Annotated in this window: 75 protein-coding genes; 37 read left to right on the forward strand and 38 right to left on the reverse strand. The window is 61.7% G+C overall.

What is annotated here, in order from left to right:
• The 3 genes from LUN51_RS14855 to LUN51_RS14865 all read right to left on the reverse strand — a co-directional run.
• A partial coding sequence (locus LUN51_RS14855; RefSeq protein ID WP_277811847.1) for an MFS transporter occupies nt 1-1,303 on the reverse strand: 1,303 nt, incomplete at its 3' end.
• Nucleotides 1,304-1,527: 224 nt separating this feature from the next.
• Nucleotides 1,528-1,959 (reverse strand): OsmC family protein, encoded by a 432-nt coding sequence (locus LUN51_RS14860; protein ID WP_246896889.1) that lies wholly within the window; start codon nt 1,957-1,959, stop codon nt 1,528-1,530.
• 83 nt (nt 1,960-2,042) lie between these two features.
• A complete protein-coding gene (locus LUN51_RS14865; RefSeq protein WP_277811848.1) occupies nt 2,043-2,612 on the reverse strand; it encodes a DUF1415 domain-containing protein in 570 nt (189 codons plus the stop codon).
• 111 nt (nt 2,613-2,723) lie between these two features.
• On the opposite strand from LUN51_RS14865, the gene LUN51_RS14870 reads away from it, so the two are divergent.
• Nucleotides 2,724-3,614 carry an aldo/keto reductase gene (locus tag LUN51_RS14870; RefSeq protein ID WP_277811849.1) on the forward strand — a complete coding sequence of 297 codons (891 nt, stop codon included), beginning with the start codon at nt 2,724-2,726 and terminating at the stop codon, nt 3,612-3,614.
• Nucleotides 3,615-3,638: 24 nt separating this feature from the next.
• Here LUN51_RS14870 and LUN51_RS14875 read toward each other — a convergent pair whose 3' ends face one another.
• Both LUN51_RS14875 and LUN51_RS14880 read right to left on the reverse strand, forming a co-directional pair.
• A complete protein-coding gene (locus LUN51_RS14875) occupies nt 3,639-4,295 on the reverse strand; it encodes an FMN-binding negative transcriptional regulator (protein ID WP_277811850.1) in 657 nt (218 codons plus the stop codon).
• 10 nt (nt 4,296-4,305) lie between these two features.
• Nucleotides 4,306-5,061, reverse strand: coding sequence for a GNAT family N-acetyltransferase (locus LUN51_RS14880; protein WP_277811851.1), 756 nt, complete (start codon nt 5,059-5,061; stop codon nt 4,306-4,308).
• A gap of 46 nt (nt 5,062-5,107) precedes the next feature.
• Here LUN51_RS14880 and LUN51_RS14885 point away from each other — a divergent pair, with 46 nt between their 5' ends.
• Entirely contained in the window at nt 5,108-6,631 is a 1,524-nt protein-coding gene (locus LUN51_RS14885; RefSeq protein ID WP_431355583.1) for a PLP-dependent aminotransferase family protein, read from the forward strand.
• Here the strand turns inward: LUN51_RS14885 and nfi are convergent.
• Nucleotides 6,628-7,341 (reverse strand): deoxyribonuclease V, encoded by a 714-nt coding sequence (gene nfi / locus LUN51_RS14890; RefSeq protein WP_277811853.1) that lies wholly within the window; start codon nt 7,339-7,341, stop codon nt 6,628-6,630. The genes LUN51_RS14885 and nfi overlap by 4 nt on opposite strands.
• 94 nt (nt 7,342-7,435) lie before the next feature.
• Here nfi and LUN51_RS14895 point away from each other — a divergent pair, with 94 nt between their 5' ends.
• Nucleotides 7,436-8,695 carry an exonuclease SbcCD subunit D C-terminal domain-containing protein gene (locus LUN51_RS14895; RefSeq protein ID WP_277811854.1) on the forward strand — a complete coding sequence of 420 codons (1,260 nt, stop codon included), beginning with the start codon at nt 7,436-7,438 and terminating at the stop codon, nt 8,693-8,695.
• Nucleotides 8,692-11,997, forward strand: coding sequence for an AAA family ATPase (locus tag LUN51_RS14900; protein WP_277811855.1), 3,306 nt, complete (start codon nt 8,692-8,694; stop codon nt 11,995-11,997). Before LUN51_RS14895 ends, LUN51_RS14900 begins: the two co-directional genes overlap by 4 nt.
• Before the next feature lie 57 nt (nt 11,998-12,054).
• Here the strand turns inward: LUN51_RS14900 and LUN51_RS14905 are convergent, their stop codons facing one another.
• Together LUN51_RS14905 and wrbA are read right to left on the reverse strand one after the other, a co-directional pair.
• The gene (locus LUN51_RS14905) at nt 12,055-12,393 is read right to left on the reverse strand and encodes a hypothetical protein (RefSeq protein ID WP_277811856.1); all 339 of its coding nucleotides are present in this window, start codon (nt 12,391-12,393) and stop codon (nt 12,055-12,057) included.
• 726 nt (nt 12,394-13,119) lie between these two features.
• Nucleotides 13,120-13,725 (reverse strand): NAD(P)H:quinone oxidoreductase, encoded by a 606-nt coding sequence (gene wrbA / locus LUN51_RS14910; protein WP_277811857.1) that lies wholly within the window; start codon nt 13,723-13,725, stop codon nt 13,120-13,122.
• A gap of 113 nt (nt 13,726-13,838) precedes the next feature.
• Between wrbA and argE the strand changes: the two genes are divergently transcribed.
• On the forward strand, nt 13,839-14,999 hold the full coding sequence (argE, locus tag LUN51_RS14915; protein ID WP_277811858.1) for an acetylornithine deacetylase: 1,161 nt from the start codon (nt 13,839-13,841) through the stop codon (nt 14,997-14,999).
• A 50-nt stretch (nt 15,000-15,049) separates the two neighbouring features.
• Nucleotides 15,050-15,865 (forward strand): FadR/GntR family transcriptional regulator, encoded by an 816-nt coding sequence (locus tag LUN51_RS14920; protein ID WP_277811859.1) that lies wholly within the window; start codon nt 15,050-15,052, stop codon nt 15,863-15,865.
• A 114-nt stretch (nt 15,866-15,979) separates the two neighbouring features.
• Here LUN51_RS14920 and LUN51_RS14925 read toward each other — a convergent pair whose 3' ends face one another.
• Nucleotides 15,980-17,788 carry an IlvD/Edd family dehydratase gene (locus LUN51_RS14925; RefSeq protein ID WP_277811860.1) on the reverse strand — a complete coding sequence of 603 codons (1,809 nt, stop codon included), beginning with the start codon at nt 17,786-17,788 and terminating at the stop codon, nt 15,980-15,982.
• A gap of 186 nt (nt 17,789-17,974) precedes the next feature.
• Nucleotides 17,975-19,720, reverse strand: coding sequence for an IlvD/Edd family dehydratase (locus LUN51_RS14930; protein ID WP_277811861.1), 1,746 nt, complete (start codon nt 19,718-19,720; stop codon nt 17,975-17,977).
• A gap of 369 nt (nt 19,721-20,089) precedes the next feature.
• Between LUN51_RS14930 and LUN51_RS14935 the strand changes: the two genes are divergently transcribed.
• The gene (locus LUN51_RS14935) at nt 20,090-21,259 is read left to right on the forward strand and encodes a fumarylacetoacetate hydrolase family protein (protein ID WP_277811862.1); all 1,170 of its coding nucleotides are present in this window, start codon (nt 20,090-20,092) and stop codon (nt 21,257-21,259) included.
• A gap of 207 nt (nt 21,260-21,466) precedes the next feature.
• Nucleotides 21,467-23,044, forward strand: coding sequence for an aldehyde dehydrogenase (NADP(+)) (locus tag LUN51_RS14940; protein ID WP_277811863.1), 1,578 nt, complete (start codon nt 21,467-21,469; stop codon nt 23,042-23,044).
• A 141-nt stretch (nt 23,045-23,185) separates the two neighbouring features.
• On the opposite strand, the gene LUN51_RS14945 is transcribed toward LUN51_RS14940, so the two are convergent.
• Entirely contained in the window at nt 23,186-24,895 is a 1,710-nt protein-coding gene (locus LUN51_RS14945) for a DEAD/DEAH box helicase (protein WP_277811864.1), read from the reverse strand.
• A 395-nt stretch (nt 24,896-25,290) separates the two neighbouring features.
• Between LUN51_RS14945 and LUN51_RS14950 the strand changes: the two genes are divergently transcribed.
• The gene (locus LUN51_RS14950) at nt 25,291-25,749 is read left to right on the forward strand and encodes a YaiI/YqxD family protein (RefSeq protein ID WP_277811865.1); all 459 of its coding nucleotides are present in this window, start codon (nt 25,291-25,293) and stop codon (nt 25,747-25,749) included.
• A gap of 9 nt (nt 25,750-25,758) precedes the next feature.
• On the opposite strand, the gene LUN51_RS14955 is transcribed toward LUN51_RS14950, so the two are convergent.
• Together LUN51_RS14955 and LUN51_RS14960 are read right to left on the reverse strand one after the other, a co-directional pair.
• Nucleotides 25,759-26,760 carry a glutathione S-transferase family protein gene (locus LUN51_RS14955; RefSeq protein ID WP_277811866.1) on the reverse strand — a complete coding sequence of 334 codons (1,002 nt, stop codon included), beginning with the start codon at nt 26,758-26,760 and terminating at the stop codon, nt 25,759-25,761.
• Between the two features lie 115 nt (nt 26,761-26,875).
• Nucleotides 26,876-27,790 carry a LysR family transcriptional regulator gene (locus LUN51_RS14960; protein ID WP_277811867.1) on the reverse strand — a complete coding sequence of 305 codons (915 nt, stop codon included), beginning with the start codon at nt 27,788-27,790 and terminating at the stop codon, nt 26,876-26,878.
• Between the two features lie 93 nt (nt 27,791-27,883).
• Here LUN51_RS14960 and LUN51_RS14965 point away from each other — a divergent pair, with 93 nt between their 5' ends.
• Together LUN51_RS14965 and LUN51_RS14970 are read left to right on the forward strand one after the other, a co-directional pair.
• Nucleotides 27,884-28,732: a pirin family protein gene (locus LUN51_RS14965; RefSeq protein ID WP_277811868.1), complete on the forward strand. Its 849-nt coding sequence runs from the start codon at nt 27,884-27,886 to the stop codon at nt 28,730-28,732.
• A gap of 189 nt (nt 28,733-28,921) precedes the next feature.
• The gene (locus LUN51_RS14970) at nt 28,922-30,583 is read left to right on the forward strand and encodes a peptidoglycan DD-metalloendopeptidase family protein (protein ID WP_277811869.1); all 1,662 of its coding nucleotides are present in this window, start codon (nt 28,922-28,924) and stop codon (nt 30,581-30,583) included.
• A 70-nt stretch (nt 30,584-30,653) separates the two neighbouring features.
• Here LUN51_RS14970 and LUN51_RS14975 read toward each other — a convergent pair whose 3' ends face one another.
• On the reverse strand, nt 30,654-31,868 hold the full coding sequence (locus tag LUN51_RS14975; RefSeq protein ID WP_277811870.1) for a CmpA/NrtA family ABC transporter substrate-binding protein: 1,215 nt from the start codon (nt 31,866-31,868) through the stop codon (nt 30,654-30,656).
• Between the two features lie 9 nt (nt 31,869-31,877).
• Complete coding sequence (locus LUN51_RS14980; RefSeq protein ID WP_277811871.1) at nt 31,878-32,456, reverse strand: ANTAR domain-containing response regulator; 579 nt, start codon at nt 32,454-32,456, stop codon at nt 31,878-31,880.
• A 364-nt stretch (nt 32,457-32,820) separates the two neighbouring features.
• Here LUN51_RS14980 and LUN51_RS14985 point away from each other — a divergent pair, with 364 nt between their 5' ends.
• Both LUN51_RS14985 and LUN51_RS14990 read left to right on the forward strand, forming a co-directional pair.
• On the forward strand, nt 32,821-34,176 hold the full coding sequence (locus tag LUN51_RS14985) for a NarK family nitrate/nitrite MFS transporter (protein ID WP_277811872.1): 1,356 nt from the start codon (nt 32,821-32,823) through the stop codon (nt 34,174-34,176).
• A gap of 143 nt (nt 34,177-34,319) precedes the next feature.
• Entirely contained in the window at nt 34,320-34,796 is a 477-nt protein-coding gene (locus LUN51_RS14990) for a peroxiredoxin (protein ID WP_277811873.1), read from the forward strand.
• Nucleotides 34,797-34,872: 76 nt separating this feature from the next.
• Here LUN51_RS14990 and LUN51_RS14995 read toward each other — a convergent pair whose 3' ends face one another.
• The gene (locus tag LUN51_RS14995) at nt 34,873-35,316 is read right to left on the reverse strand and encodes an Lrp/AsnC family transcriptional regulator (RefSeq protein ID WP_277811874.1); all 444 of its coding nucleotides are present in this window, start codon (nt 35,314-35,316) and stop codon (nt 34,873-34,875) included.
• 105 nt (nt 35,317-35,421) lie between these two features.
• On the opposite strand from LUN51_RS14995, the gene LUN51_RS15000 reads away from it, so the two are divergent.
• The 3 genes from LUN51_RS15000 to LUN51_RS15010 all read left to right on the forward strand — a co-directional run bounded on the left by LUN51_RS15000 (nt 35,422) and on the right by LUN51_RS15010 (nt 37,884).
• The gene (locus LUN51_RS15000) at nt 35,422-36,021 is read left to right on the forward strand and encodes a LysE family translocator (protein WP_277811875.1); all 600 of its coding nucleotides are present in this window, start codon (nt 35,422-35,424) and stop codon (nt 36,019-36,021) included.
• Nucleotides 36,022-36,379: 358 nt separating this feature from the next.
• A complete protein-coding gene (locus tag LUN51_RS15005) occupies nt 36,380-37,393 on the forward strand; it encodes a serine hydrolase domain-containing protein (RefSeq protein WP_277811876.1) in 1,014 nt (337 codons plus the stop codon).
• A 59-nt stretch (nt 37,394-37,452) separates the two neighbouring features.
• Nucleotides 37,453-37,884: a GFA family protein gene (locus LUN51_RS15010; RefSeq protein WP_178999344.1), complete on the forward strand. Its 432-nt coding sequence runs from the start codon at nt 37,453-37,455 to the stop codon at nt 37,882-37,884.
• 39 nt (nt 37,885-37,923) lie between these two features.
• Here the strand turns inward: LUN51_RS15010 and LUN51_RS15015 are convergent, their stop codons facing one another.
• Nucleotides 37,924-39,414 (reverse strand): CoA-acylating methylmalonate-semialdehyde dehydrogenase, encoded by a 1,491-nt coding sequence (locus LUN51_RS15015; protein WP_277811877.1) that lies wholly within the window; start codon nt 39,412-39,414, stop codon nt 37,924-37,926.
• A 207-nt stretch (nt 39,415-39,621) separates the two neighbouring features.
• Nucleotides 39,622-40,965 (reverse strand): aspartate aminotransferase family protein, encoded by a 1,344-nt coding sequence (locus LUN51_RS15020; RefSeq protein WP_277811878.1) that lies wholly within the window; start codon nt 40,963-40,965, stop codon nt 39,622-39,624.
• A 168-nt stretch (nt 40,966-41,133) separates the two neighbouring features.
• Between LUN51_RS15020 and LUN51_RS15025 the strand changes: the two genes are divergently transcribed.
• Nucleotides 41,134-42,075, forward strand: a complete 942-nt coding sequence (locus tag LUN51_RS15025; protein WP_277811879.1) for a LysR family transcriptional regulator — start codon at nt 41,134-41,136, stop codon at nt 42,073-42,075.
• Here the strand turns inward: LUN51_RS15025 and LUN51_RS15030 are convergent.
• Nucleotides 42,059-43,003: a DMT family transporter gene (locus LUN51_RS15030; RefSeq protein WP_277811880.1), complete on the reverse strand. Its 945-nt coding sequence runs from the start codon at nt 43,001-43,003 to the stop codon at nt 42,059-42,061. The genes LUN51_RS15025 and LUN51_RS15030 overlap by 17 nt on opposite strands.
• Before the next feature lie 97 nt (nt 43,004-43,100).
• Here LUN51_RS15030 and LUN51_RS15035 point away from each other — a divergent pair, with 97 nt between their 5' ends.
• Genes LUN51_RS15035 through LUN51_RS17460 form a run of 3 tightly spaced genes read left to right on the forward strand, consistent with a single transcriptional unit; the run spans nt 43,101 to nt 44,627 of the window.
• Nucleotides 43,101-44,096 (forward strand): LysR substrate-binding domain-containing protein, encoded by a 996-nt coding sequence (locus tag LUN51_RS15035; RefSeq protein ID WP_277811881.1) that lies wholly within the window; start codon nt 43,101-43,103, stop codon nt 44,094-44,096.
• Nucleotides 44,097-44,112: 16 nt separating this feature from the next.
• A complete protein-coding gene (locus LUN51_RS15040; RefSeq protein ID WP_277811882.1) occupies nt 44,113-44,337 on the forward strand; it encodes an addiction module protein in 225 nt (74 codons plus the stop codon).
• A complete protein-coding gene (locus LUN51_RS17460) occupies nt 44,334-44,627 on the forward strand; it encodes a type II toxin-antitoxin system RelE/ParE family toxin (RefSeq protein ID WP_431355584.1) in 294 nt (97 codons plus the stop codon). Before LUN51_RS15040 ends, LUN51_RS17460 begins: the two co-directional genes overlap by 4 nt.
• Nucleotides 44,628-44,669: 42 nt before the next feature.
• Here LUN51_RS17460 and cobA read toward each other — a convergent pair whose 3' ends face one another.
• Both cobA and LUN51_RS15050 read right to left on the reverse strand, forming a co-directional pair.
• Nucleotides 44,670-45,569: a uroporphyrinogen-III C-methyltransferase gene (gene cobA / locus LUN51_RS15045; RefSeq protein ID WP_277811883.1), complete on the reverse strand. Its 900-nt coding sequence runs from the start codon at nt 45,567-45,569 to the stop codon at nt 44,670-44,672.
• Nucleotides 45,535-48,231, reverse strand: a complete 2,697-nt coding sequence (locus tag LUN51_RS15050; RefSeq protein WP_277811884.1) for a nitrate reductase — start codon at nt 48,229-48,231, stop codon at nt 45,535-45,537. The genes cobA and LUN51_RS15050 overlap by 35 nt, the downstream gene beginning before the upstream one ends.
• A 595-nt stretch (nt 48,232-48,826) precedes the next feature.
• Here LUN51_RS15050 and LUN51_RS15055 point away from each other — a divergent pair.
• From LUN51_RS15055 to nirD, 3 genes are read left to right on the forward strand one after another with little or no spacing between them, the layout of a single operon-like run.
• Complete coding sequence (locus LUN51_RS15055) at nt 48,827-50,092, forward strand: NAD(P)/FAD-dependent oxidoreductase (RefSeq protein WP_277811885.1); 1,266 nt, start codon at nt 48,827-48,829, stop codon at nt 50,090-50,092.
• A gap of 2 nt (nt 50,093-50,094) precedes the next feature.
• On the forward strand, nt 50,095-52,632 hold the full coding sequence (nirB, locus tag LUN51_RS15060; protein ID WP_431355585.1) for a nitrite reductase large subunit NirB: 2,538 nt from the start codon (nt 50,095-50,097) through the stop codon (nt 52,630-52,632).
• 28 nt (nt 52,633-52,660) lie between these two features.
• Nucleotides 52,661-53,023, forward strand: a complete 363-nt coding sequence (gene nirD, locus LUN51_RS15065) for a nitrite reductase small subunit NirD (RefSeq protein ID WP_277811887.1) — start codon at nt 52,661-52,663, stop codon at nt 53,021-53,023.
• A gap of 9 nt (nt 53,024-53,032) precedes the next feature.
• Here nirD and iadA read toward each other — a convergent pair whose 3' ends face one another.
• Genes iadA through LUN51_RS15080 form a run of 3 tightly spaced genes read right to left on the reverse strand, consistent with a single transcriptional unit; the run spans nt 53,033 to nt 57,686 of the window.
• Nucleotides 53,033-54,202 (reverse strand): beta-aspartyl-peptidase, encoded by a 1,170-nt coding sequence (gene iadA / locus LUN51_RS15070; protein WP_277811888.1) that lies wholly within the window; start codon nt 54,200-54,202, stop codon nt 53,033-53,035.
• On the reverse strand, nt 54,199-56,835 hold the full coding sequence (cphA, locus tag LUN51_RS15075) for a cyanophycin synthetase (RefSeq protein ID WP_277811889.1): 2,637 nt from the start codon (nt 56,833-56,835) through the stop codon (nt 54,199-54,201). Before cphA ends, iadA begins: the two co-directional genes overlap by 4 nt.
• Nucleotides 56,832-57,686: a cyanophycinase gene (locus LUN51_RS15080; protein ID WP_277811890.1), complete on the reverse strand. Its 855-nt coding sequence runs from the start codon at nt 57,684-57,686 to the stop codon at nt 56,832-56,834. Before LUN51_RS15080 ends, cphA begins: the two co-directional genes overlap by 4 nt.
• 349 nt (nt 57,687-58,035) lie before the next feature.
• On the opposite strand from LUN51_RS15080, the gene LUN51_RS15085 reads away from it, so the two are divergent.
• The 3 genes from LUN51_RS15085 (at nt 58,036) to LUN51_RS15095 (ending at nt 63,042) form a co-directional block, all read left to right on the forward strand.
• A complete protein-coding gene (locus LUN51_RS15085) occupies nt 58,036-59,337 on the forward strand; it encodes an ATP-grasp domain-containing protein (protein ID WP_277811891.1) in 1,302 nt (433 codons plus the stop codon).
• A 38-nt stretch (nt 59,338-59,375) separates the two neighbouring features.
• Complete coding sequence (locus LUN51_RS15090; RefSeq protein WP_277811892.1) at nt 59,376-61,418, forward strand: CocE/NonD family hydrolase; 2,043 nt, start codon at nt 59,376-59,378, stop codon at nt 61,416-61,418.
• A gap of 211 nt (nt 61,419-61,629) precedes the next feature.
• Nucleotides 61,630-63,042: a PhoH family protein gene (locus LUN51_RS15095; protein ID WP_277811893.1), complete on the forward strand. Its 1,413-nt coding sequence runs from the start codon at nt 61,630-61,632 to the stop codon at nt 63,040-63,042.
• A gap of 178 nt (nt 63,043-63,220) precedes the next feature.
• Here LUN51_RS15095 and LUN51_RS15100 read toward each other — a convergent pair whose 3' ends face one another.
• From LUN51_RS15100 to LUN51_RS15115, 4 genes are all read right to left on the reverse strand, one after another.
• Nucleotides 63,221-63,463: a hypothetical protein gene (locus LUN51_RS15100; protein ID WP_277811894.1), complete on the reverse strand. Its 243-nt coding sequence runs from the start codon at nt 63,461-63,463 to the stop codon at nt 63,221-63,223.
• A gap of 160 nt (nt 63,464-63,623) precedes the next feature.
• Complete coding sequence (locus LUN51_RS15105; RefSeq protein WP_277811895.1) at nt 63,624-64,256, reverse strand: DUF938 domain-containing protein; 633 nt, start codon at nt 64,254-64,256, stop codon at nt 63,624-63,626.
• Nucleotides 64,256-64,930 (reverse strand): alpha/beta hydrolase, encoded by a 675-nt coding sequence (locus tag LUN51_RS15110; RefSeq protein ID WP_277811896.1) that lies wholly within the window; start codon nt 64,928-64,930, stop codon nt 64,256-64,258. Before LUN51_RS15110 ends, LUN51_RS15105 begins: the two co-directional genes overlap by 1 nt.
• A gap of 121 nt (nt 64,931-65,051) precedes the next feature.
• Nucleotides 65,052-66,821, reverse strand: coding sequence for an SLC13 family permease (locus tag LUN51_RS15115; protein WP_277811897.1), 1,770 nt, complete (start codon nt 66,819-66,821; stop codon nt 65,052-65,054).
• Nucleotides 66,822-66,941: 120 nt separating this feature from the next.
• On the opposite strand from LUN51_RS15115, the gene LUN51_RS15120 reads away from it, so the two are divergent.
• Nucleotides 66,942-68,519, forward strand: coding sequence for a hypothetical protein (locus LUN51_RS15120; protein ID WP_277811898.1), 1,578 nt, complete (start codon nt 66,942-66,944; stop codon nt 68,517-68,519).
• Between the two features lie 32 nt (nt 68,520-68,551).
• Here the strand turns inward: LUN51_RS15120 and LUN51_RS15125 are convergent, their stop codons facing one another.
• From LUN51_RS15125 to LUN51_RS15135, 3 genes are all read right to left on the reverse strand, one after another.
• On the reverse strand, nt 68,552-69,541 hold the full coding sequence (locus tag LUN51_RS15125; RefSeq protein ID WP_277811899.1) for a TerC/Alx family metal homeostasis membrane protein: 990 nt from the start codon (nt 69,539-69,541) through the stop codon (nt 68,552-68,554).
• Between the two features lie 221 nt (nt 69,542-69,762).
• Nucleotides 69,763-69,918: a hypothetical protein gene (locus LUN51_RS15130; protein ID WP_277811900.1), complete on the reverse strand. Its 156-nt coding sequence runs from the start codon at nt 69,916-69,918 to the stop codon at nt 69,763-69,765.
• 261 nt (nt 69,919-70,179) lie between these two features.
• Nucleotides 70,180-70,779 carry a LysE family translocator gene (locus LUN51_RS15135; protein ID WP_277811901.1) on the reverse strand — a complete coding sequence of 200 codons (600 nt, stop codon included), beginning with the start codon at nt 70,777-70,779 and terminating at the stop codon, nt 70,180-70,182.
• A 99-nt stretch (nt 70,780-70,878) separates the two neighbouring features.
• Between LUN51_RS15135 and LUN51_RS15140 the strand changes: the two genes are divergently transcribed.
• Nucleotides 70,879-72,273: a PLP-dependent aminotransferase family protein gene (locus LUN51_RS15140; RefSeq protein WP_277811902.1), complete on the forward strand. Its 1,395-nt coding sequence runs from the start codon at nt 70,879-70,881 to the stop codon at nt 72,271-72,273.
• Between the two features lie 155 nt (nt 72,274-72,428).
• On the opposite strand, the gene katE is transcribed toward LUN51_RS15140, so the two are convergent.
• Entirely contained in the window at nt 72,429-74,579 is a 2,151-nt protein-coding gene (gene katE / locus LUN51_RS15145) for a catalase HPII (protein WP_277811903.1), read from the reverse strand.
• A 259-nt stretch (nt 74,580-74,838) separates the two neighbouring features.
• Entirely contained in the window at nt 74,839-76,944 is a 2,106-nt protein-coding gene (locus LUN51_RS15150; protein WP_277811904.1) for a methyl-accepting chemotaxis protein, read from the reverse strand.
• A 393-nt stretch (nt 76,945-77,337) separates the two neighbouring features.
• Here LUN51_RS15150 and LUN51_RS15155 point away from each other — a divergent pair, with 393 nt between their 5' ends.
• From LUN51_RS15155 to LUN51_RS15180, 6 genes are all read left to right on the forward strand, one after another.
• Nucleotides 77,338-77,940, forward strand: coding sequence for a sigma-70 family RNA polymerase sigma factor (locus LUN51_RS15155; RefSeq protein ID WP_277811905.1), 603 nt, complete (start codon nt 77,338-77,340; stop codon nt 77,938-77,940).
• Nucleotides 77,937-78,719: an anti-sigma factor gene (locus LUN51_RS15160; RefSeq protein ID WP_277811906.1), complete on the forward strand. Its 783-nt coding sequence runs from the start codon at nt 77,937-77,939 to the stop codon at nt 78,717-78,719. Before LUN51_RS15155 ends, LUN51_RS15160 begins: the two co-directional genes overlap by 4 nt.
• Before the next feature lie 111 nt (nt 78,720-78,830).
• Entirely contained in the window at nt 78,831-79,259 is a 429-nt protein-coding gene (locus tag LUN51_RS15165; RefSeq protein WP_277811907.1) for a DUF7282 domain-containing protein, read from the forward strand.
• A 232-nt stretch (nt 79,260-79,491) separates the two neighbouring features.
• Nucleotides 79,492-80,088 carry a GbsR/MarR family transcriptional regulator gene (locus LUN51_RS15170; RefSeq protein ID WP_133698607.1) on the forward strand — a complete coding sequence of 199 codons (597 nt, stop codon included), beginning with the start codon at nt 79,492-79,494 and terminating at the stop codon, nt 80,086-80,088.
• On the forward strand, nt 80,075-80,749 hold the full coding sequence (locus LUN51_RS15175; RefSeq protein WP_277811908.1) for an isochorismatase family cysteine hydrolase: 675 nt from the start codon (nt 80,075-80,077) through the stop codon (nt 80,747-80,749). The genes LUN51_RS15170 and LUN51_RS15175 overlap by 14 nt, the downstream gene beginning before the upstream one ends.
• A gap of 70 nt (nt 80,750-80,819) precedes the next feature.
• Nucleotides 80,820-81,656 (forward strand): glycine betaine ABC transporter substrate-binding protein, encoded by an 837-nt coding sequence (locus LUN51_RS15180; RefSeq protein ID WP_245798109.1) that lies wholly within the window; start codon nt 80,820-80,822, stop codon nt 81,654-81,656.
• Between the two features lie 159 nt (nt 81,657-81,815).
• Here the strand turns inward: LUN51_RS15180 and LUN51_RS15185 are convergent, their stop codons facing one another.
• The 5 genes from LUN51_RS15185 to LUN51_RS15205 form a co-directional block, all read right to left on the reverse strand.
• Nucleotides 81,816-84,497: a bifunctional acetate--CoA ligase family protein/GNAT family N-acetyltransferase gene (locus tag LUN51_RS15185; protein WP_277811909.1), complete on the reverse strand. Its 2,682-nt coding sequence runs from the start codon at nt 84,495-84,497 to the stop codon at nt 81,816-81,818.
• Nucleotides 84,498-84,532: 35 nt separating this feature from the next.
• On the reverse strand, nt 84,533-85,561 hold the full coding sequence (locus tag LUN51_RS15190; protein WP_277811910.1) for a zinc-dependent alcohol dehydrogenase family protein: 1,029 nt from the start codon (nt 85,559-85,561) through the stop codon (nt 84,533-84,535).
• A 453-nt stretch (nt 85,562-86,014) separates the two neighbouring features.
• Nucleotides 86,015-86,440: a hypothetical protein gene (locus LUN51_RS15195; RefSeq protein ID WP_277811911.1), complete on the reverse strand. Its 426-nt coding sequence runs from the start codon at nt 86,438-86,440 to the stop codon at nt 86,015-86,017.
• Nucleotides 86,437-87,708, reverse strand: coding sequence for an AAA family ATPase (locus LUN51_RS15200; RefSeq protein ID WP_277811912.1), 1,272 nt, complete (start codon nt 87,706-87,708; stop codon nt 86,437-86,439). Before LUN51_RS15200 ends, LUN51_RS15195 begins: the two co-directional genes overlap by 4 nt.
• Nucleotides 87,709-88,004: 296 nt before the next feature.
• Nucleotides 88,005-88,226, reverse strand: coding sequence for a hypothetical protein (locus LUN51_RS15205; protein WP_277811913.1), 222 nt, complete (start codon nt 88,224-88,226; stop codon nt 88,005-88,007).
• 82 nt (nt 88,227-88,308) lie between these two features.
• On the opposite strand from LUN51_RS15205, the gene hsdR reads away from it, so the two are divergent.
• The 3 genes from hsdR (at nt 88,309) to LUN51_RS15220 (ending at nt 93,606) form a co-directional block, all read left to right on the forward strand.
• A complete protein-coding gene (gene hsdR / locus LUN51_RS15210; RefSeq protein ID WP_277811914.1) occupies nt 88,309-90,735 on the forward strand; it encodes an EcoAI/FtnUII family type I restriction enzme subunit R in 2,427 nt (808 codons plus the stop codon).
• Between the two features lie 79 nt (nt 90,736-90,814).
• The gene (locus LUN51_RS15215) at nt 90,815-92,320 is read left to right on the forward strand and encodes a type I restriction-modification system subunit M (protein ID WP_277811915.1); all 1,506 of its coding nucleotides are present in this window, start codon (nt 90,815-90,817) and stop codon (nt 92,318-92,320) included.
• On the forward strand, nt 92,317-93,606 hold the full coding sequence (locus LUN51_RS15220) for a restriction endonuclease subunit S (RefSeq protein ID WP_277811916.1): 1,290 nt from the start codon (nt 92,317-92,319) through the stop codon (nt 93,604-93,606). Before LUN51_RS15215 ends, LUN51_RS15220 begins: the two co-directional genes overlap by 4 nt.
• The last annotated feature ends 56 nt before the right edge of the window (nt 93,607-93,662 follow it).

Genomic DNA, 93,662 nt, shown 5'->3' on the forward strand with positions numbered 1-93,662 from the left:
AGGCCATGACGGCCAGCCGTCGACCGCTCGGCGCACGCATCAGGTAGAGCCCGATGACGATGCCCAATCCCCCCAATACGGCGACATAGACCGCCGGGAACATGGGATGCACGGTCATCAACACCGACACCACGATGGGGGTAAAACCGCCGAAGATCGCGTACGCGACATTGTACGAGAACGACAATCCCGTGAAGCGCACCATAGCCGGGAACGACTTGACGGCAATCGTCGGAACCACACCGACGATGCCCACCGCAAAGCCGCACAGGATGTAAAGCGGCGTCAGCCACTCGGGATGCGTGCCGACGGTGGTCATCATTGACCAGTAGCTGATCGCCAGCAGTAAACCCCAAAGCATGATGGTGGGGCCGCTACCAAAGCGGTCCGCGCTCCAGCCCGAAGCCAGGCACCCGACCACCACGCCGAGGATGGCGTAGACATTGGCCAGCGAGGCATCCAGACCATAACGCGTCTCGAGCAGACTCGGCGTCATCAGGATCACCACCACGATGGCGGCGGTCAGAATCCAGGTAACGGCCATCGACAGCACCACGCTCGGCAAGTGGTTGCGCAAGACGCTCTTGACCGGCAACTCCTCGGCCAGCGCCTTCTTTTCCTGCATCTCGGCGAACACCGGCGTCTCGTGTAGCCAGCGCCGCAAGTACACCGCCAGCAGTCCGAACACCCCACCAATCAGAAACGGAATCCGCCAGGCATACGCGGCCAGCTCCGCATCGCTGTAGGTGGTCTTGATGAACGCCGACATCAGCGAGCCGATGAGAATCCCCGACACCAGGCCGGCGGACAGCGTGCCGCAGGCAAAGCCCACGTGACGACGCTTGACGTGCTCGGTGACGAACACCCAGGCGCCGGGGACTTCACCGCCCACGGCAGCGCCTTGCAGGATACGCAGTGCCACCAGCAGCAGGGGCGCCGCATAGCCCAAGGTATCGTAGGTCGGCATCAAACCGATCAACAGCGTCGGCACCGACATCAGGAAGATCGACAGGGTGAACATCTTCTTGCGCCCCAGCAGGTCGCCGAAGTGCGCCATGATGATGCCGCCCAGCGGGCGTGCCAGATAGCCGGCGGCGAAGATTCCGAAAGTCTGAATCTGACGCAACCATTCAGGCATCTCGGGGGGAAAGAACAACTGCCCCACCACCGTCGCGAAATACACGAAGATGATGAAATCGTAAAACTCCAGCGCGCCGCCCAGAGCGGATAGCGACAACACCTTGACGTCGCGGCGATTCAGCGGGCGCGACGAGGCCGCATCGGTTTCTTGCGAAGTAGCCATGATGAATGAAATCTTCCGTCGAATGATCGTTGATCGTGTTATGTCAGCGTCCAGCGTCGCGATACCTAAGTAGGGCGGGAGGTACCGACCGACGAGCGTATAGGAGGCTAACAGATTCGCGGAAAAACTGCAGCGACGCTGTCAAGAGCCAGCGACATGAGGGGAAGGGAGAAATACCTATAAAAGGGCCGGCGCAAGGCCGGCCCGGAGAAGCGATGCCACTATCAACTTTCGAGCGTTGCATCCAGCGTGATTTCGGCATTCAGCACGCGTGAGATCGGGCAGCCTTCTTTGGCCTTGTTGGCCGATTCCTCGAAACCTGACTGATCAATGCCCGGCACCTTGGCACGGGTGACGAGATGCACCTTGGTGATCTTGAAGCCACTGTCGTCCTGGTCCAGTGTCACAGTCGCCTCGGTACGCACATCGTCGGGGTCGTGTCCGGCTTCTCCCAGAATCATCGAAAGCGCCATCGAATAGCAGCTGGCGTGGGACGCCGCGATCAACTCCTCGGGATTGGTCCCCGGCTCGCCTTCGAAGCGCGTATTGAAACCATAGGGATTGTCCTTGAGCGCACCGCTTTGAGTGGAGACCGTCCCCTTGCCGCGCTTGAGACTGCCTTGCCAATGGGCGGAACCGGTTTTCTCGATACTCATTCGTGCCTCCTTTCGTGAGTGGGCGTCATGCCCCTACACCATAGTCCATATGGGTGATGTCGTGGACTTCAAGGGGCAAGAGATCAATCGCTCACCCGCACGCGACGACACGCCGCCCAATGCTCGGCCAACGCGGCGCTGCCGATTTCACGCAAGGCCGCGACATTATCCTCGGGGATCGACTCCGGTGCGGAATGATTCGCCACAGCGGCCTCGACACTGCGCTCGCGCAGGAGATGCCACATCGGCCACGGCGAACGGTTGGTGTAATTGGCGGGATCGTGGGCCGCGACGCCTTCGAAAACATAGTCAGGATGAAAGCTCGCCAACTGGTAACCCCCCGTATAGCCCTCCGCCTCGAGCAATGCGTCGGCGACGCCTAACAGATCCAAGTAGTCGTCGAAGTCGGCCAGCCCCTCCGGCAGGATCATCAGCGTGGTCTCGATGGCCGGCTCGGCATCCAGACGATGACACTCCTCGATCAAGGTATGCAGAAGATGTTCGGGGTCATCATCGTTCGCCACGACATAACGCAGGCTGTTGCGGCGTACCTCGCGACCGGCGAAGGGACAAACGTCATGCGCCACGACGAAGTTCGCCACCCAGGCGCGGGTCATGGCGATGATATCGGCATCCAAGGGACGCTCGGACATGTGAATCGATCCTGAAACGAGAGAGGACTACCAGTATAACGGACTTGTCGTGCTCTCCGTGTCGGCGCACCCTGAATGTATCCTCATTCACCACGTCAGGGAGACAGTCATATGGTCAAGCCCCTTTCCCCCGACACACCTAGCGTCACCCTCTCTGCCACCGCGCGCGAGCCCGCCGTCGCGCTGCCCGCCATCGGCCAGGGCAGTTGGCACATGGGCGAGAACCGTGCGCCACGCCGCGACGAAGTCCATGCCCTGCAGTACGGCCTCGACCTGGGGATGACACTGATCGATACCGCCGAGATGTATGCCGACGGCGGTGCCGAGGAAATCGTCGGCGAGGCCCTGCGCGGTCGTCGCGACGAGGCCTTCGTGGTCTCCAAGGTCTACCCGTGGAACGCCGGCCGCCAGGACGCCATCGCCGCCTGCGAGCGCAGCCTGCAACGCCTGGGCACCGACTATCTGGATCTGTATCTGCTGCATTGGCCCGGCAACGTGCCCTTGGAAGAAACGCTGGAAGCGTTCGAGCACCTGCAAGCCCAAGGCAAGATACGTCGCTACGGCGTCTCCAACTTCGACGTCAACGACATGCAAACCCTGCATGCCATCCCCGGCGGCGAGTCCTGCAGCGTCAACCAAGTGCTCTACCACCTCGGCTCGCGCGGCATCGAGCACAGCCTGCTGCCCTGGCAGCGTGAACACGGCCTGCCGACCATGGCCTACTGCCCCTTGGCTCAGGGCGGACAAGAGCTCGAGCACCCCGAGGTTCGTGCCATCGCCGACGCGTTCGGTGTCAGCACCGCCCAGGTGCTACTGGCATGGGCGACCCGTCTCGCGCCCAACGGGCAGCGCGATGTCATCGCCATCCCCAAGGCCGTGCAACCCGCGCACGTCGAAGCCAATGCCGCCGCCATGCGGCTCGCGCTGGACGACGCTAGTCTCGCACGGCTGGACGCCGCCTTCCCCGCGCCGTCGCGCAAGCCGCCCCTGGATATCGTCTAGGCGTTGACGGCGCCATACCGACGCTCAATCCTCGGGTGTGACACCGCCAAGGCAGGCGGCCTCTTGCTCCCCGTAGCCATATTCATCTTGCAACCCCTGATGAATGGCTCGGCGTTCGTCGAGCGACTTGTGCTGGCTCGCCTTGCGCTTGCCTTCGAGGCGGTCGACGGTGATCTCGATCCCGACGATGGCGCGGCACATCGCGGCGATATAATCGTCGGGGGCATCGCTTACCCGCCAAGGCCTCTCCCGCTCGCTTTCGAAGCGCTCGGTGAGGGTGGTCACCATCTCGCGAAGCCAGTGTGGATCGTCGATCAGGCGTAGCCGGCCATGCACGTGCACCACCTGATAATTCCAGGTCGGCACCACCTTGCCGTGTTCACGCTTAGCCGGGTACCAACTCGGCGTGATATAGGCCTGAGGACCATGAAAGATCGCCAGTACTTCGATGCTCCCCAAGGGGCTTTCGATTCTCCTAGCAAGCGGGTTGGCACGCGCGATATGGCCAGCCAGGATATCCGGCGCGCGCGCGTCCTCCGCCGGTGATAGCAACAGCGGCAAGTGATCGGCGCCTAGCGCACCGGATGCATCATGGGTCACCAGCGTGGCGAAGGGAGCGGCTTTGATGACCCGGTGGCATTCGATGCGACTGTCGATGCAAAACTGGGGCGGCTGATACATGGCTCGACTCTCAGGAGGGAAAAAGATCGTGACGCAGGGCGGCCGTCATCGACGTGAGCGAACGATGCTGGCGACCCGTGGCATCGAAGTTCTCGGGAGCCAGCCAGCGACGGTGGCACTCGCGAATCGCCGGCCACTCACCATCCAAGACCGAGAACCAAGCCGTGTCGCGGTTGCACCCGGCCACGACTCGATGCTGACGGAAGACACCCTCGAAGCGAAAACCGAGCCGCTCGGCGGCGCGGCGCGAAGGTGCGTTCAGGGCATCGCACTTCCATTCGAGACGCCGATATCCCATATCGAAGGCGTGCGCCATCATCAGCATCAGTGCCTCGCTGGATATCGGCGTGCGCGCCATACGGGGCGAGAAGCTGATATGGCCGATCTCGATGCGACCATCGACCGGCACGATATTGAGATAAGCCGCCATGCCCACCGCCTTCTCATCGGCGAGGTCGACCACGGCATAGCAAAGCAACTCGCAGTCCGCGCCCATACGCGCCAGCCAGGCCCGGCAACCAGCCTCGTCGTCGAAGGGGCGACCACCCAGATAGGTCCAGCGGGCGCGTCCCTCGGTGTCGTTGTCGATCTCCGGGGCCGGCACCTGCCACGCCTGCCACAGGGCCTCGGCGTGACGGGCGGCATCCAGCGGTTCCAGTCGGCAGAAACGCCCTGCCAGGCATTCGGCACTGGGTTTTGACGGCGCTTGCCAGCGGTCGATGTTCGAGCCGATCGGCTGTCCGTAAGCGTTATAGGCTTGGCTCATGGAGGACTTTCCTCAGGACATGACGAAGCATTAGTCTGGTGCCATAATGGTTCCCCGAGAAGAACCAATATTGCCGATATGCGAGGAACCAGTGACCGATCCGAATGCCCACCGGCTCTGGATTCAGGAAGCGCTGAACCTTCAACTCGTCGAGCCGGACGAGCGCACGCTCAGCCAGCGTCTTTATGATGCCCTGCGCAGCGGTATTCAGCAGGGCCAGCTGCCCTACGGGAGCGCCCTGCCCTCGTCCCGGCAGTTGGCCGCCAGCCTGGGTATGGGCCGCAATACCGTGCTGAGCGCGGTCGACCGTCTCATCGCCGAGGGCTTTCTGGTATCGCGTCCAGGGGCCGGGGTTTTCGTTGCCGATTGGCAGTGGGAAACCCAGCAACGCCTCGAGACGCCAGCACCGCTACCCGTGGCGCTCTCGCAACGCGGCGAACGCCTGCTCGACTTCACGGCGCCCTCGAGCGAACGCCATACCGCCTTCGCACCCGGCGTACCGGCGCTGGACCGCTTCCCTCGCGAACGCTGGCAACGCTTGCTGCGTCGTCATCAGCAGCGGGCCCCCATCGACTGGTTAGATTACCAGAATGAAGGTGGCGTGAACGCACTGCGCGAGGCACTGTGCGACTACCTGAGCTTATCGCGCTCGGTGCGCTGCCGGCCGGAACAGATCCTGATCACCCAGGGAGCGCAGCAGGGCTTCGAGCTGATCGCACGACTGCTCGCCGACGTCGGAGATAGTGTCTGGATGGAGGAGCCCGGCTATGGCGGCGCGCAGGCCTGCTTCGCCTCGGCTGGACTGGCCCTGCAGCCGGTACCGGTCGACGGTGACGGCTTGAACGTCGCCTTGCTTCCCGCCGGTACGCCACCCCCCAAGCTGATCTACGTGACGCCATCGCACCAGTACCCCAGTGGCGCGACCCTGTCGCTGTCACGTCGCACGGCGCTGCTGGGGCTCGCCCAGCAGCATGACGCCTGGATCATCGAAGACGACTACGACAGCGAATTCCGCTATACCAGCGCGCCGATAGCCTCGCTTCAGGGATTGATGGATAACGCCCCGGTGATCTATGTCGGCACCTTCAGCAAGGTCCTTTATCCGGGGCTGCGGCTGGGGTATCTGGTGCTGCCGCCCTCGCTGGTGGCGAACTTCCAACGCATCAACGCCCGACTGCACCGGGAAGGGCAATATGTCGCTCAGGCGGCGCTGGCCGACTTCATCAGCGAAGGCCATTTCGCACGCCATATAGCACGCATGCGCAAGTGCTACCGGCATCGCCAGACCGCGCTTCGTCAGGCGCTGGCGCCAGCGGTTTCCGGCGGGCTCGAACTCTCGTCTGGCCACGCGGGGATGCACCTGATCGCGTATCTACAAAGCCATGCACTGGAACGCGAGCTGGTCCACCGGGGCAAACAGGTGGGCCTGCGACTCTCCCCGCTTTCCGGCTTTTATCTGCAATCGCCCAGCCAGCCGGGACTGGTCCTAGGTTATGCAGGTGCCCCAGAAGCCGAGATCGAACGCGCTGGCCGGTGGCTCAGCGACACCTGGTTAGCACTGACGGCCTAGCCCTTCCGAGATGCCAGCCGATCCGCCAGCCGGGTCGGTTCGGGCAGCTTGGTCTTGCCCAGGCAGGCAATCACCCATTCCAGCGCCGTGGACTGATCCAGCCGATGCCCAGGAGAGACAATCACCGGTTTGACGTTCTCGCGGGAGCGCAGCATCGCACCGATGACCACGCGTCCCTCGGCATCGACCTCGACGTCAGCGGGATCCTCGGTGCGGCGCCGGTCGGTGAGCGGCGCCCATTCACCGCGCGTGGCGGGTACTTCGCCGTGACGACCGCAAAGCACCTTCTTGGCCACGCCGATCGTCGGAAGGTCGAGCCAAAGCCCTAGGTGCGAGGCCACGCCGAGACGCCGTGGATGCGCGATGCCCTGGCCATCGACCATGACCAGGTCGGGGCACGACTCCAGCCGCGCAAAAGCAGCCAGGGCGGCGGGAATCTCGCGAAACGACAACAGCCCTGGAATATACGGCATTCGTGTCGGCTCGCGGTGTACCACCGACTCCCGCAATGTCAGCGACGGCCAGTCGAGCACCACAACCGCCGCCCGCGTGGTCTCGCCGCCATCCTCGAAGCCAATATCCACGCCCGCGATGCAGGTCACTGCGTCCGGCTTTCCGTGCCGAATAACGCGCGGCGCCAGGCGACGCTGCAGTGCCACGGCCTCTTCGGGGGTCAGCGTCCAGGCATGCAGGTCTTCATGATGTGTCATACCACCTCCTTGTCGTTTCTTCTTCCGTGTTACTGGCCCCATTGGGCCGCCCTCCCGCAACCGGTAGACTAGCCCTCCGGTATAGGAGATCTGCGTGAAACTCATCCACACAGCGGACTGGCATCTCGGCCAGACCTTCCACGGGCAAGAGCGCCACGCCGAGCAACGCGCGTTTCTCGACTGGCTGTTGGCGACCCTCGAAGCGCGCCGCCCGGACGCCCTGCTCATCGCAGGTGATATCTTCGATGTCGTCAATCCATCGTTGCGCGCCCAGGAGATGCTCTACGACTTCATCGTCGAGGCGCATCAACGTTTGCCGCAACTGACCATCGTCATGATCGCCGGCAACCACGACAGCGGCAACCGTATCGAATTGCCCGCACCGTTGATGCAGCGCCTCAATACCCACGCCCTGGGCCGGGTGAGTTGGCTCGAGGACGGCTGGCTCGACGCCGAGCGCCTGCTGGTACCGCTGACCGATGCCGACGGCGAGGTTCGCGCCTGGTGCCTGGCGCTGCCCTTCTTGAGGCCCGCCGAGGTCACCGGCGGCACAGCGCCGAGCGACGACGAGACCGACGACGCCTCGCCCAATACCTATGTCACGGGCATCACGCGCGTTCACCAACAGCTCATCGACGCGGCCCGCGAACGTCGCGCCCCCGGTCAGGCGCTCATCGCCATGAGTCACGCCCATCTGCACGGTGCCGCGGTCTCCGAGGCCAGCGAGCGGCCCATCGTCATCGGCGGCGAGGAGTCGATCCCGGCCACGCTGTTCTCCCCAGACATCGCCTACGTGGCACTGGGCCACCTGCACCGCGCCCAGCAGGTCGGCGAGGAACGCATCCGCTACAGCGGCAGCCCCCTGCCGCTGGATTTCAGCGAAGTGGCCTACCCCCATCAGGTCGTCGAAGTCACGCTCGATGGCGAAGCCTTGCGTGATGTCGAGAGCCTACCCGTGCCACGTCCGGTGGCCATGCATCGCCTTGGCCCGGCGCCACTGGATGACGTGCTCGCGGAGCTGGACACCCTGGAAGATACGTCCGACCTGCCACGCGAGCGCTGGCCCTGGCTCGAGGTACGCGTCGAGCTCGAGGCGCCGATGCCCGACCTGCGCGCCAGGGTGGACGCGGCGCTCGACGGCAAGACACTGCGCCTGCTGCGTCTGGAACGTCGCCTGCCGAGAGTCGCCGCCGAGGACGCACCCGCCCGCATCGACCTGGCGGCGCTCGGCCCACGCAAGCTGTTCGAGCGCACCTGGCAAGCGCGCTGGGGCGAGCCGCCCGCCGACGACGTGCTCGCCGACTTCGACCGGCTACGCCAGGACGTGCTCGACGACGAGGAAACAGCGACATGAAGATCCTCGCCCTGCGCCTAGCCAACCTGGCCTCGATCCCCGGCCCATTGGAACTCGACTTCACCGCCGCGCCGCTCGCGGAGGCCGGCTTGTTCGCCATCACCGGGCCCACCGGTGCCGGTAAGAGCACCTTGCTCGACGCCCTGTGTCTAGCGCTCTACGGCAGTACACCCCGGCTGCGCCAGGCGCCGGGCCAGAACGCCCCGCTGCCCGACGTGGGCGACGCCACTCTCAATACCGCCGACCCGCGTACGCTATTGCGCCGAGGCACTGCCAGCGGCCATGCCGAGGTCGATTTCTTGGGCCGCGATGGCCGCCGCTATCGCGCCCGCTGGGCCGTGCGCCGCGCCCGCGAGAAGGCCGATGGCAAATTGCAGAAGATCGAGCAGTCGCTCACCGACTTGGATAGCGACCGCCTGTTGACCACCCAGAAACGCGAGTTCGACCGCCTGCTGCCCGAGCGCCTGGGCCTCAGCTCCGAGCAATTCACCCGCGCCGTGCTGCTGGCCCAGAGTGAGTTCGCCGCCTTCCTCAAGGCCGACGACAACGAGCGCAGCGACCTGCTCGAGCGCCTCACCGGTACCGCCGAGTACTCCGAGATCTCGGTCGCCGCCTATCGCCGCGCCAACCAGGCAAAGCATGCCGTCGATGCGCTGAACGCCAAGCTCGCCGACGACCTGCCCGCCGAGGCCGAGGCTCGCGCCGCGCTCGAAAAGACCGCCGAGACTGCTCAAGCCGAGCTCGACACCGTGCAACGCCATGCCAAGCGCCTGGAAACACAGGCGCAGTGGCACGCCACGGATGCCAAGCTTCGCGATGCTCACGCCCAAGGACAACGCGAGCACCACGATGCCGAGACGCATTGGCAAACGCTGGCCCCGGCCCGCGCCGATCGTGACTGGCAGCGCCTGATCGCGCCGCAACGCCATCGACTGGCACGTCAGGCTGAACTGCCCGGCGAGATATCGAGGCTCGAGACAACTCATGCCGACACGCGTGAGGCCCTGGCACAGGCCGAGACCACACAGCAGCAGGCCAAACAAACCCACGCCACGGCCGAACAGGCCCTTCAGGACGCCGACACGGCACGCCGCACGGCCGAGCCCCAGTTGCACCGCGCCCGCGAGCAGGCACAGCAACTGGCGACGCACGATCATCAGTTGGCCGAGCTCGACAACACGCACACCGCGCATCACCGCGAAGCGCAAGCGCTGACCACGCGCCACCAGGAAGCTCACGCGACACAGCAGCGCCAGCGCCGCCAACGTGATGACTGGCAAGCCACTCTGCGCCAGTTGATGGGCGAGCACGCCCGCGTCGAGGACGCCCGCCAGGAAGTTCAGCGCGCGCATGATCACGCCGCCCGTCGTCATCTGGCCCTCGGCGAGCTGCAAAGCCGCTGGCAGACCGCCTGTCGTGCCGACCACACCCGGCGCACGCTCAATGAGCGCCTGGCGCAGGATGAAAAGCGCCTCGAGGCGTTAATCACCCAAGGCCAGACCGCGCGCCAGCACCTCGATGACCGCGAGCGCCACTATCGCAACGTGCTGGAATTCGTCGAACGCGGTCGCGCGGTACGCAGCGAGAGTGTCACGCACCTACGCGACGCCCTCGAGGAAGGCCAGCCCTGCCCGGTGTGCGGCGGGCTTGAGCACCCTTGGCGCCACCAGCCGCCCCAGACACCCGAAGCCGCCCAGCTTGCCGCGCAGCAAGCGGACGAAGACCGCCAGTTGGCGGACGCTCAGCAGCAGCGTGACCACGCCCAGCAACAGCGCGACGAACTGCTGGGCCAATACCGCGCGCTGGAGGCCTCGCTCACGCAACAACGCCAGGACGGTGCGGATGCCGATAAGCGCCACCAAGAGGCGCACCAGGCGCTCGACGAACACCCGCTACACGCCGAGCTTGCCGGCATCGATCACGACCGGCGCGACGCCTGGCTGACCGAGCAACGCCAGACAAGCGACGCCCAGCGCGCGCAACACGAGGAGACGCTTCAGGCCCTTGCCCGCGCCGAGGCCGAGCTGGCACCGCTCGACGAGGCACTGCGCCAAAGCGAGCTGACACTGGCGCAACTCGATACCCAGCGCATCCGCCTCGACAAGGAACTCACAGAACTCGATGCGCGCCTGCCTCCGTTACGCCGCGAGCGCGACGACATCGCCGCTCGGCTCAAGGCTCTGCTCGGCGAGCATGCCTCGCCGGATGCCTGGCAACAGCAGCTCGATACGCGGCAGGCTTCCGCGCGCCAGGCGCGGGATACGGCGCTTTCCAAATGCCATGACAGTGAGCGGGAAACCCAGCGACTTGCCCAGCAGTCGCACTACGAGGCCGAGCAGCTTGCCAAGCTCAAGCAGGAACTCGATACCCTCGCCCGTGAGCTGAATGCCTGGCGCCAAGCACATCCGGAGCTGGATGACGCCACCCTGCAGCGGCTACTCGACGAAACCGACGACGCCACTGAACGCCGGGAACGGGAACTGACTCAAGCCGAGCATGCCCGCCAGCAGACCAGCGCCACCCTCGCGGAGCGCCGCCAGGCCCTCATCGCGCATCGCCACGACCAGGCTTTGGCCGAGCACGACGCCAGCGCAGACGCTCTATTGAGCGAGGCAGTCGAAGCCCGGATCGATCAGCGCCGGGAGGCGCTCGACACCGAGCGTGACGCCCTGTCGCCCCAACACGATGCCGCCCAGACACGTCGCGACGACGCCCTACACGCCCTGCGCGATGACGATCGCAAGCGTCAGCGCCAACGCGAGGGGCAAGCCGAGCTCGACGCCGCGCGCGCCGAGTACTACCGCTGGGGCCGCATCAGCGAGCTGATCGGCTCCGCCGATGGCAAGGTCTTCCGACGCATCGCGCAGGCCTACAACCTGGAGCAACTGCTGGAGCACGCCAACACGCACCTGAATGGGCTCAGCCGCCGTTACAAGCTGATTCGCGGCGGCAGCGAGCTAGGCCTGCTGGTGGAGGACCGCGACATGGGCGACGAGCGTCGCTCGGTGCATTCGCTGTCCGGCGGCGAAACCTTCCTTGTTTCGCTGGCGCTGGCGCTGGGGCTCGCCTCCATGGCCTCCGGCGAACTCGTCATCGAATCGCTGTTCATCGACGAAGGCTTCGGCAGCCTCGACCCGCAATCCCTGGCGCTGGCCATGGACGCCCTCGACGGCCTGCAAGCCCTGGGTCGCCGTGTCGGCGTGATCTCCCATGTGCAGGAAATGCACGAACGCATCCCGGTGCAGATCCAGGTCGAACCGCTGGGCAATGGCACGAGTCGCGCGAGGTTGGTGAGTACCTAGGCAGCACGAGTCTCCAGGAAATAGAGGGCGGCTGCCTCCGCCCTCCTCAGCCCAGCGTCATAACGCCCGAAGCCGCGACCAAAGACGGCCGATACCGTGGGAACTGGCAAACAGTATGATCCCGACACCCACGGAGAAACCACCGCGCCAGAGACTGTCGGGACTGGAGGAGCCCAGCGCTTCCAGTCTCGCATAATACGTTCCCAGCGTGATCAGACCCGCCGCAAGGTAACCGATGCCAATCAAGGCGGCGCCCACGGCTATCAGGGTCGCCGACGAGACTGAGGAGTCGGTCTCATACGGTGCTAACCATCGACTGATCGGCTTGCGCGCCAGGATAAGCGCCGCTCCCAACAGTAAACTAACGAGAAAATGCACGCCTTGGATGGCGAGCATATTGGGTGCGCCCGCCTCTTGAGCCACCGACGAACTGGACCAAGCTATATAGAGAGATGTGGCCTGGTTCGAGAGCGTCCTTACCAGAAGCCAAATCCCCGCAATACCCACAGCGCTTCGCACAACGAGCGAGTATGGAGATTGGGCATACATTTCCTTATAGCGATAGAAGGCTTGTCGCCCCGCGAAGCAGCCAGCTATTGAGTATGTCAGCAGGGCGCCCCTAAGCGAATCCTGCTACCAACCTTACTTTTTGGGACGATGCACGTACAAAGAGGCACATTTGGCTAAACCGCCTCCAGCGAAGGGAATGATGCAGAGCAGTATGTTTGTTACGAGCCCTAGAACGAACCATTCTCTTATCCCACTTGGTCCAACAATATAGGCATATGCATTCTGTCCCACATACATGCCTGCCACTACGACCAAGAGAAGCGCCAGCTTTTTAGTCCAGCCTGTATATATAGTAAAGGTAAGCATTAAAGCCTGCCCAATCACCCAGCCGACCATCGTGTCAAAGGGTTCGAACTCCCCCGACACCAAAGGTGAAATCCCCCAGCTGGCTGCCCCCACAAAAGTGCCTACGATAAAATTGAATAAATAGTTCATAAGAAGTAGATGCGCATAGCATCTCTTATTGAAATAACGTAAGCCCTTCAGCAACGCAATACGCCGTGCCCAAGGCACGACGTATTGTCATCTGTCGGTTCGCTTTGCCGCGTACGCTCAGCCAGCGAGCTTGGCGGCCATTTCAGCGATGTGCTGTCCCTGGAAGCGGGCGATGGTCAGCTCGTTTTCGCTGGGTTGGCGACTCCCGTCGCCACCGGCGATGGTCGTCGCGCCGTAGGGCGTACCACCAGAGACTTCCTCGAGCTCGCTCAGCGCCGCGCAGGAGTACGGCACACCGACGATCGCCATGCCGTGGTGAAGCAAGGTGGTGTGAATCGAGGTCAGTGTGGTTTCCTGCCCGCCGTGCTGGCTGGCGGTAGAAGTGAAGGCACCGCCCAGCTTGCCAATCAGTTTGCCTTGCGCCCAGAGACCGCCCGTCTTGTCCCAGAAATTGCGCATCTGCGAGGCCATGTTGCCGAAGCGCGTGGGCGTACCGACGAGAATCGCATCGTACTCGGCCAGTAGGCTGGGATCATCCAGCACGGCGGCAGTGCTGTCCGCCTTGTAGCCAGATTTTTCGGCGACGTCAGCGGGCACGAGTTCGGCCACGCGATACAGATCCACCTGAGTGCCGGCCACGCCGCGTGCGCCTTCGGCGACGGCATTGGCCAATGTTTCGATGTGCCCGTAACTGGAGTAATAAAGGACGAGAATCTTGCTCACGAGGGTACTCTCCTGACTGGATGTATGAACCCTTTCAAGATGGGGCAAAGCGCTGATGGCGTCAAAGCACGGGCATGCTAGGCTGGCGCAAAACACCCCTGTGGGAGGCCGCCGTGTCCGACACCATTGCCCTGCTCGAACGCCTGGTTAGCTTCGATACCGTCTCGCGTCACTCCAACCTGGAATTGATCGCCTTCATCGAGCGTTACCTCGCCGAGTACGACGTGCCCTGTACCCGCATCGACAACGATGACGGCAGCAAGGCCAACCTGCTGGCCCGCATCGGCCCCGAGGTCGCGGGCGGCGTGGTGCTGTCCGGGCATACCGATGTGGTACCGGTGGACGGCCAGCCCTGGAGCAGCGATCCCTTTACCCTGACCGACAAAGGCGACGGCCGCCTCTACGGGCGCGGCAGCTGCGACATGAAGGGCTTCATCGCCAGCGCATTGGCGCAGGTGCCGCAGTGGAAAACGCTCGACTTGCAGCGACCCATCTACTTGGCGTTTTCCTACGACGAGGAAGTCGGCTGCCTGGGCGCGCCGCGCTTGATCGAACGCTTGATGGCCGATGCGCCCACGCCGGCTGCGGTCATCGTCGGTGAGCCTACGTTGATGGCGCCGGTGGTGGCCCAGAAGGGCATCACCAACCTGCGCACCACGGTGACCGGTCGCGAAGCGCATTCAAGCCAGGTGCGTCAGGGTGTGTCCGCCGTCCACGTGGCCGCCCGCCTGGTGACGCGCATCGAGGACATCATGGCGGAACTGGTCAGCGAGGGGCGTGTCGACCCGCTCTTCAACGTTCCCCACTCCAGCCTCCACGTCGGCAAGATCCAGGGCGGCACGGCGATCAACATCATGGCGCGCGAGTGTCATTTCGACTGGGAGATCCGCCACCTGCCGACGGACGGCTTCGAGGCCTTGCTCGAGCGTTTCCAGCACTACGCCGAGTCATTGGTACACGACGTGCGCCCACGCGCGCCGCAGATCGCTATCCACACCGACCACCTCACCGAAACCGTGCCTGCCCTAGCCGACCGCGACAACCAGGCGGCGCTAGAGCTCTGCCATGCCCTACTGGGCGATGCCGACAACGAAGCCGTGGCCTATGCCACCGAAGCGGGGCAATTCCAACGCGCCGGCCTGCCCACCGTCATCTGCGGCCCCGGCAGCATCGCCCAGGCACATCAACCCGACGAATACCTGGAAATGGCACAACTCAACGCGGCGGATGCCTTCATGGCGGCGCTTGGGGAGCGCATGGCAAGCGCCGACTAGCATCGCGACATCTTCTGCAAGAGGACCTCTACCATCGGCGCCTTGTCGAAATGTTCGACATATGCCAGCGTAGCCGAAATGATTCGGAACGATGTCACGTGAAGAGCAAACAACCCCAATCCCGAAAACGCCCTAGTATCGCTGAGGCGCTGGCACAGGAGATCTTCTCCGGCGAGTATCAGCCGGGAGATTTCGTGCCGCGCGAAGTCGATCTGTGCGAGCGCTTCGCCCTCAATCGCTCGGCGGTGCGCAGCGACCTGCGCCAGTTGGTCGATGCCGGGATCATCGAACGCATCTCAGGGCACGGGTCGAAGGTACGTGAGTACCCAGAGTGGAACATTCTCGATGCTCAAGTCACCGAATGGATGACGCGCTACGCGGCGCCCAATCCCGGTGTGCAGCGCGAGATCCTGGCCTTTCGCCTGGACGTGGAGCCCTATGTCGCCATGACCGCCGCCAAGCATGCAACGGCGCATGACCTGGTCGCCATCGAGGAGGCCTTCAACGGTATGGGCAGTGACCTCGACGACCCCGCTTCCAACCGTGACGGTCGCCTGCATAGTGATTATGACATCGCCTTCCATGTGGCGATCTTCAAGGCCACGCACAACATCGTCTGGTCACAGCTCTCGCATATCCTGCGCCCCTCGATATTGCTGTTGATCGAGACCTCGAACGTTAGCGCCAGCGACCCGGCAGAGAGTCTGGAGCGCCATCGATTGCTGATGGAAAGCATTCGCGCACGCCGACCACGCGATGCCTTTCTCGCCTCGCAGGCCGTGCTTGCCGGTACTGCCAGCGCCTTGGGGCTGGAGATTCCCGAAACGCCACTTGGGCATAGCGCCGAGCTGTTATCCGAAACCTGACACGCATCAAGTTCCATTCTCTCGACTCAAGCTCCTGCAACGCGAAACGAGCGTCGCATGGCGACGCCCGTTTCGGTAGCTGAATGCTCAGTGGTGAGGCTGGGTGCTGAATACTCAGTGATTATCACGGGGTGGGCTCTTACGCGCGACGTCGCGGTACTTGGTGGCAGGGCCCAGCGTCATGCCACGGTCGAGCTGCTCGACCATGCCGCGCTGAATTTCCTGCCAAGGCGTCTGGTCCACCGGGTAAATATAACCGCCACGCGACTCCAGCGCCTGGCGACGCCGTGACAACTCGGCGTCATCGACCAGCAGATTGGCTTCGCCGCGCTTGAGATCGATACGAATTCGATCCCCCGTTTCCAATAGCGCCAAGCCGCCGCCCACGGCAGCTTCAGGTGCCGCATTGAGGATCGAGGGCGAGCCCGAGGTTCCCGACTGACGACCGTCACCGATGCACGGCAGCGATTCGATGCCTTGGCGTATCAACGCCTCAGGCGGCTGCATGTTGACGACCTCGGCACTGCCCGGATGACCGATCGGCCCGGCACCGCGCATGATAAGGATAGTTTTCTCGTCGATCTCGAGCGACGGATCGTCGATGCGCGCATGATAATCCTCGGAGCCGTCGAAGACCGCTACCTTGCCTTCGAAGGCGTCCAGATCATCGGCCTGACTCAGGAAACGCTGCCGGAAATCGCTGGCGATCACGCTGGTCTTCATCAACGCCGAATCGAACAGGTTGCCCTTGAGATTGATGAAGCCGGCCTCTTCCACTAACGGATTGTCGTAGCGGCGAATGATATCGTCGTCCAGGGTTTCACGCCCGGCAGTATTCTCCGTCAGCGTCTTGCCGTTGACCGTCGGCACATCGCCATGCAGACGCCCAGCCTTGATCAACTCGCTGAGCACCGCAGGCACGCCGCCGGCCCGGTGGAACTCCTCGGAAAGATAGATCCCCGCCGGCATCACGTTGGCGAGCAGCGGAATCTCGTGCCCGAGGCGCTGCCAATCGTCGTTGGTCAGCTCGATCCCCGCGTGACGGGCGATGGCGTTGATATGCACCGGCGCATTGGAAGAACCGCCCAGCGCCGAACACACCACGATGGCATTTTCGCACGCCTCGCGGGTAATAATATCCAGCGGACGCAGGTCTTCCCAAACCATGTCGACGATGCGCGTCCCGGTCTGGTAAGCGACCATCGAGCGCTCCTTGTAAGGCGCCGGGATCATCGCCGAACCGGGCAGGCTCATGCCCAACGCCTCGGCCATGGAATTCATCGTCGAGGCGGTACCCATGGTATTGCAGTGGCCGACGGAAGGCGCCGAATCGGTGGCGCGAGACAGGAATTCCTCGTAGCCGATATCCCCCGCCGCCAAGCGCTTACGCAGCTCCCAGATGATCGTGCCCGAGCCTACGCGCTCCTGGGTGCCGCGCCAGCCATTGAGCATAGGCCCACCGGAGAGCACGATCGCCGGAATATTTACCGTCGCCGCCGCCATCAGGCACGCGGGCGTGGTCTTGTCGCAGCCGGTGGTCAGTACCACGCCGTCGAGCGGATAACCATGCAGAACTTCCACCAGCCCCAGGTACGCGAGGTTGCGATCCAGCGCTGCCGTCGGCCGACGCACGTTTTCATGGATGGGGTGCAAGGGAAACTCAAACGGCACGCCTCCGGCGGCGCGGATACCATCCTTGACGCGTTTCACCAGGTCGATGTGGTGACGATTGCAAGGCGTCAAGTCGGAGCCCGACTGCGCGATGCCGATGATCGGCTTGCCGCTCTTGAGTTCTTCCAGCGTCAGGCCGTAATTCATGTAGCGCTCGATGCATAGCGCAGTGGTCCCCGGATGCTCGGGGTTGTCGAACCACCAGCGCGAGCGCAACTGGTCGGGGGTCATGCGGCGATTGTCGGCGGACATCGGGTTATCTCCTCTCGAAAGAACAATCGGCTCCTATGTAAGTCAAACATATTGCGAGTATGTTCAACATACTCCGATAGGCGTAGATCTTTCGCTGACACACGCCGAGCAACACCCCAACGCAAGAAGGCGGCCCGATGGCCGCCTTCTCGTTTTGCGTACGCTCTTTTTCGTTAGTCCAAGCCCTCAGTGCGAGTGCCGCGGTACCTCTGCACCACGACAGCCGACCAAGAAGTCGAAGTCGCAGCCTTGATCTGCCTGGAGCACGTGCTCGATGTAAAGCTGGCGGTATCCGCCGGTACTGGCGATGCGCGTCGACTCGGCGGTGGGGTCCGCCTCAGCCAGGCGTGCAGCAAGCTCGGCATCGTCGACCTCCAGATGCAACGTGCCGGCATAGGCATCGAGGGCAATCAAATCGCCATTGCGAACCGCGGCCAGCGGCCCGCCCGCCGCGGCTTCCGGCGCCACGTGCAGTACCACGGTGCCATACGCCGTGCCGCTCATGCGCGCATCGGAGATCCGCACCATGTCGGTGACACCCTGCTCGAGCAGCTTGGACGGCAGTCCCATATTGCCGACCTCGGCCATGCCATGATAACCGCGCGGCCCGCAGTTCTTCATCACCAGAATGTCGTCGGCGGTGACATCGAGATCGGGATCGTTGATGCGCGCCTTATAGTCATCGAAATTCTCGAAGACCACGGCACGGCCGCGGTGCGTCATCAATTCCGGCGTCGCCGCGGAAGGCTTGAGGACAGCGCCATTGGGCGCAAGATTGCCACGCATCACGCACATCCCGCCGTCCTCACGAAGCGGCGTATCGAGAGGACGAATCACGGCGTCGTTGTAAAGTGGCGCGTCCTGGACGTTCTCCCATAACGTCTTGCCGTTGATGGTCAAGGCATCCTTGTGCGGCAACCGGTCGGCCTCGCCAAGGCGCCGCAACACGGCTGGCAAGCCGCCGGCATAGTAGAACTCTTCCATCAGATAGCGGCCCGAGGGCTGCAGGTCGACGATGGTCGGCGTGCCACGCCCGATACGCGTCCAGTCATCCAGTGTCAGGTCGACACCGATGCGCCCGGCAATGGCTTGCAAGTGAATGACCGCATTGGTCGAACCACCGATGGCCGCGTTAGTGCGAATAGCGTTCTCGAAGGCCTGCTTGGTCAGCACCTTGGAGAGTTTGAGATCCTCATGGACCATCTCGACGATACGGTTGCCGGAGAGGTGGGCCAGCACGTAGCGGCGCGAATCGACCGCTGGAATGGCCGCGTTGTGGGGCAACGAGGTGCCCAGCGATTCGGCCATGCAGGCCATGGTCGAGGCGGTACCCATGGTGTTGCAGGTACCAGCGGAGCGCGACATGCCCGCCTCGGCGGCCATGAAATCGTGCAGCGATATCTTGCCAGCTTTCACTTCCTCGGAGAGTTTCCACACCACGGTGCCCGAGCCGATGTCCTTGCCCTCATGCTTGCCGTTGAGCATCGGGCCGCCAGTGACCACGAGGGTGGGAATATCGCAGCTTGCCGCGCCCATCAGTAGCGCCGGCGTGGTCTTGTCGCAGCCGACCAGCAGAATCACGGCATCGAGCGGGTTGCCACGAATCGCCTCCTCGACATCCATGCTCGCCAGATTGCGGGTGAACATCGCGGTGGGCCGCAGGTTGGATTCACCGTTGGAGAACACCGGAAACTCGACCGGATAACCGCCGGCTTCGAGCACCCCTTTCTTGACATGTTCGGCGAGCTTGCGGAAATGCGCGTTGCAGGGCGTGAGCTCTGACCAGGTGTTGCAGATGCCGATGATCGGCTTGCCCTGGAATTCATGGTCGGGAATGCCCTGGTTCTTCATCCAGCTGCGATACATGAAGCCGTTCTTATCGGCAGTACCAAACCACTCGGCACTGCGCAGTCGGCGAGGGGACTGACTCATCGGGGGCTCCTTCTCATGGCGTTCGCATTAGCGTTGCCAACACCATAAACGCCCCCTTCAATAACCGAATAATGTCAAAAAAGACCTGCTTTGATATAAAAAAAAATATCAAAAATTTTATCGGGCTTTTTTCACCCCCTTCAAAAACCGACATCGAGATCTAGGTACAGTGCCGAAACGAGGCTTCAAGATGCTGATTAAAATGCGTTTTCCACCAATGGACAGCAAGAGGAAAGCGTCGATCGCCCCCTATACCAGCAGCCCGACCGCCTGGGGTAGATTGCAGCGGGTATACCAAAGTCTATGTTGAACATGTAAGCACTATGTTCAACATTTACCGCCTGATGCGACGAATCCAAGGGCGCGCCCATGAATGAATTTCACCCGTTTCTTCCCCAAGATGCCGGCAATAACAACTTGATCGGCCGCATATGGGACCCCGATGCGCAAGGTCCCCGCCTGGTCACCGTGCGTGACGGCATGCTGCACGATATCAGTGCGCTGGCCCCCACGTTCAGTGCCCTGCTGGAATTCGACGATCTACCAACACGCATCGCCCAAGCGCCGGATGCCCCGCTTCTCGCGGTCAGCGATTGCCTTGAGGCCTCGCTCGATGCCGAGGGCGACCCCGCTACCTGGCATCTTCTGGCCCCCTGCGATCTGCAGGCAATCAAAGCTTGCGGGGTGACGTTCGCGTCATCGATGCTGGAGCGGGTGATCGAGGAGCAGGCGCGCGGCGATAGCCAGAAGGCCGCGACATTGCGCGAGACCGTCACCTCGTTGATCGGCGACGACCTCTCCCGGTTGACGCCGGGCTCCGCCGAGGCTGAGGCCCTCAAGGCCAAGCTGGTTGAGCTCGACGTCTGGTCGCAATACCTGGAAGTCGGCATCGGCCCCGACGCCGAAGTGTTCACCAAATCACAGCCCATGTCGGCGGTGGGCTTAGGGCACCGGGTTGGCATTCACCCGGCCTCGAAGTGGAACAATCCCGAGCCTGAAGTCGTGCTGGCGGTGGACTCGCGCGGCCAGGTACGTGGCGCCACGCTCGGCAACGACGTCAACCTGCGCGATGTCGAGGGGCGGAGTGCCCTGTTGCTGGGCAAGGCCAAGGACAACAACGCCTCTTGCGCCATCGGCCCCTTCGTACGCCTTTTCGATGACGACTTCGATATCGACAGTGTCCGCGCTCTAGAGGTGACTCTGGATGTCCGTGGCGAAGATGGCTTTCACCTAGACGCGGTGAGCTCGATGAACCAGATCAGTCGCGACCCGCTCGACCTCGTCGGCCAAACACTGGGGACACATCACCAGTATCCAGACGGCTTCATGCTGTTCTTGGGGACATTATTCGCCCCAACCCAAGATCGTGATACCCAAGGCAGCGGTTTCACTCACCACCTCGAAGACGTGGTGACCATCGCCACCCCCACACTAGGGGCGCTGGTCAATCGCGTCGACACCAGCGACCGCATTCGGCCCTGGCAGTTCGGTAGCGGCGCTCTGCTGAATTATCTCGTACGACAGCGTCCCGGCGCTTGACGGTCGGCTTTTCAACACCAACATGGCCTGCCACTGAAGCTTTGCGCCTGGCCATGACATTCACTCAAAACAGTACTCTCGATGACATGGGAGGCGCACGCGACGCCACGGGGGTATGCCGCAACATCGGTGCGGCTTAACGCCCCTTGACTCTAGCACTCAGCGTCGCCATGTCTCATATATGCCCATCAATGCCAGGAGGCAAGCATGATATTGGAAGGCAAACAGATCATCGGACAAGACATCGCAGCCGGCCCCGGCACTAGTTTCCAGGCGGTCGATCCCGCTAATGGTGAGACTCTGCCGCCCGAGTTTCCCAGCGCCGATAGCAAGCAGGTCGAGCGCGCCTGTCAGCTCGCCTGGGACGCCTTCGATGCGTATCGAGAAACCTCACTGGAGGAACGGGCCAAGTTTCTGGAAACCATCGCCGAGGAAATCGAACACTTGGGCGGTGGCCTGATCGAACGTGCCATGAGCGAAAGTGGCCTCCCGGTCGCACGCCTCGAAGGCGAGCGTGGACGTACCTGCAACCAACTGCGTCTCTTCGCCAATGTGGTGCGTGCCGGTGAATGGCTCGACGTACGCGTCGATCCGGCACTGCCCGAGCGCACTCCGATGCCGCGCCCCGACTTGCGCCAGCGTCACATCCCGCTGGGACCGGTCGCGGTCTTCGGCGCCAGCAACTTCCCGCTAGCCTTCTCCGTGGCCGGCGGTGACACTGCGTCCGCATTGGCATCGGGCTGCCCGGTGATCGTCAAGGCACACTCGGCGCACCCCGGCACCTCTGAGCTGGTGGCACGTGCCATCCAAACCGCCGCCAAGAAGTGCAACATGCCTGAAGGCGTGTTCTCCATGCTCTTCGATGCCGGTTACGAAGTAGGTACCTCGCTGGTCAAGCATCCCAACATCAAGGCAGTCGGTTTCACCGGCTCCCGCAAGGGTGGCCTGGCGCTGCAACAAGCCGCGCAATCGCGCCCCGAGCCAATCCCGGTCTATGCCGAGATGAGCAGCATCAACCCCGTATTCTTGATGCCCAAAGCGCTTGAGGCACGCGGCACCGACCTCGCCCAAGCCTTCGTCGGATCTCTTTCCATGGGGGCGGGCCAGTTCTGCACTAACCCTGGCCTGGTCATCGGTCTCAAGAGCCCGGCACTGGATAACTTCATCGAGGAAGCAGGCAAGGCGCTCAAGGAAACGCCGGCGAATACCATGCTGACGCCTGGGATTCATTCAGCCTACGAGCAAAGCGTCGCCAAGCTGGCGGGCAACGCCAAGGTGAACGAAGTCGGTCGCGGTCTGACCGGCGAAGGCGAGAACCAGTGCCAGGCTGGCCTCTTCACCACGCAAGGCGCCGATGTGCTGGCCGATGAATCGCTGCAGGAAGAAGTCTTTGGTGCCACTTCTCTGGTCGTGATCTGCAGCGACATGGACGAGATGAAGCGTGTGGCCGAAGCGCTGGAAGGCCAGTTGACCGCCACCTTGCAGATGGACGAGGGCGACACCGACACCGTCGCAAGTCTGCTGCCCACACTGGAACGCAAGGCGGGACGCATCATGGCCAATGGCTGGCCGACCGGTGTAGAGGTTTGCCATGCCATGGTTCATGGCGGTCCCTTCCCGGCCACGACCGATTCACGCACCACCTCCGTGGGCAGTGCCGCGATCTACCGCTTCCTGCGTCCGGTGTGCTATCAGAACCTTTCTGATGCGCTGCTTCCCGAGGCACTCAAGGAAGCGAACAGCTTCGGCCTGAAGCGGCTCGTCGATGGCAAGCGCGAGGGGTAAACTTCCTCTCCTGATACGTCTGAGTCCTCCGGGACATGGGCCATCAAACGCAAACGCCCCATGGCAGCAGATTGCCATGGGGCGTTTTTAATGACCGCTCGTCAGGTGACGAGCGGCACACATGAGCCGTTAGCGGCTAGATCACGCCTGCGAACGATTCTTCTGGGGAGCGTCGCCGTCTTCACGTTGACGCCGCGGGGCACGCTCCGTCGAGCCGTGATCCTCGGCAATCTCCAGCGGACGGCCAGCGACACGCGCCTGACCGATGCGCGACAGCACGGCGGTCGGCAGCGTACTCGGCAATTCGACCACGGAGAAGGCGTTGCGGATGTCGATACGGCCGATCTTGCCACCGTCGATGCCGCCTTCGTTGGCCAAGGCACCCACCAATTGGCCGGGCTTGACACCATCCTTGTGGCCCACCGATACGCGGTAACGCGTCATGCCTGCGCTCGGCCCACGGTCACGGCGGTTGGGTTTTTCGTCGCGACCACCACCCTGACGGGCGGGGCGACGTTCACCCGGCTTCGGCAAACGACCGATGGGAGCCTCGCCAGAACGCGCCATGCTGGCCATTGCACACGCCAGGTCCACGGGATCATAACCGTCGTCGGCCAAGCCTTCGATCAGCTCACGCTGATAGTCGGTGCCTTGCTCAAGCGTCTTCAGCACACGCTCACGGAACAGCTTGTCGCGATGAGCACGAATGACAGACTCATCGGGCAACTCGACTTCCTGCATCGGTTGGCCAGTTACACGTTCCATGTCACGTACACGGCGCTGCTCGCGGCCACCGGCGAAGGTGATCGCCACGCCCTTGCGTCCAGCGCGCCCCGTCCGCCCGATGCGGTGGGTATACGCTTCGCCATCTTGCGGCAGGTCGTAGTTGAAAACGTGGGTGATACGCGGCACGTCGAGACCGCGCGCGGCGACATCGGTGGCAATGAGGACATCGACCTTGCCACGCTTGAGACGATCGACGGTCCGCTCGCGCAGGCTTTGATCCAGGTCACCGGACAATGCCGCCGCGTTCACGCCGCGCGCCAACAATTGCTCGACCAGCGTGGTGCAAGCAGCACGTGTACGCACGAATGCGATGGCGGCATCCACCGGTTCAACCTCGAGCAAGCGCGAGAGCGCCTCCAGCTTGGCGCCACCTTCGATACGAACCAAGCGCTGCTCGATGCCTTCGGCCGTCTTGGTCTTGGTCTCGATCATGATCCTGAGCGGATCGACCAGGTAATGATTGACGATACGCGAGATTTCAGCGGGCAAGGTCGCGGAGAAGAATACGCGCTGCGCCTCTTTCGGCGTATCGGACACCACACGCTTGACGTCATCGATGAAGCCCATGCGCAGCATTTCGTCGGCTTCATCGAGCACCAACGCATTGAGGCCGTCGAGTTTGAGGCTGCCACGGTTGAGGTGGTCGATCACGCGTCCCGGCGTGCCCACGATGACCTGGGCGCCACGGCGCAATCCGCTGAGCTGTTCGCGATACTCTTGGCCACCACATAGGCTGAGAACCTCAAGCCCCTTGAGATCACGGCCATACTGGACGAAAGAAGCGGCAACCTGCTGGGCCAGCTCACGTGTCGGCGCAAGCACCAGCACTTGCGGCTCGCGACGCTTGAGGTCAAGACGCGACAACAGCGGCAAGGCGAAGGCAGCGGTCTTGCCCGTACCGGTCTGGGCCTGGCCCAGCACATCGCGCCCTTCAAGCAGCGCGGGAATGGTTTTAGACTGAATCAGTGAGGGCGTCTCATATCCCAATGATTCGAGCGTAGAAAGAAGAACAGACGGCAGCGAAAGCTCGGCGAAAGTCGGCGAGGCAGCGGGAGTCGTGGTCATGTCACACCTTGGATAGCCGGAGCGAACCGGCGGAAAAATTCAAGGCGCCTTCATTGCCCATCGGCCGCTCGGCCTGGGGCATCGAAACAAAAGGCGCCGGTCGCAGCACCTGCGTCCTGCCGCATACGCGGCAGCTGTGGCGACCTTACGCGTCGTGGCGCGCCATCGATGCGGCAAGCGCTCTCACGGCCGGCTCGAAGCGAGCGGGCAATGCGCCTTGCGCAGAAACGTCCTTTAGGCTCTATCCACGCTGGGTGGAAGGCACATCGCACAGGGACGAATACAGGATGGAGGGGTCAACACATGCGAGGAAGTGGCATACTACCATTGACCAATGGCTTTGCCCAAACTTATTCGTTCATCAAGCCTGATTAGCTTATCGAGGAAGTCTTCCCATGCCGACGTTGTGGATCGACGCCGACGCGTGTCCGCGTCATGCCCGCGAAGTCATCGTGCGTGCCGCCGAGCGCACCCAAACTCCAACACGCTTCGTCGCCAACCACCGTTTGCCCTTGCCGCCCTCGGCCTGGGTCAGCGCGCTGGCCGTCCCTGGCGGCTTCGATGCCGCCGACGACGCGATCGTCGACCGAGTGTCACCGGGCGACCTGGTCGTCACCGCCGACTTGCCTCTGGCGGAGGCCGCGTTGGCGCGCGAGGCCGAGGTCATCACCAATCGTGGCGAAGCGCTAACCCGCGACAGCATTCGTGCCCAGGTACAGATGCGTGACTTCATGGAAACCCTGCGCGCCAGCGGCGAGCATACCGGTGGCCCCAAACCCTATGGCGACGTCGAACGGCGCACCTTCGCCAATGCGCTCGATCGCTGGCTGACACGTGCCCAGCAACGACGCTGATACATCGACTTAAGCGCCACGAATGCCCCGCCCCGGCAACCGCTCGCGGTCGTGGGGACGTTCCAGCGCCAGTGCCGGCCCCTTAGGAACGATGCGCGTCGGGTTGATGGTGTCATGGCTATAATAGTAATGACGCTTGATGTGATCGAAATCCACCGTCTCGGCAATGCCTGGCCATTGGTAGATCTCGCGCAGGTAATGCGACAGATTGGGATAGTCTTCGATACGCTGGAGATTGCACTTGAAGTGTCCGTGATAGACGGCGTCGAAGCGAATCAAAGTGGTAAACAGCCGGATGTCCGCCTCGGTTAGCCACTCGCCAGCAAGATAACGCTGCGTGGCGAGCCGTGACTCTAGCCGCTCGAGTGCGTCGAACAATGCCGTGACGTGTTTCTCGTAGACCGCCTGCTGCGTGGCGAAGCCGGCCTTGTAAACACCATTGTTGATGTGATCGTAGACATCGGCGTTGACAGCATCGATGGTCTCGCGAAGATCCGTCGGGTAAAGATCCAGCCGGTTGCCGGTCAAGTCATCGAATGCTCCGCCCAGCATGCGCACCAAGTCGGCGGACTCGTTATTGACGATACGTCCTTCACGCTTGTCCCAGAGCGCCGGCACCGTCACGCGCCCGGTATAATGCGCCTCGGTCATCGTATACAACTGGTGATGGTAATCGACCCCATTGAGCGGATCACCACTCGAGCCTTCATCGATGGCATAGGACCAACCCTGCTTCAGCATCAACGGACTGGTATGCGACACGCCGATCATGTCCTCCAGCCCCTTGAGCTTGCGCATGATCAGTGTGCGATGCGCCCACGGGCAGGCCAGCGACACATAAAGATGAAAACGCCCCGGCTCGGCGACCAGCCCCGGTTGCCCTTGCGGTCCCGGCGCGCCGTCCGCCGTGACCCAGTCGCGCAACTGCGCCGACTCGCGCACGAACTCGCCGCCATGCTTCTTGGTGTCGTACCACTGGTCGTGCCAGCGGCCTTCGATCAACAGTCCCATACCTTTACTCCTACACCGATCCTGACGCTTATTGAACGGATGGCCGGTGCTTGGCCACCCTCGATGCCGCTCAGCATAGAATGATTGATTCGACGCTCAAGCGTATTAAAGCGGCCTAACCGTTCGCTTCTATCGAATGCTCATCGCAGCAATCGGTCACGGCTTCGTGCAGGGCCGCCGCCAGCGCCCGTGTGGCCGGCCCTGCACGATCCCGGTCGCGAAAGATCAGCTGCATCGGCGCTTCGCGACGCCCCCCGAGCGCCAAGGGCAAGGGGACAAGCGTTCCCATGCGCAATGCCTCACGAATACGGGTCGTCGGCATCCAGGCGAACCCCAATCCGCGGCACAGCATATCGACCGATGTCACCAGGTGACTCAAGGTCCAGCGCTGCTCAGCCTTGAGCCATCCGGCATCCATCGACTGACGTAGCGCCGAATCTCGCACCACCAATTGACGATGCTGCTCTAGATCGCGCAGGTCGAGCTCACGTCCCAGATGCTGCAAGGGATGCGCAGGATGCGAGACAGCCAAGAACTCCACGTTGACCAATGGCTCGCCGAGGAAACCCTGGGCCGCAATGCCGGACACCACCAGGTCGGCACGTCCATCGTAGAGCATCTCGACACCGCCATTGAGTACGGTTTCATGCAATTGCACACGAACATGAGGGTAAAGGTTCGAGACATTGTCCAACGCATGCGCCAAGGCATCCGATGGAAAGATCTGATCGATGGCGATTACCACCTCGGCTTCGAGCCCCTCGCCCAGGCGCCCGGCGACATCCTCCAGGGCTTCGGCGCTTTCCAGCAATTGCCGAGCACGACGTAGCAGCATGTCTCCCGCTTCGGTCAAACGTACCTGACGGCCCACAGGCTCCAGAACCCGAACACCCAACTGCTCTTCAAGCTTGTGAACCGCATGGTTGAGCGTGGAAGGACTCTTGTGCACGGCCTCGGCGGCACGCGCGAACCCGCCATGATCGACCACAGCGGCAAGCATGCGCCATTGCGTCAACGTGACATTTCCCATTCGATTTCCTCGAAGATTATAAGCAAAAATATGCGATTAATTTTCGAAAAAAACGAACTAAAATGCCAGGTATCGTTATCAAGAGGATTCACCATGACACATGCGATGCAGACTACTCGCCAGATCAAGCACATACGATCCAGCCATCCAAGCCAAGACGGCGATGGCGTCAAGATCAAACGCCTGCACGACTTCGAGGGTGGACTCGATCCCTTTCTCATGCTCGACGAACTGGGGTCCGATCAGCCCAATGACTATATCGGGGGCTTCCCACCGCATCCACACCGGGGCATGCAGACACTCACGTATGTCATTAACGGGGGGCTGACACACGAGGATCACCTCGGCCACAGCAGCACCATCCATGCCGGTGATGCGCAATGGATGCACACTGGGCGCGGTATGATCCACTCCGAGATGCCATTGACTGACAGTCAAGGGCTTCACGCCTTTCAGTTGTGGATCAACCTACCCGCACGCGACAAGCTGAGCACGGCCACTTACCGCGATATCCGCGCGCAGGAAATGCCTCACCTTGAGGGACAGGGAGGCCGCTTGATCGCACTCGGCGGCCGCTGGCACAGCACCACGTCCGTTATCGATGGCCCCCTCGATGCCTTGGCTGGCGGTGCCGGCATCGCCGATGTGCGGCTCGAGTCGGGAACCTTGTCGCTTACGCAACTCAGTGACGAGACCCTGCTAGTATATGCCTATCTAGGAACAGTGAAGATTGGCAATCAAACGGTAAATGCTGGTCATCTCGCAGTGCTCGAGGCGGGCGACGCACTCACGTTAGAAGCGGACGGCAAAGCCGGCGCCCTGCTCTTGCGTGGCACACCGCACCGCGAGCCTATCGCCCACTACGGGCCTTTCGTGATGAACTCACGCAGCGAGCTCGAGGCCGCCATGCAGGCCTACCGTGACGGCAGCTTGACCGACTAAAATCATGTCGCTACGGTACATCGCGTGGCACCGGTAAGGGACTGCCAACATAGCCACGTTATAGGCAAGCCGATACCATCGGCTTGCCATCGCTGTATGCATGAACAGGATAGGCATTTCATTTAGCATGAGTTATCGTTTCAGCGCCTTTTATCTATTTAACGTTCACGTATACGGCTTCTACTTACCATGTTGCGGATTCTTCATTCGCTGCCCCGCACACATAAACTGATTTTATTACCGGTCGCCACTATGGTGACCGTGCTGGGCGCGCACAAAATCGTTACCGTCATCGACGGCAACGGTGGCAATTCAGCCACTCACCAGATCACTCAAGACGTCGACGTTTCTCGTTCGTCGTCTCCTTCGCTTGCGAGTAATGCTCTCGACACCCTCGAGACCGTCACCACTCGCGATATACCGCTAAGTGAGCTCAAGACCCAGGAAATCGTCGATGTCGACTTCATCGACAAGACGCACGCGGCTGATGACACTGTATCCGAGGCACCCGCTTTCGAGGCTCAAGAAGCTCCTCCTTACCTCGCCGCCGAGGCCCTTCACGCGGCCATTCAGTTACCTAAGCTTCTCTCCGATGGAGAGCTCGAAGATAATGCCTTGGGTGGAACATCCTACGAAGACTTTTCCATCGACCCGACGGAATTGCACGATGAGGATGGCAGTCCGGATCTTGAGCGTGAGATTGCCTCACAGCAGGAATTCGTGCCGGAATGGGAAACTTATACGGTACAGAAAGGCGACACGTTCGCTGTAACGGCGGAGCGTACTCTGGGTCTGGGTTACAGCGATGTCATGCACATTCTGGATAGCCTCCCCGACAAAAGTGCTCTGACCCGCTGGCGTGTTGGGCGCTCATTCGATTACAAACTCGACCAGGACGGCGACCTGCTCGCGTTGCGTATCATGAAAGATGCGCGTGAAGGTTACTTGATCGAGCGTGAGTCTCTTCAAGACGATTTTGACGTATCCAATATCCTCAAGGCCACCGAACCGTCTCAACGTCTTTTTGCCGGCACGGTCAACGGAAGCTTCACCCTTTCGGCAGAATCCACGGGGCTTTCCCGCTCCGAGGTAGCTCAACTAACGAGCTTACTCTCGAAGAAGCTGGATTTCCGCCGCAATACGCGTGCCGGCGATCATTTTCAGGTGCTCGTCGAATCCGACATGCTGGAAGGCGAAAGCGTCGACTCGCGCATTCTCGCCGCCCAGTACCAAGGCGACCGTATGAACCTGACCGTCGTACGCAATAGTGCCGACGACCAGTTTTATACTCCCGATGGCCAAAGCCTCGACCCAGCCTTCAACCGGTACCCATTCGAGGGGCACTATCGCATAAGCTCGCCGTTCAACCTGCGGCGCAAGCACCCGATAACCGGGCGCATCAGCCCGCACCGGGGTACGGACTTCGCCATGCGTACCGGCACTGCCGTCGACTCGCCAGCAGCCGGTCGCGTCGTGAAATCCGCCTATCAGGCCAATGGAGCCGGCAACTACCTCGTCATTCGCCACGACAATGGCTACAAGACGCGCTACATGCATCTCTCCAAGCGCCTCGTCTCTGAAGGTGAGCGTGTCGAGATGGGCCAAGAAATCGCTTTGTCCGGCAATACCGGAGGTAGTACAGGCCCGCACTTGCATTACGAAGTCATGGTCAATAACCGTTCCGTGGACGCCATGCGCGTCAAGCTTCCAGAGAACCAAAGCCTGGAAGGCAAGCAACTGGCGGCGTTCAAGAAAGAGTCCAAGCCATTGCTCGCCAAGCTGGAAAGCGACAGCGATGTTCCGGCCATCGCCAGCGTACGGCTTGACGAGACATCGGGCGACGAAGGCTAGGGAACGTCTAGTCGGGAGCCTCTCACAAATCGCCCCCCCTTCCGGTGGGGCGATTTGCGTTTGGGCCTCTTTAGCCTCGGCCCGAAAAACGTCCGCCACCCAACAGCTGATCACCCCCCATGGCTATGTCTCCATGACGCCCTTCCAGTGCCCATTGCGACGCATGTTCGCCTTCGCTTTTAACATCGACAAGCGGATAATTGAAGCCAAGGTCATCGGCCGCTTCGCGGAAAAGATCCGGCCGCACGCAACGTGTCAGGCAGTCCTCGAGCACTGGCGCGGCGACATCCAAGTGCTGCCAACGCCGCATCTGTTCAGCGTACCAACGTAGATGAGACCGCCAAGGGAAGTTCGCGGCATGATGATGAAACACACTCATGCCATGCGTCGCCGGCGCACCTTCCCCCGCCATGCTTTCCTCCACCACGGTGGGGGACACATCCAGGTAGCCCTTTTCGCACATCAAGCGAGCCGCCTCGACACGCTGCGACGGGATATCCAACCAGGCGCAAGCCTCGAGTAACGCTCGTAGCACCGCGCGGTGCGTTGCCGGATAGGCATCGGCCCATGCCTCGCGTACCGCGAAGACTTTTTCCTGTCCATGCTGCCAAATGTCGTGACTACCAAGCAGCACGCGACCACTTTCACGACGTGCTGCGAGCGTATTCCAGGGTTCGCCGACACAGTAGCCATCCAGCCAACCGGCCTTGAGTTGCTCCGCCACCAAGGGCGGTGGCACCACGCGCAATTCGAGATCACGATCAGGGTCGACACCCCCTTCCGCCAGCCAATAGCGCAGCTGATAGCGGTGTGAGGAAAAGGGATACACGCTAGCGAAACGCAACGCCGGCTCGCCAGCGGCGCGCCGTTGACGCACCACCGCCACCAGTGCGCGAGCGGAAACCGGTGCCTGCGACATGGCTTCGGGATCGGCTGCCTGCATGCTGGCATACAGCGCATTGGACACGGTGATGGCATTCCCCCCGAGGTTCAGCGTCAGCGCCGAAAGCATCGGCGTAGGGCGTCCATCGAGTCCCAACGTCGAGGCCAACGGCATCAAGGGCAGCATCTGCGCACCATCGAGGAGCCCGAGCTGCATACCATCGCGCAAGCCGGCCCACGACGACTCGACTTGCAGCGTCACATCCAGCCCATGCGTCGCGAAGAAGCCGCGTTCTCGCGCCACCACCAGTGGCGCAGCATCGTTGAGCGGCAACATGCCCAGGGTCAGCGTATCGCGCTCGGGCAAGGGCCACTCGTCTCGAGGCGTTTGGGGCTCGTTCATCATTGTCTCCTACGACTCGTCGTCATCGCTGGCCAGGACGGCCTGAGCCACCTCGTGAATGGTCAACCGACGATTCATGGCGTGCTTGCGTAGCCACTGATAAGCAGCGTCTTCGCTGAACGCGTGCGTTTCCATCAATTGGCTCTTGGCGCGCTCAATAGTGCGCCGCTGCGAGAGCGTGGTTTGCGTTTTGGTCAACTCCCCCTTCAAGGCTCGATGCGACTCGAAGCTGGCGATCGCCACGTTGACCATCGAACGCACCAGCGCCGGCTGTACGTCTTCGACTACGTAGGCGCTGACGCCTGCACTCGTCGCTTCGCGCGTCAAATCCGGCGTTTCTTCCTCGGCGAGCATGATCATCGGCTTGGGGAAGCGACGGCCTAGTTGGCCCATGTGCTCCAAGGTATCGCGACTCGGTAGCGCCGCATCGATGATTACCGCATCCGGCTTGACGCTCGTCATGATGGCATAGAGGTCGTCATGCTCATCGGCACGTGTCACCACGTCGAAGCCCGCTTCGTGCAGCGCTTGTTCCAGCGCCCGCGAACGTTCCGGTCGCGCATCCACGATCAGCACCTTCACGGTCATGCGCTCTCCTCCCCTGGGTGCTTGTCTCTTTGTAATGCAGGTTACATGCCAGGTAATGCCCTGCGGCAGCCCATGCCACACGGACTCTGCACAGCAGAAGTGCGCCATCAACGCATCACAGCGGTGCGGTAGCGCCTCAAGACGCACCAAAAGCATGCCAATGAGCCGCTTTGGACCGATAAACCGGGGCATTCATCACCGCCCTTATCCATTGGCATACCTTTTGCTTTTTATAAGTCAGCCAGACGTGGACCAGGCTCGCCAAGTGAGTACGAGTGCGTCGAACTTCAGGACCCGGCCCTTCACACCGAAGGTCGCCAACGTCGCGTTCGATCTCCGCTACTCCAACGCTAGAGGATGAGTCATGGAAATCCGCAACAAAGCCAACAAGATACGGCTTTTCAGCCTCAAGTCACCGCAGATGCGCGTCTTCCACATGTCGTGGTTCGCATTTCACGTCTGCTTCTTCGGCTGGTTCGGCATCGCCCCGCTGATGGCGGTGATACGTGACGATCTCGGGCTAACCAAGACCCAGATCGGCAACACCATCATCGCCTCCGTCGCCATCACTGTACTGGTCCGCCTGATAATCGGCCTACTCTGCGACAAGATCGGGCCACGCAAGGCCTACACCTGGCTGCTATGCCTCGGCTCGCTGCCTGTGATGCTGATCGGCTTCGCCGACAGCTTCGAGACCTTCCTGCTGGCACGCCTGGCGATAGGTGCAATCGGCGCCTCGTTCGTCATCACTCAGTACCATACCTCGGTGATGTTTGGGCCCAACGTGGTCGGAACCGCTAATGCGACCACGGCGGGCTGGGGCAACCTGGGTGGCGGCACCACGCAAATTCTCATGCCCTTGGTCTTCGCCGGTATCCTGATGCTCGGTGTCAATGAGGCGCTCGGCTGGCGTCTGGCCATGGTTGTGCCAGGCATCGTCCTGTTCGCGACCGGTATCGCCTACTACTTCTTCACGCAGGACGCACCGAACGGCAACTTCGACGCACTGCGGGCGCGCGGAGAACTCCCTTATGCCGAGAAAGAACACGGCATGGCGCAGAGCTTTGGCGCCGCCATGAAGGACGTACGTGTCTGGGCACTGTTCATCGTTTACGCGGCCTGCTTCGGCGTCGAGCTGACCATCAACAACATTGCCGCCATTTACTTCTTCGATAACTTCGAGCTCGACCTGGCGACCGCCGGACTCATCGCCGGGCTATTTGGATTAATGAACCTGTTCGCCCGCACTCTTGGCGGTATCTTCTCTGATCTTTTCGCCCGCCATGGGGGTCTCAAGGGGCGCGTGCGCTGGCTGTTCATCGCCATGCTCTGTGAAGGGATCGCCCTGATGGGCTTCGCCCAGATGCAGACGCTGGCGCTCGCCATCGGCATCATGCTGGTCTTTAGCCTGTTCACTCAAATGGCCGAAGGTGCCACCTTCGGGGTCGTGCCCTTCATCAACAAGAAAGCCCTCGGCGCTGTCGCCGGTATCGTGGGAGCCGGTGGCAACGCGGGCGCCGTCGGTGCCGGTTTTCTGTTCCGCAGCGAATCGCTTTCTTATCAGCAAGGCCTTTTCTTCCTCGGCGTTGCGGTGATACTCGCCTCCTTTTGCACCCTGCTCGTCCGCTTCTCGCCGCAGGTTCTTGCCGCAGAAGACGCCGCCTACCGTGACGCCGCAGCAGGCAACGCAACCCCCGTCGATGCTATTGCCGCACGCTGAATACGCATGCACACCGGGAAGCCATCGCTCGTCGGTGGCTCTTGCCCTCAAGAGTCGCCCCGCTGTTTCATCGAGGGGTTGCGGCGCCCAGCATGGATAGCGCACTGTGAATGATCAGGACCGATCACCTAAAGGAGTTCACTATGACCATCGCGCAAGGCGACAAGCTACCCAGCGTCACCCTCAAGACCAATGGCGCCAATGGCCCGGAAGACTTCGATACCGGCGAATTCTTCGCTGGCAAGCGTGTGGTGCTGTTCGCAGTGCCCGGCGCCTTTACGCCGGGATGCTCCAACACCCACATGCCGGGCTTCGTGATCAACGCCGACGACATTCTCGCCAAGGGGGTGGACGCCATCGCCTGCCTGGCCGTCAACGACGCTTTCGTGCTCGGCGCCTGGCAGCAGGATCAAAACGCCCAGGCGATTACCATGCTCGCCGACGGGCATGCCGACTTCACTCGCGCCATCGGCATGGAGAAGGATGCTAGCGGCGCCGGCATGGGGACACGTAGCCAGCGTTACGCCATGATCGTCGACGATGGCGTGGTGAGCTACTTAGGCGTCGATGAGAAGGGCGTCGAGAAGAGCAGCGCCGAAACCATCCTCGCCAATCTATAAGGCTATGCATCGGCGTCCTGCCGATGCTCGCTACTGCTTCCTTCCTCGGCCGGTGCATCGGGCACCGGCCGACCGATTAACGCCGCTCGTCTTTCGGTGAACTCATCACGATATGCGTCGTGATCGCACTGACATGGCGCTGCGTCCCCAGCATTTCGGTGTGAAAGCGTTTGTAGCTTGCCAGGTCCTGACTTTCGACTCGCAAGAGATACTCGAACGTGCCGGCGATGTTGTGACATTCGACCACGTCTGAGGCGACATACATGGCACGCTCGAAGGTTTCCTGAGCGGCCTTGGTGTGCGATGACAGTCCCACCGTGACATAGGCCACGAACCCGCGCCCCATGCGCTGGGGATCAGTCACCGCTCGATAGCCGCGGATCACGCCCGTACGCTCAAGCTCCTGGACACGACGCAGGCATGCCGAAGGCGATAATGCGACACGCTCGGCCAGTTGCACGTTGCTGATACGACCATCCTGCGTGAGCTCTTGCAATATCCTGCGGTCTACAGCATCCATTTCATCCCTTCATTGCATAAAACGCGCAAAAACGACGATATAAGGGCCAATATTGCGTCACGATTCTCTTAAAATTTCATGCCACGTGCAAAGAGAGAATCGTCCATGAATTTCCCCACACTCGCCGCGCTGCTGGGCTTCGCGCTGGTCACCACCGCGACCCCGGGGCCCAACAACCTCATGCTCATGGCTTCCGGTGCCAACTTCGGGTTTCGCAGAACAGTGCCGCACATGATCGGCATCGTCGGTGGCTTGACCGTATTGACCTTGATGGCTGGTATCGGGCTGATGGCGCTGTTTGACGCTTTCCCCCTCCTGCGTAACGTTCTGGAACTCATCTCCATCGGTTATCTGCTCTGGCTGGCCTGGAAAGTCGCCACGGCCGCGCCGCTGAAAGACACAGCGGCCGGTGGTCAACCAATGACCTTCTGGCAAGCCGCGGCCTTTCAGTGGGTGAATCCCAAGGCCTGGGCGATGGGCCTGTCGGCGATCACGCTTTACGCGCCCGACCGCTCGCTACTGTCCATCATGCTGGTGGCGGCTGCCTTCGCCCTGGTCTGCTTCCCGGCGATTTCCATTTGGGCCTGGCTGGGCACGGTTGTTCGCCAGTGGCTCTCAAGCGCCCGGCGTCGCCGCGCGTTCAATATCGCCATGGCCGCATTACTCGTAGCCTCGCTCTATCCGGTGTTGGGCATCGGCGGATAATTGCTGCTCACTCATGGTGCGCCAATCCCATGAAATTCTCCGTCTTGGCGCATCATTCCCCGCAACACCGCCATTGCGGCATTCTACATCGACGCCCTGAATTTCTAAGTCATTGCTTTGCATTGTTTTTATTAAACATGGCACGCACTTCGCTATCTGTAAGGCACGAAGAACGCCAACCATCGAATCCGGCGCCTTCTTCCCCTTTTTCAACGTCGTTGATGACAGCGATGAACCGAGTGAGCTGGCGTGCTCCCCTAGTCCCCTTCTTGGGGACTTTTTTTTGCGTGTCATCTCTTGGGCATCTCTCCCGCCATCAGCCACACTCATCCTTTCCCTGCAATGGAATGCGTACCGCATGTTGCCCTTACGACGTTGCTCCTGGCGCTTATCGCTCCTGACCATCACGCTCGCCGGCATGGCACTACCCGCAATGGCGGCCACCGATCGCCCGGCACTCGAGCAAGCCGCACAACGCATCGGCGACTTGCCGCGTACGCATACGCTACTGATGGCCGTCGACGGCGACACGCTCCTCGAACGTGGCTGGCGCGGCCACTCCCCCGACGACATCACCAACATCAAGTCGCTCTCCAAGACACTCATCTCGGCTTTGGTGGGCGCCGCTATCGCACGTGACGTCATCCAGGGCGTCGACCAACCGATCACCGAGCTGCTGGATGGCCGAGTGCCTCGTGACGCCGATCCTCGTGTCCAGGACATCGAGGTCGGCCACCTTCTGTCGATGCAGGCCGGACTCGAGCGCACCTCCGGCGCCAACTACGGTGGCTGGGTGGCCAGCGACGACTGGGTCGGCAATGCCTTGTCGCGCCCCTTCGTCGCCGATCCCGGCGGTCGTATGCTGTATTCGACCGGCAACAGCCATCTGCTGTCGGCCGCGCTGACCGACGCCAGTGGCCGCGATACGCTCTCGTTGATGCGCGAATGGCTGGGGTCGCCACTGGGGATCGAGATACCGCCTTGGACGCGTGACCCGCAAGGCATCTATTTCGGAGGGAACGAAATGGGGCTTACGCCACGCGCCTTGTTGAAGATCGGCGAGCTATATCGTCAAAAAGGCATGTACGACGGTGAACGTGTGCTTCCCGCCTCGTGGATCGCGCGTTCCTGGCAGCCGCGTACCCGCTCGCACTTCAATCAGGACGACTACGGCTACGGGTGGTTCATCACCCAGCTTGCCGATACGCCGGTCTATTATGGCTGGGGATATGGTGGGCAATTGCTTTTCGTGGTGCCGGAGCATGACGCCACCCTTGTCATGACCAGCGACCCCACGCCACCCTCCAACGGCAGCGATTACTTGAATCGCGTCAAGGCGGTGGTCGCCGATGCCATCGAGGCCATTGACTGACTCCCCCATTCCTGACGACATTGCCGGTCTTTATTATCTCTCACTCGAAGGAGCCCACCATGTCAGCATCCCAAGAGAGCCAAGGCACCTGCCTGTGCGGCGCCGTCAGCCTTCGCGTTTCACTTGCCAGCCACGCCGTGAGCATTTGCCACTGTCGCATGTGTCAGACCTGGGGCGGCGGCCCGATGTTCGCCGTCGAAAGCGACGCGCCCATGACCCTCGAGGGCGAGGAAAGCGTCAGCGTTTACGCTTCCTCGGACTGGGCCGAACGCGGCTTCTGCCGACAGTGCGGCACGCACCTCTTCTACCGTCTCGCCAATGGCCAGCACTACGCCTTTCCCGTGGGCCTGCTGGATGCCGGCGAACCCTGGACCATCGACCAACAGATATTCATCGATGAAAAGCCGAGCTTCTACGATTTCGCCAACGACACTCCCCGCCTGACCGGCGATGAGGTCTTCGCGCAATTCGAAGGAAGCGCTGAAAGCTAGGGAAAGCGATGGCCCCGTCTGAAACGGGGCCATCGAGCGTCAGGAAGGGAAGGAGAACTGCGCGCCCTCGCGGACGCCGGCCGACGGCCAGCGCTGGGTCACGGTCTTGCGCTTGGTGTAAAAGCGCACGGCGTCCGGCCCGTAGGCGGCCAGGTCGCCGAACAGCGAGCGCTTCCAGCCGCCGAAGCTGTGATAGGAAACCGGCACCGGCAACGGCACGTTGATGCCGACCATGCCCACCTGGATATGATCGCTGAAGTAACGCGCCGCCTCGCCGTCACGGGTGTAGATGCAGGTGCCGTTGCCATATTCGTGATCGTCGATCAGCCGCATGGCCTCTTCCATTGTGCCGACACGCACCACCAGCAGCACCGGCCCGAAAATCTCCTCGAGATAGCAGGTCATGTCGGGCGTGACGCGATCGATCAGGGTACCGCCAACATAAAAGCCGTGCTCGTGCCCCGCCACCTGGGCACCGCGACCGTCGACCACGATATCGGCGCCCTGCTGCTCGGCGCTGTCGATGTGGCCGCAGACCTTTTCCTGATGGGCCTTGGTGATCACCGGGCCGAAGTCGTTGTCGGCGTCATGGAAGGGCCCGACCTTCAGGGTCTTCATCTGCGTCTGCATCTTGGCGATCAATGCGTCGGCGGTCTCGTCGCCCACGGCCACCGCCACCGACAGCGCCATGCAACGTTCCCCCGAGGAGCCGAAGGCAGCCCCGTTCAGGGAATTGACCACGTTGTCCATGTCGGCGTCGGGCATCACGATGGCGTGGTTCTTGGCGCCGCCGAGGGCCTGGCAACGCTTGCCGTTGGCACTGGCACGTTGGTAGATGGTTTCGGCGATCGGCGTGGAACCGACGAAGCTCACGGCCTTCACACGGTCGTCGTCGAGCAGGGTATCGACAGCCTCCTTGTCGCCGTTGACCACATTGAGCACGCCGGCGGGCAGGCCTGCTTCAAGGGCTAGTTCGGCGATGTAGAGCGCCGACGTCGGGTCACGCTCGGAGGGTTTGAGCACGAAGGTGTTACCGCAGGCGATGGCCATGGGATACATCCACAGCGGCACCATGGCCGGGAAGTTGAACGGCGTGATGCCGGCCACCACGCCCAGCGGCTGGAATTCGCTCCAGGAGTCGATGCCGGGCCCGGTGTTCTTGCTATGCTCGCCCTTGAGCAGTTCCGGCACGCCGCAGGCATATTCCACGTTCTCGATGCCGCGCTGCAGCTCGCCCTTGGCGTCATGGACGATCTTGCCGTGCTCCTGGCCGATCAGTCGGGCGATCTCGTCGGCGTTCTGCTCCAGCAACTGCTTGAAGTTGAACATCACCCGCGCCCGCTTGGCGGGCGGCGTATCGCGCCAGGCCGGATAGGCGGCCTGGGCGGCGGCGATGGCGTCCTCGACGGTGGCCTTGCTGGCCAGGCTCACCTGGCCGCCGACCTCACCGGTGGAGGGATTGAAGATGTCCTGGGTGCGTCCTTCTCCGGCGACGCGTGAGCCGTTGATCAGATGGCCGAGTGTGGTCATATGCTGCCTCTCTGAGGGAGTGTTATATGGCTTGAGCTCTTCAGCCCATTCATGTGGTCGGCACTGGCGGAGTACTCGGGGCTGCTCCGGGGACGGGACTGCGAGGAGGCGCCGTTAACCCTTCCATGGGGGCTACTTTTGCCATCCATGGCAAAAGACCTCCTCTTTGCCCCGTCCCCGGTACCCCTCGCCTTGCATCACGACCGTTCATTCCAGTTCGCCGATGGCGTCGCCCAGCACATTGACAAGGCGATCGATCTCCTCGCGCTCGACGATGAACGGCAGGCCGAGCTGGATGGTGTCGCCGCCATAGCGAACGTAGTAGCCCTTTTCCCAGCACTTCATGGCGATCTCGAAAGGACGCCGCCCCGGCTCGCCGGGATACGGTTCGATCTGCAGGGCGCCGGCGAGACCATAATTGCGGATGTCGCTGATGTAGCGCGTCCCCTTGAGAGAATGCAGCGCATTTTCGAAGGTCGGCGCCATTTCCTTGACTCGCTCGATCAGGCGGTCGTTCTCGAGCACATCCAGTGCGGCCAAGGCGGCGGCACAAGCCACCGGGTGTCCCGAATAGGTATAGCCGTGGGGCAGCTCGAGCATGTAATCGGGGCCGCCCTGCTCCATGAAGGTCCGATAGATCTCGCCTTGCACGACCACTGCTCCCATGGGTACCGCCCCATTGGTCAACTGCTTGGCGACATTGAGCAGATCCGGCACCACGCCGAACTCCTCGGCCCCCGTCATCGATCCCATGCGCCCGAAGCCGGTGATGACCTCGTCAAAGATTAGCAGGATGTCGTGCTGGTCGCAGATCTCTCGCAGGCGCTTGAGATAGCCTTTGGGCGGCGGAATCACCCCGGCGGAACCGGCCAGCGGCTCGACGATCACCGCCGCGATGTTGGAGGCATCATGCAGCGCGATCAGCTCCAGCAACTCATCGGCGCGCTCGGCCCCCCGCTCAGGCATGCCCTGGGTGAAGGCGTTCTCCGGGAGTAGCGTGTGCGGCAGGTGATCGGCATCCACGCCCTGGCCAAACATGGTGCGATTGGCGCCGATGCCGCCCAGGCTGAAACCGCCGAAGTTGACGCCGTGATACCCCTTGGCACGCCCGATCAGCTTGGTCTTGCTTGGCTTGCCCTTCTTGCGCCAGTAAGCACGCGCTATCTTCAGCGAGGTATCGGCACTCTCCGAGCCTGAGCCGGTGAAAAACACGTGATCGAGCCCCTGGGGCGTCAATTCCCGCAGGCGATGCGCCAGCTCGAAGGCCTTGGGGTGGCCGTACTGGAAGGCCGGCGAGTAATCCAGCTCGCCGAGTTGGCGACTGACCGCCTCGGTGATTTCGGGGCGGCAATGCCCCGCACCGCAGGTCCACAGCCCCGAGAGCGCATCGAAGACTTGGCGACCCTGGGCATCGGTAAGATAGCTGCCCTTGGCGCCCACGATGAGGCGTGGATCGCGCTTGAATTGCCGATTGCCGGTATACGGCATCCAGTAGGCGTCCAGCTGCTCCGGGCTCAAACCCGCCATGGGGGGAAACTCGCGATCCGACATGTCTTCTCCTGCCGATAGGCGGTGATGAATGGTGCTACCGAAAATCTAGGCGGGGCGGCGGATAAGTTAAATCCAGAAATACTGAATCTCATTCAAGTCACTGGTTAACTTTACGGGCCGGCAGGGCTATCCTCGCAGGTGTCCGCCGTCGAGATGAGGAATCCCGCCATGCCTTCCCGCAGCGAGACCCTGATGGGGCAGCCGAGCGATGCCGATCTGCGCCTGCTGAGGATCTACCGCAAGGTCGTGGAGTGCGGCGGGTTCTCCGCCGCCGAAGTGGAACTCAACATCAGCCGTGCGGCGATCAGCATGGCGATGAACGACCTGGAGACACGGCTCGGCCTGCGGCTCTGCCAGCGAGGACGCGGCGGCTTCGCCCTCACCGACGAGGGCGCGGAGGTCTACGATGCCACCCTCCAGCTGCAGATGGCCGTGGCGGGATTCCGAACCCGCGTCAATGGCTTGCATGCCCGTCTCAAGGGCGAGCTCAGCATCGGCATCACCGATAACCTGGTGACCATGCCCGAGATGTATATCACCGATGCCCTCAGCGCGCTCAAGGCGCGGGGGCCCGAGGTGCGCATCAATATCCGCATGATTCCGCCCAGCGACATCGAGCTGGGCGTGCTGGACGGCCGCTTGCATACCGGCGTGATCCCGGCGCTCAAGACATTGCCGGGGCTTGCGTATCTGCCGCTCTACGAGGAAGCGTCGCGGCTCTACTGCGCCGCCGATCACCCGCTCTTCGACGTCGAAGACGTGGACGAGGAGCGGCTCGCGGTACATGATGCCGTGGTGCCCGCCTACGCACAGACGCCGGAGGTCAAGGCGTGCCATGCTCCGCTCAAGGCCGCCGCCTCGGCGACCGACCGCGAAGGCATCGCCTTCTTGATCCTGTCCGGCCGCTATATCGGCTACTTGCCGACCCACTATGCCGAACGCTGGGTGCGCGACGGCCGCATGCGTGCCTTGAATCCCGAGCGCTGGCATTACCTGACCCACTACAGCGCCATCACCCGCAAGGGCGCGCCCCCCAACCTGGTCGTGGAAAGCTACCTCGAGGAGCTGGGACGCCTGACCCAGGCCTCTGCCATCACGTCTGGCGACTGACCAGCACGATCCCCAGCAGAATCGCCGCGCCGCCAAGCACGAAATTCCAGGACAAGGGCTCGTCCAGCAGCACAGCGCCAAAAAGCACCCCGAAGATCGGTGACAAGAACGACAACACGCCCAGTTGCGAGGCCCAGTAACGGCGCAGCAGAGCGAACCACAACAGCAGGGCACCGAACGATATGACCAGCGTCTGGAAGGTCATGCTGGCCACGGCCATGCCGCTGGGCGTGGCCTGCTGCCAATCGCCCAGCCATAGGGTGATGGGCAACAACAGCGCGCCCGCCGTCAGGAGTTGGTACGTCAGCGTTTGCACGGGGGGCGCCTCGGAAAGCGAGGAACGGCGCACCACCAGCGTGGTGGCGGCCCATGACAGTCCCGCCAGCAATCCCAGGGCGTCGCCCAGGAGAATGTCGCCGGCCGGCGCCCCGGGTGCGGCCGAGGGCGCCATGGCGACCAGCATGCCCGCGAATGCCACGCCGATCCCCCACCATTGGTGCCGCGCCAGCTGTTCGCCCGGCACCCACAGATGCAGTCCCAGGGCGGCGAACACCGGCGCCGTGTACAGAAACACCGACATGTGCGATGCCAGGGTGTAGTTGAGCCCCCAGGCGACGAAACCGAACTCCCCCGCAAAGCCCAGGCCGACGAGAATGCCTGCACCCAGCCGACCGCGAAACGCCGCCAGGCCGATGCCCTGAATGCGCGCGACGACCAGCACCAGCAACCCCGCCAGCAACGAGCGCAACGCGACCTGGCTCAAGGGCGTGATATCGTCGGCCACGGCCTTGATGGCCACCTGCTGCAACCCCAGCACCAGACAAAACCCGGTCATCGCGATGCCGGCAGGCATATCCAGGCCGCGTCGCAATCGCGGCGACGCCACATCCGGCCTTGCCGCGACAGTCTCCAAGGAAGATTCCTTCATGCTTCCACCCTTTGTTGAATCGAGACTCAGTGGAGCATTTGCCGCGCTGCAATCCAAACGATTAATCTGCAGCCTCAGGCTCAGGAAAACTCAACTCATGAAGATAGAACGACTGCCCCTCAACGCACTGCGTGCCTTCTCGGAAGCAGCACGAGCTGGCAGCTTCAAGACCGCAGCGGAGCGTTTGTCTGTGACTCCCGGCGCGGTCAGCCGACAAATCAAGCAACTCGAAGAACGGTTGGGCGTGGCGCTTTTCGAGCGTCATGCCAACGGCGTGCACGTCACCGATGCCGGCCACCTGCTGGCCGAGGATGTGGATGCCGGTCTGGCGCGCATCGCCAACGGCGTACAAGCCGTTCATGAGCGCGCCCATGCGGCTACCACGCTGACTCTCAGCGCCCCGCCCTCATTCACTCAATTCTGGCTACTCCCACGCCTGGCAGACTTCGAGGCGCTGGAAAGCCACGTCGAGATCTCCCTGGACGCAGACCAGGACCTGAGCGACCCAATATGGCACGGCGACGGCGCACGGCTCGCCCTGCGCTACGGACGCGGCCCCTGGCCCGGCGTCAGGAGCAAGCGGCTCTTCGAAGACTCGCTGTTCCCCGTCTGCTCTCCCGCTCTGCTGGAACGCTCCTCTATCGACACGCCTGCCGACCTGCTCGTCCATCCATTGCTCGAGGTGGTCTGGCAGTCGCGACAAAACGTCGACTTCCCCGGCTGGCGCGACTGGTTCGACGCCGCCGGGCTACCCGGCAAGACACTACCGATCCAGCAGCGGTATTCCCTTTACGGTCTGGCCCTCGACCAAGCGATCGCCGGGCGCGGCGTGATGCTCGCCAACCCTGCCATCGTCGCCGACCGCCTCGCCAGCGGCGTATTGGTACGGCCCTTCGGTGATCGCCACGTAATCGATTCGCCGTTCACCTACGACCTGATCCTCCCCGCCACCGGCCAAGCCCCGCCCGCGATCCAACGCTTCATCGACTGGTTGCTCGGTGAAGCGGCCAGGTTTCAGGGGGATCGGTTAGAGACTCGACACCGGGGACATGGCACTTGTCGGTTTCCCATGCCAAAATTCTGGAATACGTAACAGAAAGGAAGTTCCCATGGACCTCCAAAAAATCGAGGACGAGGCGCTCCATTTGCCCAAAGAGGAACGCGCACGACTGGTACAGCGATTGGTCCTGAGCTTGGAGTCTCCTTCGGAAGAAGAGCTTCGCTCGGACTGGCTGCTCGAAGCCCGATGCCGGGCAGAAGAGCTGGATAGTGGCTCGGTTCAGAGAGTATCCAGTGACGACGTCATGAGGAAGGCACGCGCCCTGATCCGATGAGTTATTCGTTTCACCCAGCGGCAGAAGCCGAATTTCTGGAGGCCATTGGTTACTACGAGTCCAAGATCCCAGGATTAGGGGAAGCCTTGATAATCGAATTCGAGGCCCTTGCCCACTTGATTGACGACTCACCAAACGCTTGGCAAGTCGCACTTGAGCCCGCTATTCGTAGAGCGCCCCTCCGCCGATTTCCACTGTCCATCGTGTATCGCGAAGCCGCGGACGGCGTTCAGATCCTAGCAGTCGCCCATGACCGGCGACGCCCGCAATACTGGCTGGGTAGGCTTTAAAAAAGGCCCGTCATAACGCCACACTCTCATCACATGCCACTCTCATACTTCCTTGGCTACGCGCGCTGCCCTAGGCACCACGTCGGCCATCTTCACCACGCTGCCCACGACGATCAGGCACGGCGAGGGAAGTGGCGTGGCGGCAAGCTTTTCGGGCATGTCGCCGAGCGTGCCGATCAAGGTTTGCTGCTCGGGCAGCGAGGCATTGGCGGCGAGCATGATCGGCCAGTCATCGGGCAGGCCGGCATCACGTAGCCCTTGGCAGATCTCGGTGACCTTCGAAAGCCCCATGTAGAACACCAGCGTCTCGTCGCGGCGCGCCAGTGCGGACCAGTCCGGCTCGCCACCGGCGCGGCAATGCTGGGCGGTGACCAGGCGTAGCTGCTGTGCGTGGGCGCGGTCGGTGAGCGGCATGCCCAGGCTGGCGGCCGTGGCGGAGGCGGCGGTAATACCGGGGACGATCTCGGTGGGCAGCCCCGCCTCGGCCAGCACGGCGAGCTCTTCGCCCATACGGCCGAAGATTCCCGGATCGCCGCCCTTGAGCCGCACCACCGACTTGCCTTCGCGCGCCAGCCGTGTCAGCAAGGCGCCGATCTCGGCCTGCGGCACACTGTGATACCCACGCGCCTTGCCGACATCGTAACGCTCACGCTGAGGAGGGATCATCGCCAGGATGTCATCGCCGATCAGGCGATCGTAGACGATGGCATCGGCTTGCGTAAGAAGGCGCCAGGCACGCAGGGTCAGCAGGTCCGCACTGCCCGCCCCGGCTCCCACCAGATAGACATGGCCGGGCCGCGTGGCACGGCCCACCGCGGGTGTGTGTGCGAGCGGAGCCCCGCTGCGATCTTCCCGCGTACCGGGCCACCAACTCGCCAGCAAGGCACTCACGCTTGCGATAGATGTATCAGGCCGTTTCCAGCGCTTCATCAGTCCCAGCATGCGCCACCTCCTCTTCGAGCAATGATTTGAGTTCGGGGATGCAGGAACCGCACTGGGTCCCGCACGCCAAGCGCGCGCCTAACGCATCGACATCGGTATCGCCACCGCGAATCGCCTCGCGGATCGACGTAGCACCGACCTGATGGCAACTGCATACCACCGGCCCCGTATCGGCCTCACCGGAGGCGCATCCCGCCAACACGCGGCGACGCTGCTCGGCATCCAGCGTGATATCGCCGAAGCGTGCATCAAGCCAGGCCAAGCCCGGCAATTCGCTGGGTGGCCCCACCATCAGCCACCACACCAGGCGCCCATCGCGAAGCCCTGCGGCGCGCAGGCGCCCACTAGACGCGTCCTCACACCATAGCGTCGCCGCCACTCCGAACTGTTCGGCGCACCAGGCCGGCCAGTCATGCGATGACGCGCCCGCATCGCTGGCCAGTTGCCAGCGCTCGGCATGATGCAGTGGCATGCGCGCCCAATAAGCGAGCGACGCACGTTCGGACAACCCGCCACTATCGTTCGCGACCAGCAGCGTCGCTTCCTCGGCGATGGCCAACGGCGCCAACGCGACGGCACCATGTTTGGTTTCGGGCTGTCCAGAGACAGGGTCGGTATGCGCGGCAAAGAGCGTGCCTACACGCCCGGCATTGCTGAACTGCGCATTCCAGTGGATAGGCATGAAAGCTTCTCCCCGGCGCTGCGCCGTCGCCACGCGCGCCCGCACACGGGCCTCGCCGTGGGCGTTATGAAGCCGTGCCAAGGCGCCGTCCACGACACCCGCGGCTCTCGCATCATCGGGGTGCAGATCGACGTAAGGCTCGGCGCGATGATTGAGCAAGCGCGGGGCACGGCCCGTCCGCGTCATGGTGTGCCATTGATCGCGTACGCGTCCGCTGTTGAGGCGCAACGGGTGCGCGGCACTCACGGCCTGGCGCGGCGCATGCGGCGTCACGGCGATCAGGCGCGCGCGTCCATCCGGCGTGGCAAAGCATCCATCCTCGAATAAGCGCGCGGTGCCACGCGGCGCCTCGGCCGTCACCGGCCACTGCAGCGGCGCCAAGGCATCGTAGGCGGCGTGATCCAACTCCGCCAGGGCGGAAATATCAAACAGACGCGGCATCCCGCCGGCGTGGTTGCCATAGCCGGAAAGTCGCGCGTGCTCGACAAAGATATCGCGAGGGTGGCAATACTCGAACGCTTCTTCATACCCCAGATGCTTGGCTACCTGGGCGATGATCCACCAGTCGTGGCGCGCCGCACCGGGCGGCGGCAACATGCCGCGCTGGCGCGAGATTCGCCGCTCGGAGTTGGTCACGGTGCCATCCTTCTCCGCCCAGGCACTGGCCGGCAGCACGATGTCGGCATACGCCAGGGTATCGGTATCCGCCATGCATTCGGAGACGATCACCAGGGGACATTTCGCCAGGGCGCGCTTGGCTTGGTCGGCATCCGGCAAGCTGACCACGGGGTTGGTGGCCATGATCCACAGCGCCTGGATCTCGCCACGCTCGATGGCCTCGAATAGCTCGACGGCCTTGAGCCCCGGGCCCTCCGGCAGGTGAGGAGCATGCCAAAATTCCGTTACCAGCGCCTGGGCGCCCGGGGTGTGATAATCCATGTGCGCAGCGAGCTGGTTCGCTAGGCCTCCCACCTCGCGCCCACCCATGGCATTGGGTTGGCCGGTGATCGAAAACGGCCCGGCACCCGGCAGGCCAAGCTTGCCGCCCGCCAGATGGCAATTGATGATGGCGTTGCACTTGTCAGTGCCGCTGGTGGACTGATTGACGCCCTGGGAATACAGCGTCACCACGTGCAATTGCGAGGCGAACCAGTAGTAGAAGGTTTCCAGGGCCTCGGCGTCCAATTCGCAATCGTCGGCGATACCCACAAGCGTCGTCTCTTCGTCACGGGCCGCCGCCAAGGCATCGTCTAGCCCTTGGGTGTGGCGTTCCAGATAGACCGCATCCAGCTTGTCCTTGTCAGCCATGAAAGCCAGCAAGCCATTGAAGAGACGCACGTCGCTGCCCGGCTTGAGCGGCAGATAGAGATCTGCGATCTCGCAGGTGTCGGTCACCCGGGGGTCGATCACCACCACACGCATCAACGGGTTGCGCTGCTTGGCGGTGCGCAAGCGCTGGAAGAGCACCGGATGATTCCAGGCCAGGTTGCTGCCCACCAGCACCACCAGCTCGGCCTCTTCCAAATCCTCGTAATTGCACGGCACGGCATCGGCACCGAAGGCGCGCTTGTAGCCCGCCACTGCGGACGCCATGCAGAGCCGCGAGTTGGTATCCAGGTGCGGCGAACCCAGAAAGCCCTTGAACAGCTTGTTGGCGGCGTAATAGTCCTCGGTGAGCAACTGGCCGGAGAGATAGCCGGCAATCGCCTGACCGCCATGTTCATCGCGCACCGCCGCCAGGCGTGTCGCCACCTGGTCGAGCGCATCGTCCCAGCTCACCTCGCGCCCGTCCACGCGTGGTGCGAGCAAGCGTCCGTGATCACCCAGCGTTTCATGCAACGCCGAGCCCTTCACGCACAGCCGTCCATAGTTGGCGGGGTGGTCCCGATCGCCTTCGACGCCGGTCATGACGCCGTCCTCGATGGTTGCCGTGACGCCGCAACCGACGCCGCAATAGGGGCAGGTCGTGTGATGCTGCATGCTGTCTCGCCCTCCGCCTGCAAACGCAAGAGGCCCGACCCCGCCGCAGCAGGATCAGGCCTCTTTGCCTAGTAGGGCGACCGTGCAGGCCGCCCGCCAATGATGAATTGCGTCTCGCCGCCGTTGGCGTTTTCGGCGCGCCGTGGCCGAAAAGATGACGTATACCTCGTTTGCAAATCCAGCGCCATCTTGGGCCTAATGCCGTTTAAACAACCACTTGGACTGGCACCTGGCTGGCTGTCCCGTGCCTACTCACACCCAAAGGCACCAGCCTGGTGCAACCCGCACGCCATACGCACAGCCATCGTTCACGCCGGCTGCCTTCCTGCCTCATCAGGGCCCACCGGTATTGCGTAACTGGCTGAATAAAAAGCCTTGGCCGGTGACTGGCACGCCCCTGGCATGACATCGGACAAGGCGGGTCAACGTCGACCCCTTGGGCACGAGACAGGCATGCGTCTCGCGCCGGCCGGAGCCGACACAGGGCTCGCGACAACACAATTCTCTTCAGGCAAAGGCGCCTGGCATCCGGTTTCCCCACCGGGTGTCAGGCGCTTTTGCGTTTCTGCTTCACACTGTCAGGGAGGCAGACGGCATGAGTGCAAGCGACGAACATCTGGTGATCGTCGGCAACGGCATGGCCGGGCACCGGTTGCTCGAGACCGTGCTGGCGCACCCCCATCGTCCGCGTCACATCACCATCCTCGGCGACGAGCCGGCAACGGCCTACAACCGTATCCTGCTCTCGCCCTGGCTAGCCGGCGACATGGACCGTTCGGCACTGACGCTGCGCGAGCGCGACTGGTACACAGCGCAAGGCGTGACCCTGATCGCCGGCGAGCGCGTCACCGCCATCGACCGACAGGCGCGCACCCTGACCACCGACCAGGGACGCCGACTCGCCTACGACCGGCTGGTGCTCGCCACCGGATCGCGTGCCGCACGCCCCGCGGTGACGGGCAGCGACCTCGACGGCATCCACGCCTTTCGTGATCTCGAGGACGGCGAGCGTCTGGCCAGCCTGGCCGACGCGGGCGGCCGCGCCGTGGTCATAGGTGGCGGTCTGCTCGGCCTGGAGGCCGCCGAAGGTATGCGCAAGCGCGGCATGACGGTCAGCGTCGTGCACCGCGCAACGCAGCTGATGAATCGCCAACTCGACCTCACCGCCGCCGACATGCTCGCCACCGAGCTGCGCGCTCGCGGCCTCGAGATCCACACCGGCGCCGACCTCGAGGCCTATGCCCCGGATGCCGACGGCCAGCGCGTCACCGGCGTCGTCCTGAGCGACGGGACCACGCTCGCAGCCGACTGCGTCGTCGCGGCAATCGGCATCGTGCCCAACACCTCACTCGCCGAACGCGCCGGTCTGGCGACCGCGCGCGGCATCCAGGTCGATGCCTTCATGACCACGTCCGATCCGTGCATTTCGGCGCTCGGCGAATGCTGCGAGTTCGAGGGCACCACCTACGGTCTCGTCGAACCCATCTGGCGCCAGGCCGAGGTCCTCGCCGCCCGGCTATGCGGCGAAACGCCCGCGCCTTATCGCGAACGCCCCTGCGCCACCAAGCTCAAGGTCAGCGGTATCTCGCTGTACGCCTTCGGCCCCATCACGCCCGCGCCCGAGCACGACGTGCTCACTTATCACGACCCGCAGCACGGCGACTACCGCCGCCTACTGCTTCGCGATGGCCGCCTGGAAGGCGCTGTCCTCTACGGCGATACCGCCGCCGGCCCGTGGTACTTCCAATGCGCCCTGGCCGGCCATGACCTGAGCGCCGGCCGCCAAGCGCTGCTATTCGGCGAGCACGACGCGCAACCGTTACTCGATACGCCCGACACTCTATCGGAGGAAGCCGCATGAACATGCCCACACCCCCCAACGCACCGCGCTTGATCGTGATCGGCAACGGCATGGTCGGCCATCACCTGATCGAGCAGCTCGTCGAGCTCGGCGCCCATCGCCAATACGCCATCATCGTGTTCGGCGAGGAGCGCCACCCGGCCTACGACCGCGTACACCTCTCTGAATACTTCAGCGGCCGTGATGCCCAGTCACTGGCGCTCTCGAGTACCGACTACTACGCCGAGCACGGCATCGAACTGCGCATTCACGACAGCGTGACCGCCATCGATCGCGACGCCAACGAGGTCGTCACCGAATCCGGCCGTCATCCTTATGATCGCCTGGTCCTGGCGACCGGCTCTTACCCCTTCGTGCCGCCGATTCCCGGCAATGATCGCGAGAAATGCCTGGTCTATCGCACCCTGGATGACCTCGATGCCATTCGCGAGGCCGCCGAAGACGCCACCACCGGCGTGGTCGTCGGCGGTGGCCTGCTGGGCCTGGAGGCCGCCAATGCCCTGCGCGGCCTGAACCTGGACACCGCCGTGGTCGAGTTCGCGCCCCGCTTGATGCCCATGCAGGTGGACGCCGAAGGGGGCGCGTTGCTGCGCGAGAAGATCGAAGCGCTCGGCGTGCAGGTACTCACCGGCCGTGCCACACAGCACATCGAGGCCGGCGAGACGAGCTTTCACCGCATGGTCTTCCAGGACGACAAGATGCTGGAAACCGATCTTATCGTGTTCTCCGCCGGCATCCGGCCGCGCGATCAACTTGCGCGTGACTGCGCCTTGGAAATCGGCGAACGTGGTGGCGTGGTCATCGATGACCACTGCCTGACCAGCGACCCGGCGATTCTCGCCGTCGGTGAAGTCGCGCTGTGGCAGGAAAGCATCTTCGGGCTGGTCGCGCCGGGCTACCAGATGGCGAAAGTCGCCGCCGCCACGCTGACCGAAGGCGATGCGACCTTCACCGGCGCCGACATGAGTACCAAGCTCAAGCTTTTGGGCGTAGATGTCGGCGCCATCGGCGACGCCCATGGCGAGCGCACGCCCGGCGCTCGCACCTTCCGCTACCTGGACGAGATCAAGCAAGAATACCGCAAGCTGGTGGTGTCCAGCGACGCCAAGAAACTACTCGGCGCCATGCTGGTCGGCGACAACGCGACCTACGATACCCTGATGCAGTACTACGCCAACGGCCTCGAGCTCCCCGAGGACCCGGCCTCGCTGATCCTGCCCTCCAGTGATGGCGCCCCCACCCTGGGGCCGGACGCGCTGCCCGAAACGGCGACGATCTGCTCATGCCACAACGTCACCAAGGGCGATATCTGCGCCACGCTCGACGACGGCGCCCTGGATCTGGCCAGCGTCAAAGGCGAGACCAAGGCCAGCACCGGCTGCGGCGGCTGCGCGGCGCTGCTCAAGAGTGTCGTCGATCATGAACTGGAGGCGCGCGGTGTAGAGGTCGACCAATCGCTGTGCGAGCACTTCGCGCACACCCGCCAAGAGCTCTATTCCATTGTCCGCGTGGAGGGCATCAAGACCTTCAGCGAACTGATCGAAAAGCACGGCACGTCATCCGGGCATGGCCTGGGCTCTTCATCCGCCCCGCAGCTCGGCTGCGATATATGCAAGCCCGCGGTGGCCTCGATACTCGCCGCCTGCTTCAACGAGCCGATCACCAATGCCGCCCATGTGCCGTTGCAGGACACCAACGACACCTTCATGGCCAACATGCAGAAAAACGGTACCTATTCGGTCGTACCGCGCATCCCCGGCGGCGAAGTCACGCCCGAGAAGCTGATCGTGCTGGGCGAAGTCGGCAAGAAGTACGGGCTCTACACCAAGATCACCGGCGGGCAGCGCGTCGACCTGTTCGGCGCCCAGCTCCATCAACTCCCCGATATCTGGGGCGAACTGATCGAGGCCGGCTTCGAGACCGGCCACGCCTACGGCAAGGCCACGCGCACGGTGAAATCCTGCGTGGGTAGCACCTGGTGCCGCTACGGCGTGCAAGACAGCGTAGGTATGGCGATCCATCTCGAGGAGCGCTACAAGGGGCTGCGATCGCCACACAAGCTCAAGTTCGCCGTCTCAGGTTGCACTCGCGAATGCGCCGAAGCGCAGAGCAAGGACGTCGGCGTGATCGCCACCGAAAACGGCTGGAACCTCTACATCTGCGGTAACGGCGGCATGCGCCCGCGCCACGGCGAACTCTTCGCCACCGACCTCGACGACGAGCAGTTGATTCGCACTATCGACCGCTTCCTGATGTTCTACATCCGCACCGCCGACCGTCTGCAGCGCACCTCGGTGTGGCGCGAGAACCTCGAAGGGGGACTCGACTACCTCAAGGACGTCGTGCTCGACGATAGCCTCGGACTCGGTGACGAACTCGAAGCCCAGATGCAGCACATCATCGACACCTACGAATGCGAATGGGCCAACACCCTATCCGACCCGGAGAAACTCAAGCGCTTCCGCACCTTCGTCAATGATGATGGCCCCGATCCGGACATCATTGCTACCGAGGAGCGCGGTCAACTGCGCCCGGCCTAAGCTATTGGACACTAATGAGGAAAACACCATGAACACTGCAACAGCCCTCAAGAGCGAAGTGACCTGGCAGACTCTGTGCTCAAAGGCCGATCTGGTGGCTCATTCCGGCGTCGCCGCCTGGCTGGCCAGCGCCGACACGCAAGTCGCGCTTTTGTACCTGCCCGGCCTGGCCCCCGAGGTCTACGCCGTGGACAACCACGACCCGTTTTCCAACGCCAACGTCATCGCACGCGGCATCGTCGGCGATATAAAAGACGAACCCGTCATCGCCTCGCCAATCTACAAGCAGCACTTCCGCCTCTCTGATGGCGTCTGCGTCGAGGACGAAAACGTCCGCCTGCGTACCTGGGAAGTCAAGATCGAAGACGAGCAGGTGATGATCAAGACATAGCAACGGCCATCAAGTATCGACGTCGCCATGCAGGCACCGGCCTGCGACGAAGATCCGCTGGGGGCGCAGGGCGCGATCGAGCAAGGTAATATCGGCATCGAAGCCCAGCGCCAGGCGCCCCTTGTGGGCATGCAGGCCCAACACGTGTGCGACGTTAGCGGTCAGCAGCCCCAGCGCCGACTCGAGTGGCAATACCTCCTCCTGCACGAGCCGTTGCCAGTCCGCGATCAGCGCCGTATTGCGCGCCACCTGCATGCCCACATAGGCGCCATCGGCGTCGAACTCCGGCAGGCTGCCATTGCAGTCGGAACTCAGGGTGATGCGTGTCGACGGAACGCCACGTGCCAGGAGTCGCGACACTGCGTCGAAGGCGGATAGTCCGTCGCCCGCGTCTTCGAAGGCGGTGACATCCACGCTGGCACCAAACGCCAGCGCATAATCCGCCGCGTCCTCGAGCAGCTCAGGACGGCGATTCACATGGGTCGGGATGATCTGATCAGGTGGAAGCTCGGTCTCTTCAAGCAACTGGCGCAGAGGCGCCAAGCCGCGCTTGCCATCGCCGAGATGGAAATGACAAATGCCTCGCTTGCCAGCCAGCATGGCGCCGACGCGCGCGTCGCTCACCAGCCGGGCGAGCTCATCCTGGCGCGGCTGGCTCGAGCGATGATCGGAGATGGCGATTTCCCCGACGCCGATGACCTCGGGGATCCACGCCAGATCGCGCTGAATGTCGCCAGTAAGCGTCGGCGGCGGCACACGATACGCGCCCGTATACATGTAAGCCGTTAGTCCCTCGGCCGCGAGGCCGCGCACCGAGGCCAGTAAATCGGCCGGCGAACGGCTGATGCTGTCGGTACCCAGCACCCCGACGACCGTACCGATGCCCATCGACGCGATGTCATGGGCGCTGATCGGCGGGCAGCGCGTACCGCAACCGCCCTCGCCCCCGCCGCCGGTGACATGCACATGCTGATCGATAAAGGCGGGCACGGCGATCAGATCGCGCGCAACCACTTCCCGGATGGGCCAGCCACGGGGGACCTCGAGACCCTGTCCCAGCGCCACGATTTTCCCGCCGGCCATGAGAATGTCGGTAGCCGCCAGTCGTTCGGGCGCAAACGCCTCGCCGACACGCAGCAGGGTCATCGTACCGGCGGGGCGTGCCTGACCCGGCCTCATGGTCGTGCCCCTTCGACACCATTCGGTGTCAGCGACTCGAAACGCCGCCCGCGCAAACGCTCGGTGACGGCATCGACATCATCCACCAGCAACACCAGCAGATCGCCCTCGGCGGCCTCGTCGAGCGCCCGATCAACCGCATCGAGTTCTTGCATGACGGTCTCGACCCGACACCCGTTCGACACCGACGCCGCGCCCGCACGCAGCAAGTCGACAGTCTCGCCCGCGGGACGCCCACGCGGGACGGTATCGCAGAGAAAGACGATGTCATGCATCTTGGCGAGCAACGCGCCCAGCGCGAACAGATCCTCGTCACGCCGATTGCCTGGGGCACTGGCCACGCCGATGCGCCGTTGCGCCGGAATGCTTCTCACCAGCTCGCTCAAGGCCTCGAGTGCCGGCACGTTGTGACCATAGTCGATCAGCACCTTCACGCCACCGGCATCGATCAGGTTGGTGCGCCCAGGGTTCTGCCCCGGCGTCGGATGGAAGGTCTGCAAGCCCAGTTGTATATCGGCGATACTCAGCCCCAGCGCATGGGCCGCGGCACTCGCCGCCAGGGCATTGGCGATATTGAAGCGCGCGAACCCGTCGAAGGTGATAGGCGCGTTCGTGACGGGAAGCACCTCGGCCACCACCTGGCCTTGCAGCATCACGATATGGCCGTGATGCACCGTGAAAGCGACGCCATGGTCGCTCACATGCTCGCGTATGACCGGCGAGTCGGGGTCCAGCGTGAAGTAGATGATGTCGCCACGCGCCCATTCGCCACTCGCCAGCACGCGCGGATCGTCGGCATTGAGCACCGCGGTGCCCGATTCGCCGACCGCATCGATCACCACGCTCTTGCAGCGTGCCAGTTCGTCCAGGGTATGAATGTCGCTCTCGCCCAGATGATCGCTGGCAATGTTCAACAACACGCCGACCTGGCATTCATCGAACCCCAATCCCCGGCGCATGATGCCGCCACGCGCAACCTCGAGCACGGCATACTCGACGGTGGGCTCGCGCAGGACGGTCGCGGCGGCCTGCGGGCCGCTGTAGTCGCCACGCATGATAACGTGATTGTCGATCTCGATGGCCCCCGTGCACGCCGTGCCGACACTGCGCCCCGCCTGACGTAGTAAATGCGAGATCAGGCGGACCGTCGTCGTCTTACCGTTGGTGCCGGTGACCGCCACGATGGGGATGCGACCATTATTCTCGCTCTCCGGAAATAGCATATCGACCACATGATCGCCGACGTCCCGGCCAGTGCCGTGGGTCGGGGAAAGATGCATGCGAAAACCCGGCCCGGCGTTGACCTCGACCACCGCCGCCGATTGCTCCTCCAGCGGGCGCGTCAGCGTCTCGGCAAGCAGGTCGATGCCGATGATATCGAGGCCCACCAGACGGGCGATACGCTCCGCCGTGTAGGTCACCTCGGGATGCACATCCTCGGTGACGTCCGTCGCCGTGCCACCAGTGCTCAAATTCGCAGTCGGCTTGAGATAGACGACCTCGTCGCTTGAGATAACGCTATCCAGCGTCAGGTTCTGCTGCGCCAGCAGCCGAAGCGTTTGTGCGTCGACATCGATTTGCGTCAGCAGGTTTTCATGGCCGATGCCACGGCGCGGGTCGCCGTTCTCATTGTCGATCAATGCTTGCAGCGTGCTCTTGCCATCGCCGACCACGTGGGCCGGACGCCGCCTGGCCGCCGCCACGAGCTTGCCGTCAATCACCAGCAGCCGGTGATCCTCTCCCCGGATATACTGCTCGATGATAACCGCCTCGTTGTGGCCGGACGCGACCGCAAAGGCGTTTTCCAAGGCCTGGTCATCCTCGATGTCCGTGCTGACACCACGACCGTGGTTGCCGATCAACGGTTTAACGACGACCGGGTAGCCGATTTGATGCGCCGTTTCGAGTGCCTCGTCACGTGAATGACACACATGTCCGCGCGGTACAGGGATACCCGCTTCGCCGAGAATCCGCTTGGTCCAATCCTTGTCATGAGCGATGCCATGGCCAATCAGGTTCGTACGGCAGGTCACCGTCGCCTGAAAGTGTTGTTGGCGATAACCATGCCCTAATTGTACGTAACTAGTGTCTTCGTCGAGGCGCGCATAGGGAATTCCACGGCGCTGCGCGGCCGCCACGATCGAAGCGGTCGATGGCCCCAGCATGTGTGCGTCACGTACATCCTTGAGGCGGGCGATGATCGCCTCGATATCGCTATCTTCGCCCGCGAACAGCCGGGTAACGACCTCCACCGCCTCGACCCCGGCCGCCAGGCCACATGCCTCATCGCGGTAGCGATAGACGACGTTGTAGATCCCCGTCTCGTAGGAATCGACCGTCTTGCCATACCCAACCGAGAAGCCGATCAGATTCTGCAACTCGATCGCCACATGCTCGACGACATGGCCGGCCCAGGTACCCCGTGTCAGCCTTTCCAAAAAGCCTCCGGGCCGCCCCACCGAGCAGCGATGCTCCGCGAGGGTCGGCAAAAGCCGGGAGGTACGCTCGACGATACCGGGCACGGTGTCACTTGGCTGCGCCTCGAGTTCCTCGATATCCAGGCGCATAAAAATCGCCGGGTAGCGACTGTAATAGTTCGGCCCGCGCAACGCGCGATGCTCTAGAATCTTCATGTATTGCGCCTCCCTGCCAATACCGTTTCGAGCTCATCTGCCACCAGGTAACGTCGCGCATCGACATCGTAGCCGTGACCGCTGACCATGGCGTGCAGGATCATGTTTTCGACGGCGACGGGCTCGCCCATTTCCAATTCCGAGATATTCGAACTCGCGAGATCCCGGCTATCGATGATGATGACATGCCCCGGCCCGATGGTTTCGAGCACACGGTTGGGATAGATAATGACGGCAGCGTCCTCACCGAGGCCGATGCCCAGTTGCTCGGGATTGCTGGCACCGACTTCCATCAGGCGAGTGAATCGCCCCCGTTCGAGGAAATGGCTGTCGATGATCATGCCACGTACGAATCCGAGTCCGAAGGTCATGTTCACCGCGCCCTTGCGCAAGGCATCCGACGCCGCACCGTTGTAGATCATGGTGCTGGGCATCGCCGCCGCGCCCGCGCTGGTGCCCGCTACCACAGCGCCCACTCGCAAGCGCTCGCGGATGGCACGCAACGTGGCGGAGCCTCCCAGCACAGTGGTCAGGCGCAGTTGGTCGCCCCCGGTGAAGAAGATCACCCCACTGCGCTGAATCAAACGGGCATTGTCGACATCGGCGGCTTGCTGACGATCCTGAATATTCAGTGCATGCACCTGGCTCGCACCCAGCCGACGGAAAGCCGCTTCATAGCTGGGCAAGAGCTGTTCGGGAATACTGCTCGCCGTGGCGATGACGGCCACTTCGCGACTGTCCTCGGGCGCCAGTTCGAAAACACGCTTGAGAATGGCAAGTTCGGAGGTTTTGTCCTCGGCACCGCCAATGGCCACGATATGGCCGCATACGGTAGGGGGTCGTGACGTCATATTCCTCTCGCCGTTTAGCAACGCTGTTAAGGAAATGCTGAACCATTACCTCTTCTACAGGTAATGTCGTATCGCGTGACAATCGAACCCGATTCTTCACTTATAACAGCCCTACCTCATCCCCGCCAGATTAATGCTCCCTTCCTCCCCGGACCATTCTTTTCCCGTAAAACAATGAGATTCTCGTTTATACTCGTTTTGGCTCAGCGCATTCGTCACAACACGCTATTCTGCAAACATTGACATCTCCCATTCCCAGTCTAAAAGGGTAGAACAACCAAGAGCGGTACGAACCATTGTGCTTCGGCTCACAGGATCCCAGCAGCCGAGCTTGCGCCAGGAGGCGATTATGAGCGACAGGAACGTGTTCGTTGTCGGGTTGGATGCACTTAACAGGAAGCGCTTGGAACATCTGCGCGGTGCCGAGCACTACCGGTTCCATGGCGTGATCGAACCCTCGGAGGTCTACGACACGGAGATCTTCCCCATCGAGGACATGCTGTCCCGGGCCGAGGCGCAGTTGAATGAATTCCAGGACCCGATCGATGCCATCGTCGGCTACATGGACTTCCCCGTGTCGACCATGTTGCCCCTACTCTGTGAGCGTTTCGGCACGCGCTCCACCAGCCTGGAAAGCCTGCTCAAATGCGAGCACAAGTATTGGAGCCGATGCGTTCAACGCGAGGTGATCAGCGACTATATCCCGCGCTTCACAGCGTTCGACCCCTTCGACCCTGAGGCACTGCATAAAATTGGTGAAGAAGGTCTTTACTTTCCCTTCTTCGTCAAACCCATTAAATCCTCGGGTTCACGCCTGGGTTTTCGCATCGAAAGCCCTGAAGATTTCGAACAGGCCATCTCACGATTATGCGAAGACATCGGAACGATTTCAGAACCCTTCAATTTCATTTTGGACCACGCCAAACTATCTGAAGAAGTGCGCGCCATCGATGGCGGCTATTGCATGGCGGAAGAGATCATAGGTGGTTGGCAATGCACGGTAGAAGGGTATGTTTTCCAAGGTGATATCGTACCCTATGGCATCGTCGACTCGATTCGATATCCACAAGTTCTGAGCTTCTTCTATTATCGATATCCGTCGCGCCTTCCCGATCATATTCAGGAAAAAATGCGAGAACTAACGCGCCAAGTCATGAAACATATCGGCTATGATAATGCCGCCTTCAACATCGAATATTTCTGGGACGAAGTACAAGACCGCATCTGGCTATTGGAAATCAATACGCGTATCGCGCAATCGCATTGCGATCTATTCGAGAAGGTCGATGGGGTCAGTCACCAGCAGATAACGGTGGATCTGGCGCTAGGCCAACTGCCCGACATGCCCTATCGCCAAGGAGCGTTCAAGGTCGCGGCGAAATTCTTCTATCGGGTGTTCTTCGCCGACGCCACTATTAGCCGCGTGCCGACGGAAGAGGAAATAGAAGCCTTGGAGAAAGCGTTTCCCGGCACCGTGATCGCGCTTCAAGCCGAGATCGGCACCCGGCTGTCCTCCCTTCCCGAGCAGGATAGCTACAGTTTCGCCCTGGCCTATATATGGATGGGCGCAGACGACGATACTGCGCTGGAAGAAAACTATGCGCGGCTCGCCGAGCAGCTACATTTCGAATTCGAGGAGATCATCGGCTAGCGCCTTACCACCCCAAACCTCATTCACGGGAGCACTGCATGCACATCGTTCGCCATTTTCCCCGCCAGATTCACGAGGAGGAAGACTGGATCACGCTCGCCGATGGCTGCCGACTGGCCGTGCGTATTTGGCGCCCGATAGATGCCGAACGCGACCCCGTGCCGGCTATACTCGAGTATTTGCCTTACCGCAAGCGCGACCTGACGGCGATGCGCGATGCTCAGTCGCACGCTTACTGGGCCGGCCACGGTTACGCCGGGGTACGCGTCGACATTCGCGGCAGTGGTGAATCGGATGGTGTGCTGCGAGATGAATACCTGCAACAGGAACTCGACGATGGCGTCGAAATCCTAAAGTGGCTGGGGCAACAAACGTGGTGCACCGGAAATGTCGGCATGATCGGCATTTCCTGGGGCGGCTTCAACGGCCTGCAAATCGCGGCGCTGCAGCCTCCCGAACTCAAGGCAGTCATCACCCTGTGCTCGACCGATGACCGCTACGCCGACGATGTCCACCATATGGGCGGCTGCCTGCTCGGCGACAACTTGTCATGGGCCTCGACCATGTTCGATGCCAATGCCTGTCCGCCCGACCCGTTGCTCGTCGGCGAGCGCTGGCGTGAGATGTGGCAGGAACGCCTCGAGGACAGCGGCCTGTGGCTGGCCAAGTGGCTGCAGCATCAGCGCCGCGATGCCTACTGGAAGCACGGCTCCGTCTGCGAGGACTTCTCTCGCATCCGCTGCCCCGTGTACGCCGTAAGCGGCTGGGCCGACGGCTATTGCAACGCCGTTTTCCGCTTGCTGGCAGGACTCGACGTGCCACGCAAGGGCCTGGTGGGCCCTTGGGCGCACAAGTATCCCCATCTGGGCGTACCGGGCCCTGCCATCGGCTTTCTGCAGGAATCGCTGCGCTGGTGGGATCACTGGCTGAAAGACAAGGACACCGGGATCATGGACGAACCGATGCTGCGCGTCTGGATGCAAGAGTCGGTGCCGCCCTCGGCGCGCTATGAGACACGCCCTGGGCGCTGGGTGACTGAACCCAGTTGGCCATCGCCGCGCATCGACATGCAGCCCTTCCGCCTGACCAGCGGCCACGACCTGCTGCCTATGGCGGCGGCCTCCACTCTCCCTGAGGACCACGACGAGACACCGCTTTCGATACGCTCACCGCTATCGGTGGGGCTTTTCGCCGGCAAGTGGTGCTCCTACAACGCTCCGCCGGATCTGCCTCACGACCAACGCGACGAAGACGGCGGCGCGCTGGTTTTCCAGACGGCGCGACTCGACCAGGACATCGAAATCTGCGGGCAGCCCGTGGTCGAACTCGAGATAGAGGCCGACCAACCGGTGGCGATGGTCGCCATACGCCTCAGCGACATCGCCGAGGACGACAAGGCCACGCGAATTTCCTATGGTCTGCTCAACCTGACCCACCGTGACAGCGACGAACATCCTCAGCCACTGGAACCGGGCAAGCGCTATCACGTGCGCGTGCTACTCAAGCATATTGCCCAGCAGTTCCCCGCAGGTAACGCCATTCGGCTGTCGATCTCGAGCAGTTACTGGCCACTGGCTTGGCCTTCGCCGGCCCCGGTCAAGCTGACGATTCATCCCGCCGGCAGCCAGTTACTATTGCCATGTCGCACTCCCCAGCCCCAAGAAGAAGCTGCACTGCCTGCATTTGCGCCACCGGAAGCCGCCCCGCCGCTCGCCAGAACCCTGATACAACCCAGCCAGGAAACGTGGCGGGTGATACGCGATCTCGCCAATGACCAAACCACGCTCGAAGTCATCAACGACGAGGGCACCTTCCGCCTGGATGACATCGACCTTGAACTCTCGGTGCGCATCACCGAACGCTATACCTACGCCTACGGTAACTACGACAACATCAGCGGCTGGACGCAATGGGAGCGTTGTTTCCGGCGTGGCGACTGGGAAGTGCGCAGCGTGACGCGCACCTTGATGACCTCCAGCACGGAAAGCTTCCGCGTGCGTGCCACCCTGGACGCCTACGAGAACGATAGCCGAGTCTTCGCCAAGAGCTGGGATGAGGAGATCCCGCGCGACCTCGTTTAGACACTCATGGCGGCGACACCAGCCAAAAATTGCAATTTTTTGGCGCTCGGCCATGCTTACGTCATACGACACGCGAAAGGAGAATGCCCGACACCCCACCTCGACCGGACTGTTTCGCAGGCGACGCTGACAAGGTGATTCGGGCGCCACATGCCCGCAACATCATCCTGTCAGGGTCGGAGAAGCCGTTAACCAAGGAGTGCTTCCCCCGATGGTGAGACTCGACAAGAAAGTGACCCGGCTCTACGTGCTGGATACCAATGTCCTGATCCATGACCCCGCAGCCCTGTACCACTTCGAGGAACATGATGTCGTCATCCCTATGACGGTGCTGGAGGAACTCGATAAGCACAAGAATGGGATTCGTGAAATCGCCCAGACCGCGCGGCAAATCAGCCGCACGCTTTCCGACCTGACGTCTCGCTTCACTCCCGAGCAAATTCAAGAGGGCATTCCATTACCCGTGAGCCATGGTCCCAGCGGCCGCCTGCGTTTCCTGTGCTACACCGACCTCAAGACGCTCGACCCGCTGGTCGATTCCCCTGATAACCGCCTGCTCGCCGAGACCTGCCGTCTGCGTGACGAGCGTCCCGATGCTTCGGTGATTCTGGTCACCAAGGACATCAATCTGCGCGTCAAGGCGGCGGCACTGAACGTTCCGGTGGAGGATTACCTCAACGACCGCGCCTTCGACGATCTCGACGCCATGATCGAGGGCGCCAAAGTCTACGCCGAGGCCGGCGTGGAAGGCCGAGGGCTGTGGGACCGGCTCGATGTCGAGGTCGATGTCGAGCGCACGGAAGACGGCACCTTCTATCACCTTGCTGGCGAGCTGCCCAAGGACTGGCACGTCGGCATGCTGGTATCGGACAGCGACAATGGCGCCGATTTCGAGGCCATCGTACGCTCGTTCGCACCGCACCGCGCCACGCTGCAACTGCTGACCAACTACCGTCATCACGACGGCGTCTGGGGCGTACACGCCCATGACAGCCGCCAGAACTTCACCCTCAACCTGCTGATGGACCCCGAGATCGACCTGGTCACCATCGCCGGCAACGCCGGGACCGGTAAGACCTACATGACGCTGGCGGCGGCCTTCCAGCAAACCCTCGATAGCAAACACTTCGAGCGTATCGTCTTCACCCGCGCACCGATCCCCATGGGCGAGGATATCGGCTTCCTCCCGGGCACCGAGGAAGAAAAGATGTCGCCCTGGATGGGCGCCTTCCACGACAACATGGACAACCTTTTACGCGACGAACAACACGGCAGCTCAAGCTGGAGCGACGGCGCCACCCGACAGTTAATCGGCTCCCGTGTGCAAATTCGCTCGCCAACCTTCATGCGCGGACGCACCCTGAGCGACACTTTCCTGATCATCGATGAGGCGCAGAATTTCACCCCCAAGCAGCTCAAAGCACTGATCACGCGGGCAGGGCGCAATACCAAGCTAGTACTGCTAGGTAACGTCGGACAGATCGACACGCCCTACCTCACCGCCAACACCTGTGGCATGGCCTACGCCGTGGAACGTTTCCGCGACTGGCCGCATGCCGGCCACGTGACGCTGAAAAGCGTCGAACGCTCACGCCTCGCCCTCGCTGCCGAGGAACTGCTCTGACACCGCGTCGATAACGCAACCTCCTTTTCATCCCTCTCAACGCAGAGCGCCCCGGTCAAAAGACCGGGGCGCGCGCTTCACACCATTCTTGAGCTTACGACGATCACTTTACATCTTAAGACGATCTTTATAACCGTCTTGGTGGTAACCGTAGGGTCACGCCATGTCGGTGGTGAGGCTACTCTTCGGTAGAAGAGGGCTTGCGGTTGTTGACCACGTCTTCGATGAGCTGCTCGTTCTCGCTGCGCGGCATCTCGTCGAGCATTTTCTTGGCGGTCTGGTAATCGCAGATCTCGGTATTGCACGAGCTGCAGAACACGATATCGTCGGGTTGCTGCGCCTGGGAGACCGTCACCTTATGACTGCCGCAATTCGGGCATCCCTTGGGCAAACGCAACTCGACGGAAAAATCTTCGTTCATCGCCTTTCCTCCATGATCCTGCCGTGGCGGAACGAGCGCCGCGCCGCGACCCTCGCAATCCATGTGTCTATCTATCCATGTGCCTATCCACAGTGTTTGGGGCCAGAGCGGAGAAATCAAGCGCAGGCACTTTTTAAGCAACGTCTGCGCCCAAGCAACGTTAGTGCCGCAGAAAGACCACCCCCAAGTTGTTCGCCGGCAATTCGTCGACGCGTTGCAACGCAAGCCCGTTTAGCTGGGCCTCCGCCTCGACATCCTCCAGAGCACGAATGCCCCAGGCTGGGTCGCGCTGACGCAGGTCGGCATCGAAGGCCGCGTTGCTCGCGGCGGTGTGTTCGCCGTCACGCATAAAGGGGCCGTAAACGATCAACACACCACCCAACGGCAAGCGATGCCCCGCCTCACGCAATAGCGCCTGGGTCGCCGCCCATGGCGAAATATGCAGCATATTGATGCACAGCATGGCGGACGGCTCACCGGCCTCATCGGGCCAGGGTTGGGTGACATCCAGCGCGAGCGGCGACTCGATATTCGTCAACTCCGCGTGACGCCGCCAAGCGTCGATGGAACGACGAGCCTGCGCGCTGGGATCGCTGGGTTGCCAAATCAGCGCGGGAAGATGCTGGGCGAAATGCACGGCATGCTCGCCACTACCGCTGGCAATTTCGAGGACACGGCCAGAGGCCGGCAACACCTCGCGTAGCAGCGCCAGGATCGGCTCGCGGTTGCGCTTCGCGGCGGGTGTGGAAAGGCGCACGCCGTCACCGGGCTCGGGCGTTTCCATGCTCTGCATCATGCCTCCTTCGCGCCCAGCCGAGCGTTCAGCCACTGGCCAATGTCCTCGATCTGTTCGGGGCATAGCGCATGCTGCATGGGGTAAGTACGGTAATTCACCTCGTAGCCCAGCGCCTCGGCTCGCTCGGCGCCCTCGTGGCCCAACGTTTCGGGCACCACCGGGTCGAAGCTGCCGTGATGCACCTCGATGGGCAGTGCACGATTGGCCTCGCTAGGCTGAATCGACTCGGCCGTGGCGAAATAGGTCGAAAGCGCCAACAGGCCCGCCAGCGGCTTGGGGTACGTCAACGCCGCGTGGTAAGCCACCGCCCCGCCCTGCGAGAACCCGGCAACGACAATGCGGCGGCTATCGATGCCTTTGGCGATCTCGGCATCGATCAGCGCATGAACGCGCTCCGATGAGGCCTTGAGCTGGGCCTCGTCGATGCGCCGACCAAGGTTCATGTCGAGAATGTCATACCACGCCGGCATCTCCATGCCACCGTTCACCGTCACCGCAAGGCGTGGCGCATGCGGCAGGATGAAGCGCACCGCCAGCGACTCATCCAGCGGCAATGCCGGCACCAGCGGCTCGAAATCGTGGCCATCGGCCCCCAGCCCATGCAAAAGAATCACCGTCGCATCGGCGGCGCGGTGGTGGGGTTCGATGATCAGTGGCGAAGAATCGGCCATCGGCTCGGCTCCTTGAAAGGCATTCGAAGACACAAAGACTCAGGATGTGCAAAACGCACAGCGCTGTCTATGCCGGCGACGATGTTTAGCCGTCACGGCCTAGACCGCGTCTGAACAGTACCTAGAACGGCCAGACCATCGGGGTCAGTACCAGCGTCATCACGCCGACCAGCACACTTAGCCCGCCGCCGACACGCAGATAATCGCTGAACCGATACCCACCGGGCCCATAAACCATCAAGTTGGTCTGATAGCCGATAGGAGTCAAAAAGCTAGCCGAGGCGGCGAACATCACCACGATCACGAACGGCATGATATCCACGCCCAGTTGCTGCGCGGCGCCGGTGACGATGGGAAAGCTAATCACCGCCGCCGCGTTATTGGTGACGATCTCGGTCAAAAGCGCCACCACCAGATAGGTCCCGATCAGCAACAAATACGGGTTGCCATCGGCGAGCGCCAAAGCGACCTGGGCCAAGGCCGAGGCGGCGCCGGAACTTTCCATCGCCGCCCCCAGACCGAATGCAGCGGCGATGGTCAGCAATACTTGCGTATCCAGCCCCCGCCGCGCCGCGCTAATCGTGCAGCAGCCCGTCATTAGCGCCAGGGCAGCGCCGAGCATTGCCGCCTTGAGCAGGCTCAACACGCCGAACGCCGCCAGGGCGACCACGCCCAGCATGATGCTCCACGCCACCCAGGCCCGTTCATGGTGCGGGCGCGCCTGACCGTTGAGTTCGCTGATCAACAAAAAATCCCGCGACTGGCGGTGGCGCTCGATGAACGCCGGGCGTACTTCCATGAGCAACACGTCCGCCGGTTGTAGCTGGATCTGCCCCAGATTGCCGGATACTCGCTCCCCATGGCGACACACCGCCAGCACCGAGGCACCGTAGAAGGTACGAAAATGCCCCTCGCGCAGACGTCGCCCCAAAAACTGGCACTGTTCGGAGACCACCGCCTCGACCAGACGCCGCTCGGCAAAGGATTTCTTGAGGCTCGACTGCCCCTGCCCGGTGGGCCGTAGACCGCGAATCTGCTGCAGCTCCACCGCCGCTTCCGTCGTCCCGGCGAAGACCAGCCGATCGTTGGCCTTGAGACGCTCGCCGCGCCCCACGACCGAAACCACGTTGCCCTCACGTTCGATCTCGACCAGAAACAACCCATCCAGGTGGCGAAGTCCAGCCTCTTCGACGCTCTTGTCGACGATGGGGCCTTGCGGGTCGACCTGCATCTCGATGGTGTACTCGCGCGGATTCTCGAATACATCTGCCGCCGTGCGGCGCTTAGGCAGCAACCAACGCCCCACTAGCATTAGATAGGCCAGCCCTACCAGCGCCACGGGCACGCCAATCCAGGCGATATCGAACAGATGCAAGGCCCGCTCGGGATAACGCTCGCGCAGCAAGCCATCGACCACCAGATTGGTGCTGGTGCCGAGTAGCGAACAGGTGCCGCCTAGAATCGAGGCGAAACTCAGCGGCATCAGCAAGCGATGTGCTGGCAAACGCAGACGCCGACTCCAACTCAGCACCGCCGGCAGAAACGTCGCCACCACCGGCGTGTTGTTGAGAAAGGCGCTGGTCGCCGAGACAGGGAGCAGCAATCGAGCCTGAGCGCCCAGCTCGTGGCGCGGACGCCCCAGCACGTAGCGGATGAGCAGGTCGATACCGCCCGTCTCGCGTATGCTGGCCACGAGGATGTACATGAAGGCCACGGTGAAAAGGCCCGTGTTGGAAAAGCCGGCCAGGGCCTCGTCGGCATTGATGACGCCAGCGCCGAACAGCGCGATCACTGCGCCCATGAGAATCACGTCCGGGCCGAGGCGACTCATCGCCATCAACAGAAAAGACGCCGCCACAATGGCCAACGTCAGCCAAGCATCGAATGGCATACCGCCAGTGTCCTAACAAAAGATACGATGCCCGCATTGTGACGAACCGCGAATATTCCAGGAAGTTATTTGTGGGAATGGACTTAGATACTTTTTGATCTATACAGACAAGGAAAGCCCATGGTTCGCTGGTGGCTGACACTGCTCCTCGTCAATGCCGCGCTCATCACTACGGCAATCCCCCGCTTAGGCGTCGCCGCCATGCCTTGGCTGGCGCTGGAGGGCCTTATCTTGGTCGGCGCGCTGAGTCTGTGGCCCCCGCAGCGCCTCGCGCGACGGTTGTTGGCATACGTCAGTGCCACGCTGATCGTACTGGCACTGGCCTGTGCGCTGGGCGATGCGATCACCCAAGAGATCCAGGGTCGGCCGCTCAATCTCTATCTCGATCCCTCGCAGGTACCGATCCTGCTGGAATTATTGCGCGACAACCTGGGTCTACCGGTCAGTATCGCACTGGTGATCGCGACGCTCCTGGCGCTGCTGGTCATCGGCCTCGGATTGGGACATCTACTGGCGAGCCTGCCGCGCCACGGCGCACCTCGCCGCTGCGCCTGGGGCACGCTGATGCTCGGCGTTGGGCTGGCGCTTCTCGGCCTATGGCGAGATACGACGACTTTCGGCACGCCCGGCATGACGATGCTCACCGACCAAGCCACCCGCGCCTATGAAACTCAAGCATCGTTGCGCGATTTCGATGCACGTCTGGCGGCGCGTGAATCCCTGCTCGATGCGCCGGGCGGCCAGCCCTTGCCCAGCCTCGCCGAGACCGATGTCATTCTGGCATTCGTGGAATCCTACGGCATGGCCGCGCTCGAACGTGAGCCCTTCGCGGCACCGGTGAACCAGCGTCTCGACGCCATGACCAAGGCCTTCGCGCAAGCCGGGCTCAGCATGGCCAGCAGCCGGATTGTCTCGCCCACACTCGGCGGGCAGTCACGTCTGGCGCATGCCAGTGTACTCAGCGGATTGTGGGTAAGCTCACCGCTGCGCTACACACGATTGCTCGAAAGCCCGCGTGCCACCTTGATCGACGACTTCGAACGCACCGGGCACACCAGCGTGGCCATGATGCCGGCGATCTACCGAGATTGGCCGGCAGGGCGGCGCCTGGGTTACGACGAAATCCACGACGACGCGCGGCTCGACTATCGCGGGCCGCGCCTGGGCTGGGTGACGATCCCCGATCAGTTCGTCTGGCATCGCCTGCACCAGGTACGCCGCGAACATCGCGAACCGCTGTTCGCCGAACTGGCCCTGATCAGCAGCCATGCGCCTTGGGTGCCGGTGCTCGAACCGCTGCCCTGGAACGAACTCGGCGACGGCGAAGCCTTCGCGCGCTGGGAAGGCGAAGGCAGCGACTTCCTTGAGCTTTGGGGGGACAACGCCGGTATGCGGCAACGCTACGGCCCCGCGCTGGCCTATTCACTGGCGGTCGCTGGCGAATACGCCGTGCGTTACGTTAACGACGAGACCCTACTGATCCTGCTTGGCGATCATCAGGCCGCGCCGGGCATGTTGGATGTCACGCCCAACAAAGAGGTGCCGATTCACATCATCAGCGGAGACCCTGCCCTGATCGCACCACTACTCGAGCACGGATTTCAGCGCGGGATGCAACCAAGGCGTGACACGCCCGCGCGCTCGATGGCCGAGCTGCGCGGGCTGCTGCACAGTCTGTATGGGAACGACGCCACCTGACGCCGCTCCGCCATACGAGGCCTGCATGAACGTCAGGCGTGTGCCCGGTCGCGGCGATCCTTGATCCAGCTCGCCACGCTAGTGGTCACCAGCGCCCCGACGATGATGGTCATCGACAGCCAGATGGGGATCTCGGGAATCGACTCGATGGGATGCCCGCCGTTGATGAACGGCAAGGTGTTCTCGTGCAACGCCTCGAGCACCAGCTTGACGCCGATGAAGGCCAGAATCACCGACAGCCCCAGGCCCAGGTAGACTAGGCGCGACAGCAGGCCGCCAAGCAGGAAGTACAGCTGCAACAGGCCCAGCAGGGCAAAGGCGTTGGTGGTGAAGACGATATAGGGCTCGCGCGTCAGCCCATAGATGGCGGGAATGGAGTCCAGCGCGAATAGCAGGTCCGTGAAGCCCAGCGCCACGATCACCATGAAAAGCGGCGTTACCAGCCGCTTGCCGTCGACCTTCGCGATCAGACGCTGGCCATGGTATTCCCTGGTCGCGGGCAGCCAGCGCTGTACCAAGCGCACGGCCAGGTTGGGGCGATATTCCTCTTCTTCGTCGCTGTCCTCGAAGCTTTCCTTACCCAGCTTGTAGGCGGTCCACAGCAGGAAGGCGCCGAAGATATAGAACACCCAACTGAATTGATGGATCGCCGCCGCGCCCACAGCAATGAAGATACCGCGCATGATCAACGCAATGACAATACCGATCAGCAGTGCTTTCTGCTGATGAATACGCGGCACCGCAAACTTGCTCATGATGATCACGAACACGAACAGATTATCTACCGACAGGCTCTTCTCGGTAATGAAGCCGGCGAAGTATTCGCCACCGCGCTGCGCGCCCCATACCCACCAGAGCCCGGCACCGAATGCCATGGCAATAGCGATGAACACGCACGACCATGCCGCCGCTTCCTTGAAGCTCGGCTCGTGCGGCTTGCGAACGTGAAAGACGAAATCGAAAACGAACAGCGCGATGATGCCAGCCACAGTGGCCAGCCATACCCACAGGGGGACGTGCATAGGTCTACCTCCGGTCAACGGTCAACGTTGCCGAAGGTCTCTCCCACTCGACATTAATGCCGAGCCGCTATCACCGGGGCGTTGCGCCCGTGCTGACGATGACAGCGCGAAGATACGAGCCTGGCGACCCGCTTCGGGAATACTCCCCTTCCGCTGCGGCGCATTGTGGGACGAGGTATGCCGCAACGCAACGTTTATCGTCGCGGCATGCCCTGATCATCTCAACCCCAGCAATGCACGTAGCGATAGGCCGTTTCCGCCAGACGCGAATCAAGCCCCCACGGCGCGAAACGTCGTGCCATTTCATCGACGACCTCACGCAGCGGTCGCGACGCCTCGCGTACGCGTGCCTCTACAATGGTGCCAATCGTGAACAAGGCACTGTTTTCAGGGCTAGGTCATCCACACGCGGCGTTTCCAACCACGGCGCCTTGCGTGCCAACTCAACATCCTCCTGAGTGATCATTTCCCAACCTCCCGATTCGGTTTGTCTCGCATTTTGCTTGTGACTCACGGCTCTCTATACGACTTTAGTTCAAGTCACGAAGTTCCGCCATGCGTCACATCAACGCAATCGTCATGTGATAAGGGGCCGCCGTCGCAAGAGCGAGTCGCGTGGCAATGCGAGCAAGCGCTCCTCAGCCGAGGATGAAGATCACGCAGGCCGCAGTGAGCGCCCCCATGGTCCCGTTGAACACTCGCCAAGCGCGAGGGCCCTTAAGCCAGCGCCCGATAGCGGTGCCGAATCCCGCCCAAAGCGCGATGCAGGGAAACCCCACGAGCTCGGCCACCCCCGCCAGCACGAGAGCGTTGACGACGGTGTTGCCGTTCTCGGGCAGAAAGCTCGCCATCAGCGTCAACCCCATCACCCAGGCCTTGGGATTGGCGAACTGGAAGGCGGCCGCTTGCCAAAAGCTCAAGGGGTGACCTTCGCTCGCGCCGAAGTGCGGCGGCGGCGCCGTCGCGATGCCCCAGGCCAGATACAGAAGATAGAGGCTGCCGATGATGCGCAGCAGCGTCTGCACCAGCGGAAAACGCTCGAAGACGACACCCAAGCCCAGCGCCAGCGACGCAAACAACACGAAGCAGCCACCGATGATGCCCAATAGATGCGGCAAGGTACGTCGGAACCCGTAATTGGCCCCGGAGGCAGTGAGCATCATGTTGTTGGGGCCCGGCGTGATGGTCATGGAAATCATGAACAATGCAGCGGGCCCAAAAGCAGACAGCGTGTCCATCTTAATTGTACCCTCACAATTTATTTAAACGGGTTTATTGTCTCCCTCTTTTGTGAGAATAATGAGTGTAATAACAGCGTCAAAGGTTTTATTGTCACCATGACAATCTGGACACCCGAGCTGCCTGAGGGCGGCCCACGCTACCGGCGCATCGCCGAGGCCATCGCCAAGGCCGTAGAAAGCGGCGACCTAGCACCCGGCGACAAGCTACCGCCCCAACGTCGTCTAGCCGATCGACTAGGCGTCACTATCGGGACCATCACCCGCGCCTACGCCACGGCCCATCACCAGGGCTGGGTCGACTCCCGAGTTGGAAGCGGCACCTATGTACGCCAGCCCCTCGGGGAAGCGCCCACCAGTTTTCGTGCCGGGCAACCTGTCGATCAGGGCATGATCGACATGGGAATGAGCCTGCCGCCACCCCATCCGTTACGCACCCAGGGGCTTCAAAACGCACTCGAGAGCCTTACCGCCTCGCCTCAGTCTCTTCAGGCGGCCACCGAGTATCAGCCGGAAGCCGGCAACGAGGGGCAGCGGGCGCGCATCGCGGCCTGGCAAGGGAGCCTTGGCCTGCCCGACGATCCGGATCGGCTGATCATCACGCAAGGCGGCCAGCACGGCATCCAGCTCGTCCTGCAAGTCCTCACCCAGCCGGGCGACTTGGTGGCGGGTGAAGCGCTGACATACCCGGGCTTCATTTCCGCCGCCCAGCAGGCCCATCTGCGCCCGATGGCAGTGCCCATGAACGAGGGGGGCATGGATATCGATGCCCTGGCCCGGTTGTGCGCCCGCCAACCGCCGCGGGTGCTCTACACCACGCCCGACCTCAACAACCCTACCGGAGCGCAACTCGACGAAGCACGCCGCAAGCGGTTGGTGGCCCTGGCACGCGAGCACGACATCTGGCTGATCGAGGACGCCGTGCAGTACCTCCCGGAGGCCGAGCGCGGCACGCCACTGGTCGCACTGGCGCCAGAGCGCACCCTGCACATCTTCAGTACCTCCAAGGTGCTGGTCGGTGGGCTACGCATTGGCAGCCTCACGGTGCCGGCGCATCTGCTGGAGCGCCTGGGAACGGCAATCCGCACCCAAAGCTGGATGGTTGCACCGCTGATGGTCGAGACGGCCTGCCGCTGGATGGAGAGTCCCACCAGCCAGGAGTTGCTCCACTGGCAGATCGACGAGCTTGCCGCCCGCCGCACGCTGGTGCTGGAACGCCTATCTGACTACGGGCCGATGAGCCGTCAGGGCTCATCGATAGTATGGCTGCCACTACCGGCAGGACGACGCAGCAGTGAATTGCAGACGCTACTCGCAAGGCGCGGCGTCAAGGTGTCCACTCCGGAGCCCTTCTGCATGGGTAGCGAACCGGCCCCCCAGGCATTGCGATTGTGTCTGGGTCCCCCCGTGAATCGCGAATCATTGGAAAAAGCGCTATCGCTGATCGACGAAGCACTCTCGGAATCGCCATCGTCGCCTTGGCAGACCCTGTAACATTCGTTGATCGCACTCTAAGCTCCCCATTGCGACGCACCACACACGCGCACAAAAAACCCGCCGAACGTTTCCGGCGGGTGTTGGTGATCGCACATTGTCGTAATGCTTCAACTCGTGCGAGAGGCGTTATCGATCAGCGACCGACGACGCGGTCAGGCCGGCATACTGTTGGCCTTGGGATCGCGCGACCAGACTCGATGCTGGCCCATCGCCTCGGTGAACGGGGTAAAGACATCGTCCACCGTTGCCCCCAGAAAGATACCGTCTTCCTGAGTGGGAACAGAAGCGGCAGACAACAGATCCTTGCCCTCACCGATGGCGGCGATCGCCTTGAGGTGCTTGTAGGCCTCCTGGACGTAATACAGCCCCAGCCCGGATTGAGATAGCGCCTTGGCGCTTTCGGCGCCACCGACCACGATCACCGAATCCAGCGTCACCGACGGCAAGCCGTTGAGCATGGCATCGGGGACGACCTGCTGCCCGTTGGTCGCCTTGACCGGCGCCATGCTCGGTGCAATGACAATGCCCTTGGCTCCCTCGGCCTCGAGCTTGGCCTTGAGGGCTTCCACCTGATCGCCATCGACGCCGTCGGCAACCAGTAACGCTACCTTGCGGTACTTGATGTCATGCGGCAGGCGCGCCATCAGGCTCAGCGCCTCGGAAGCCTGTTGTGAGCTCGTGCCCAGTTCCTCGGCGGGAGCCGGTTTCTCGGCAGGCGTTTCGATACCGTGGTTTTCACCGACTCGCCGCGCCAGTTCAAGGTCGATGTTGGGCAGGATCTGCTGGATCACCCGCTCTCGAATCCATGGCCGCTCTACCTTGGACAGCTCAAAGGTGTAAGCGGCAATGATGTGTTCCTTCTCAACCTCGGTCTGCGAATTCCAGAACAACGTGGCCTGCGAATAGTGATCGCCGAACGACGCGCTACGCGCGCGGATCTTGTTGGCATCGACGCGCTCGTTGACCGTCTCGAAGCCGCCATTTTCCGGTGCCGGCGGCGTTTCGCTCGGGTAGCCGTTATCGATCGAGTTGGGCTCGTAGGACGCTTGGCCCTTGTCGATAGTCTGGCGATGCATGGAATCGCGCTGGTTGTTGTGAAACGGGCACACCGGCTGGTTGATCGGGATTTCGTGGAAGTTGGGCCCACCCAGACGCAGCATCTGGGTATCCAGATAGGAGAACAGGCGTCCCTGCAACAGCGGGTCATTGGTGAAGTCGATACCCGGCACGACGTTGGCCGGATTGAATGCCACCTGTTCGGTCTCGGCGAAGAAGTTATCCGGGTTGCGGTTGAGCACCATCTTGCCGATGGGAGTGACCGGCACCTGCTCCTCAGGAATGATCTTGGTCGGATCGAGCAGGTCGAAATCGAACTTGTGCTCGTCCTCTTCCTCAACGACCTGGATACCAAATTCATATTCGAGGAAATCACCGCTCTCGATATCATCCCACATATTGCGGCGATTGAAGTCCGGGTCGCGCCCCCAGAGTTTCTGCGCCTCGTCCCAGATCAACGAGCAAGTGCCCGCCAATGGTTTCCAGTGGAACTTGACGAAGCGTGCCTTGCCCTGCTTATCGACCAGCCGGAAGGTGTGCACGCCGAAGCCTTCCATGTTGCGATAATGACGCGGAAAGGCACGATCCGACATGGTCCAAAGCACCATATGCGTACTTTCCGGCATTAGTGAGACGAAATCCCAAAAGGTATCGTGTGCCGACTGGCCTTGGGGAATCTCGTTGTGCGGCTCGGGCTTCACGGCATGCACGAAGTCGGGAAACTTGATCGCATCCTGGATGAAGAACACCGGCATATCGTTGCCGACCAGATCCCAGTTGCCTTCGTCGGTGTAGAACTTCGTGGCAAAGCCGCGCACATCGCGCACCGTATCGTTGGAACCGCGCGGCCCTTGCACCGTGGAGAACCGCACGAAGACCGGCGTTTTCTTGCTCGGATCCTGGAAAAGTCCTGCCTTGGAGTACTCGGCGGCTTCCGCGTAAGGCTGAAAATAGCCGTGCGCCGCCGCGCCGCGAGCGTGGACGATGCGCTCGGGAATGCGTTCATTGTCGAAGTGATTGAGCTTCTCGCGGAAGATGAAATCTTCCATCAGGGTCGGGCCGCGCTCACCCGCCTTCAGCGAATTGTGGTTGTCGGCGATCCGGGTACCCTGATTGGTTCGCAGGTCGTGCCCTTCCGCATCGCTGCGGAACGCTTCCAAGCGATCCGACTTGCTTGTCTCGGTCGTTTTATGCGCCGTGTCGTGCGCTTCATCGCTGTTGGGATGCGTATAGGGATTCTTTGCCATGATCAAACTCTCCTCGTTTGCGGAATGGCCCCCGTGCACCTCGCAAGACATCGTCCGAACGCGGCCTATTAAATTCCATGGCCTACCCGTTCGGCGACGCTTTGTTATCAAGTCTTTTGCGTTTGCTGTTTGAAGGTAGACAGAAGTACCTAAGCAGCGCAAATACCGCTCACCCAAGCACCGCTATCAAACCGCACCACACAAAAACGCCGCCGGACACACGTCCGGCGGCGTTTCACGGTGGCCCTCAGGCCGCGCGTCAGCGTTCGTGCGAGTCGCTTGGCAATGCAGCCGGCTGGCTTTCCCCTTGGCCACGCTCACGCAGGGTGAAGGCGCCGACGGTCTCGGCGAGGCGCTGCGACTGGGCCTTGAGCTCGGCGGCGGCGGTGGCGCTTTCCTCGACCATGGCGGCGTTCTGCTGCGTCATGTTGTCAAGATCGGTCACCGCCACGTTGACCTGGCCGATGCCGTCACGCTGCTCACTGGTCGCGGCGCTGATCTCGTTGAGCACATCCGTGACGCGTGTCACGCCATCGACGATCTCGTTCATCGCCGTGCCCGCGTTGCGCGCCAGCTCGGCGCCGCTCTGGGTCTTGCTCGAGGCGTTGTCGATCAGCGACTTGATCTCACGGGAGGCATCGGCGCTGCGTGTGGCGAGCTGGCGCACCTCGCTGGCCACCACCGCGAAGCCACGCCCTTCCTCGCCGGCACGCGCCGCCTCGACGGAGGCATTCAGGGCCAGCAGGTTGGTCTGGAAGGCGATGCCATCCATGGTGGTGACGATCTCTGCCACTTGCTGCGAGGCCGTCTCAATCTCATCCATCGTCTTGACCACGTCCCCGACGACTTCGCCACCGCGCGTCGCCGACTGACTGGCCGATTGGGCCAGGCCGCTGGCCTGACTCGCCGAGTCCGCGGTATGCGAGACAGTACTGGTCAACTCCTCCATCGAGGCCGAGGTTTCCTGCAGACTGGAGGCAGTGGTATCCGTTCGTCCGGCAAGATCCTGGCTCGCCGAGGCGATCTCCGACGAGGCGACACGCACCGAATCGCTGCTATCGCGGACATCCAACAGCACATCGTTCATCTTGTCGGCGAAGGCGTTGAACTGCGTCGCCAGCTCGGCGATCTCGTTACGGCCACGCACCGGCAAGCGCTGGGTCAGATCACCGCCACCGGAAGCGATATCGCGCATGCGTCCAGCCAATTGGCGCAGCGGCCGCGACAGGCTGCCACCCAGCAACCAACTCACGACCAGACCCAGTGCCGCGATGACCGCGCCCACCCCGATCATGCCAAACATATCGGCCTGGCGCTGGTCGGCCAGTTGCCCTTCGAGAGTGTGCAGGCCAGCCAGCACGGCCTCCTCGGGCAGACGAATCGTCAGCACCCAGGATTCCGGAGAATCGCCTATGGTGAAGGGACGATAGATCTCGAAGCGCCCGGCCGCCTCGTCGAAGCGATAAGTCGTCTCGCCGTTCGCAGCCGCGTTCAGCGGCTGGCGCATCGACTCGTCAAGGGCGCCAGAAGCCGCTTTCCCCAACGAGTCGGGCGCCTGGGTGGCCGCGGCGAGCACACCGCGAGATGCCACCAGCGCCATGTCGCCTACACCGTCATAGAGGCCCTGATTGGCCTCGGTGAGCAGGCCCTGAAGGAAGTCCACGTCGAAGTCCACGCCGGCTACGCCGCGGAACTCGCCGTCGACCTGAATCGGCACGTTGAAGGAGGTGACCAGCTTGCGCTCGCCGTCGTAGTCGTAATAGTACGGATCGATGACGCAAGTGCGGCTGTTCTCCTTCGGGCACAGATAGTACTCACCCTTGCGGACGCCCTGCTCATTGGGGGTCTGCAGCCCCTGACGGTCGTTCAGCGCCAGTGTCAGCACCTCGAGCTCATCATCGGCGGTGCGATACCACCACGGCATGAAGCGGCCATTCGGGCCATAACCTGCGTCTTCACGGCCCGTGTAATCGCTGTCATCACCGAAGGCGTTGGGCTCCCAACCGATGAAGGCATCCAGCAGATCGGGGTTTTCTGCCACCGTGTCGCGGACGACGTTCGACAATTCCTCGCGGGACAACGAGACACCTCGGTCCTCGCCCATCAGCTCATTGAGCGAGGCCAGGTTACGCGCTTGTCCCAGTGCCTGGGTCAGCCGCGTCTTGATCTGCTCGGCCTGAGTCGAGGCCACCGCATCCAAGCGTTGCTCGATGTTTTGCTCGAGCAATCCTCGCGTCTGTTTCTCGACGAGCTCCGCCGACCGGGAATTAGCGAAGGTCGCATAACCGACCAAGGCCACCACCAGCACCACGATGCAGGCCCCGACGAGCGTCGCGACCAAGGTGCGAATCGATTTGAAATGCATGCTCACATCTCCCGCCGTGACGGCTCGGTAGAGGAACATACAAGGCGCGACGACGCCGATACGGCACCGCCTGCCACGTGGCGACACATGGACAAGCAAGACAACATGGAAACGATCTCGTTTGGGATAGGATTCGAACGGGAAGGAGCATGAAATCGATGCCCCGTGCCAAGCGTATCGGCATCTCAGGCGTGAACTTTAAGGCAAAGCGCGAGGCGCCCACCGCTCCCCTGAGCCATTCGCTTGTGGGTTCGGACCTACACCACCGCGAGCAATAGGCGTACATGCTCTGCTTGTAATGGCACTTGGGGTTTTGCAAACTGCCTCGCGTTGGCGCCGAGGCAAGACGCGCCGCTGGCAGCATGCCCCAACAACGACAACAGGGAACGCGGTATGTCCGATGCCTCAAGGCACTCCACGATGCACCTGGGCGATACCTCGCCTACGCCCCCCACACCCAGCGACCACCTGCACAATCTGCTCCGGCGCGTGGCCCAGCATGACCGCCGCGCCTTCGCTCAGTTGTATGCGTCCACGTCGGCGAAACTCTACGGCACGGTGCTGCGTATCTTGAGAGAACGGGGCCGGGCCGACGACGTGGTGCAAGAGGTCTACGTTACGATCTGGCAGAAGGCGGCACAGTTCGACACCGGGCGCGCCTCACCCATTGCCTGGATGGCCGCCATCGCCCGCCATGCCGCCATCGACGAGCTACGCCGCCAGCCTCGTGCACCTCACGAGCCGGAAGAGGCGCTGGCCCACACGCCCGCCGATGCGCCCAGCGCCCGAGAGCACCTGGAGCACGAGCAGGACGCCAAGCGGCTGCATGCGTGCCTGGAGGCGCTCGAGGCCGAGCGCCGGGACATGGTCCGCCTCGCGTACCTGGACGGCTGGTCACGCACCGACCTGGCCACGCATTTCGAACAGCCGGTGAATACCGTCAAGACCTGGCTCCATCGGGCCTTGAAGCAACTCAAGGGGTGCCTGGCACCATGACCGACCACGACGACATCGACATGCTCGCCGCCGAGTACGTACTGGGCACCCTCGACGCCGAGGAACGCGCCGAGGTGGCCCGGCGCCGGCGGCACGACGCCGATCTCGACGCGCGCATCCTCGCCTGGGAAGCACGCCTCGCCCCGCTCGGCGACGAGGTCGAGACCATCGCCCCAGGGCCGGACCTGCTGGCCAGGATCGAGCGTCGCATCGATGAGCTCGAGACGACTTCGCGAACAAACTCCAAGCCGGAAGACGACACGGACGACACGGACGACACGGACGGCACGGCCCAGGTGATCGCGCTGCGTCGCCGCCTCGGCTTCTGGCGCGGATGCGCCGGCCTGGCCACGGCCGCGGCGCTGATACTCGCCGTGGTGCTGATCGCGCCGTTCGACGACACGCCGGATGCCCCGCCCTTCGTGGCCGTCTTCCAGCAGGACGACCAGCAGCCGGCCTTCATGCTTTCCGTCGACCTCGACAGCCGCCGACTCAACGTACGCCCGGTGACCGCCAAGCCGCTGCCGGATCGCAGCTATCAGCTATGGATCAAGGCGGATGCACTGGGGCCCAAGCCCCGCTCGGTGGGCGTGTTGAACGACGACTTGAGCCTGCCGGCCGACGCCCTGAGCAACTACGATTCCGAGTTGCTCAAGCGGGCCACCTTCGGCATCAGCATCGAGCCGCCGGGCGGTTCCCCCACCGGCCAGCCGACGGGCTCCGCGATTCACGGCTACCTCTACCCCACCGACCGGGACGCGGTATCACAGCATTTGTGAATTTTTTTCGCGTCGAGGTGAAACCTTGCCCGGGCTCCTTGCGTAACTAAGAGCACGCCCATCTCAACCACTTCCCAAGATGGGGCGTGCTCGGAACTCAAGGAGAGAATGATGACCAAGCTCATGGCAAGTGCATTCGTATCCGCCACCCTGCTCGCCGGCGCCTCACTGGCCCAGGCTGAAATGCACGGTGACAAGCATCCGCAGGTCTGGGCCGACGATCAATCCGTCACCGGCGGCACGGTCACCGCGGAAGAGGTCACCGCGGACAGCAACGGCTGGCTGGTGGTCCACCGCACCGACGAGAGCATGAAGCCCGGCCCCGTGGTCGGTCACGCCCCGCTCAAGGAAGGCGAGAACATGGACGTCACCGCGCTGCTGACCGAAGACGTCAGCGCCGGCGATCACCTGATGTTGATGGTCCACAGCGAAGAAGGCGGCATGGAGCCCGGCGTGTTCGAGTACACCCTCGGCGCCAAGGAAGACGGCCCCATCAAGATGGACGGCAAGCTGGTGACCGAGACCATCACCGCGCAGTAAACGTCATCCGGCATGCCGAGAGACGGAAGGGGCCTAGCGGGCCCCTTTTTCATGCCTCGCGCCGTGCTCGCCGGTGCATTGCGCAGGGAGCTTTTATTTCAGCACTTCCAGGGAATAGACCCAGTTGGCCATGATCGTCGATGCGGTCAACCAGAGAGTCAATTTGACGGCACTCATCTATTTGTCTAAATTGTTCAAAATATTTTGAACAAACTGAACAAAAGAGCGTGCCATGCAGAAAACCGACACACAGCGCCTGGAAGAAGCGCGCGATGTCATGATCAGCGCCCTTGCCCAAAGCATGGTGGCCTACGGCGTTACGCCCTCGGTGGGACGAATCTACGCCGTGCTCTATTTCTCCGCCTCACCGCTGACACTGGACGACATCAAGGAAGAGGTCGCCATGAGTAAGGCGAGCGTCAGTACCGGTGTCCGCGAGCTGATCGATACCGGCATGGTGTCGAAGGTGTGGAAGAAGGGCGACCGCAAGGACCACTACATCGCCGAGAAGGACTTCTTCAAGAATTTCCTGAACTTCATGGTCAGGATGCTGCGCCTGGAACGCGGCATCATTCATAAGGCGGTCGAACAGACCGAGCCGGTGATGCGTGAGATCGCGGATCACGGGGCGGACAGCGAGACCAGGGAGATGGCTGCAAAAGACCAGGCCTTGGTCAGCGGTTCGAAAACGTACCTGACCTGGATCACACAGCTGGCCAATGCCATGGAGTCGGGAGACATCTTCGAGCATTTTCCCCGGCCCGAGAGCGATACGCCGCTGTCGGACCGCCATTCCCCCCAAGAGAACATCAAGCATGAAGACAAGTGAAACCGCCCTGGTCGTGATCGATGTGCAGAAGGAAAGCGGCTTCAGCCTGCGCGGAATGGATGGCGTGGTGCGCAATACCCAGTGCATGATCGAAGCCTGCCGAGCGGCCGGCATCCCGGTCATCTACACGCGCCAAATCAATCGCCGTGACGGTATCGGCCTCTCGCTCGACGAGCCCCGCCAGGCCAGCGGCGAACCGCACTTCTACGCCGATAACCGTGACAGCATCGAGATTGTCGACGAGATCCGGCCACAGAAAACCGACATCGTGATCGACAAATACCGCTGGAGCGCCTTCTTCGAAACCAGCCTGGACCTGATGCTGAAAAGCCTCGGCGTTAAGAACCTGATCATCGGCGGCGTGGTGACGGACGGTTGCCTGATGACTTCGGTCTTCGACGCCTACTTCCGCGACTACCGCATCCAACTGGTTCACGACATGTGCACCGCCTCCAACGAAGGCGCCCACATGGCCGCGATGCTCCACATGGCCAACTGGGTCTACTCCCTGGAAGTGCTGAATACCGACAACACGATCAACTGCGTGGAAGGGCACGCGTATGCCGCCTGGCAAGCGGATGACGCCGATGCCTTGCAGTTCACGCCGGAAACACTGCGCGAGACCTTCGCCACGCTTACCGCTGCTGCCGACAAACAGTGATCGGGACACTCGAACACAGGAGAACAACATGAGGTTCACACAATTATCGACATTGCTGACTGCCACATTGATGACGGCAGGCGTCCAAGCCGCCGACCAGCCTCCGCTGACCGCTGACGGTGTCGAAAACGCCACCATCACCTTCGGGATGCCGGCCTGGACCAGTACCGAAGCACCAACGGCCATTGCCGAGCAGATTTTGGAAGAGGCAGGCTACAACGTCGAAAAGACACTGCTTGCTCAACCAGCCATCTTCCAGGGCATGCAGGCCAAACAGATCGATTTTTTCATGGACGCCTGGCTGCCCTACACCGAGCAGGCACTGTGGCGTGAATACCAGGATGATCTGCAGAAAGTTGCCACCAGCTATGAAAACGTGCCGCTAGGCTGGGTGGTCCCTGCCTATGTCGAAGAAGAGACCATCGGCGATCTGGAAGGCAAGGCGGATAAATTCGACGGCCAAATAGTGACCATCGGCGCCGGAGCGGGCATTGTCGACCTCTCCGAGCAGGTAATGGCGGATGAAGACTATGACCTCGATGGGTATCAACTTGCCTATACCAGCGAAGCCGCCATGATGGGCGTAATCAGGGACAAGATGCCCAACGAAGAGCCGTTCATCATTACCGGCTGGCGTCCGCACTCCATGTTCTCGCAATACGATTTGAAGTTCCTGGAAGATACGGAAGGACACTTCAAATATGACAACGTCTACGTCCTCTCCTATCAGGGTATCGAAGATAAATACCCGCGCGCTTACGACATCATGTCCCGCTGGAGCATCAACGTGGACGATCTGGAAGCGATGATGGCTGCGTACGAAAACGACAATGTGTCATTCGAGGACTCCGCCGCCGCATGGATCAAAGATAACCGCAAGCACGTGGACGAGATGCTCGGGTATTGATTGGATGCCTGCGTAGCAACATAGACGCAGAGCAATGCCGACGACATTTCCCTCCTCGGGACCATGCTCGGCGAACACCTCGCGATTGGTGTCGTCTGCATCTTGTCTCCTCGATGATCGGCCGAGGCACCCGGCCGCTTGTCGTCACGAATCGCGCCGTTACGGCGCGGGGCGTGTCAGATCGAGACTCAGCGTCACGGTATCCACGGTGTCGCCAGCGGGCTGCGTCACGAATCCCAGCTCCGCCGCCATCTGCCGCATGGAGTGATTTTCTCGCAACACATCGGCGAAGACCTGGCGAATGCCGGTCTCGCGGGCGTAGTCGATCATCTGCTGCATCAACCGATAGCCGAGGCCGGTGCCTTTCTTGTCGCTGCGGACCATGATCGCGAACTCGGCTTTCTCCTTGTCGGGGTCGGCGGAGAGCCGTACCACACCGACGATGGCCGCATCCTCCGGCAAGGTCGCCACGAAGGCCATCTCGCGGTCGTAGTCGATCTGCGTCAGGCGCGCGGCGAAGGCATGATCGAATGCCTTGATGGCCGCGAAGAAACGCAGCCGCACATCCTCCGGCGTGGAATTGCGCAGCATCTCGACCAGCGCGCCCTCGTCCTCGGGACGAATGGGCCGCAGGCAGTAACGCTGCCCGGCGCGCGTCTCGATCTCTTCCTCCAACTGCTGCGGATACGGCCGAATCGCCAGGGGCTTGCGCTGGTCGCCCTCGGCGCGGACCACGATGCGCGCATCCAGGGCGATCACCCCGCTGGCATCCGTCAGCAGCGGATTGATGTCGAGCTCGACCACGCGCGTCAGGTCGCTGACCAGTTGCGAGACCTTGATGAGCGTCGCGGTCACGGCCTCGAGGTCGGCCGCCGGGCGGTCCCGATAGCCACGCAACAACCGCGCCACGCGTGTCGAGGCGATCATGTCCCGCGCCAGCAGTGGATTGAGCGGCGGCAGCCCCACCACCCGGTCGCCGATGACCTCGACCGCCGTGCCGCCCTGGCCGAACACGATCACCGGCCCGAAGAGGCTGTCTTCGGCGACGCCCACGATCAGCTCATGCGCCCCCGGCCGGCGGATCATCGGCTGCACGTTGAAGCCCTCCACGCGGGCCTCGGGCTGGGCACGCCGCACCGCCGCGAGCATATCCTCGGCGGCCTGCGTCACGGCACCGGGCGAGGCCAGATTCAACTGCACCCCACCGACATCCGATTTATGCGAGATATCCGGCGAGAGGATCTTCAGCACCACCGGAAAGCCCAGCCGCTGCGCTGCCTGACTGGCCTCCGCCGGGGTCCGCGCCACGATGGCGGGTACCGTGGGGATGTCATAGGCCGCGAGCACCGCCACCGCCTCCGGCTCGGTCAGCACGCTGCGCCCCGCCGCGATCACGCCGTCGATAACCGCCTCCGCCTTGGCCGGCTCGAGGGTGACGGCTTCGGCCAGCGCCGGTGGCGTTTCCATCAGTGCCTGCTGGTTGCGCCGGTAGCTGAACAGGTGTGAGAAGGCCCGAATGGCCTGCTCCGGCGTCTCGTAGGTGGGCAGGCGCTGCGCGGCGAACAGATGCCGCGCCTCGTCGGGCGCGCCCTCGCCCAGCCAGCAGGTCAGCACCGCCGCGTGCCGCGTGCCGAGCGTCTCGACCACCGCCCGAGCCGCGTCCAGGCTATCGGCGACTGCCGCCGGACAGTTCATGATCAGAATCGCATCCGCGCCGCGTTCGTCGAGCAGCGCCTCGAGGGCGAGCGCGTAGCGCCTCCCAGGCGCATCGCCCAGAATGTCCACGGGATTGGCATGCGACCACGCCTCGGGCAGCACCTCGTTCAGGCGTGCCAGCGTCGTCTCGGAGAGTTCGGCCAGGTGCCCGTTCGCGGCGGCCAGCGCGTCCACCGCCAGCACGCCGATGCCACCACCATTGGTGAGAATCGCCAGCCGGTCGCCCTTCACGCGGATGCCGGTCGCCAGGGTGCCAGCGGCCTGGAACAGCTCGTCCAGCGTTGACACCCGTAGCATCCCCGCGCGCCGGAATGCCGCGTCGTAGACGGCATCCGCCCCGGCCAACGCCCCGGTATGCGACAGCGCCGCCTTGGCCCCCGCCGCGCTGCGACCGGCCTTGACCACCACCACGGGCTTGTTGCGCGAGGCCATGCGCGCCGCCGAGAGAAACTTGCGCACCTCGGTCACCGCCTCGACGTAGAGCAGGATCGAGCGGGTCTTGGGGTCCAGGGCCAGGTAGTCGAGCATGTCGCCGAAATCGACATCGCTCATCGCCCCCAGCGAGACGACGTGCGAAAAGCCGATGCCGCGCGCCGAGGCCCAGTCGAGAATGGACGTCGCCACCGCACCGGACTGGGTCACGAAGGCGACATCGCCCTTGGCAGGCGTGAGATGCGCGAAACTGGCGTTGATGCCCATGTGCGGCGCCAGGATCCCCAGGCAATTGGGCCCGACGATGCGCATCAGATAAGGCTTGGCGGCATCGAGCATCGCCTGCTTGAGCGCCATGCCCTCGGGGCGCGCGCCCTCGCCGAAGCCCGCCGAGATCACCACCGCCGCGCGGCAGCCTCGCTCGCCAAGCTCGCGGATCAGCCCCGGCACGCTCTCCGCCGGCGTGGCGATGATGGCCAGGTCCGGCGCCAGCGGCAGCTCGGCGATACTGTGATAGTTGAGGGTCGAGCGGATGGCCCGCTCGTGCGGGTTCACGGTCAGAATGGGCCCCGCGAAACCGGCCTCCAGCAGATTGCGCGCCAGCACCGCCCCCACCGAGCCCGGCCGGTTGCTCGCCCCGACCAGGGCGATCGTGGCCGGGGCGAACAACGCATCCAGATTGCGAATCGACATCGGGCCTCTCCGGTCCGTTCAGCGAGCGGTGGCCATCAGGCGGTCAGCAGCATCTTGATGGCCTTTTCCGACGCGGCACGCGAGAACACCTCATACGCCTTTTCGATCTCGTCCAGCGCGAAACGGTGGGTGATCAGGCTTTCAGCGTCGATGCCGCCGGTCTTGAGAAACCGCATGAGCACGGGAATGGTATTGGTGTTCACCAGCCCGGTGCGGACCGTGACGTTCTTGATCCACAGTTCCTCGAGGCGCAATTCGACGCTGCGGCCATGCACGCCGATGTTGGCGAGCCGTCCGCCCGGACGCAGGATGCGCTGGCAGGTATCGAACGTCTCGGGGATGCCCACAGCCTCCATGGCCACGTCGACGCCCTCGCCGTCGGTGAGCGACATGACCGTCTCCACCGGATCGGCACTGACGGTGTCGGTCGCGCCTAGTTGCCGCGCCACGGCCAGGCGGTTTTCGTCCGGGTCGACCATGATGATGCGTCCCGGCGAATAGAAGCGCGAGGTCAACAAGGCGGCCAGCCCGATGGGCCCAGCACCGACGATGGCCACGGTATCTCCCAGCGAGACCTCGCCGTTCAACGCACCGATCTCGTGGCCTGTGGGCAGGATGTCGCTCAGCATCAGCGCCGCGGCGGGCTCCAGCCCCGGCGGCAACCGGTAAAGGCTGTTGGCGGCATGCGGAATGCGCACCACCTCGGCCTGGGTGCCATCGATCTTGTGACCGAGAATCCACCCGCCATCGCGGCAATGCGCGTACATGCCCTGCTTGCAGTAATCGCAGTGCCCGCACGACGTGATGCACGAGATCAGCACCTGATCGCCAACCGCAAGGCCGCTGACGCCCCCGCCGACCTCCTCGATCACCCCGATGCCTTCATGGCCCAGGGTGCGCCCCGGCGTCACCGCCGGCACATCGCCCTTGAGGATGTGCAGATCGGTGCCGCAAATGGTGGTATGCGTCACCCGCACGATGGCATCCGTGGGCTGCTCGATTGCGGGTCGTTCCTTCTCCTTCCAGGCCTTCTGCCCCACTCCCTCATAGACAAGCGCTTTCATGCCACCCTCCCCGGGTAACGCCCACCGCGACTCGGCAAGCCCTCGCCTGAGTATAGAAAGCGCGAGGAAACGGGCCATGATCAGGGTCAAGTTTTTAGAAGTGAATTACCTATTGATGAACTCTTTACGCAGGGCCGCCATCCGCGGTTCAACTTGGGCGATGGAAGCGCTAAAGCACTTCGAGGGTAGGCGCCCAGCAGGCCTTGCACCTGCGCAAGGAATTGCTAATGCGTGCTAACACATACAATATCAGTCGTTGCAAATGGGTTTACACGCTTCTGCTGGCCTTCATGTGTCTACGCCGTAGACACATGAAGGAAAATTTGCAGCTATTTACGAGATGACTTAATTATTAGCTTAATCATTTCACCCTTTAGAAAAACGTTACAGCAACCCATATGCAAAAAGGCGATAAAAATATCGCCAAAATCATAAAATCATAAAATCATAAAATCACACTTTAATAGTGAATTTAATATTTTTAATCTCAAGAAGAGCCCTTGTCTTCTCCTTAAACTCTTTTTTTCTTTGCAACGTACTAGGCCCGTGTTTTGGGTAGGTGGTAGTTATAGCGTAACATGTCTTCTTATATCCTTCTAAATCTTGAGAAAGCTTTCCTAACGTTGACTTTAGCTGCGACACAGCTTTATCAATTTTCTTCCCTTTTAGCTCTATTAAATGAGCATGTTTTTCTGGCTCTTCGTGCAAAAACATCCAGTCACACCTTTCTTCATGACCAGTGATCAAGCAGCCATCAATCTTAACCTTTTTAATTTCCACACCAGATTCATTATCAATAGTCGCACTACACTTATTTTCTTCGACTTTAAACTTTTTATGTGACGCCTTCACTGTACACTTATCGAATTCCAATTTCATTCCCCTGCCAAGAGAAGCTTGTTGGACACTTCATTGAAGTGCTCTGAAACTTCATCCAAAATATCTCCTCCAAGCATCCTATACTCGTCATCTTTTATACTTTTAATTACGCCTTCGTCTATTGTAAAAGCCGAGACAGACTCATAGTCAACAGGAGACCCGCCACTGTTTATTTTCTTAAACTCATCTTCACCCATAGAACCAGAACTAACAACATCATGAGCCATTATAAGATTATTCAAAGCCGAAAGTATATAAGGACTATGAGTTGTCAGAAAAATATTTAAGCCCACTTCCTCCCGCAACATTGAAAGAACAGAAACTATATATCCTTGGGAAGTTGGAAACAAGTGAGCTTCTGGTTCCTCGATAAACAGAGAAGTTGTCTTACCTTGGATGCTTCGAGCAGGAAGAACATTTAGCGTAAGCAGCATCGGCAAGGCTTCCTGCTGTCCAGAAGAAGCATTAGCCAAATTTATCTTATTTCCTTTCGTGACAATCCAGTCTTGTTCTTCACTATACTCATAACTCCCTCCAACGATAGCTTGTATAGCTCCATCAATTTTCTCTCTTGTCCCTCTAAAATTCCCTCTATTAAACCTAAGCCCATAAACTTTCTTAGAAAATTCATACAAGCTACCAAATTCTTTAAGAAATGGGTCTATATCAATATTTGAGGACAAGAAGGTGAATATATTTCTCTGCAAATTTGCAAAAAAAGATCTTGAGGCGGGTATAAAAATTGTACTACCAAAAAACTTCCCATGCTCGCCTTCACGCAGTGGCTCTACTACAGCCTGACGAAAAAGCATTGATTCAGGGATTGATGAGTCGTACTCATCATCTACCCCTGCCGAGTTCTCCTCTAGGCGCTTTTGATAGATCTTCTTCTTTGAATTATAAAGCGAAGAAAGTGACCTCGAGTAAGTCAACTTAATATTTGTTTTTCTCTTGGCGTTTCTTCTACCCGAAAGACAAAACTCCAAATCACCGTAACGATAAGTTATTTCGAAACCACTGCCATCCCATGTATACCTTGGGAAGTAAGTCTCGAATTTATCGACTAATTCTTTGTCGAGCTCTCTCTTTCCTGTGTTTTTCCTTATACCGTCAATGAAATTATCTGAAATCGAATTAAAGAAATACAAGAGCTTTGCTATTACACTTTGCCCTTGTGCTTGCTGGCCAATCACAACGTTTAGGCTTTTTACCTCAAAAAAACCTTTCTTTATAACAAGAAAGTTTTCAATAGTGAGCTCTTCCTTCACAACAACACCCTTTATAAAAATATTTAATTATTGACTACCGTCCCAGTGCTATCTTGCCGCTACCTTTCCAGCTAGTCGGTATCCGTCCCTGCCTGCTTGAGCGTCTTCCATACCTGCTCGATTTCCGACTAATCTGCCATGCTTCCTCGGTTGCTTGATCGTTCATCAGCCACATCGTGAACTGCGGGAAAGCCTGGGTGATTTTGCGCATCAGGGGCAGCCCCTTACTCATTCTCTGACCAAAAACCACATATCTGGCTGTACATCTCGCCCGTCCTTTGCCACCGGCTTGGGGATCATGCCGTCCCGTTGTCCTCATCCTCCAGCAGCGACATGCTGAGCTTTTCTTGATCGCTCATGCTATCGAATACGGCGTCGGTGACCCTCTTCCCCAGCGAGGCGTTGCTTCTCAAGATCATGGGCTTGCCGGCGTCCACCTCGCCGACGTCGATGCTGCCTTCTCCAAGCAGCCGGCCCAGCCAAGCGCTAAGCGAATGCCCCTTGAGCATGATGCCCATGCCCCATGCGTTTCGGTGCCTTTTCACGTAATCTAACGTAAAAAGTGTTACCCAATCTATAAGACGCAGCAGGGAAGCCGCTATGACCAAGCAAGCTTTCAGCGAACGGGATATCTGTACCAAGTTCATCACACCGGCCGTCCAGCAGGCGGGGTGGAATCTTCATACCCAAGTTCGCGAAGAGTACCCGGTCAGTGACGGCCGCATCATCGTGCGGGGCCGCCTGCATCACCGCTCACACCCACGTCGAGCGGACTACGTGCTGTGTTTTCAGAAGAACCAGCCCATCGCCGTCATCGAGGCCAAGGATGCCAGCCACAGCTTGGGCCATGGCATGCAACAGGCGCAGGCCTACGCGGAAAAGCTCGATGTGCCCTTTGCCATCAGCTCCAATGGCAGCGGCTTTCTGTTCAGCGACCCGCATCGCTTAGTGTTCGATCAGGCCGAGACCGAGCTGGCGCTTGATCAACTACCCGGGCCGGATACGCTCTGGCACGGGTATCGCCGCTGGAAAGGCCTGGATGAAGCGACTCGGCCGGTCATCGAACAGCCCTTCTTCAATGACGGCAGCGGCCGTGCGCCCCGTTACTACCAAGCGGTGGCTATCAATCGCACGGTCGAGGCTATCGCCAAAGGGCAGAATCGCCTGCTGCTGGTAATGGCCACTGGCACCGGCAAGACCTACACCGCTTTCCAGTTGATCTGGCGGCTATGGAAGGCCGGCCGCAAGCAGCGCATCCTGTTCCTGGCCGACCGCAACGCCCTGGTGGACCAAACCAAGAGAGGCGACTTCAAGCCCTTCGGCCAGGCGATGACCAAGATCACCAAGCGCCAGATCGAGAAATCACACGAGATCTACCTCTCGTTGTATCAAGCCGTTACCGGCAGCGAAGAAGAACAAAACATCTACAAGCAGTTCTCGCCGGACTTCTTCGATCTAGTCGTGATCGACGAGTGCCACCGAGGCAGTGCCGCCGAAGACTCCGCCTGGCGCGCCATCCTGGACTATTTCAGCGGAGCCACTCATATCGGGTTGACCGCCACCCCCAAGGAAACCACCGAGGTTTCCAACATCTACTACTTCGGCGAGCCAATCTACACCTACTCGCTCAAGCAGGGCATCGACGACGGCTATCTGGCACCTTACAAGGTGATTCGAGTCGACCTGGACCGCGACCTGCAAGGCTGGCGCCCCAGCGATGGCCAGACCGATATCCACGGTGAGCTTATCGAGGATCGCATCTACAACCTGCGAGATTTCGACCGTAATCTGGTACTGACCCAACGCACCGAGCTGGTCGCGCGCACCATCACTGATTATCTGACCCAGACCGACCCGATGCAGAAGACCATTGTGTTCTGCGAGAACATCGACCATGCCGAGCGGATGCGTCAGGCGTTGGTCAACCTCAACCCGAAGCAGATCGCGAAGAACCGCAAGTACGTGATGCGCATCACTGGGGACGAGCTCGAAGGTAAAGCCGAGCTGGACCATTTTACCGATCCCGAGGAGCCCTACCCCGTCATCGCGGTGACCAGCAAGCTGATGACCACCGGCGTCGATGCCAAGACCTGCAAGCTGATAGTGCTCGATCAACGCATTCAGTCGATGACCGAGTTCAAACAGATCATCGGGCGCGGCACCCGTATCGATGCCGAGCACGACAAGTTCTGGTTCACCATTCTCGACTTCCGCAAGGCAACGGAGCTGTTCGCCGACCCCGCCTTCGATGGCGACCCCGAGCAGGTCTACGTGCCCAGCGGCGGCGACCCACTGCTGCCCGATGACGATGCTCCTGAAGACGAGGGCGAAGACCACGCCCCGGAGGAAGGCAGTGACTTCCCGGACGGTGAGTCAACGTCAGATCCTTATGATCCGCCACTGGGTGAGGACGACGACACGGGCGGCCTTGGCGAGCCTCCAAGCAAATACGTGGTCAATGATGTCAAAGTAGCCGTCATTGGGCGTCGTGTGCAGTATCTGGGGGCGGATGGCAAGCTGATCACCGAAGAGCTGACCGACTACACTCGCAAGACGGTACGCGCTCACTACGCCACCCTGAAAGACTTCCTGCGCCGCTGGGAAGCCAGCGAACGTAAGCAGGCCGTGCTGGATGAGTTGGCCGAGCAAGGCGTGTTCTGGGAAGAGCTCACCAGCGAGGTCGAGAAGACCCTCGGCGATACGCCGGATCCCTTCGATGCCATCGTGCACATCGTCTACGGCCAGCCCGCGTTGACTCGCCGCCAGCGCGCGGCCAAGGCGCGCCAGTCGGATTATTTCGCACGCTATGAGGGCCAGGCTCGCGCCGTGCTGGATGCCCTGATCGACAAATATGCCGACAGCGGCGTGGCCAGCATCGAAGACACCAAGGTGCTGCAGGTGACGCCGCTGGACCGGCTGGGCACCACGGTGGAGCTGACCCAGGCCTTCGGCGGCAAAGCAGGCTACCGCGAAGCCGTGCGGGAGCTTGAGGAGACGCTCTACGCCGATGCCGCTACAGCCGTCTGAGCAGGCTAGGTACAATACGTCGCATTCTGCGCGCCAGCGGCTCCGCTGGCGCGCTTCTGGTTATTGAAACAGGATTCCCATGAGCATCAGCACCACCATCAAGAGCATTCAGGACATCATGCGTAAGGATGTCGGCGTCGACGGCGATGCCCAGCGCATCGGCCAGCTGGTTTGGATGCTGTTTCTGAAGATCTACGATGACCGCGAACAGGAATGGGAGGTAGTTTACGACGACTACGTGAGCCCCATTCCGGAACCTCTGCGCTGGAGCAATTGGGCCGCCAATCCCGAAGGCATCACCGGTGAGGCGTTGAAAGACTTCATCGACACCACCCTTTTCCCCGGCCTGCAACAGTTGGATGCGGGGAGCGATGCCCGCGCCGCGGTGATACGCAGCGTGTTCGAAGATGCCTACAACTACATGAAATCCGGCCACCTGCTGCGCCAGGTGATCAACCGCATTCAGGATGGGATCGACTTCAACGCCTCCCAGCAGCGCCACGCTTTCGGCGACATGTACGAGCAGATCCTCAAGGACCTGCAGAGTGCCGGCAACGCCGGGGAGTTTTACACCCCGCGCGCCGTGACGGAGTTCATGGTCAATCGCATCGACCCCAAGCTCACCGAGAGCGTAATGGACCCCGCCTGTGGCACCGGTGGGTTTCTCACCTGCACCATCGAGCACAAGCGCAAGCACTATGTGCAGACGCCCGCCGACGAGCAGTTGCTGCAATACAGCCTCTATGGGTGGGAGAAGAAGCCCCTGCCGCACTTGCTGGCCACCACCAACATGATTCTTCATGGCATCGAGGTGCCCAGTCAAATTCGCCATGACAATACGCTGGACCGCTCCTACCAGGCCTGGGGACCGAGCGAGCGCGTCAATGTCATCGTCGCCAACCCGCCGTTCGGCGGCACCGAGGAAGACGGCATCGAGGGCAACTTCCCGGCGGAATTCCGCACCCGCGAAACCGCTGACCTGTTCATGACGCTATTCATCCGCCTGCTGAAACCCGGCGGCCGCGCCGCCGTGGTGCTGCCGGACGGCTTTCTGTTCGGTGAAGGCATGAAAACTCGCCTCAAGGAAAAGCTGCTGGCCGAGTGCAACCTGCACACCATCGTTCGCCTGCCCAACGGCGTGTTCAATCCTTACACCGGCATCAAAACCAACCTGCTGTTCTTCACCAAGGGCCAGCCCACCGAGAACATCTGGTACTACGAACACCCCTATCCGGAAGGCTACAAAAACTACAGCAAGACGCGTCCGATGCGCGTCGAGGAGTTCGCCACCGAGATCGATTGGTGGGGCGACGAGGCCGACGGCTTCGCCAGCCGCCAGGAGACCGAGCAGGCCTGGAAGGTCGGCATCGAGGAGATCAAGGCACGCAACTACAACCTGGATATCAAGAACCCCTGGCAGGAAGAGCAGGTCAGCCACGACCCCGACGAGCTGCTCGCACAATACGCTCGCCAGCAGGCCGAGATCCAGGAGCTGCGCGATCAGCTGAAGACCGTGCTCGGCGACGCGCTTAGTCATACACCTCAGGATCAGCCAGCGCCCCAGCAAACGGAGGAGTCAGCATGAGCGCTCAGGAGCTGATCACCGACCACCTCGACCTCTGGACCGGTGCCGTGACGCATAAGAGCGGCACCGGGCGGGGCAACAACGGGAAAATCGAACTCACCGGCATCAAGAAACTGCGCGAGTTGATTCTGGAGCTCGCCGTACGCGGTAAGCTGGTCGACCAGGACCCCAGCGACGAGCCCGCCAGCATACTGCTGGAAAGAATAGCCGAAGAGAAGGCGCGATTGGTCAGGGAAGGCAAGATCAAGAAGCCGAGAAAGCTGCCTCCACTAATCGATGCTAACAAGCCATTTTCGCTGCCAGAACGTTGGGAATGGACTCAAATAGAGGCGGTCGGTCATGACTGGGGACAAAAGGAACCAGATCGGGTATTTAGCTATATTGACGTATCATCGATTGACAACATCAAAGGGATAATAGACCAGCCTGAAGCTGTCAGTCCAAGTAATGCACCTTCACGGGCCAGAAAGAAAGTTAGGCAAAACACCGTTGTTTACTCAACTGTTCGACCCTATCTTAAAAACATAGCGGCCATTGATAAAAAGATTGAACCCGAGCCCATTGCTAGTACAGCTTTCGCTATAGTGAGCCCGTTAAGTGGTATCCCTGCAAAATATCTATTGCACTACCTTAGAAGCCCAGCATTTGTTCGCTACGTGGAGTCTGTTCAGACAGGCATTGCCTATCCAGCCATTAATGACAAGCAGTTCTTTTCGGGCGCTCTTCCAGTTCCACCTTTGCAAGAACAGCACCGCATCGTCGAAAAAGTCGACGAGCTAATGGCCCTCTGCGATCGGCTGGAACAGCAGGTTGGCGACCAGCTGGAAGCCCATAAGGTGCTGGTCGATACCCTGCTCGATGCTCTCACCCGCTCCACGGATCCCGCCGAGTTAGCCGAGAACTGGAGCCGCGTGGCCGAGCATTTCGATACGCTCTTCACCACCGAAGCCAGCATCGACAAGCTCAAGAAGACCATTCTTCAGCTGGCTGTTATGGGGCAGCTGGTGCCGCAGGATCCCAACGACGAACCCGCCGGTGTGCTGCTGAAGAAGATTGCTGAGGAGAAAGACCGGCTGGTCAAGGAAGGTAAACTCCGCAAACAAAAAAGCATGGCTGATATATCTGTCAGAGACACTCCTTTCCGAATTCCTAAAAACTGGAAATGGGTGGCTATTGATAGCGTCGCATTAGTACAGGGAGGCATACAAAAACAGCCTAAAAGAGCGCCAGTAGAAAACTACTATCCCTATCTACGTGTGGCTGACGTTCTTGGATTCATAGAATAACCGCAGCACTTTGGACCGCCAGGTAGAGGAAGGAGGGCCAGCGCCGGTACCCTCTC

The organism is Chromohalobacter canadensis (assembly GCF_029544075.1).
In the GTDB taxonomy this organism is placed as follows: Bacteria; Pseudomonadota; Gammaproteobacteria; order Pseudomonadales; family Halomonadaceae; genus Chromohalobacter; species Chromohalobacter canadensis_A.

Excerpts from the sequence above, each read along its gene's own strand:
- LUN51_RS14860 (WP_246896889.1), bottom strand. The coding sequence starts at position 1,959 with ATGAGTATCGAGAAAACCGGTTCCGCCCATTGGCAAGGCAGTCTCAAG.
- LUN51_RS14865 (WP_277811848.1), bottom strand. The coding sequence starts at position 2,612 with ATGTCCGAGCGTCCCTTGGATGCCGATATCATCGCCATGACCCGCGCC.
- LUN51_RS14870 (WP_277811849.1), top strand. The coding sequence starts at position 2,724 with ATGGTCAAGCCCCTTTCCCCCGACACACCTAGCGTCACCCTCTCTGCC.
- LUN51_RS14875 (WP_277811850.1), bottom strand. The coding sequence starts at position 4,295 with ATGTATCAGCCGCCCCAGTTTTGCATCGACAGTCGCATCGAATGCCAC.
- LUN51_RS14880 (WP_277811851.1), bottom strand. The coding sequence starts at position 5,061 with ATGAGCCAAGCCTATAACGCTTACGGACAGCCGATCGGCTCGAACATC.
- LUN51_RS14885 (WP_431355583.1), top strand. The coding sequence starts at position 5,108 with ATGGTTCCCCGAGAAGAACCAATATTGCCGATATGCGAGGAACCAGTG.
- nfi (WP_277811853.1), bottom strand. The coding sequence starts at position 7,341 with ATGACACATCATGAAGACCTGCATGCCTGGACGCTGACCCCCGAAGAG.
- LUN51_RS14900 (WP_277811855.1), top strand. The coding sequence starts at position 8,692 with ATGAAGATCCTCGCCCTGCGCCTAGCCAACCTGGCCTCGATCCCCGGC.
- LUN51_RS14905 (WP_277811856.1), bottom strand. The coding sequence starts at position 12,393 with ATGCTCGCCATCCAAGGCGTGCATTTTCTCGTTAGTTTACTGTTGGGA.
- LUN51_RS14920 (WP_277811859.1), top strand. The coding sequence starts at position 15,050 with ATGTTCGACATATGCCAGCGTAGCCGAAATGATTCGGAACGATGTCAC.
- LUN51_RS14925 (WP_277811860.1), bottom strand. The coding sequence starts at position 17,788 with ATGTCCGCCGACAATCGCCGCATGACCCCCGACCAGTTGCGCTCGCGC.
- LUN51_RS14930 (WP_277811861.1), bottom strand. The coding sequence starts at position 19,720 with ATGAGTCAGTCCCCTCGCCGACTGCGCAGTGCCGAGTGGTTTGGTACT.
- LUN51_RS14935 (WP_277811862.1), top strand. The coding sequence starts at position 20,090 with ATGAATGAATTTCACCCGTTTCTTCCCCAAGATGCCGGCAATAACAAC.
- LUN51_RS14940 (WP_277811863.1), top strand. The coding sequence starts at position 21,467 with ATGATATTGGAAGGCAAACAGATCATCGGACAAGACATCGCAGCCGGC.
- LUN51_RS14945 (WP_277811864.1), bottom strand. The coding sequence starts at position 24,895 with ATGACCACGACTCCCGCTGCCTCGCCGACTTTCGCCGAGCTTTCGCTG.
- LUN51_RS14950 (WP_277811865.1), top strand. The coding sequence starts at position 25,291 with ATGCCGACGTTGTGGATCGACGCCGACGCGTGTCCGCGTCATGCCCGC.
- LUN51_RS14955 (WP_277811866.1), bottom strand. The coding sequence starts at position 26,760 with ATGGGACTGTTGATCGAAGGCCGCTGGCACGACCAGTGGTACGACACC.
- LUN51_RS14960 (WP_277811867.1), bottom strand. The coding sequence starts at position 27,790 with ATGGGAAATGTCACGTTGACGCAATGGCGCATGCTTGCCGCTGTGGTC.
- LUN51_RS14965 (WP_277811868.1), top strand. The coding sequence starts at position 27,884 with ATGACACATGCGATGCAGACTACTCGCCAGATCAAGCACATACGATCC.
- LUN51_RS14970 (WP_277811869.1), top strand. The coding sequence starts at position 28,922 with ATGTTGCGGATTCTTCATTCGCTGCCCCGCACACATAAACTGATTTTA.
- LUN51_RS14975 (WP_277811870.1), bottom strand. The coding sequence starts at position 31,868 with ATGAACGAGCCCCAAACGCCTCGAGACGAGTGGCCCTTGCCCGAGCGC.
- LUN51_RS14980 (WP_277811871.1), bottom strand. The coding sequence starts at position 32,456 with ATGACCGTGAAGGTGCTGATCGTGGATGCGCGACCGGAACGTTCGCGG.
- LUN51_RS14985 (WP_277811872.1), top strand. The coding sequence starts at position 32,821 with ATGGAAATCCGCAACAAAGCCAACAAGATACGGCTTTTCAGCCTCAAG.
- LUN51_RS14990 (WP_277811873.1), top strand. The coding sequence starts at position 34,320 with ATGACCATCGCGCAAGGCGACAAGCTACCCAGCGTCACCCTCAAGACC.
- LUN51_RS14995 (WP_277811874.1), bottom strand. The coding sequence starts at position 35,316 with ATGGATGCTGTAGACCGCAGGATATTGCAAGAGCTCACGCAGGATGGT.
- LUN51_RS15000 (WP_277811875.1), top strand. The coding sequence starts at position 35,422 with ATGAATTTCCCCACACTCGCCGCGCTGCTGGGCTTCGCGCTGGTCACC.
- LUN51_RS15005 (WP_277811876.1), top strand. The coding sequence starts at position 36,380 with ATGTTGCCCTTACGACGTTGCTCCTGGCGCTTATCGCTCCTGACCATC.
- LUN51_RS15010 (WP_178999344.1), top strand. The coding sequence starts at position 37,453 with ATGTCAGCATCCCAAGAGAGCCAAGGCACCTGCCTGTGCGGCGCCGTC.
- LUN51_RS15015 (WP_277811877.1), bottom strand. The coding sequence starts at position 39,414 with ATGACCACACTCGGCCATCTGATCAACGGCTCACGCGTCGCCGGAGAA.
- LUN51_RS15020 (WP_277811878.1), bottom strand. The coding sequence starts at position 40,965 with ATGTCGGATCGCGAGTTTCCCCCCATGGCGGGTTTGAGCCCGGAGCAG.
- LUN51_RS15025 (WP_277811879.1), top strand. The coding sequence starts at position 41,134 with ATGCCTTCCCGCAGCGAGACCCTGATGGGGCAGCCGAGCGATGCCGAT.
- LUN51_RS15030 (WP_277811880.1), bottom strand. The coding sequence starts at position 43,003 with ATGAAGGAATCTTCCTTGGAGACTGTCGCGGCAAGGCCGGATGTGGCG.
- LUN51_RS15035 (WP_277811881.1), top strand. The coding sequence starts at position 43,101 with ATGAAGATAGAACGACTGCCCCTCAACGCACTGCGTGCCTTCTCGGAA.
- LUN51_RS15040 (WP_277811882.1), top strand. The coding sequence starts at position 44,113 with ATGGACCTCCAAAAAATCGAGGACGAGGCGCTCCATTTGCCCAAAGAG.
- LUN51_RS17460 (WP_431355584.1), top strand. The coding sequence starts at position 44,334 with ATGAGTTATTCGTTTCACCCAGCGGCAGAAGCCGAATTTCTGGAGGCC.
- cobA (WP_277811883.1), bottom strand. The coding sequence starts at position 45,569 with ATGCTGGGACTGATGAAGCGCTGGAAACGGCCTGATACATCTATCGCA.
- LUN51_RS15050 (WP_277811884.1), bottom strand. The coding sequence starts at position 48,231 with ATGCAGCATCACACGACCTGCCCCTATTGCGGCGTCGGTTGCGGCGTC.
- LUN51_RS15055 (WP_277811885.1), top strand. The coding sequence starts at position 48,827 with ATGAGTGCAAGCGACGAACATCTGGTGATCGTCGGCAACGGCATGGCC.
- nirB (WP_431355585.1), top strand. The coding sequence starts at position 50,095 with ATGCCCACACCCCCCAACGCACCGCGCTTGATCGTGATCGGCAACGGC.
- nirD (WP_277811887.1), top strand. The coding sequence starts at position 52,661 with ATGAACACTGCAACAGCCCTCAAGAGCGAAGTGACCTGGCAGACTCTG.
- iadA (WP_277811888.1), bottom strand. The coding sequence starts at position 54,202 with ATGAGGCCGGGTCAGGCACGCCCCGCCGGTACGATGACCCTGCTGCGT.
- cphA (WP_277811889.1), bottom strand. The coding sequence starts at position 56,835 with ATGAAGATTCTAGAGCATCGCGCGTTGCGCGGGCCGAACTATTACAGT.
- LUN51_RS15080 (WP_277811890.1), bottom strand. The coding sequence starts at position 57,686 with ATGACGTCACGACCCCCTACCGTATGCGGCCATATCGTGGCCATTGGC.
- LUN51_RS15085 (WP_277811891.1), top strand. The coding sequence starts at position 58,036 with ATGAGCGACAGGAACGTGTTCGTTGTCGGGTTGGATGCACTTAACAGG.
- LUN51_RS15090 (WP_277811892.1), top strand. The coding sequence starts at position 59,376 with ATGCACATCGTTCGCCATTTTCCCCGCCAGATTCACGAGGAGGAAGAC.
- LUN51_RS15095 (WP_277811893.1), top strand. The coding sequence starts at position 61,630 with ATGGTGAGACTCGACAAGAAAGTGACCCGGCTCTACGTGCTGGATACC.
- LUN51_RS15100 (WP_277811894.1), bottom strand. The coding sequence starts at position 63,463 with ATGAACGAAGATTTTTCCGTCGAGTTGCGTTTGCCCAAGGGATGCCCG.
- LUN51_RS15105 (WP_277811895.1), bottom strand. The coding sequence starts at position 64,256 with ATGCAGAGCATGGAAACGCCCGAGCCCGGTGACGGCGTGCGCCTTTCC.
- LUN51_RS15110 (WP_277811896.1), bottom strand. The coding sequence starts at position 64,930 with ATGGCCGATTCTTCGCCACTGATCATCGAACCCCACCACCGCGCCGCC.
- LUN51_RS15115 (WP_277811897.1), bottom strand. The coding sequence starts at position 66,821 with ATGCCATTCGATGCTTGGCTGACGTTGGCCATTGTGGCGGCGTCTTTT.
- LUN51_RS15120 (WP_277811898.1), top strand. The coding sequence starts at position 66,942 with ATGGTTCGCTGGTGGCTGACACTGCTCCTCGTCAATGCCGCGCTCATC.
- LUN51_RS15125 (WP_277811899.1), bottom strand. The coding sequence starts at position 69,541 with ATGCACGTCCCCCTGTGGGTATGGCTGGCCACTGTGGCTGGCATCATC.
- LUN51_RS15135 (WP_277811901.1), bottom strand. The coding sequence starts at position 70,779 with ATGGACACGCTGTCTGCTTTTGGGCCCGCTGCATTGTTCATGATTTCC.
- LUN51_RS15140 (WP_277811902.1), top strand. The coding sequence starts at position 70,879 with ATGACAATCTGGACACCCGAGCTGCCTGAGGGCGGCCCACGCTACCGG.
- katE (WP_277811903.1), bottom strand. The coding sequence starts at position 74,579 with ATGGCAAAGAATCCCTATACGCATCCCAACAGCGATGAAGCGCACGAC.
- LUN51_RS15150 (WP_277811904.1), bottom strand. The coding sequence starts at position 76,944 with ATGCATTTCAAATCGATTCGCACCTTGGTCGCGACGCTCGTCGGGGCC.
- LUN51_RS15155 (WP_277811905.1), top strand. The coding sequence starts at position 77,338 with ATGTCCGATGCCTCAAGGCACTCCACGATGCACCTGGGCGATACCTCG.
- LUN51_RS15160 (WP_277811906.1), top strand. The coding sequence starts at position 77,937 with ATGACCGACCACGACGACATCGACATGCTCGCCGCCGAGTACGTACTG.
- LUN51_RS15165 (WP_277811907.1), top strand. The coding sequence starts at position 78,831 with ATGACCAAGCTCATGGCAAGTGCATTCGTATCCGCCACCCTGCTCGCC.
- LUN51_RS15170 (WP_133698607.1), top strand. The coding sequence starts at position 79,492 with ATGCAGAAAACCGACACACAGCGCCTGGAAGAAGCGCGCGATGTCATG.
- LUN51_RS15175 (WP_277811908.1), top strand. The coding sequence starts at position 80,075 with ATGAAGACAAGTGAAACCGCCCTGGTCGTGATCGATGTGCAGAAGGAA.
- LUN51_RS15180 (WP_245798109.1), top strand. The coding sequence starts at position 80,820 with ATGACGGCAGGCGTCCAAGCCGCCGACCAGCCTCCGCTGACCGCTGAC.
- LUN51_RS15185 (WP_277811909.1), bottom strand. The coding sequence starts at position 84,497 with ATGTCGATTCGCAATCTGGATGCGTTGTTCGCCCCGGCCACGATCGCC.
- LUN51_RS15190 (WP_277811910.1), bottom strand. The coding sequence starts at position 85,561 with ATGAAAGCGCTTGTCTATGAGGGAGTGGGGCAGAAGGCCTGGAAGGAG.
- LUN51_RS15195 (WP_277811911.1), bottom strand. The coding sequence starts at position 86,440 with ATGAAATTGGAATTCGATAAGTGTACAGTGAAGGCGTCACATAAAAAG.
- LUN51_RS15205 (WP_277811913.1), bottom strand. The coding sequence starts at position 88,226 with ATGGGCATCATGCTCAAGGGGCATTCGCTTAGCGCTTGGCTGGGCCGG.
- hsdR (WP_277811914.1), top strand. The coding sequence starts at position 88,309 with ATGACCAAGCAAGCTTTCAGCGAACGGGATATCTGTACCAAGTTCATC.
- LUN51_RS15215 (WP_277811915.1), top strand. The coding sequence starts at position 90,815 with ATGAGCATCAGCACCACCATCAAGAGCATTCAGGACATCATGCGTAAG.
- LUN51_RS15220 (WP_277811916.1), top strand. The coding sequence starts at position 92,317 with ATGAGCGCTCAGGAGCTGATCACCGACCACCTCGACCTCTGGACCGGT.